Annotated in this window: 101 protein-coding genes and 1 tRNA gene (2 of these 102 cut by a window edge); 40 read left to right on the forward strand and 62 right to left on the reverse strand. The window is 34.6% G+C overall.

What is annotated here, in order from left to right:
* The 15 genes from VI621_RS09385 to VI621_RS09455 form a co-directional block, all read right to left on the reverse strand.
* Window positions 1–1946 carry the 5' portion of a M4 family metallopeptidase gene (locus VI621_RS09385; RefSeq protein ID WP_324218120.1) on the reverse strand. The gene continues 1537 nt to the left of window position 1, outside the view, so only the first 1946 of its 3483 coding nucleotides appear in the window; it begins with the start codon at window positions 1944–1946; its stop codon lies beyond the left edge, outside the window.
* Window positions 1947–2398: 452 nt separating this feature from the next.
* Entirely contained in the window at window positions 2399–4435 is a 2037-nt protein-coding gene (locus tag VI621_RS09390) for a M4 family metallopeptidase (RefSeq protein WP_324218121.1), read from the reverse strand.
* A gap of 316 nt (window positions 4436–4751) precedes the next feature.
* Window positions 4752–5411 carry a CoA transferase subunit B gene (locus tag VI621_RS09395; RefSeq protein ID WP_324218122.1) on the reverse strand — a complete coding sequence of 220 codons (660 nt, stop codon included), beginning with the start codon at window positions 5409–5411 and terminating at the stop codon, window positions 4752–4754.
* 2 nt (window positions 5412–5413) lie between these two features.
* Window positions 5414–6115, reverse strand: coding sequence for a CoA transferase subunit A (locus VI621_RS09400; protein WP_324218123.1), 702 nt, complete (start codon window positions 6113–6115; stop codon window positions 5414–5416).
* A gap of 178 nt (window positions 6116–6293) precedes the next feature.
* Window positions 6294–8591 carry a PBP1A family penicillin-binding protein gene (locus VI621_RS09405; protein WP_324218124.1) on the reverse strand — a complete coding sequence of 766 codons (2298 nt, stop codon included), beginning with the start codon at window positions 8589–8591 and terminating at the stop codon, window positions 6294–6296.
* 5 nt (window positions 8592–8596) lie between these two features.
* Entirely contained in the window at window positions 8597–9082 is a 486-nt protein-coding gene (locus tag VI621_RS09410; protein WP_324218125.1) for a gliding motility lipoprotein GldH, read from the reverse strand.
* Window positions 9066–10400, reverse strand: a complete 1335-nt coding sequence (locus VI621_RS09415) for a regulatory iron-sulfur-containing complex subunit RicT (RefSeq protein ID WP_324218126.1) — start codon at window positions 10398–10400, stop codon at window positions 9066–9068. The genes VI621_RS09410 and VI621_RS09415 overlap by 17 nt, the downstream gene beginning before the upstream one ends.
* A gap of 184 nt (window positions 10401–10584) precedes the next feature.
* Window positions 10585–11619, reverse strand: a complete 1035-nt coding sequence (locus VI621_RS09420) for a radical SAM protein (protein ID WP_324218127.1) — start codon at window positions 11617–11619, stop codon at window positions 10585–10587.
* Between the two features lie 103 nt (window positions 11620–11722).
* Entirely contained in the window at window positions 11723–11953 is a 231-nt protein-coding gene (locus tag VI621_RS09425; RefSeq protein WP_324218128.1) for a ferredoxin, read from the reverse strand.
* Window positions 11953–13194, reverse strand: a complete 1242-nt coding sequence (locus tag VI621_RS09430) for a peptidase U32 family protein (protein WP_324218129.1) — start codon at window positions 13192–13194, stop codon at window positions 11953–11955. Before VI621_RS09430 ends, VI621_RS09425 begins: the two co-directional genes overlap by 1 nt.
* Window positions 13195–13200: 6 nt before the next feature.
* Window positions 13201–14556: a rhodanese-related sulfurtransferase gene (locus VI621_RS09435; RefSeq protein WP_324218130.1), complete on the reverse strand. Its 1356-nt coding sequence runs from the start codon at window positions 14554–14556 to the stop codon at window positions 13201–13203.
* A 208-nt stretch (window positions 14557–14764) separates the two neighbouring features.
* On the reverse strand, window positions 14765–15175 hold the full coding sequence (locus tag VI621_RS09440) for a BrxA/BrxB family bacilliredoxin (protein ID WP_324218131.1): 411 nt from the start codon (window positions 15173–15175) through the stop codon (window positions 14765–14767).
* 97 nt (window positions 15176–15272) lie between these two features.
* Window positions 15273–16424 (reverse strand): lycopene cyclase family protein, encoded by a 1152-nt coding sequence (locus VI621_RS09445; RefSeq protein ID WP_324218132.1) that lies wholly within the window; start codon window positions 16422–16424, stop codon window positions 15273–15275.
* A gap of 35 nt (window positions 16425–16459) precedes the next feature.
* Window positions 16460–16924: a thioredoxin family protein gene (locus VI621_RS09450; protein WP_324218133.1), complete on the reverse strand. Its 465-nt coding sequence runs from the start codon at window positions 16922–16924 to the stop codon at window positions 16460–16462.
* Window positions 16924–19116 (reverse strand): TonB-dependent receptor, encoded by a 2193-nt coding sequence (locus VI621_RS09455; RefSeq protein WP_324218134.1) that lies wholly within the window; start codon window positions 19114–19116, stop codon window positions 16924–16926. Before VI621_RS09455 ends, VI621_RS09450 begins: the two co-directional genes overlap by 1 nt.
* A gap of 107 nt (window positions 19117–19223) precedes the next feature.
* On the opposite strand from VI621_RS09455, the gene VI621_RS09460 reads away from it, so the two are divergent.
* From VI621_RS09460 to VI621_RS09470, 3 genes are read left to right on the forward strand one after another with little or no spacing between them, the layout of a single operon-like run.
* On the forward strand, window positions 19224–21095 hold the full coding sequence (locus tag VI621_RS09460; protein WP_324218135.1) for an Nramp family divalent metal transporter: 1872 nt from the start codon (window positions 19224–19226) through the stop codon (window positions 21093–21095).
* Between the two features lie 29 nt (window positions 21096–21124).
* Window positions 21125–21778 (forward strand): metal-dependent transcriptional regulator, encoded by a 654-nt coding sequence (locus tag VI621_RS09465; protein ID WP_324218136.1) that lies wholly within the window; start codon window positions 21125–21127, stop codon window positions 21776–21778.
* Between the two features lie 42 nt (window positions 21779–21820).
* Entirely contained in the window at window positions 21821–22237 is a 417-nt protein-coding gene (locus tag VI621_RS09470) for a hypothetical protein (protein WP_324218137.1), read from the forward strand.
* A gap of 2 nt (window positions 22238–22239) precedes the next feature.
* Here the strand turns inward: VI621_RS09470 and VI621_RS09475 are convergent, their stop codons facing one another.
* The 4 genes from VI621_RS09475 to VI621_RS09490 all read right to left on the reverse strand — a co-directional run bounded on the left by VI621_RS09475 (window position 22240) and on the right by VI621_RS09490 (window position 25531).
* Window positions 22240–22371 carry a FeoB-associated Cys-rich membrane protein gene (locus tag VI621_RS09475; RefSeq protein WP_324218138.1) on the reverse strand — a complete coding sequence of 44 codons (132 nt, stop codon included), beginning with the start codon at window positions 22369–22371 and terminating at the stop codon, window positions 22240–22242.
* Window positions 22372–22377: 6 nt separating this feature from the next.
* Entirely contained in the window at window positions 22378–24477 is a 2100-nt protein-coding gene (gene feoB / locus VI621_RS09480) for a ferrous iron transport protein B (protein WP_324218139.1), read from the reverse strand.
* Complete coding sequence (locus VI621_RS09485; RefSeq protein WP_324218140.1) at window positions 24477–24716, reverse strand: FeoA family protein; 240 nt, start codon at window positions 24714–24716, stop codon at window positions 24477–24479. The genes feoB and VI621_RS09485 overlap by 1 nt, the downstream gene beginning before the upstream one ends.
* Window positions 24717–24865: 149 nt before the next feature.
* Window positions 24866–25531, reverse strand: coding sequence for an SCO family protein (locus VI621_RS09490; RefSeq protein WP_324218141.1), 666 nt, complete (start codon window positions 25529–25531; stop codon window positions 24866–24868).
* Window positions 25532–25669: 138 nt separating this feature from the next.
* Between VI621_RS09490 and VI621_RS09495 the strand changes: the two genes are divergently transcribed.
* A complete protein-coding gene (locus VI621_RS09495; protein WP_324218142.1) occupies window positions 25670–27733 on the forward strand; it encodes a M13 family metallopeptidase in 2064 nt (687 codons plus the stop codon).
* Between the two features lie 62 nt (window positions 27734–27795).
* On the opposite strand, the gene VI621_RS09500 is transcribed toward VI621_RS09495, so the two are convergent.
* The 6 genes from VI621_RS09500 to VI621_RS09525 all read right to left on the reverse strand — a co-directional run bounded on the left by VI621_RS09500 (window position 27796) and on the right by VI621_RS09525 (window position 35799).
* Window positions 27796–29742, reverse strand: coding sequence for a S9 family peptidase (locus tag VI621_RS09500; RefSeq protein ID WP_324218143.1), 1947 nt, complete (start codon window positions 29740–29742; stop codon window positions 27796–27798).
* Window positions 29743–29762: 20 nt separating this feature from the next.
* The gene (locus VI621_RS09505) at window positions 29763–30695 is read right to left on the reverse strand and encodes a DMT family transporter (protein WP_324218144.1); all 933 of its coding nucleotides are present in this window, start codon (window positions 30693–30695) and stop codon (window positions 29763–29765) included.
* Window position 30696: 1 nt separating this feature from the next.
* Complete coding sequence (locus VI621_RS09510; protein ID WP_324218145.1) at window positions 30697–31500, reverse strand: SDR family oxidoreductase; 804 nt, start codon at window positions 31498–31500, stop codon at window positions 30697–30699.
* Between the two features lie 70 nt (window positions 31501–31570).
* Window positions 31571–33907, reverse strand: coding sequence for a M28 family peptidase (locus VI621_RS09515; protein WP_324218146.1), 2337 nt, complete (start codon window positions 33905–33907; stop codon window positions 31571–31573).
* An 18-nt stretch (window positions 33908–33925) separates the two neighbouring features.
* Window positions 33926–34273 (reverse strand): hypothetical protein, encoded by a 348-nt coding sequence (locus VI621_RS09520; RefSeq protein WP_324218147.1) that lies wholly within the window; start codon window positions 34271–34273, stop codon window positions 33926–33928.
* Window positions 34270–35799 (reverse strand): bifunctional GNAT family N-acetyltransferase/carbon-nitrogen hydrolase family protein, encoded by a 1530-nt coding sequence (locus VI621_RS09525; RefSeq protein WP_324218148.1) that lies wholly within the window; start codon window positions 35797–35799, stop codon window positions 34270–34272. Before VI621_RS09525 ends, VI621_RS09520 begins: the two co-directional genes overlap by 4 nt.
* 386 nt (window positions 35800–36185) lie before the next feature.
* Here VI621_RS09525 and VI621_RS09530 point away from each other — a divergent pair, with 386 nt between their 5' ends.
* The gene (locus VI621_RS09530; RefSeq protein ID WP_324218149.1) at window positions 36186–36518 is read left to right on the forward strand and encodes a single-stranded DNA-binding protein; all 333 of its coding nucleotides are present in this window, start codon (window positions 36186–36188) and stop codon (window positions 36516–36518) included.
* An 11-nt stretch (window positions 36519–36529) separates the two neighbouring features.
* Window positions 36530–36949, forward strand: a complete 420-nt coding sequence (locus VI621_RS09535; RefSeq protein ID WP_324218150.1) for an HRDC domain-containing protein — start codon at window positions 36530–36532, stop codon at window positions 36947–36949.
* Between the two features lie 59 nt (window positions 36950–37008).
* On the opposite strand, the gene VI621_RS09540 is transcribed toward VI621_RS09535, so the two are convergent.
* Genes VI621_RS09540 through metG form a run of 3 tightly spaced genes read right to left on the reverse strand, consistent with a single transcriptional unit; the run spans window position 37009 to window position 40459 of the window.
* Entirely contained in the window at window positions 37009–37653 is a 645-nt protein-coding gene (locus tag VI621_RS09540) for a chloramphenicol acetyltransferase (protein ID WP_324218151.1), read from the reverse strand.
* Window positions 37653–38339, reverse strand: a complete 687-nt coding sequence (locus tag VI621_RS09545; RefSeq protein ID WP_324218152.1) for an HAD family hydrolase — start codon at window positions 38337–38339, stop codon at window positions 37653–37655. Before VI621_RS09545 ends, VI621_RS09540 begins: the two co-directional genes overlap by 1 nt.
* A gap of 59 nt (window positions 38340–38398) precedes the next feature.
* Window positions 38399–40459, reverse strand: a complete 2061-nt coding sequence (gene metG, locus VI621_RS09550) for a methionine--tRNA ligase (protein WP_324218153.1) — start codon at window positions 40457–40459, stop codon at window positions 38399–38401.
* 251 nt (window positions 40460–40710) lie between these two features.
* Here metG and VI621_RS09555 point away from each other — a divergent pair, with 251 nt between their 5' ends.
* The 6 genes from VI621_RS09555 (at window position 40711) to VI621_RS09580 (ending at window position 46557) form a co-directional block, all read left to right on the forward strand.
* The gene (locus VI621_RS09555) at window positions 40711–40938 is read left to right on the forward strand and encodes a CDGSH iron-sulfur domain-containing protein (protein ID WP_324218154.1); all 228 of its coding nucleotides are present in this window, start codon (window positions 40711–40713) and stop codon (window positions 40936–40938) included.
* Window positions 40939–41315: 377 nt separating this feature from the next.
* Window positions 41316–41855 (forward strand): DMP19 family protein, encoded by a 540-nt coding sequence (locus tag VI621_RS09560; protein WP_324218155.1) that lies wholly within the window; start codon window positions 41316–41318, stop codon window positions 41853–41855.
* 280 nt (window positions 41856–42135) lie between these two features.
* The gene (locus VI621_RS09565) at window positions 42136–43026 is read left to right on the forward strand and encodes an LD-carboxypeptidase (RefSeq protein ID WP_324218156.1); all 891 of its coding nucleotides are present in this window, start codon (window positions 42136–42138) and stop codon (window positions 43024–43026) included.
* A 60-nt stretch (window positions 43027–43086) separates the two neighbouring features.
* Complete coding sequence (locus VI621_RS09570) at window positions 43087–43446, forward strand: YraN family protein (protein WP_324218157.1); 360 nt, start codon at window positions 43087–43089, stop codon at window positions 43444–43446.
* 65 nt (window positions 43447–43511) lie between these two features.
* Window positions 43512–44171 (forward strand): aspartate kinase, encoded by a 660-nt coding sequence (locus tag VI621_RS09575; protein ID WP_324218158.1) that lies wholly within the window; start codon window positions 43512–43514, stop codon window positions 44169–44171.
* Window positions 44172–44376: 205 nt separating this feature from the next.
* Window positions 44377–46557 carry a M12 family metallo-peptidase gene (locus tag VI621_RS09580; protein ID WP_324218159.1) on the forward strand — a complete coding sequence of 727 codons (2181 nt, stop codon included), beginning with the start codon at window positions 44377–44379 and terminating at the stop codon, window positions 46555–46557.
* Between the two features lie 77 nt (window positions 46558–46634).
* Here VI621_RS09580 and mfd read toward each other — a convergent pair whose 3' ends face one another.
* The 3 genes from mfd to VI621_RS09595 form a co-directional block, all read right to left on the reverse strand.
* Entirely contained in the window at window positions 46635–49991 is a 3357-nt protein-coding gene (gene mfd, locus VI621_RS09585) for a transcription-repair coupling factor (RefSeq protein WP_324218160.1), read from the reverse strand.
* Window positions 49992–50116: 125 nt separating this feature from the next.
* On the reverse strand, window positions 50117–51775 hold the full coding sequence (locus VI621_RS09590; RefSeq protein ID WP_324218161.1) for a T9SS sorting signal type C domain-containing protein: 1659 nt from the start codon (window positions 51773–51775) through the stop codon (window positions 50117–50119).
* 115 nt (window positions 51776–51890) lie between these two features.
* Window positions 51891–52481 carry a hypothetical protein gene (locus tag VI621_RS09595; RefSeq protein WP_324218162.1) on the reverse strand — a complete coding sequence of 197 codons (591 nt, stop codon included), beginning with the start codon at window positions 52479–52481 and terminating at the stop codon, window positions 51891–51893.
* 129 nt (window positions 52482–52610) lie between these two features.
* Between VI621_RS09595 and VI621_RS09600 the strand changes: the two genes are divergently transcribed.
* On the forward strand, window positions 52611–53555 hold the full coding sequence (locus tag VI621_RS09600) for an L-threonine 3-dehydrogenase (RefSeq protein WP_324218163.1): 945 nt from the start codon (window positions 52611–52613) through the stop codon (window positions 53553–53555).
* 63 nt (window positions 53556–53618) lie between these two features.
* Here the strand turns inward: VI621_RS09600 and VI621_RS09605 are convergent, their stop codons facing one another.
* From VI621_RS09605 to VI621_RS09615, 3 genes are all read right to left on the reverse strand, one after another.
* The gene (locus VI621_RS09605; protein ID WP_324218164.1) at window positions 53619–54203 is read right to left on the reverse strand and encodes a hypothetical protein; all 585 of its coding nucleotides are present in this window, start codon (window positions 54201–54203) and stop codon (window positions 53619–53621) included.
* 22 nt (window positions 54204–54225) lie between these two features.
* Window positions 54226–54660 (reverse strand): hypothetical protein, encoded by a 435-nt coding sequence (locus VI621_RS09610; RefSeq protein ID WP_324218165.1) that lies wholly within the window; start codon window positions 54658–54660, stop codon window positions 54226–54228.
* 234 nt (window positions 54661–54894) lie between these two features.
* Window positions 54895–55407: a nuclear transport factor 2 family protein gene (locus VI621_RS09615; RefSeq protein ID WP_324218166.1), complete on the reverse strand. Its 513-nt coding sequence runs from the start codon at window positions 55405–55407 to the stop codon at window positions 54895–54897.
* 148 nt (window positions 55408–55555) lie between these two features.
* Here VI621_RS09615 and VI621_RS09620 point away from each other — a divergent pair, with 148 nt between their 5' ends.
* Both VI621_RS09620 and VI621_RS09625 read left to right on the forward strand, forming a co-directional pair.
* Window positions 55556–57124 (forward strand): L,D-transpeptidase family protein, encoded by a 1569-nt coding sequence (locus VI621_RS09620; RefSeq protein WP_324218167.1) that lies wholly within the window; start codon window positions 55556–55558, stop codon window positions 57122–57124.
* A gap of 244 nt (window positions 57125–57368) precedes the next feature.
* On the forward strand, window positions 57369–58979 hold the full coding sequence (locus VI621_RS09625) for a L,D-transpeptidase family protein (protein WP_324218168.1): 1611 nt from the start codon (window positions 57369–57371) through the stop codon (window positions 58977–58979).
* A 103-nt stretch (window positions 58980–59082) separates the two neighbouring features.
* On the opposite strand, the gene VI621_RS09630 is transcribed toward VI621_RS09625, so the two are convergent.
* The gene (locus VI621_RS09630; protein ID WP_324218169.1) at window positions 59083–59397 is read right to left on the reverse strand and encodes an HPF/RaiA family ribosome-associated protein; all 315 of its coding nucleotides are present in this window, start codon (window positions 59395–59397) and stop codon (window positions 59083–59085) included.
* Between the two features lie 135 nt (window positions 59398–59532).
* On the reverse strand, window positions 59533–59958 hold the full coding sequence (locus VI621_RS09635) for a very short patch repair endonuclease (protein WP_324218170.1): 426 nt from the start codon (window positions 59956–59958) through the stop codon (window positions 59533–59535).
* A 206-nt stretch (window positions 59959–60164) separates the two neighbouring features.
* Here VI621_RS09635 and VI621_RS09640 point away from each other — a divergent pair, with 206 nt between their 5' ends.
* Both VI621_RS09640 and VI621_RS09645 read left to right on the forward strand, forming a co-directional pair.
* The gene (locus VI621_RS09640; RefSeq protein ID WP_324218171.1) at window positions 60165–60434 is read left to right on the forward strand and encodes a helix-turn-helix transcriptional regulator; all 270 of its coding nucleotides are present in this window, start codon (window positions 60165–60167) and stop codon (window positions 60432–60434) included.
* Window positions 60434–60904: a hypothetical protein gene (locus VI621_RS09645; protein ID WP_324218172.1), complete on the forward strand. Its 471-nt coding sequence runs from the start codon at window positions 60434–60436 to the stop codon at window positions 60902–60904. Before VI621_RS09640 ends, VI621_RS09645 begins: the two co-directional genes overlap by 1 nt.
* A gap of 26 nt (window positions 60905–60930) precedes the next feature.
* On the opposite strand, the gene VI621_RS09650 is transcribed toward VI621_RS09645, so the two are convergent.
* The 3 genes from VI621_RS09650 to trxA all read right to left on the reverse strand — a co-directional run bounded on the left by VI621_RS09650 (window position 60931) and on the right by trxA (window position 61983).
* Entirely contained in the window at window positions 60931–61164 is a 234-nt protein-coding gene (locus VI621_RS09650; RefSeq protein ID WP_324218173.1) for a hypothetical protein, read from the reverse strand.
* 290 nt (window positions 61165–61454) lie between these two features.
* Window positions 61455–61652: a DUF2892 domain-containing protein gene (locus VI621_RS09655; RefSeq protein WP_324218174.1), complete on the reverse strand. Its 198-nt coding sequence runs from the start codon at window positions 61650–61652 to the stop codon at window positions 61455–61457.
* A 31-nt stretch (window positions 61653–61683) separates the two neighbouring features.
* Window positions 61684–61983, reverse strand: coding sequence for a thioredoxin (gene trxA, locus VI621_RS09660; RefSeq protein ID WP_324218175.1), 300 nt, complete (start codon window positions 61981–61983; stop codon window positions 61684–61686).
* A gap of 101 nt (window positions 61984–62084) precedes the next feature.
* Here trxA and VI621_RS09665 point away from each other — a divergent pair, with 101 nt between their 5' ends.
* The 3 genes from VI621_RS09665 (at window position 62085) to VI621_RS09675 (ending at window position 64843) form a co-directional block, all read left to right on the forward strand.
* A complete protein-coding gene (locus tag VI621_RS09665) occupies window positions 62085–62753 on the forward strand; it encodes a phosphoribosyltransferase (RefSeq protein ID WP_324218176.1) in 669 nt (222 codons plus the stop codon).
* 45 nt (window positions 62754–62798) lie between these two features.
* Window positions 62799–63446: a dienelactone hydrolase family protein gene (locus tag VI621_RS09670; RefSeq protein ID WP_324218177.1), complete on the forward strand. Its 648-nt coding sequence runs from the start codon at window positions 62799–62801 to the stop codon at window positions 63444–63446.
* Window positions 63447–63574: 128 nt separating this feature from the next.
* Window positions 63575–64843, forward strand: coding sequence for a sorbosone dehydrogenase family protein (locus VI621_RS09675; protein WP_324218178.1), 1269 nt, complete (start codon window positions 63575–63577; stop codon window positions 64841–64843).
* A gap of 125 nt (window positions 64844–64968) precedes the next feature.
* Here VI621_RS09675 and VI621_RS09680 read toward each other — a convergent pair whose 3' ends face one another.
* A complete protein-coding gene (locus VI621_RS09680) occupies window positions 64969–65811 on the reverse strand; it encodes a polysaccharide deacetylase family protein (RefSeq protein WP_324218179.1) in 843 nt (280 codons plus the stop codon).
* Window positions 65812–65834: 23 nt separating this feature from the next.
* Window positions 65835–66875, reverse strand: a complete 1041-nt coding sequence (locus tag VI621_RS09685) for a hypothetical protein (RefSeq protein WP_324218180.1) — start codon at window positions 66873–66875, stop codon at window positions 65835–65837.
* 318 nt (window positions 66876–67193) lie between these two features.
* Here VI621_RS09685 and VI621_RS09690 point away from each other — a divergent pair, with 318 nt between their 5' ends.
* Window positions 67194–69281, forward strand: a complete 2088-nt coding sequence (locus VI621_RS09690; protein ID WP_324218181.1) for a TonB-dependent receptor family protein — start codon at window positions 67194–67196, stop codon at window positions 69279–69281.
* Window positions 69282–69304: 23 nt separating this feature from the next.
* Here the strand turns inward: VI621_RS09690 and VI621_RS09695 are convergent, their stop codons facing one another.
* The 3 genes from VI621_RS09695 to VI621_RS09705 all read right to left on the reverse strand — a co-directional run bounded on the left by VI621_RS09695 (window position 69305) and on the right by VI621_RS09705 (window position 74480).
* Window positions 69305–70429, reverse strand: coding sequence for a PQQ-dependent sugar dehydrogenase (locus VI621_RS09695; RefSeq protein WP_324218182.1), 1125 nt, complete (start codon window positions 70427–70429; stop codon window positions 69305–69307).
* Window positions 70430–70662: 233 nt separating this feature from the next.
* Entirely contained in the window at window positions 70663–74034 is a 3372-nt protein-coding gene (locus VI621_RS09700) for an HYR domain-containing protein (protein ID WP_324218183.1), read from the reverse strand.
* Window positions 74031–74480 (reverse strand): hypothetical protein, encoded by a 450-nt coding sequence (locus tag VI621_RS09705; RefSeq protein ID WP_324218184.1) that lies wholly within the window; start codon window positions 74478–74480, stop codon window positions 74031–74033. Before VI621_RS09705 ends, VI621_RS09700 begins: the two co-directional genes overlap by 4 nt.
* Before the next feature lie 666 nt (window positions 74481–75146).
* On the opposite strand from VI621_RS09705, the gene VI621_RS09710 reads away from it, so the two are divergent.
* Window positions 75147–75428 carry an HNH endonuclease gene (locus tag VI621_RS09710; RefSeq protein ID WP_324218185.1) on the forward strand — a complete coding sequence of 94 codons (282 nt, stop codon included), beginning with the start codon at window positions 75147–75149 and terminating at the stop codon, window positions 75426–75428.
* Window positions 75429–75908: 480 nt separating this feature from the next.
* Here the strand turns inward: VI621_RS09710 and VI621_RS09715 are convergent, their stop codons facing one another.
* Window positions 75909–77150: a hypothetical protein gene (locus tag VI621_RS09715; protein WP_324218186.1), complete on the reverse strand. Its 1242-nt coding sequence runs from the start codon at window positions 77148–77150 to the stop codon at window positions 75909–75911.
* A 247-nt stretch (window positions 77151–77397) separates the two neighbouring features.
* Here VI621_RS09715 and VI621_RS09720 point away from each other — a divergent pair, with 247 nt between their 5' ends.
* From VI621_RS09720 to VI621_RS09735, 4 genes are all read left to right on the forward strand, one after another.
* Window positions 77398–78105, forward strand: a complete 708-nt coding sequence (locus VI621_RS09720; RefSeq protein ID WP_324218187.1) for a hypothetical protein — start codon at window positions 77398–77400, stop codon at window positions 78103–78105.
* A 168-nt stretch (window positions 78106–78273) separates the two neighbouring features.
* Window positions 78274–78486, forward strand: coding sequence for a hypothetical protein (locus VI621_RS09725; protein ID WP_324218188.1), 213 nt, complete (start codon window positions 78274–78276; stop codon window positions 78484–78486).
* Between the two features lie 375 nt (window positions 78487–78861).
* Window positions 78862–79806: a hypothetical protein gene (locus tag VI621_RS09730; protein WP_324218189.1), complete on the forward strand. Its 945-nt coding sequence runs from the start codon at window positions 78862–78864 to the stop codon at window positions 79804–79806.
* 5 nt (window positions 79807–79811) lie between these two features.
* Entirely contained in the window at window positions 79812–80672 is an 861-nt protein-coding gene (locus VI621_RS09735; RefSeq protein ID WP_324218190.1) for a hypothetical protein, read from the forward strand.
* A gap of 409 nt (window positions 80673–81081) precedes the next feature.
* Here VI621_RS09735 and VI621_RS09740 read toward each other — a convergent pair whose 3' ends face one another.
* From VI621_RS09740 to VI621_RS09755, 4 genes are all read right to left on the reverse strand, one after another.
* Complete coding sequence (locus VI621_RS09740) at window positions 81082–82524, reverse strand: hypothetical protein (RefSeq protein WP_324218191.1); 1443 nt, start codon at window positions 82522–82524, stop codon at window positions 81082–81084.
* A 273-nt stretch (window positions 82525–82797) separates the two neighbouring features.
* Window positions 82798–83442: a helix-turn-helix domain-containing protein gene (locus VI621_RS09745; RefSeq protein WP_324218192.1), complete on the reverse strand. Its 645-nt coding sequence runs from the start codon at window positions 83440–83442 to the stop codon at window positions 82798–82800.
* A 133-nt stretch (window positions 83443–83575) separates the two neighbouring features.
* On the reverse strand, window positions 83576–84187 hold the full coding sequence (locus VI621_RS09750; protein ID WP_324218193.1) for a tetratricopeptide repeat protein: 612 nt from the start codon (window positions 84185–84187) through the stop codon (window positions 83576–83578).
* Between the two features lie 439 nt (window positions 84188–84626).
* Window positions 84627–85409, reverse strand: a complete 783-nt coding sequence (locus VI621_RS09755; RefSeq protein ID WP_324218194.1) for a tetratricopeptide repeat protein — start codon at window positions 85407–85409, stop codon at window positions 84627–84629.
* 161 nt (window positions 85410–85570) lie between these two features.
* On the opposite strand from VI621_RS09755, the gene VI621_RS09760 reads away from it, so the two are divergent.
* Complete coding sequence (locus VI621_RS09760; protein WP_324218195.1) at window positions 85571–85783, forward strand: helix-turn-helix transcriptional regulator; 213 nt, start codon at window positions 85571–85573, stop codon at window positions 85781–85783.
* Here the strand turns inward: VI621_RS09760 and VI621_RS09765 are convergent.
* The 3 genes from VI621_RS09765 to VI621_RS09775 all read right to left on the reverse strand — a co-directional run bounded on the left by VI621_RS09765 (window position 85780) and on the right by VI621_RS09775 (window position 87385).
* The gene (locus VI621_RS09765) at window positions 85780–86310 is read right to left on the reverse strand and encodes a hypothetical protein (protein WP_324218196.1); all 531 of its coding nucleotides are present in this window, start codon (window positions 86308–86310) and stop codon (window positions 85780–85782) included. The two genes, VI621_RS09760 and VI621_RS09765, sit on opposite strands and share 4 nt — an antisense overlap.
* 136 nt (window positions 86311–86446) lie before the next feature.
* Window positions 86447–86926 carry a JAB domain-containing protein gene (locus VI621_RS09770; protein WP_324218197.1) on the reverse strand — a complete coding sequence of 160 codons (480 nt, stop codon included), beginning with the start codon at window positions 86924–86926 and terminating at the stop codon, window positions 86447–86449.
* 54 nt (window positions 86927–86980) lie between these two features.
* Complete coding sequence (locus VI621_RS09775; RefSeq protein ID WP_324218198.1) at window positions 86981–87385, reverse strand: hypothetical protein; 405 nt, start codon at window positions 87383–87385, stop codon at window positions 86981–86983.
* A gap of 423 nt (window positions 87386–87808) precedes the next feature.
* Between VI621_RS09775 and VI621_RS09780 the strand changes: the two genes are divergently transcribed.
* From VI621_RS09780 to VI621_RS09815, 8 genes are all read left to right on the forward strand, one after another.
* Entirely contained in the window at window positions 87809–88207 is a 399-nt protein-coding gene (locus VI621_RS09780) for a hypothetical protein (protein ID WP_324218199.1), read from the forward strand.
* 12 nt (window positions 88208–88219) lie between these two features.
* Entirely contained in the window at window positions 88220–88525 is a 306-nt protein-coding gene (locus tag VI621_RS09785; protein ID WP_324218200.1) for a helix-turn-helix transcriptional regulator, read from the forward strand.
* On the forward strand, window positions 88522–90111 hold the full coding sequence (locus tag VI621_RS09790) for a DNA cytosine methyltransferase (protein WP_324218201.1): 1590 nt from the start codon (window positions 88522–88524) through the stop codon (window positions 90109–90111). The genes VI621_RS09785 and VI621_RS09790 overlap by 4 nt, the downstream gene beginning before the upstream one ends.
* Window positions 90112–90113: 2 nt before the next feature.
* Window positions 90114–92789 (forward strand): hypothetical protein, encoded by a 2676-nt coding sequence (locus VI621_RS09795; protein WP_324218202.1) that lies wholly within the window; start codon window positions 90114–90116, stop codon window positions 92787–92789.
* Window positions 92790–92839: 50 nt separating this feature from the next.
* Complete coding sequence (locus tag VI621_RS09800; protein ID WP_324218203.1) at window positions 92840–94516, forward strand: DNA/RNA helicase domain-containing protein; 1677 nt, start codon at window positions 92840–92842, stop codon at window positions 94514–94516.
* Between the two features lies 1 nt (window position 94517).
* The gene (locus tag VI621_RS09805; RefSeq protein ID WP_324218204.1) at window positions 94518–98159 is read left to right on the forward strand and encodes a helicase-related protein; all 3642 of its coding nucleotides are present in this window, start codon (window positions 94518–94520) and stop codon (window positions 98157–98159) included.
* Window positions 98152–100107 (forward strand): DUF1998 domain-containing protein, encoded by a 1956-nt coding sequence (locus VI621_RS09810; RefSeq protein ID WP_324218205.1) that lies wholly within the window; start codon window positions 98152–98154, stop codon window positions 100105–100107. Before VI621_RS09805 ends, VI621_RS09810 begins: the two co-directional genes overlap by 8 nt.
* Before the next feature lie 78 nt (window positions 100108–100185).
* On the forward strand, window positions 100186–100569 hold the full coding sequence (locus VI621_RS09815) for a very short patch repair endonuclease (protein WP_324218206.1): 384 nt from the start codon (window positions 100186–100188) through the stop codon (window positions 100567–100569).
* A 119-nt stretch (window positions 100570–100688) separates the two neighbouring features.
* On the opposite strand, the gene VI621_RS09820 is transcribed toward VI621_RS09815, so the two are convergent.
* The 10 genes from VI621_RS09820 to VI621_RS09860 form a co-directional block, all read right to left on the reverse strand.
* Window positions 100689–101783 carry a DUF3871 family protein gene (locus VI621_RS09820; RefSeq protein WP_324218207.1) on the reverse strand — a complete coding sequence of 365 codons (1095 nt, stop codon included), beginning with the start codon at window positions 101781–101783 and terminating at the stop codon, window positions 100689–100691.
* On the reverse strand, window positions 101746–102612 hold the full coding sequence (locus tag VI621_RS09825; RefSeq protein ID WP_324218208.1) for an ATP-binding protein: 867 nt from the start codon (window positions 102610–102612) through the stop codon (window positions 101746–101748). Before VI621_RS09825 ends, VI621_RS09820 begins: the two co-directional genes overlap by 38 nt.
* A gap of 136 nt (window positions 102613–102748) precedes the next feature.
* Window positions 102749–103072, reverse strand: a complete 324-nt coding sequence (locus VI621_RS09830; RefSeq protein ID WP_324218209.1) for a hypothetical protein — start codon at window positions 103070–103072, stop codon at window positions 102749–102751.
* 10 nt (window positions 103073–103082) lie between these two features.
* Window positions 103083–104294, reverse strand: coding sequence for a site-specific integrase (locus VI621_RS09835; protein ID WP_324218210.1), 1212 nt, complete (start codon window positions 104292–104294; stop codon window positions 103083–103085).
* Window positions 104295–104366: 72 nt separating this feature from the next.
* Window positions 104367–105665: a DUF3987 domain-containing protein gene (locus VI621_RS09840; RefSeq protein WP_324218211.1), complete on the reverse strand. Its 1299-nt coding sequence runs from the start codon at window positions 105663–105665 to the stop codon at window positions 104367–104369.
* The gene (locus VI621_RS14825; protein ID WP_414655490.1) at window positions 105652–105888 is read right to left on the reverse strand and encodes a helix-turn-helix transcriptional regulator; all 237 of its coding nucleotides are present in this window, start codon (window positions 105886–105888) and stop codon (window positions 105652–105654) included. The genes VI621_RS09840 and VI621_RS14825 overlap by 14 nt, the downstream gene beginning before the upstream one ends.
* 93 nt (window positions 105889–105981) lie before the next feature.
* The gene (locus VI621_RS09845; RefSeq protein WP_324218212.1) at window positions 105982–106812 is read right to left on the reverse strand and encodes a hypothetical protein; all 831 of its coding nucleotides are present in this window, start codon (window positions 106810–106812) and stop codon (window positions 105982–105984) included.
* A gap of 93 nt (window positions 106813–106905) precedes the next feature.
* A tRNA-Asn gene (locus VI621_RS09850) sits at window positions 106906–106979 on the reverse strand.
* A 154-nt stretch (window positions 106980–107133) separates the two neighbouring features.
* A complete protein-coding gene (gene rseP / locus VI621_RS09855) occupies window positions 107134–108480 on the reverse strand; it encodes an RIP metalloprotease RseP (RefSeq protein WP_324218213.1) in 1347 nt (448 codons plus the stop codon).
* A gap of 77 nt (window positions 108481–108557) precedes the next feature.
* Window positions 108558–110513, reverse strand: coding sequence for a M1 family aminopeptidase (locus tag VI621_RS09860; protein WP_324218214.1), 1956 nt, complete (start codon window positions 110511–110513; stop codon window positions 108558–108560).
* Between the two features lie 177 nt (window positions 110514–110690).
* Between VI621_RS09860 and serS the strand changes: the two genes are divergently transcribed.
* From serS to mgtE, 5 genes are all read left to right on the forward strand, one after another.
* Window positions 110691–111962 carry a serine--tRNA ligase gene (serS, locus tag VI621_RS09865; RefSeq protein ID WP_324218215.1) on the forward strand — a complete coding sequence of 424 codons (1272 nt, stop codon included), beginning with the start codon at window positions 110691–110693 and terminating at the stop codon, window positions 111960–111962.
* A gap of 116 nt (window positions 111963–112078) precedes the next feature.
* Window positions 112079–113857 carry a tetratricopeptide repeat protein gene (locus VI621_RS09870; protein ID WP_324218216.1) on the forward strand — a complete coding sequence of 593 codons (1779 nt, stop codon included), beginning with the start codon at window positions 112079–112081 and terminating at the stop codon, window positions 113855–113857.
* Window positions 113858–113928: 71 nt separating this feature from the next.
* Entirely contained in the window at window positions 113929–114240 is a 312-nt protein-coding gene (locus VI621_RS09875) for a DUF4286 family protein (RefSeq protein ID WP_324218217.1), read from the forward strand.
* An 84-nt stretch (window positions 114241–114324) separates the two neighbouring features.
* Window positions 114325–115104, forward strand: a complete 780-nt coding sequence (gene rsmA / locus VI621_RS09880) for a 16S rRNA (adenine(1518)-N(6)/adenine(1519)-N(6))-dimethyltransferase RsmA (protein WP_324218218.1) — start codon at window positions 114325–114327, stop codon at window positions 115102–115104.
* Window positions 115094–115343 carry the 5' end (the start) of a magnesium transporter gene (gene mgtE, locus VI621_RS09885; RefSeq protein WP_324218219.1) on the forward strand. 1103 nt of this gene lie beyond the right edge of the window, so the window shows 250 of its 1353 coding nt (coding positions 1–250); it begins with the start codon at window positions 115094–115096; its stop codon lies beyond the right edge, outside the window. The genes rsmA and mgtE overlap by 11 nt, the downstream gene beginning before the upstream one ends.

Consider the following 115343-nt stretch of genomic DNA (forward strand, 5'->3'; position numbering starts at 1 on the left):
CCTGTAACAGTATAAGTTAATCCTGTAACGGTTGTAACCAAAGTAGTTCCGTTATAAACATTGTATCCTGTAACAGCTACATTATCTGTAGAAGCAGTCCATGATAAAATTGTTGTAGAGGAAGTAGTTCCGGAAGCTGCCAAACTAGTTGGTGCTGATGGCGCTATGGTATCTCCTGAACCTGCATAAGCTGCTCCAACTCCTACTGCATAAAAAGCATTAGTAGTTGCGATAACTTCTGCTGAACCTGCTCCGTAAAGATCAGTCGCAGCTTGGATTCCGTAAGTTCTCGCATTCGCAAAAGTAGAGTTTGCTGATAAATAAACGCTTTCTAAACGATACGCAATTTTTGCTGCTTTGTCGATTGTAATTCCGGTTACATTATATGAACTACCAATGTCGTTGGTGCCAGTTTTTCCTATTGATAAAATATAAAACCAATGGTTTAAAACCCCACTATTTGTATGAACCCCGCAATAATCATTGGTTTGAGTCGGTGTCCCACAGTTAATGACTTTCCAGTATGTTCCGCCATAGGTGTCTGGTTGTCCTTCTAATTTTGGATTACTCATGGAACGTAAAGCTGTTTTGCCTGCTCTTCTTTCTATGTCTTCTCCTATTAACCAAGTTGATTTTGTAGGTGCTGCAAAATATTCTACACAAGCACCCCAAATATCAGAAAATCCTTCGTTCATGGCTCCTGATTCTCTTTGATAAGCAAGATTTGCTGTTTTTTCACATACGGCATGTCCAATTTCGTGTGCTGCTACATCCAAAGAAGTTAGGATGTCGAAGTAAGTTCCGCTACCGTCACCGTAGGTCATTACACTTCCATTCCAATAAGCATTGTCATAGGCATTGTCAAAATGAACGTAACTTTTGATGATTGCGCCCGCGTTGTCATAACTGTTTCTCGTGTGTTTAGTTGAAAAGTAGTCGTACGTTTTTTCTGCACCCCAATGAGCATCAAGAGCTCCATTATCTTTGTTTGTGTTGGCAAATTCAGCTGCAGTCCAGTTGTTATCAACATCTGTAAAGTTCACAGCTGCTGTATAACTGGTTCCTTTTCTCATGTTGAAGGTAGTTATACCATTACCACGCGTATTGTCAGAAAGAATATAAGAAGAACCGCTTAATAACGTTTGAATGGATTGCGTTCCGCTATAACGTGTAGCGGCATTGGCGGCAACTACCATGGAAGCTGCTTCCGTATTGTTTTTTGCTTCTTTTCCATTCGCATTTTTGTGGCCATGGCTGTGTTCTCCTAGATGCTTGATTTTTGCATTATAAAACAACGCCTCTCCAGTAACGGCATCAATATATAAATCGCCGCGACTTACCGGATTAGTAGCATAAATATCAAATTTATAGGCTAAACGTAAGTTGTTGTCTTTTTGTTTTGAAGATGAGTTGTCTAATATCGGAAGTAAAACTAATTCTCCAACAGGTTTTTGGTAGTCCATTTCACTAGCCTCTCTTGGTGAATCCCAAAGATATTGTTTGGCCCCAATTTGTTTTAATGCAAGAGAAAAAGCTTGGTCTTTGGTTAGTTTTGGATTGGTATTTACATCATCCAGTTTGTAAAACTCGCCATTCATCGATTGTAATTTCCCTGCTTTTGAGTGAAGCATATACGTTGCGAATTCTACTTTAATTCCATTGTGAAACTGTTGAAATTTATCATGTGAAACGCCTAAGTTATCGGTTTCGGATTTAATTTTTGAAAAATCAGAATACTCTTTTAATCCTAATTGATCTTTAAAGATTTGCTGAAAATCAGTTGGTTTATAGGATGATTTTTCATTAAACGTAATTAATGTCGGTTTGCCTTTCTCGTCAGTCAGTCTTTGTTTTACATTTTTATGCCCTTCTTGCGCATAAATTGACAATGTAAATAAAGAAACAGCCATCGACAAGACAACTTTTCCTTGTAATTGTTTTTTCATTTGGTAATGGTTTTTTTGGTTGGTTAATATAGTAATCGACAAATCTATCTTTTTTTTATAAAATATTTTATGGTTTTACCTTGTATTTTGTTAAATTTCTAACATCAAACAACAATATCTCTTTAATTGCTCAAAAAAGCAATTAAATTATTTTACAAAAATTAAAAAATAAATAAGTTAAATCTTATAAAAAACAATTTTTTAAAAATTATTAAGACGCTTTCAGAGAGCGAAAGAGGCAATTTCTGTCAAAAAATGACAGATTATAAAATAATTTATCTATTTAAAACTATCCTGTGAGTTGTTTTTTATTTAGATAATTTATTTGTAACCTTATCATAGGAATATTGTTTTAAAAAAAAACAAAAAAACCTGTGAATTTCTTCACAGGTTTTTAATTAAAAATTATTGAACGCTTTCATCCTATATTAAGATGACTCCAGGTTAAATATTTATTTTTTAACAAATTTCTGAACCATAGCTTCTGAACCATTGTTTAATTCAAAGAAATATACACCATTATTTAAGTTACTAACATTGATTTCTCCGCCTGTAGTTTTTCCATTTTGAACTTCTTGACCTAAGAAATTGATGATTCTATAGCTGGCTTCTTTATTAGATTCAACAACAACATTCAATACATTTGATGTTGGATTTGGATACAATTTAAAAGTATTATTTATTTTTTCAGCTGACTTATCATTACTCATTCTGGCACCTGCAGAGTAAGCTGCTCCAACTCCAACCGCATAAAATGCATTTGTTGTAGCTATTACTTCAGGAGATCCCGCACCGTATAAATCAGTAGCTGCTTGAATTCCAAAAGTTCTGGCATTAGCGTAAGTTGAGTTAGCCGACAAATAAATAGTTTCTAAACGATAAGTAATTCTAGCTGCTTTATCAATCCCGATTCCAGTGATACTGTACGAACTACCTTTATCATTTGTTCCCGTTTTACCTTCGGTAAGGATGTAAAACCAATGATTTAAAACCCCGCTATTTGTATGAACTCCGCAATAATCATTTGCGCTTCTTGGTCTGCATCTTACTTGACTAACCCAGTAAGAACCGCCATAGGTATCTGGTTGTCCTTCAGATTTTGGGTTGCTCATTGAACGTAAAGCCAAATGACCTGCTCTTCTTTCTATATCTTCTCCTATTAACCAACGTGATTTTGTTGGCGCAGCAAAATACTCAATACAAGCTCCCCAAATATCAGAGAAAGCTTCATTCATTGCTCCGGATTCATTTTGATAAGCCAGATTTGCTGTTTTTGTACAAACGGCATGTCCTATTTCATGACCTGCAACATCTATAGATGTTAAGATATCAAAATAAGTTCCGCTACCATCACCGTAAGTCATTACGCTACCATTCCAGTAAGCATTATCGTAGTTTGTACTGTAATGAACATAGCTTTTTATAGCAGCACCAGCATTGTCAAAACTATTTCTTCCGTGAACCGATGAAAAATAGTCATATGTTTTTTCAGCTCCCCAATGTGCATCCAATGCTCCATTGTCTTTGTTTACATTTGCGTATTCAGCGGCAGTCCAGTTATTGTCCGCATCTGTAAAATTAACTGCTGCGGAATAATTGGTTCCTTTTTTCATATTGAAAGTTTGAACACCATTACCACGAGTTATATCCGACAAAATATAAGATGAACCGCTCAAAAGAGTTTCGATAGATTGTGTTCCGCTGTATCTTGTAGCTGCATTTGCTGCTATCAACACTGAAGAAGCGCTGATAGTTGCATTTTCATCCTTTTTCCCAATAAAAATTTTGGGAGTGTGGCTATTTTCTCCTACATGTTTGATAGTGGCATTGTAAAACAACGCTTCTCCTGAAACCGCATCAATGTATATATCACCACGACTTACCGGATTTGTAGCGTATATATCAAATTTATATGCTAAACGAGGCTGGTTGCTGTTTTTGCTCTTGTCATCCTCATTTATAAGAGGAAGTAAAACCAATTCTCCTGTAGGTTTTTGGTAGTTCATTGCAATAGCTTCTGCTGGTGAATCCCAAAGATATTTTGAAGCCCCTGTATGTTTTAATGCAAGATTAAACGCTTGTTCTTTAGTTAACGCTGGACGGGTGTTTACTTTATCTAACTGATAAAATTCACCGCTCATCGATTCTAATTTACCAGTTTTAGAGTGAAGTGTATAGGTCGAAAATTCCACTTTAATTCCTTGGTGATACAATTGGAATTTCTCATGAGAATAGCCTAATTTATCCGTTTCAGATTTAATTTTTATAAAAGCTGAATTTGTTTTTAATCCTAATTGATCTTTAAATACTTGTTGGGAATCATTTGCTTTATAAGATGATTTAGCATTAAAGGTAATTAAAGTAGGTTTGCCTTTATCGTCTGTAATTTTTTCCTTTACATTTTTATCTACATCTTGAGCGTAGATTGAGAAAGCAAATAAAGATACTGCTACTGACAAGACAGCTTTTCCGTGTAATTGTTTTTTCATTTGATATTGGTTTTTGTGGTTGATTAATATTATAATAACCAAATCTATTATATTTTTAGATAATATCTTACGGTTTTACCATATATTTTGTTAAAAAATGAAATAGATGGATAATAAATGCATATTTATGAAGTTCTTTTATAATTGCATTGTCTTGAAAACAGGTCTGTACAAAGTGAAATCAATTCCTATTTAGGCGATAGTTGAGGAAGAAAATATTTTTGAGTTTACTGCACAAAAGAAATAAGAAAACCGTTTTAAAATAAAAAAACAACCCGATTTGAGTTGTTTTTTTATAAAAGTAAATAGCTTTTGGCTAATCAATCACCATTTCAGGAATATCTCCTTCAATAATTAATGACGCTTCAGTTGATGCTATAATATGTTCTAGAGAAACGCCTGGAGCTCTTTCAAGCAATTTAAACCCGTTTGGGGTTATTTCCAAAACGGCCAGTTCGGTAACTACTTTTTTCACACAGCCAACGCCAGTTAAGGGAAGGGAGCATTTTTTCAGGATTTTTGATTCTCCTGCTTTATTCACATGCATCATAGCCACGATGATATTTTCTGCCGAAGCCACTAAATCCATTGCGCCACCCATTCCTTTGACCATTTTTCCCGGAATTTTCCAGTTGGCAATATCGCCGTTTTCGGCTACTTCCATAGCACCAAGAATGGTTAAATCAACATGTTGCCCGCGAATCATTCCGAAACTGGTTGCAGAATCAAAAAACGAGGCGCCCGGCAAAGTGGTGATGGTTTGTTTTCCGGCGTTAATAATATCAGCATCTTCGTCGCCTTCGAAAGGGAAGGGTCCCATTCCGAGAACGCCGTTTTCACTTTGAAACTCCACATCAATCCCTTCAGGAATATAATTCGCTACCAACGTAGGGATTCCGATTCCTAAGTTTACAAAATAACCGTCTTTTAATTCTTGTGCTATTCTTTTTGCTATACCTATTTTATCTAATGCCATGATTAACTTCTTTGTCTTACTGTACGTTGCTCAATTCTTTTTTCATATTTTTCTCCTTGGAAAATGCGTTTTACGAAAATCCCCGGGATGTGAATTTGATTCGGATCCAGTGTTCCGGCTTCTACCAATTCTTCAACTTCGGCAACGGTAATTTTTGCGGCACCAGCCATACATGGATTAAAATTTCGGGCAGTTCCTTTGAAGATTAAATTTCCGGCGGTGTCCCCTTTCCAGGCTTTTACGATGGCGAAATCGGCGTTGAAAGCATGTTCCATTACGTGCATTTTTCCGTTGAATTCACGGGATTCTTTTCCGATTGCCACTTCGGTTCCAAAACCTGCCGGTGTGAAAAAAGCTGGAATTCCTGCTTGTGCAGCACGACATCTTTCGGCTAAAGTTCCTTGTGGGATGAGCTCTACATCCAATTCTCCGGAAAGCATTTGGCGTTCGAATTCGGCATTTTCTCCCACGTAGGAAGAAATCATTTTTTTGATTTGCTTTTTGTGCAATAACAATCCCAATCCAAAATCATCTACTCCGGCATTATTTGAAATACAGGTTAGATTCTTGGTTTCTTTTTTTACCAATTCGGCAATACTATTTTCGGGTATTCCGCAAAGTCCGAAACCACCTAACATGATGGTCATTCCGTCTTCAATTCCCTGAAGTGCTTCTTGTACGTTGTTTACTTTTCTGTTAATCATATGATTAGTTGCTAATTTTCAGATTCTTATGAGTTAATTTGAAATGATTGTTTTAATTTTCACAAAATCTTCATGTGAAAACGAATGCCCTAGCCCAGATGGCAGCGATATCCTTTTTATTTTTTCTTTAAAAATAAAAAGATTTAGCGCACAGCTGGAATAGCTTCAAATAAAAATTTTACAATTCGAATTCATCCGTACTCTGGTCATAATCGGTGGTGTCTTTTACACGAGCGGGTGCCCAGCAATCGACTTTTATGGATAGATTCTCAGGTCTTAGGAATTCTTCTTTTGAAACGGTAAGGTCCGGATTTTCGTAATTTTTTTTCATAAAAATCCCCCAAATCGGTAAAGCCGCAACTGCTCCCTGACCGTAAGTAATGCTTTTGAAACGGGCTGAACGGTCCTCACATCCTACCCAAACACCAGTTACCAAATTCGGAACCATTCCCATAAACCAACCGTCGGACTGGTTTTGCGTAGTTCCTGTTTTTCCTGCAATTGGATTGGTAAACATATAAGGATAGCCGGTTACTCTGTTGTATCCATGTCCGCCGCCTTGTGTTCTTAGTCGAGACCCTGTACCTTCTTCTGTCACGCCTTGCAACAATTTGATGATCGCATAAGCGATATCTTTGTTGAGGACATCGTGCGATTCCGGGATGGGTTCATAGATTACGACCCCATTTTTATCTTCGATTCTGGTGATAAATTGTGGCTTGATATAAACGCCCTGATTGGCAAATGTGCTAAAAGCAGCTACCATATCGTGAACGGTAATTTCGACAGCGCCCAAAGCGATAGACGGTTGTACCGGAATATCGGATTTTACGCCAAGTTTATGGGTTATTTCTACGACTGCTTCTGGGCCCACTTTGTCAATTAGCTTTGCTGAAACGGTGTTGATAGAGTTGGCCAATGCTTTTTTCAAAGTAACCATTCCTCTGTATTTATTATCGGAATTACTGGGTGTCCAGGTTTCTGTAACATGGTGTCTTCCTTTCGGAATGGTGAAAGGGGAATCAATAATGGAATCGCAGGGCGACATGTTTAATTGTTCGATGGCTGCGGCATAAACAAACGGCTTGAAAGTAGAACCTACCTGTCTCGCTCCCTGACCTACGTGATCGTACTGAAAATATTTGTAGTTAATTCCGCCCACCCATGCTTTTACATGTCCTGTTTGCGGCTCCATAGCCATTAGTCCAGCCTGAAGAAAATGTTTATAATAACGAATGGAATCCATTGGCGTCATGATAGTGTCTTTTTCGCCTTTCCAGGTAAAAATGGTCATTTTTGTTTTGATGCCAAAAGATTTGACAATTTCGCCATCACTTTTGTCTTCCGCTTTTAATACTCTCCATCTTTCGGAAGATTTCATCGCCTGATTCAGAATACGTTCTGTTTCTACTTTAGAAATATTTACAAAAGGCGCATTTTTATTTGTTTTAGATTGTGTAAAAAATTCCTGTTGTAAGTTTGCTAAATGCGAAGTAACGGCGTCTTCAGCGTTTAATTGAACTCTGGAATCAATAGTGGTATAAATTTTTAAACCATCACTGTAAATGTCAAATTCGGTACCATCTGCTTTTTTATTTTCTTTGACCCAGTTTTTCATGAATTCACGCAAATATTCTCTGAAATAGGTGGCAATTCCTTCTTTGTGGCTTTCAGGTTGAAAGTTCAAAACGATAGGTTTTTTTTCTAAACCTGCTTTTGCAGCAGGCTCCAAGAAATCATTTTTGACCATTTGACCTAAAACAACATTTCTTCTGTCGGTTACTTTTTCTATTCTACGAATAGGATTGAATAACGAAGGATTCTTTAGCATTCCAACGAGCGTAGCGCTTTCGTTTATGGATAAATCGCGGGGTTCTTTTCCGAAATAAACTTTGGCTGCAGAACGAATTCCAACTGCTGTATTAACAAAATCGGCTTTGTTCAGATACATGGCAATAATTTCATTTTTCGTGTATTGTCTTTCCAATCGAATGGCGATTATCCATTCTTTTGCTTTTTGGACGATTCTAAAAAGGAAAAATTTTGATCCTTCGCCGTGAAATAATTGTTTAGCCAACTGTTGCGTCAGGGTACTTGCTCCGCCGCTGGTTCCTAAACTCAAAGCCGCTCTTAAAGTTCCTCTTCCGTCAATTCCGGAATGTTCGTAGAAACGCTCGTCTTCGGTTGCTATTAAAGCATCTACAAGGTGTTTTGGTAAATCTTTATATTTTATTGAAGTTCGGTTTTCGTTATAAAACTTTCCAATAGTAACGCCGTCAGATGAAATAACTTCTGTTGCGAGATTGGAATCTGGATTTTCTAAATCTTCAAATGAGGGCATCGATCCGAAAAGTCCCCACGAAGCAAATAAGAAAAACAATGCTACTCCTACAAGACCATAAGCGAAAATCTTCCAGAATTTCATTTTATAGTAGTGGATATCTTTGATTTGGGTGTTATTTTTTTTAGTAGCCATATTTTTTATTCTAATGATTCTATTCTAAAACCTACTGCAGTAATGCCTTCTAAATTTTCGACTCCTACAACTTTCCCCGTTTTTCTTACGGCTTGTTTGATGTGGACTTTGTTATTTTCGGAAGCCTTGAATTGTACCTTGCTCTTATAGAAGAGTTTGCTTTCTTTTATATCCGAAAAACCATCGCCAAGCAACGTTCCGTCAGCTTCGGCCATTTGATATTCTAGGGTGTCTACTTTTACCAAACCGTCAGGTTGCTCTAACGAAACAATTAGGAATAAATTGTTGAATTGGTAATTGTCGTTGGCTCTCAAATTGACAAACAAATTGTATCTTTTTGTGGTGTCCATTTTGGGCAGATTAAAATCAACAACAGTGTTTTTATTCCATGATTTTCCAACAGATTTGTATTCATCAAACACTCTTTTTTTATCACAAGAAGCGAAGAATACGATAATCAAAATAAAAAAAATGCTACTTTTTAGGCTCATTTTTATTGATGGGTTTTATTTTATTTTCAGTCGGTTTTATTTTATTCTCGGCGGGTCTTATTTTATTCTCAGCAGGTTTTTTTTCTGTGGTGGGTCTATTGTTTCCTGAATTGGTTTTGTTATTTGAAATGGCAGGTCTGTTGTTTTCTGCTGTTGATTTAGCATTCCCTACAATTGCATTTTCTCCAACCGGTTTTCGTTTGCTGCTTGGTTTTTTCTTTTTCTTAGGCTGATCAAAACGGGTTAAACTTTCCTGACCCATAGCGTTATTGAAATCTTTCTCTGGAGTCACCGTAATTTCTAGAGCATAATCTTCAAGTGAAGAAACTTTGTTCTTCAATTTATTTTCGGCAATAATTTCGTTGACTTGCTCGATTTTTAAAATATGCCAGTTGGCAAAATTATTAGTGTAAGCAAACCACATCAACCCTTTGAAAATATCTTGTTTTTGGCAAATGGCATCTCCTTTTTCGGTCACTAATTTGGTTTCAAAATCTGGAAAACCTTGCAAAGCATCCATGTAAGTGTCCAATTCATAGTTTAGACAACACTTTAATTTTCCGCACTGTCCGGCCAGTTTTTGTGGATTTAATGACAATTGTTGGTAACGAGCCGCCGAAGTATTTACACTTCTAAAATCCGTTAACCAGGTAGAACAACACAATTCTCTACCGCAAGAACCAATTCCACCTAAACGTGCTGCTTCCTGACGGAAACCTACTTGTTTCATCTCGACTCTGGTGCTGAATTCTTTAGCGAAATCTTTGATTAAAAGGCGAAAGTCAATTCGGTCATTGGCTGTGTAATAAAAAGTAGCTTTTGAGCCATCGCCTTGAAATTCGATATCAGAAATCTTCATTTCCAATTTTTGAGAAATCGCTAATTCACGGGCTCTCACTTTCATCGGCTCTTCTCTGTTTCTGGCAGTTGACCAGATATCAATGTCTTTTTGAGAAGCTTTTCTGTAGATCTTCGGAACATCAGCACTAGTGTGATTGACTCCTTTTTTCTTCATTTGAATTTTTACCAATTCTCCTGTCAAAGTAACAATTCCGACATCATGACCCGGGGACGCTTCAGTTGCGACAATATCTCCGATGCTTAAGGTTAATTTTTCTGTATTGCGATAAAATTCTTTTCTTCCATTTTTGAAACGTATTTCTACGCAGTCAAACGGTGCTTCACCAGTAGGTAAACTCATATTTGAAAGCCAGTCGAAAACCGTTAATTTGTTGCAGCTATCGGTGCCGCAAGTCCCATTATTTTTACAACCCTTTGGTGCGCCACCATCAGAAGTTGAACAACTTGTACATGCCATAATTTTATATGTAGTGTTGCGATGACCGCAACTTAAGTTCTTAAAAAGATTAATTTGTAAAGATAGTATTTTTTAATTTTAAGTTCCAACGGTTGAAAACAACAATAAATCATAAATTTTTAATAAAAAACCCGTTACAATTGAAGCTGTAACGGGTTGGATTTAATTTATTTTTAACGGGATTTTAATTTATTTCCACGGAATAATTGAGCATGTTTCTATTGGTTTTATCCAATTCTTTTTTAGAAATAAAGACGTTTTTTAATAAGGAAGTATTCCAGTTGTTGCGTTGTTTCCAATTGGAAAATGTTTCTGTTTTCCAGTCGAAATCGTCTTTCCAGAAAAATTTTGGTGAAACATAACAATAGGTATAAGGAATAAGATAGGAACTGTCGTTTTGGGTTTTAACTTTTAACGATTCTTCCTCATTTCTATAAATGGATTGGGGATAAAGAAGGGTGATTTTTCTTTTTTGGGCTTCATTTTTCAGAAAATTGGAAACCTCAAAATAGTCTTCTTCGATTTTTTTCAAACTGAATTCATTATAAGTCGTTTCGCCGATTTTATCGATGGGACGCAACTGAATGATATCAATTGTATATTGATCGTAAACGTCAAAAAAGCTTTTGAGTTCGTAGAAATTATCCTGATTGAAAGTATAATTTATTCTAAGACGTAATTTCGGATTAGTCTTTTTCTGTTCCGTGATGGATTGCAGAACCGCATGAAATTTTTCATAAATTCCTTTATCCATCAAGTCTTCATACGTTTCTTTTGTAACGCCGTGCATCGACAAAATAAATTCGTCCAGACCGGCATTGGCAAAATCGGAAACGTCTTTTTTCTCCAATAAATTGCCATTGGTAATCATGCTGATATAGGGTACTTTGTGGTTTTTGGCAATTTCAATTAACTTCGTATTGTGTTTAAACAAAGTGGGTTCCGCGCCACAACCGATTTGTAATTTCAAAGCGTTTTTAAAAATGGCTTTGGCTATATCTTCTAAGTTGTCTTCCTTGAAAATGCCTTTCATGTTTTTTTTAACGTAATCTTCATCTGTAAAATAACACATTTTACACCGTAAGTTACAGGCCAGAACAGGATCCATTTGTATGGCTAAATATCTTTTATCTAAAACAGAAAGCAACCACAAACCCAGGAATTTAATCCTGTGATTTTTAATGCGATTGTTGAGTTTTAATATTTTATAAATATCCATTGATGAAATTTTTCAGAACTGTTTTTATAATGCGTTTAAATGTAATGTTTTTGAAATAATGATTCGAATTTAAATAACCTATATTTTACTTTTGATGGAAATATTAAGTTTCTTTCACCGAAATTATTTTCACCGGACAGGCTTTTGCAGCTAATTCACAACTTTCAACAATAGTGTGGTCGTATGATTTTAGAGTAAAAAAACCTTTGGCATTTTGTGAATGAATCAAAACCGATTTCCCGTCTTTCTTCGACATTTGAAACTGGACCGGCGCCATTTCCACGCAATAATTACAGCCGATGCATTTGTCTCTTTGAAGTGTTACGATGACCATTAAGCTTCCACAATTTTATATAATTTATCCGATAATCGAATTCGGAAAGGCAGTTTAAAAGTGCAATTATCGCCTTTAGTAGCTTTGTCCGAAACAACGTCGTTGACAAACATTTCTTCGATAATCATTTCCTGCGCTCCGGTGTTGGGCCCGGTAATCAGGATTTTATCGCCTGCTTTTATATCGTAGGCTTCAATTTTGAATGCTCCAATATTGGCTTTTGGGAAATAATGCGTTCCTTTTCCCACATAGACTTTCTTTTGTGTGGCCATAGATCCGGAAACGTCACTCCATTCTCCTAATTCCTGTCCAAGATAATATCCTGCCCAAAACCCGCGATTGTAAACCGTATTTAAAGCTTCCATCCAAACGGTCACTTTTTCTTTAGAAAAAGTACCCTCATAATAACTGTCGATGGCATCGCGATAGGTTTTTATTACGGTGGCCACATATTCTGGCGCGCGACCACGACCCTCGATTTTCAATACCTGAATGCCGGAATCAATGACTTGGTCCAGAAAATCAATCGTACATAAATCCTTTGGAGACATCATGTATTCGTTATCCAGTTCGATTTCAAAACCGGTTTCCTGATCGATGACGGTGTATTTTTTACGGCAATCTTGTTTGCAGGCCCCACGATTTGCAGAGGAATTATTAGAATGTAAACTCAGATAACATTTTCCCGAAACCGCCATACACAAAGCACCATGACCGAAAATTTCAATTTCCACTAAATTACCGGAAGGTCCTTTAATTTGGTCTTTCTGGATTTGCTCCATAATTTTTTTGACCTGACCCAGACTCAATTCCCGACTTAAAACCATGGTGTCGGCAAATAGGCTGTAGAATTTTATGGTTTCAATATTCGTTACATTAAGTTGTGTCGAAATATGGACTTCCATTCCAATGCCTCTTGCCATTGCAATTACGGCTTGGTCGGAAGCAATTACGGCAGTAATATTGGCTTCTTTGGCTTTGGCCAATAAAGTTTTCACTACCGATAAATCGTGATCGTAAATAATCGTGTTTAAAGTAAGATAGCTTCGAATATTTTTGGCTTCGCAGCGTTTTGCGATTTCAGGCAAATCGTCCATCGTGAAATTTACGGAGGCTCTGGCTCGCATGTTCAATTGTTCTACGCCAAAGTAAACGGAATCGGCACCATTGTCTAATCCGGCCTGAAGCGACTCAAAGTTCCCGGCGGGAGCCATAAGTTCTATTTTGTTATTCGATGTCATGATAAATTAGTCTAAAATTTTATATAATTTATCTGATAATCGAATCCTGAACGGTAATTTGAAGGTGCATGTATCTCCTGGAACCGCTTTTTCGGAAGCCATTTCATTAACAAACATTTCTTCGATGATCATTTGCTGTTCTCCGGTTGTGGAACCTTTGATTAGGATTTTATCGCCGATTTTAATTTCGTTTTCTTCAATTAGAAATTGTGCAATGCTTGGTTTTGGAAAGAAATGAGTTCCTTTTCCAATATAAATTTTCTTAATTTTTGGTTCTTTCTTAACGGCTGTTTTTGGTTTTTCAGCAACAAAAACGCCATGAGTTTCTTCGTTGTTTTTGAAAGTCAAAACGTCTGATTTTCCTTTTTTGAAAATCATATTGCCGTTTTTTATGCCTCTTCGGATGATTTTTTGTTCTTCTTCCGGCAAATGAATAACATCTACACAAGTGCTGGAACAACAGCCCTCCATAGCTGAAGCACATGCCTCACATTGGATGAAAAGCAAATGACAACCTTCGTTAGCGCAATTGGTATGCACGTCGCAAGGTTTGCCGCATTGGTGACATTGCGAAACGATATCATCCGTAATTCTTTCGCCCAAGCGATGATCGAAAACGAAGTTTTTACCGATAAATTTACTTTTCAAACCTTCGGCTTTTACTTGTCTTGTATATTCTATAATTCCACCTTCGAGTTGATACACATTTTCAAAACCTTTGTGTTTGAAATACGCACTGGCTTTCTCGCAACGGATTCCTCCTGTGCAATACATCAACAATTTTTTATCTTGTTTATGTTCTGATAATTGATCTTCTATAATGGGTAAACTTTCTCTAAAAGTATCTACATCGGGTTTGATGGCGTTGGTAAAATGCCCGATTTCGCTTTCGTAATGATTCCGCATATCGACCACAATTGTGTTGGGGTCTTCGAGTAAATCATTGAATTCTTTGGCTTTTAAATGGATTCCGATATTGGTCACATCGAAAGTTTCATCTACTAAACCGTCGGCCACGATTTTGTCGCGGACTTTTATAGTGAGTTTCAAAAAGGAATGGTCATCGTGTTCAACGGCCACATTCAGACGGATGCCTTTCATGAAAGAATAGGTGTCTAAATGGTCTTTAAATGCATAAAAATTATCGGCCGGAAGAGACAACTGGGCGTTAATTCCTTCGTGGGCGACATAAATTCTGCCCAAAACTTCGAGTGGATTCCAAGCCAGAAATAATTCGTTTCTGAATTCGGTTGGATTTGTTAAATGCGCATAAGCATAGAAAGACAAAGTAAGTCTTTGTTTTCCGGCATCATCAATCATGATGGCTCTTTCTTCTGCGCTTAAGGTGTTATACAGTTGCATGCTATAAACAGTTTAAGTTGAGAAAATTATTTTTGCAAAAGTAGTGAAAAAGGTTAGAAGAAAAAAGGGACAAAGAAGCAAAGGTGTAAGAGAAGTAGAGCTGCAAAAGTGTAAATTTATAAGTTTTATAAAAAAACAAAAAGCACTAAATTAATAGTGCTTTTGTAAACTTTGTGCCTAAGCACCTTTGCTTCTTTGAACCTTTAAATTAACAATATTCGTTGAAAGCGTCTTTCAGGTTTTCGGCAATCAATTCTGCCGGACGACCTTCGATATGATGACGCTCTAACATGTGAACCAATTCACCGTTTTTGAACAAGGCCATACTTGGCGATGACGGAGGAAAAGGGAACATGTGTTGTCTTGCTGCATCCACCGCATCTTTATCAACCCCTGCAAAAACAGTGATTAATTGCGTTGGTTTTTTAGCGTTATCTAAACTCATTGTTACTCCCGGACGTGCATTTCTGGCAGCACAACCACAAACAGAATTTACAACCACTAATGTCGTTCCTTCTGCTTTTAATGCGTTTTCAACTGCTTCGGCACTATGTAAATCTTGAAAACCTGCAGACGTTAATTCGGCTTGCATTGGTTTTACCATTTCTTCTGGATACATATCTTTTATTTTAAATTTATAATTTTGAGTTGCAAAGTTACAAAGTTTCAAACCAACAAATTTATTTGATGTATAAAGTTTTGTTATAGTTTGATTGTTATTTCTTTATTTTGAAAATTGTATGAAATAAAGCTTGGATAAAAGGCATTTTCGGGCATTTGAGAATGACCTGAATGTCTTCTAAAAATGAAGTTTCTTCGTCCAAAAATTTGAAAATTAATGTGGGGCTTCCTTTTTTGAATAATGACGAAAAAATGGTGGAACCGATTTCATTTTTACGATCTAAAATATCCAATAAAAGCAAATCGTAAAACCAGAATTTGGTCTTTTTATAAAATTTTGTAAAGTCGTTTTCCCTTTGAAGGAAGGCAACCAATTCGGCAGATTTTTTATCAGAATTTTTGAAAGTATAGCCCGTACTGGCTTTCGTCCAACCTCCTGCGGAACCTATATTGATTACGTTTTTGGTGTTCAATTTCCAAAAAGGATAACACGTCATCGGAATGCTTCCCTGTTCTTTTTCGATAATTTCGTAGGCAGAAATACCGAGTTTTTGAATGTATTTTTGAATTTCGGTTTCGTATTCCTGTTTCGGAAGCAGGTTTTTAGAAAATAAGGTGTATTCAATTAAAGCTTCGGTTTGAGAAGCGGGCAAGACATACATAAAACGCGTATTTCCTCTCTGCGCTACTGAAAAATCCATGAACGTGGCTTGTTCCGGATTAAAATCGGCTTGTTCACTTTTGATAAACCAGCCGATAAAATGTTGTTGTAAAACCGGATATTTTGTTTGATTTGCCGCTTTTTGTTTGTTGTAAATGCTGTTGAAAAGTTTAGAGCAGGAAAAACTTTCAGAATTGGTTTGTATCAGAATTATATTTTCCGATTCTTCAATTTCGATTACTTTTTGAGTGAGAAAAGTGATGTTTTCCTGTTTTGAAATCACATCAAATATCAGGTTGTAAAAATCCAAACCTCGAACCATATTGTATTGATACGGTTTTAAATCTAAATCCCTCCTGATATTTTCAGCAGCAAAAAGGGCAGAATGCCATTTTTTGTGGATGATCGTTTCCCAACTTCCGTTAGGTTCTTCCCAAAAACACCATGTTCTGTCATTGGTTTTCTTGGGATTTTCATCCAATAACAGAATACTTTTATCATTAAATTTTCCCGACAGAACCATTTTATAAACGGTCATCAAAGCAGATAAACCTGCGCCGGTAAAAATGTAGTCGAAGTTTTTCATGTTGGTTTTAGGAAATTCTTCTCAAAAGTAACCAATTATTTTATTTTCTCAAGGATAGCCGTAAGCGCTTTAGCATTTAGATAGGAATGTTTTTGAAACAAAATTGAAAAATCAGCAGCCAGAATTGTAATGGTCGGATAAACCACTTCACCGTCAATTGTCGCTAATGCTGTTGCCAATTCATGAATTCCGGTATTCTGTCCCGTTGGTATGAATTTAAAAGTATGACCGTTGAAAGTGATGTTGTTTTTAATTTCGGCATCCAATGAAATGAAGTAAAAATCAGCATTTAAAATCGTAATTGTTTCTGGATTTTTGAAGGTAGAATGTTCCATCATTTTGCAATACTTGCACCAAGATGTATGAATAAAAACAACAATAGGTTTTGGATTTTCTTTGGATAATTTTTCGACTTCTTCGAAGGAATAGGCTTTCAGTTGGGCAAAACCGGATGGCAATGCCCAAAAGAAAATCAATACTATAAAGAATATCTTTTTCATTATTTTAAGGTATAACGCAATCCGAAAAAGCTACGAATTCCTTGATTTGGGCCGTAAACATAACCTGGGTCAAAGTCTGGACCAAATGGGTCATCTGCTCCTGCAATAATATATGGATTGCCTTTGTTTGGTGTCCAATCCAGTAGATTTTTTACACCAAAATAGATTTCAATATTTTTGAGTTTATTAAATGTAAACTGAATGTTTTGAATGCTCCAAGTTGGGGAATATTTTTTTCTTGGGTCATTTTCGCCCAAATGAGGCAAACGCATTGGGCCATAAACATTTCCAGTATAATCAATATCGAAGAATATTTTTTTCAAACGATAGGAAATTGTCCAAGTCCCCGTGAATTTTTCGGTTAGTATTTGACGGGTTGTAATTCGGTTTTCGGTTTTGGTGACATCCATAAATGTAGCGCCTAAAATCATCTTTAAGCCATTGTTAAAAACCATATCAACATTGGTACTTATTCCTTTAGTAACAGCATAACCATCAAGATTTTTATAAATAATTTGGTCAGGATTTGTGTCGTAATCAGGAACTATGGAGTTGGTAAAATAAGTATACCAAGCTGTGGTCTCGAAACCTATGAAGTTTCCGTTTTTAGCGTAGATTTTCTTTAAATAATTCAGATTCGCATTATAGGAACGCTCAGGTTTTAAATCTTCAAGAACAATAACGTCACGAGCACCCGTTAATGCAGCATGTTCCTCGGTAAAAAGATTGACAATTCTAAAACCTGTTCCGGTGTTGAAACGTATAATGTTATTGTCGTTCACTTTCCATTTATAAGCTAAACGCGGGGTGAAAATGGAACCATGATTGTTGTTGTAATCATAACGAGCGCCTAAGAGAAGGCTGTGTTTTTCGGCCAAATGAATTTCGTCCTGAACAAAAAGACTCGGAATCCAATTGATATCTTCTTTTACAGTAGCAGTTGTATTGTCATCATAATATTGATAACGCATGGCGGTACCGAAAAGCAAATCGTGATTATTTAATTTTTTGTCCCAGGTCAATTGACCAAAACCAATGCGCTGTTTCGCTAAATAAGGCATGTCTCCATAAACCGAATTTTGGTCATGATCCGTATAAGAAAAAGAAAACAACATTTTTTCAGAAACCGGAAGTTCATAAGCCCCTAATAATTCCCAACGTTTGGTATAAATGCTTTCGCCATATACTTCGTTGCCACCACGGTATTTTTTCTCCCATTGCATTTCGCCACCCCATCGGTCTTCATAGAAAAAACGTCCCGCCATCGAAAATAATTTGTTGCTTTTCCGGTTGAAATTCCACTTTTGGAAAACCGAAATTCGGTCTTGTAGGGTGAGATCGGTAAAATTATCATGGTTGTTATCAATCGGATTGCTGTAATTGAAATAATTGACACCGGTTAATACCGAAGCAGCTTTTCCTATATTGCCTTTAAAACCCAAATCTAGATTGGCTTCACCCCAACTGGTCGAAAACCCATCCGCTGAAAAAATGGGTGCGTTTTTCGGATTTTTAGTAATAATATTGATTAATCCGCCCACGGCTTCGCTTCCGTATAAAGAAGATGCCGGACCTTTCACAATTTCTATTCGTTCCAACAATGAATTTGGGATTCCCGATAATCCGTAAACAGTCGAAAGTCCGCTGACAATGGGCATTCCGTCAATTAAGACCAAAGTATAAGGACCTTCAAGTCCGTTAATATGAATGTCGCCCGTATTGCAAACATTACAATTCAATTGCGGTCGGACACCATTTACGTTTTGTAAAGCTTCAAATATATTGGCCGTTGGATTTTTTTTAAAGAACGTAGGTTTGTAAACTTCTACAGGAACAGGACTTTCCAGACGGCTAACCGGTTTTAATGTTCCTGTTATAACCACTTCGTCCAACGAATTATTTTCTTTTAAATCAAAATCTAAAACGGTTTCAATAGAGTCGATAACAGTGATATTTTTTCTTTGGGTTTTAAAGCCAGTATAAGAAGCCACAATTTCATAATTCCCCGCTGTAATATTTTTGATACTATAAGAACCGTCTTCATTGCTTATAGTTGCGTTTTTGGTATTTTTCAATATAATATTAGCCTGTTGCAAAGGCATTCCTTCGGAAGTGATCTTCCCTTTTATGGTGGATTGAGCAAATGAAACAGCGCCGATTAGAAAACAAAAAAGAATAATTAGATTTTTCACAACAATATTTTAGATTAACGTAAAATTAAATTTTAGGCAAAGCTAAAAATTTTATTTCGCAAAACAAATTTTTTAATTACTTTTGTATCAATAATTTAAATTTCAACATGGGCAAATCACTTGAAGAAGTAAACCAATCGGTTCCTACACAAAACAAAACAACGGTATTTAGAAAAATATTGGCATTTTTTGGCCCGGCTTATTTAGTTAGTGTGGGTTATATGGATCCGGGAAATTGGGCGACAGATATTGCCGGCGGAAGCCAGTTTGGTTATGCCTTGCTTTGGGTTCTATTAATGAGTAACATCATGGCGTTGCTGTTGCAAAGCTTTAGTGCCCGTTTAGGAATCGTTACCCAACGCGATTTGGCGCAAGCATCAAGGGAAACCTATTCGAAACCGGTTAACTATATTCTTTACTTTTTGGCAGAAATTGCCATTGCCGCCTGTGATTTGGCCGAAGTGTTGGGAATGGCCATCGGTATTAATTTATTGTTTGACATTCCATTGATAGAAGGGGTTTTAATAACGGTTTTGGATACTTTTTTATTATTGTTTTTAATTAATAAAGGCATCCGGAAAATGGAAGCTTTTATCATTGCCTTGGTGATGATTATTGGGGTTTCATTTATTTTTGAAATGTTTTTTGCGCAACCGGAAATGGGAAAAGTAATCTACGGATTAATTCCTTCAATGCCCAATGAAGCGGCGTTGTACATCGCCATCGGAATTATTGGAGCAACGGTAATGCCGCACAATTTGTATCTGCATTCTTCTTTGGTGCAAACCCGAAAATTCGACCGAAGCACCGCAGGAATCAAGCAGGCCATCAAATATAATTTCATCGATTCTACCATTGCGCTAAATTTGGCCTTTTTTGTCAATGCCGCCATTTTAATCCTGGCAGCAGCCACATTCTATAAAAACGGCATGTATGAAGTGGCCGAAATTCAGGATGCCCATCGATTTTTAGAGCCGCTTTTAGGGAGCAAATGGGCACCCGTGTTATTCGCGGTTGCCCTGATTGCCGCAGGACAAAGCTCGACTGTTACGGGAACATTGGCCGGACAAATCATCATGGAAGGCTATCTGAATTTACGAATCCAACCTTGGGTTAGAAGAATATTGACCCGATTAATTGCCATAGTTCCGGCAGTTATTGTGATTACGATTTTTGGCGAGGGCGTAACGGGAAAATTACTGATTTTAAGTCAGGTCATTTTGAGTTTACAATTGGGTTTTGCCATTATTCCGTTGATTCATTTTGTCAGCGATAAATCGAAAATGAAAGGTTTTCATATCAGTAGAGTAACCCAAATTGCAGGATGGACCATTGCCTTAATTATTGTTTCGTTGAACGCTAAATTGGTTTTTGATGAAATCAACGGATGGTTAGAAACTTCTGAAAACCCAATCGTATTGTGGTTGACGGTGGTTCCGTTAGCCATAAGTTTCCTGATTTTACTGTTATATATCGTATTCAAACCTTTTATTTCAAAATCGAAAATCGATATTCAAAATCATTCGCCACACAGTTTAAAACTGCAATTTTCTAAAACCGGAAGTTATGCCAAAAAGAATGTTGCCGTTACCGTAGATTTCTCCAGCTCAGATGAAGTGGCCTTAAACAGCGCTTTCGAATTGGGTGGAATAGAAGCAAAATACACTTTGATTCATATCGTAGAAACAGTAGGAGCGATGGTTTATGGCGAAAATATTGACGATCATGAAACGCTGATTGACGAAAAACTATTAGAGGAATACAAAGCAATGCTAGCTGAAAAAGGATTTAATGTAGCAACGCAACTAGGATTCGGAAAACCAAATAAAGTGATTCCGAACATCATCAATAAAGGGAATTTTGATATTTTGGTAATGGGAACCCACGGTCATACCGGATTCAAGGACTTAGTGTTTGGAACAACCGTCGACAAATTGCGCCACAAAATTTCTATTCCGTTACTTATCGTAAAAAAATAAATGTATAGCAGGGCTAAAAAATAAAAAAAATGACATTTTCAGAAGAAAACTATCTCAAAACTATATACCATCTCACCAATATTTCGGAATCAGAAGTAAGCACGAATGCTATTGCCGAAATGATGGAAACCAAAGCATCATCAGTTACCGATATGCTTAAGAAATTAGCTGAAAAAGATTTAATAAATTACAAAAAATACCAAGGAGTTTCCCTGACCGAAAAAGGAAAACTTTCGGCGAAAATGATAGTAAGAAAACACCGTTTATGGGAAGTTTTTTTAGTGGAAAAACTGGACTTTTCATGGGACGAGGTTCATGATGTTGCCGAACAGTTGGAACACATTAAATCCGAAAAACTCATCAATAAACTGGATGATTTTCTGGGCAATCCAACCGAAGATCCGCATGGCGACCCCATTCCGGATGCCAATGGACGGATTATAAAAATTGAAAAACAATTGCTCTCAGAATTGCACGAAAATCAGGTTGGAATCTGTGTTGGCGTAAAAGACACCTCGTCGGAATTTCTGAAATATTTAGACAAACAGGAAATTGCTTTGGGTTCGAAAATTGAAATCATCGGAAAAGAAAGTTTTGATTTGTCCCTAAAAATAAAAGTAGACAACAAGGATTTAACGATTTCAAATAAAATTGCTAGTAACCTTTTTGTTAAGTTAACTTAAATAAAAAGAAGCTATATTTGGTATAATCAAAATTCAAATCATATGAAAAATATTCTTCTGGCCTTTCTGCTGATTTTTAGCGCTTCCTTATTTGCACAGAATACCGAACAGGAAAATATCAAATATGTCAAGATTACCCAAAAAAAGTGCATTAAAAAAAAGGGATATCACCTTGTTTTGAAGGAAGTATTGTCTGATTCCCGGTGTCCGGAAGGTGTGACCTGTGTTTGGGCCGGGGATGTAAAAGTGATAATTTCCCTTTATCAAAACCGAAAATTTATCGAGGACAAAACAATTACCGTTTCGTCAGTGCATCTTCAAGAAAACATAGATTGGTTTTCGAACTATTTGCCTTCAAATCAAAAAAAGATAAAAAGCATTGGTGTTTTGCCTTATCCAAAAAATGGCAGTCAAATCGATCTAAAAGATTACTATATAAAAATTGGGTATTTAAAATAAGATTAGTGACAACCTCCGCACTCATCGTCGCTGCCGCAATTTTTACCTGATTTTTTCTTTTTAAGAAAGAATTTTCTAATTAAAAAAGCAACCGCAATTCCCAAAGCAATAAAAGCAACTATTTCTTGTAGCATAGCATTTTATTTTAAAATTTGATAAGCAATCAGCGCAACAACATAAGCAAATCCAGTCATAAAAATCAACTGTCCTAAAGGCCATTTCCAACTATTGGTTTCTTTTTTGGTAATGGCAATTGTGCTGGCACATTGCATCGCAAAAGCATAGAACAACAATAAGGAGATTCCTGAAGCAAAATTGAATATTTTTTCTCCTGTTACCGGATTGACTTCGGCCGCCATTCTATTTTTGATGGTCACCTCGTTATCGCTTCCGCCAACGCTGTAAATTGTTGCTAAAGTACCTACAAAAACCTCTCTTGCAGCAAATGAACTGATAACCGCAATTCCAATTTTCCAATCATAACCTAATGGTGAAATGGCGGGTTCAATACTTTTCCCCATAATTCCAATATAGGAATTCTCTAATTTATAAGACGCAATTTTATTTTTTAGTTCTGATTTAGGCAAAGCACTGTTTTCTGTTTTTGAACTTATTATAGCTTCAGCATCATTGAATTTTTTTCCAGGTCCATAAGAAGCCAAAAACCACAAAACGACAGATATCGCGAGAATGATTTTTCCGGCACCGAAAACAAAGGCTTTGGTTTTTTCAATAACATTAATCGCTACGTTTTTAAACATAGGCAATTTATAATTTGGCATTTCGACAATGAAGAAGGTTTTGCCTTTTATTTTCAATATTTTATTTAAAATATAAGCCGAAAAAATAGCCATCCCAAAACCTAAGAGATACAATAACATTAGGGTTAAACCCTGTAAATTTAAAATTCCAAAAATGCGTTTATCAGGGATTACTAAAGCAATAATGATTGCATAAACGGGTAATCTGGCAGAACAGGTCGTGAACGGTGTTACCAAAATAGTGATTAATCGTTCTTTCCAATTTTCGATGTTTCGGGTTGCCATGATTGCTGGAATGGCGCAGGCTGTCCCGGAAATTAGAGGCACGACGCTTTTTCCGGACAAGCCAAATTTACGCATGATTTTATCCATCAGGAAAACCACGCGACTCATATAACCGCTTTCTTCCAAAATAGAAATGAATAAAAACAGGAAGGCAATTTGCGGAATAAATATCAGGATTCCGCCGATTCCGGGAATAATTCCTTGTGAAATCAAGTTGGTTAAAACACCAGGCGGAAGGGAATCGTTTGCAATACTGCTTAAGGAAGCAAAAGTGCTGTCGATGAAATCCATTGGAACACTTGACCAATCGAAAATAGATTGAAAAATAATAAACAATATGGCAAAGAAAATCACATAACCGCCAATTTTATGGGTTAAAACACGATCAATTCTACTGCGGAAATCTTTGGCGATTGATGAGTCAATGATCATTCCTTCTTTAAGGACATCATTGATAAACTGGTAGCGTTTAATGGTTTCCTTTTGTTGCAGACGTTTTAAATCCGAATGGGATTTGGTAAAAGAACTTCCGATTTCATTACGCTCTAAATTCAGGAAATTTACGTCTTGTGTAATAACCAGCCACAATTTATACAACAATTGATTTGGAAACGCTTTGCGAAGATTATTGAAATATTCCGGGTCAATACTCGAAGCATTTAAACAAGGTTCAACTGAAAGGGATTTGTAATTGACAATTAAATTTTTTAATTCATCAATCCCATAGCCTTTTCGGGTACTGATTAAAGCAATCTTGGTTTTTAGATGTTCTTCAAGATAAGTTATGTTTAATGAAATTCCTTTATACTTCATTCTATCCGCCATATTAATGACTAGAATAGTTGGAATTTCTAAGTCTTTTATTTGGGTAAAAAGCAGTAAATTTCGTTTCAAATTTTCTACATCCGTAACTACAATTGCCACGTCCGGATACAATTTATCATTTTTATTCAGCAAAAGTTCAATTACGACATTCTCATCAATAGAACTTGCATTTAAACTATAGGTTCCGGGCAAATCAAGTACATTGGCTTTGATATTGTTGGGCAATTTGCAAAAGCCAATCTTTTTTTCAACGGTAATTCCGGGATAATTCCCTACCTGTTGGTTCATACCGGTCAACTCATTAAAAACCGAGGTTTTCCCCACGTTAGGATTCCCTATCAGAGCTATGTTGATATTTTTGCCGCTCATTATAAGTTGTTTTTGATTATTTCAACTTCAATCTCGCGTGCAGTTTCAATACGGATAGCCAAGTGAGAGCCATTTACATTTAAATATAAAGGATCGCCAAAGGGAGCAACTTGAAGTAATTCCACCATATTACCCGGCAAGCATCCCATCTCCAGTAATTTCAATGGAACCGTGTCTACGTCAAAGTCTTTTATGATGGCTTTTTCGCCTTTTTTAAGGGAATATATGGTGGTACGCAAGTCTTATTTAGATTGAATTAAGATTACAAAAGTACATATTATAATACTAAATTAAATGATAATTATCATTTTTGTAACTTTTTACAGTCAACAACAGTACGAAAAAGGATTGCTTCGGGGAGTTTGTAAGCGAATGAAAAAATTGCTGCTTAATCGTTACATAAAAAATTAATATCTGCAATCAACCGCTGAATATCTTCTTTTTTGGTTCCGTCATAAAAACCACGAACACGTTTTTTAGCATCTACCAAAACAAAGTTTTCGGTGTGAACCATATCGTATAATTCTTCTGGTTTTCCAAGTTTCACCGCCAAATAGGATTTTCTGGCCATGGTGTAAATCGCTTTTTTGTCACCGGTAACTAAATTCCATTTGCTGTCCATCACGCCATTTTTGATCGCATATTTTTTTAAGACAGGAACACTGTCAGTTTCTGGGAACACTGTATGGGAGAGTAACATTACTTTTGGGTTATTGATAAATGCTTTTTGAACTGCTGCTAAATTGGTAGTCATTTTTGGGCAAATAGAACCGCAAGTCGTGAAGAAAAAATCGGCCACATAAATCTTGCCTTCGTAATCTTTTTGAGTAATGGTTTTCCCGTTTTGGTTTATAAAAGAAAAATCGGCAATCGTGTGGTATTTACTAATATATTGTACCGTACTATCAACCAGTTCGGGATTTACCATTGATGGGTTGTATATCGGTAATGTTTTTTGTGGTTTTAAAGCGTTATAAAACAACGAAATAATCACTATTGAAAGGATTAGCATTACGCCAAAGAAAATACGGTATCTTTTTAAGAAAGAAAACATAAATATTTTTTTTGCAAAAATACGAAAACGAGTCCTGTTATAATTCAAATTAACAGAATGTTATTCGGAATAAAATTTAACATTATTTAAAAGTTTTATCGATAGTTTTGTAATAGTAATAACTAAACCAATATAAAAATGAAAATGCAGTTCAATAAAAAACTTCTTTTTGTAATTCCGGTAATTATTGGATTTACACCATGTCATGCCCAAAAAGGACCAGCTCCGAAAGAACCGGGAATCAATGTTTCTTTTATGGATAAATCGGTAAAACCAGGAAATGATTTCTTCCGATTTGTAAACGGAACCTGGTATGATAAAACCGAAATCCCAAGCGACAAAACCCGTTGGGGAAGTTTTGATGAATTGCGTCAAAAAACAGATACCGATGCTTTGGCTATTTTGAAAGAAGCAGCAGCAAATCCAAAATACAAATCCAGTACCGATCAAGGCAAAGCCATCAATCTATACAAATCCATTATGGATACGGTGGCAAGAAATAAACAGGGAATTGCGCCTTTGAAACCCTATTTAGCAAAAATCAATGCCATAAAAAACAGCAACGACTTACAAAAACTAATGATTGAGATGGAACCCATCGGTGGAATTGGTTTTTTTGGTGTTGGAGTAGGTGCGGATGATAAAAATAGTACCAAAAACTCAGTATTCCTTGGATTAGGAAGATTGGGTCTGCCGGACAAAGACTATTATGTTTCGGAAGATAAAGATTCAAAAGAAAAACGTGAAAAATATGTGCTTCACGTTGCAAGAATGTTGCAGTTTATTGGAGAAACTCCTGCTAAAGCAAAAGAAAATGCCAACAAAATCTTAGCATTGGAAATCGAATTATCGAAACCAAGATTAGACAGGGTAGAGCGAAGAGATAGCAGAAAACAATACAATCCAATGACGGTTGCCGATCTTCAAAAAATGACGCCTGCCGTAAATTGGGAAAATTATCTTTCAGGTGTTGGTTTTTCAAAATTAGATACCATCATTGTTACACAGCCAAGATATATGGCTGCTTTGCAAACGATTTTGTCAGAAAATAAAATTGAGGACTGGAAAGCCTACATGCGTTGGTCTTTATTGAACAGATCTGCAGGACAATTATCTTCTGCAATTGGTGCTGCAAATTTCGATTTTTACGGAAAAGCATTGACCGGCGCCATCAAACAAAGACCCCTTGAAGAAAGAGCTTTGCAAACCATAAATGGTTCCGTCGGAGAAGCATTAGGGAAATTATATGTAGAAAAAATGTTTCCGGCTGAAGCCAAATTAAAAGCTGAAAAAATGATACAAAATGTCATTTTAGCTTATCAAAACAGGATAAATAATTTGACATGGATGTCTGCAGAGACCCGTAAAAGCGCTGTAGAAAAATTAAACAAAGTGACCATCAAAATTGGTTATCCGGATAAATGGAAGGATTATTCCGCATTAAACTTAAAAAGCCCAGTCGAAGGCGGAAGCTATTTTGACAATGTGATTACGCTGTCCCGTTGGAATTATAAAGACGATTTAGAAAAATTAAAAAAACCGGTTGACAAAACCGAATGGGGTATGTCGCCACAAACTGTAAACGCCTATTATAATCCTTCTTATAACGAAATTGTATTCCCTGCGGCCATTTTACAACCGCCATTTTACAATTATCAGGCAGATGAAGCCGTAAACTATGGTGGAATTGGCGCCGTAATCGGTCACGAAATTTCTCATGGATTTGATGATTCCGGAGCACGATATAATGCTGACGGAAACTTGGTAGATTGGTGGACAGCAGAAGATTTGAAACAATTTACAGTACTAGGAAATGCATTGGCAGATCAATATAGTGCATTAGAACCATTACCTGGAATCCATGTGGACGGAAAATTCACACTTGGAGAAAACATCGGCGATTTAGGTGGAATTAATGCGGCTTACGATGGACTGCAATTGTATTTGAAAGAAAATGGAAATCCTGGATTAATCGATGGTTTCACACCAGAACAACGGTTGTTTATTTCTTGGGCTACCATCTGGCGTTCAAAAATGCGTGACGAAGCGATTAAAAATCAGGTAAAAACAGACCCGCATTCTCCAGGAATGTATCGTGCGTATGTGCCGATACAAAATGTAGATGCATTTTATGATGCCTTTGGAATTAAAAAAGGAGACGGAATGTATGTTGCGCCGGAAAACCGAGTGAAAATCTGGTAATTGACAATTTTATATAAAAGAAAGATCCCATCAGCCTCGGCAGATGGGATCTTTTTATTCTCTTATTTTATTAAATATTCCTGCATAAAACGAATTACGGCCAAGCGCTGAAAATCGATATTGGATTTCTTTTTAAATCCGTGGCCTTCGTCTTTTGCTTCCAAATACCAAACCGTATTGCCTTGGGCTTTTAGTTTATCGCGCATTTGGGTGGCTTCGGTAACGGGAACTCTTGGATCGTTTGTCCCCTGAATTATAAATAGGGGTTTTTTGATTTTATCAATATTGTTTAAAGGCGCCATTTTTTCGAAAAAAGCAGCCATTTTCGGGTCTCTTTCATCACCGTATTCCACTCTTCTTAAATCCCTTCTGTATTCTTCGGTGTTTTTCAAAAAAGTATTGAAATTGGAAATCCCTACAATGTCAACTGAACATTTTATCTTATCTGCATAATGGAACGCTGTCGCTAAAGTCATATAACCGCCATAACTTCCTCCCATAATCATCACCCGGTCTTTGTCTAATTCGGGTTGTTGTGCAATCCAGTCCAATAAAGCACCAATATCTTTTACCGAATCTTCTCTCAAAAATCCGTTGTCTTTGGTTAAAAAAGTTTTTCCAAATCCAGACGAACCGCGAACGTTTGGAGCTATTAAGGCGACACCCATCTCATTGGTGTAATAATTATTAGAACCCAAAAAGGAAGCCAGAGATTGACCTTCAGGACCACCGTGAATACTGATTAACACAGGTCTTTTACCAGTGAATTTTGTTGCTGCTGGATAATAAAAGCCAGAAATTTTCAGATTATCAAAACTTTTCCATTCGATGAACTTAGGGGTTGACATGTCTGATTTTTGCATTTCGCCCAACTCACTTTCTGTCCAACGTTCTATGTTTCCTGTTTTTAAAGTAAGTTTATAAACATCGGCTGCCGATTGTGCTGTTGATTGTGTGAAGAAAACATTCTGATTGTCTTTTGTAAAACTGGCGCCTCCGATTAAACCGATTGAAAGGTTTTTAACCTCTTTATAAGATTTGTCATTTGCGTTCATCAAATACATTTTGTTCAATCCTGCTTCATTGGTTATGAAAACAATTGACTTTTCATCTTCGGATAAATCATAATTTTCCACATTCCAGGGAATATTTGAAGTGTGATAACTTACCTTTTTTGTGTCTAAATTTAAAGTAGCCAGACGTTCAAATTCATTGTCTTTATCCGTTACAAACCAAATCTCATTATTCCTGTCCGAAAAATTAGCTTCAGATTGTATGATGCCTTTGGATTTTCTATCCGTGATTTCGGTTAACTTCCCGGATTCGATGTCCAATAACCAAATATGGGATTCATTGGCCGAAATATATTCACCCACCAATAATTTTTTATAGTCTGAAGAAATATCGTGTATGCCCCATCCACCGCCTTTTACTTGTAAAATTAGTTTGTCCGATTTAGGATTGTTCGGATCCATATAATAAATATCGCGGTCTCCGCCATTTCTTCTGGTAGAGGAGTAATAGAATCCTTTTCCGTCTTTACGCCAAGTTACGCCGCCATTTTGGGAACGGCCACCATTGGTTAATAGCGTAGATTGAAGTGTTTTTAAATCAAGTTTAAATAATTGCCCAAATTCATTTCCTCCAATATCTTTTGAATAAATCAGATATTCTCCTTTTACAGGTTCATAAGTTGCGCCACTAACCGGCTCGTCGAAAAAAGTGATTTGTGTTCTCGCTCCCATGGGCTGGGTAACCCGGTGAAGTTGTGATGTCGAACCAAATCGGGTGTTAATGATAATGTCGTTTTTTGTAGGATGGATTTCTGCCAAAGAAGCACTTCTTGATTCTGAATATTTTTTTACCTCAGTGGCCAATTCTTTGGGTATTTCGGCGATATTTTCGGCAATCAAATTTTCATTTGGAACGACTACACCTTTCTTCTGTTGTCCGTGAACGGCAAATAGCGAAAGAGAGGTTGCAATTAAAAAAACAATTTTTAGCTTCATAGTTTTTAATTTTATTAGGTTCAGATACTACTTTTTCGTGCTTTTCTCAGCGAATAATTTACCATATACAATCCGAATAAGGTAACTGTGCCCCCTATTGCAATGGCAGCATTGAGCGTTTCTCCAAAAATTACAGCACCTAAAATTACAGCTATTATCGGATTTATGTAAGCATAAATGCTACTTATTTCAGCAGGAAGATGCTGAAGCGCATAGATAAAGGCGATAAAAGTAAGGACCGATCCAAAAACGACTAAATAAGCGATAGACCACCACGAAATGGCTGGAATAGAACTTAAACTAACGGAAGTGCCAGTTGCTCCGGTATAGGCAAAAAGTAAAATACTCGAAAGGAACATTTGTAATCCCAAACTAAAATACGGATTAAAACTTGCCGCTTTTTTCTTAGTGTATAAGGAACCAAAGGCCCAAGTTAGAGTCGCTATTAAAGACAGAATAATGCCAAATCTAAAATCAGGAATCAGGAAATCATTTAAATGATCATAGAAAATGACACAAACGCCTCCAAAACTGACTATTAAACCAATAACCGTTATTCGCGCCAATCGTTCGCCTCGGAAAAAAGTAATGATGACAATCCATAAAGGGACAATGGCTCCAATGATGGCGCCCAATCCGCTACTGATGTACTTTATGCCCCAAGTGCTTAAGCCGTTACTCAGCACAAAATTAAGAATGCTCAGAATAATGATGGTTTTCCATTGTTTCCCTTTTGGCCAGGGCGTTTTTTTGAATAAGAAAAACGAAATATATATAAATCCACCGATGAATTGCCTGATGGCAGCCAATTGTAAAGCCGGCATGTGTTTCACGCCTTCTTTTGAAGCTATCCAAGTAGTGCCCCAAAAGAAACTGACCCAGCACAAGGCTAAAATGGGTAATCCAATCGTATTTATTCTGGACGAAAATGCGTTGCGTATTCTGGTTCTCACGTTATAAATTTGTTATCATAAAATTATAGTCTAAAACCTTTTCGACTTTCTCACTCAAAATTGTTTTCCCTACAGATGATTTGTCATGGTTAAATTCCGGCAAAGCCAAATTCAATTCCACAGCTTTTTGAGTATAATATTCTTCTCGCGTTGGATGAAAAGGAGCCACTGCATTGAAAGTTTCGTTCCAATAATCTTTTTCAATGATTCTTAAAATAATACCGATGCAATCTTTTTGATGAATTAGATTTATTGGGCCATCAGGGTTTTCAAGGTTATTTCGTCCAGCTAAAAACTTGATTGGATGTCGGTCTTCGCCAATTAATCCGCCAAAACGGACAACAGTGGTTTGGACGTTTTTGTTGCTTTGCAAAAGAGTTTCCGCTTCTAATAATTGCTTTCCGGATTCGGTATCCGGTTGAGGTTTGGTTTCTTCAGTTACAATTGAATTATCATCATTATAAACCGAAGTAGAACTAACAAACAGCACTTTTTTGACTGATGATTCTTCAATAAATGGAATTAGAATTGCTATTTTATTTACAAAATTCTCTTTTTCGGCACCCCGTAATTTGGGTGGAATATCAATAATCAGGATTTCCGAGTTTTCTAAAAAAGCAAAAATATCACCTTCAGTCTGATGGGCAGAAAGCGAAATCAAAAAAGCATGGATCCCTAAATTTTCAAATTCAGAAATTTTATTAATTGAAGTGGTGGAACCATTTACAGAAAATCCTTGTTCTAATAAAACTTTCGCCAATGGCAAACCCAACCAGCCACAACCAAGAATACTAATTTGTTTCATTTGCAGCTGGAATTGTATTGTTTATAATAATTAGGTTATGCCTTTTCATTAAATTTTGATTTTTAAAATCCTAAGGTTCTTTTATAAATTTTACTTGCTGATTTACATTTTGTATTATTTTCTGTTTAATTACCACAGCATCATTCAAAACAAATGGCATCGGCATCATCCAAGATTCACGTTTTGCAATCGCAAATCCACTTTGTGTCATTAAATCGAAAGAACTTTCCATCAGACTCATATCCAAAACAGTATTTTTAGCAACAGAAAATTGAAGTTCCAAAGGTTCGTTCTCCACCACATAATAACTGATTATTTTCTTGCCTTTTCGTTGATATCTGGAACCTTTTTGATCTAAAGCACCAGCGCCATTGGCCTTCAAATTATGGAAAACTATTTTTTCATTGGCATAAATATCATAACGATTGACTTTTAATCTTTGAGGTGTAATTTTAATTTTTAAATAACGTCGATTGCCAATAATGCTGTCTTGAACAAATTCTATCCTCTGGCCAGAGATATCTTTTACCGGTGCATCAGCCATAAAAGTAAACCCCGAATTGTATTTGCTGTATAAAGGATATGTATTTAATATTGAAGCATCTTTTGGATGATCACTCAAATATTTTTTGGTCCATCCATCCAAATTGGTGTCATATGTTGCCCAAACCGCTTTGTTTTTGTCGGCATCATATACATAAAGTAAACTGTTTGGTTTTGCTTTTCCTTTTTCATAACCCGAATGCAAATGAGCATTCACAAAAAATCCAACAGAAATTAAAAACATCAAAAGCGACCAAACCCATTTTTTGTAAAATGAACCGAGAACGGGCAATAATAATCCGAAAACCAAAATCGTCAAAATCGCACTTCCAGCCAAAATTTTTAATCCTAATCCTATGGGAAACATGATGATGAATGGCACGAAAATAATAAGTGCGGGAATACTCAAAATCAAATTCAGGGTTTTGTTAAATTTTTGAGTGATAACAAAATAACCCAACATAATCAATCCAAAGAAGACAGGAATTATAAAAAATCCTGCTCCTGGCAGAGCAAAAGCAATCGCGAAATTGAGGATAATCCAAAGGAATAATGGCGCAATTGCATGGTTGATGGCCAATTTTCCGGCATTTGAATTTCTGTAAAATAAAAATCCGATTGCTAAACTTAAAAATCCAAATGCAGCAATATAATCGTGTCCGTTGTAGGTGAATCCCTGAAGAATATCATTGTATTGAGGATAAAGTGCCAGCATGATTTTCCAGCCTAAAAAAGTTAGGATTCCAGAAACCGTTAACGAACCGAATAAAGGTAAAAATCCTTTTCCGATTTCTTTTACAGTCAAAATTCTTTTACCAATTCCAATAAAAACCAAAGCCAAAAATAACAGAATTGCTAAAATCAGCATTGGAAAAATCCAACTAAAAGGATAATTTACAAAATAAAAGGGAATGTTGAAATACACATAATCCTTTGTCGAATTCATGTTTTTCAAATCAGCATTCGAGAAATGTTTCAATAATGGCATTAAATAAGTGCCCTGATGTGCAACTGTTTTTTGGCTCACATGATCGAAATCGTCTTGCGCGGTATGATAATTAAAATGATTGTCAATAAAAGCAAAATTAAACCCCTGAATATTTCCCTGTTCCCGAAAAACCGTTAAATCGGTGTCATTCGGCAACATTTTATAAATACTGTACATCAATGAATTAGAAACGGGATATTTCGGATTGGCTTCTGAAAAAATTTTGACCAGTGCTCCATTTCCTTGATTCACTTCCATTAACATGTAGGAAGGGCCGGCAGAACCCCGGGCTTCAAAATTCAGAACCAAACCGATGTCTTTGGCCCAATTGCTTTTCTTAACAAAAAGTGCGGCGCCATTTAAACCCAATTCTTCTGCATCCGAAAACAAAATAATAATATCATTCTTATGCGGTGTTTTGTTGTGCAAAAAAGTACGTATTCCTTCCAATATTGTGGCAACCCCAACCGCATTATCGCTCGCGCCATGGGAATAGGAATGGGGCGCGCTGTCATAATGAGAAAGCAGTAATAACGCTTTGGAGTTGTTTGAACCTTTTATTCGGGCTAAAATATTTTTAGATTTTACCAGATTTCCCCAATCTGAAAGTGTTGTTCCCTCTTGGCTTTGAGTTTCTAAACCTAATTTTCGCAATTCCTTCTCAAGATAATCAGCAACGACTTTGTGGTTTTCGGAACCTATATAATGCGGTTCTTTTGAAATCATGGCGACTTGTTCCAAAGTTCTTTTGGTAGAAAATTCGGAAAGGGGACCTTCTTCTTTTGAAACCCATTGCGGCATCATGGAGAGATAAATCAAACCAAGAATCCCGAGGATAAATAAGGCGGATAATATTGAAGAATAGTTTCTTTTCATCAGATAAAAATTTGGGTTTTAAATGTCTTTCTTGACTAACATGTAAAAATCATTATCCAAAAAGAGATAGCCCTGGTCATAAATAAAATGATAGGTGTTTCCGGTTTTGGTCTGCAAAATATTCGTGAAGAATTCAAAATCGAAGCCTTTGCTTAGTAATTTTGTTCGGGTGGTTTTTGATTTCCCTTCGATATTAAGTTCGGACAGAATACGATAGTTTTTACGCAACTTATTGTTCACATTGCGCATGAAGTTGTTACTGTCTTTGTTAATTTTGTTATTGTAAGCATTCCGGCAGCCATCGCTGCAAAACTTTTTGTCCTCGCGACCCACAATTTTTTCACCACATTCTAAACAGGTTTTCATGGATTGATTTTTTTAATTTCATACAAGTCTGTTCTACGGTCTTTTAGAATCCTGGCGCTTCCATGTTCATGAAGTTCTTTAAGCAAATTTATATCCACATCAACAATCAAGGTCATTTCCGTATTAGGAGTTGTTTCCGCTTTTATTCCCGTGCTTGGAAACGCAAAATCAGAAGGCGTAAAAACCGCAGATTGTGCATATTGGATATCCATATTGTTTACTTTCGGAAGATTTCCGACGCAACCGGCAATGGCTACATAACATTCATTTTCTATGGCTCGGGCCTGTGCACAGTGTTTTACTCTTACATAACCACTTTGATTATCGGTTAAAAACGGTACAAATAAAATATTCATTCCCTCATCAACCATTAATCTTGATAGCTCCGGAAATTCAACATCATAACAAATCATAATGCCTATTTTACCGCAATCGGTATCAAAAGTTTTGATTTGCGAACCGCCTTTCATTCCCCAATGCAAGACTTCATTCGGGGTAATATGAATCTTATAATACATTTCAGAAGTTCCGTCTCTTTTACAAAGAAAACCGACATTGTACAAAGTGCCATTTTCTAAATAAGGCATACTTCCTGAAATGATATTAATATTATAAGAGATGGCAAATTCCTGAAAACGCTTACGAATAGGATCTGCATATTTTGCAAGTTCTCTAATGGCATCAGGTTCAGACAAATGATTGTAATCTGCCATAAGCGGAGCAATAAATAACTCCGGGAAAAGGGCAAAATCAGTTTTATAACCGGATACGGCATCAATAAAAAATTCGGCCTGCTCAAATAAAGCATCCAAGTCTTTTAACGGGCGCATTTGCCACTGAATTAATCCAAGTCGGATGATGCTTTTTTGAGTATTTAATAATTGAGGACTTTCATCATAATAAATATTGTTCCATTCTAATAAAACGGCAAACTCTTTGGAGTCTATATCCCCAGCAAGATAGTTTTTCATGATTCTCATTACGTGGAAATCATTACTCAACTGAAAAGAAAGTACAGGGTCATGCAATTCTTTTAGTTTTACTTTATCGATATATTTTTTGGGAGTCAGTTCTTGGGCATATTTGCTGTAATTCGGAATTCTTCCTGCAAAAACGATGGCCTTCAGATTCAATTTTTCACACAATTCTTTTCGGGCATCATACAATCGTCTCCCTAGTCGCAAACCCCTGTAATCAGGATGAATAAAGACATCTATTCCATATAAAATTTCTCCTTTTGGATTGTGTGTAGAGAAAGTGAAATTTCCTGTTATCCTGGCATAATTGGGATTTTTATCCACCAGAATTTCGTCTACAATTAATGAAAATGCGGCGCCAACCACTTTTTTGTCTGCCAAAATCACTACTTGTCCTTCAGGAAACATATCAAGTAATTTTTCAATATCTTCTTCTTTCCAATGCGAGTCTTCCAACTCTGGATAAGATTTTATCATTGATTTTTTTAACTCCTTGTAGTCTTCAATCTTCAGATTCCGTAATTCTACTTTTTTTATTTTTGCCTGCATAACATTTTATTTTCTTTAATTATTGAATTTGGAAAGGACGCGGTAATTTAAACACACTTTTTTTAAGAGCGAAAAGCTTGGGCATTTTTATAAATCATTTTCCTGCTTTTGCCTTTATCTCTTCACTGCGTTACGAGGATATCGGCGCTATCAGGGCTAGATAAGATTCGTATTTTGTGTTTACTTTTAATGATTCTAAGATTTAGATTCAATCAAATATAGCATTAAATTTCCATTTACAAACGGTTACAAACAACTACAAACGAAATTAAATAGTTTACAACCGAATAACTTTTGGAAACCGCCACATCTTTGCATCGTTGATTTGAAACAACAATCAGCACGAACGAAAATCATTTATTATAATCAATTAAATTTTACACGCCATGAATGCAATGAAAAACAGAGTACAGTTAATCGGAAACGTAGGAAACGATCCGGAAATCAAAAATTTTGACGGAGGAAAAAAATTAGCCAATCTAACCATCGCCACGAACGACAGTTACAAAAACGACAAAGGAGAAAAAGTAGAACAAACCGAATGGCACAGAATAACCGCATGGGGAAAAACTGCTGAAATCATCGAAAAATATGTGATCAAAGGCAGGGAAATTGCCGTCGAAGGCAAACTGACGCACAGAAGTTACGATGATAAAAACGGTGAAAAACGTTATGTCACAGAAGTTGTGGTGACTGAAGTACATCTTTTAGGTAAATAATTAGAGGTTTTATGAAAGTCAAATTATTTAACATAGGACTTAATCCTGAAAATCTCATTTCCGATCAAGGACAATTAAATGACTTTTTAGAAAGGATAAAATTTGTAAAATCGGACACTCATTTTGTGGAATCGGAAGCCAATTATTGGTCGGTTATGATTCATTATGAAGAGAAAGTTGAAACAAAAACAGTCGAACAAATTCAAGAATCGGATTTGACATCGGATCAGCTTCATATCTTGCAACATTTAAAGCAATGGAGAACTGATAAAGCAACTGAATTGAACCTTTCCGGTTTTATGATTTGCCATAACTCTGAATTAATCAACATTGCCGTCAAAAAGCCAAACAATATGGAGGAGCTAAAACGAATTAAAGGATTTGGGGATAAAAAAACCGAAAGCATGGAGATGATATTATTTCCGTTTTGAATGCTTTGTAGAATTATTAAAAATAAACTGAAAACCATCGGCAACTGTCGGTGGTTTTTTTATTTTAATAAAAATCTGCCATTCATCAATTCCTGAAAACAATCCACAAATTGTCCCACATGAAAACCATCCATTAATCCGTGATGCACGTGAATAGACATGGACATGGTTCTTTTTCCATTTTCAGCAATCATCATTTTTCCAAACGAGATTTTCGGACAACTGTCTGCAAAAGAAAAACTTCTCGCATGTGAAAGCGAAGTAAAATTCAGCCACGGAACGGCCGAAAAATGAATCAGGTTGTCCTCTTCAAAACTTCGGGTAAAAAGTCCCGGAGTTTTTTGAATACGTTCGATTTCCATTAAAGCATTTTTAGAAAAAACCTGAAAATCAGCGTCGTATTCCATCAATGAAAATCCGAATGAATTATCTGCTCTGCTTATGGTTGCCGAACCGTTAATTTGGTCGTAAACAAAGATATTATCTTCTGAAATTCTATACCTGAATGGTTCAATGCTATTGACAGCAACCAATGTTTTGTGTAAATAATAGACAAAAAAAGAGGAGTCTAAAGCTTTCGCAGTTTCATAAGCTTTGGTACAATCGATTTCGATAATGGCGCCAAAAAAAGGCTCTTCAAATTTCCTGAAAAAATGAAAATGTTCCTTTCTAGACCAATTATCAATATCTAAAAGTGTTTTCACTATTGTAAAATTTTTAGAACATCAATAATTTTTTCGACTGCACTGAAGTTTTGGTGTTCCACTTTATGGTCAATGCGTTCATGCTCCCAAGTGGTGTGAAACGGAATATGAATGGCATATCCACCGATTTCTAAAACGGGCAAAACATCCGATTTTAGGGAGTTGCCAATCATCATAAATTCAGAAGGCTGAATGTCCAAACGCTTCACCAGTTTCTGATAATTGATTTCCTGTTTGTCATCCATCACTTCAATATGATGAAAATAATTACCCAATCCGGATTTGTGTAATTTCCGTTGTTGGTCTTTTAAATCGCCTTTGGTAGCGACAACCAATTTGTATTTTCCATGAAGTGCCTGCAAGGTTTCTTCAACACCATCAATCAATTCAATCGGTTTTTCGATTAAATCTTTTCCGTATTCGGTGATTTTTTTAATAAAATCAACACTAATAGTACCGTTTGAAACTTTAATCGCTGCTTCAATCATCGAAAGAATATACCCTTTTATCCCATAACCATACAAAGGCAGATTGTTCACCTGAGTGGTAAAAAGCTCTCGCGAAAGTCCCTGATGTGACAGATAATCTTCAAGAAGCACGCAAAATTTCTTTTCGGCTTCTTCAAAATAAGGCTCGTTGATAAACAAGGTATCATCGGCGTCGAAAGCAATTACTTTTAGGTTCATAATAGTATATTTTAATCCTTTCAGACTTTTAAACGCTGAAAGGATTTTAAAAATTATCTTTAATTTATGCTTTCCCCATTCGCAACACCATCAGCATCCGGATTCACAAAAACCAATTTTCCTTCTGCGTTATTTGTCATCAGAATCATGCCCTGACTTTCTACGCCACGTAACATTCTTGGTGCCAGATTCACTAAAACAGTCACTCGTTTTCCAATGATTTCTTCCGGAGAAAAACTTTCTGCAATTCCTGAAACTATCGTGCGAACGTCAATTCCGGTATCGATTTTCAAAACTAAAAGTTTGTTGGCTTTTGGCATTTTTTCCGCTTCTAAGATGGTTCCGACACGCAAATCCATTTTGGCAAAATCCTCATATTGAATCGCTTCTTTTTGAGGTTCCACGTTTTTGTTTTCGGCTTTGTTGGCTACTTTGGTGGCTTCCAGTTTATCGATTTGTTTTTGGATTTCCTCATCTTCAATTTTAGAAAACAACAATTCGGCTTCGCCAATCTGATGTCCGGCCGGAATTAAATCAGAATCTTCCGCAATGGTTTTCCAACTGATTTTATCTTCAATTTTTAAAATTCTTGATAATTTAGTCGAAGTGAAAGGCAGAAATGGTTCACACAAAACGCTTAATGCTGCTGCGATTTGCAACGCCACATACATTTGCGTTTGCACGCGTTCCGGATTGTCTTTGATGACTTTCCAAGGCTCTTCGTCGGCTAAATATTTATTTCCCAAGCGGGCAACGTTCATTAATTCGCCTAAAGCCTCTCTGAATCTGTATCGTTCTATTGAACTCGAAATTACAGCAGGATACGCTTTCAATTCTGTTAAAGTCGCTTCGTCAACTTCAGAAAGTTCGTTGGGTTGCGGAACAATTCCGGTGTAATATTTGTTGGTTAAAACCACGACACGATTGATGAAATTCCCAAAAATCGCCACCAATTCATTATTGTTTCTCGCCTGAAAATCTTTCCAGGTAAAGTCATTGTCTTTTGTTTCCGGAGCATTTGAAGTCAATGCATAACGCAACACATCCTGCTGATTCGGGAAATCTTCCAAATATTCATGCAACCAAACTGCCCAGTTTTTGGACGTTGATAATTTATTTCCTTCCAAATTCAAGAACTCATTCGCTGGTACATTATCTGGCAAAATATAACTTCCTTCAGCTTTTAGCATCGCAGGGAAAATAATGCAGTGAAAAACAATATTGTCTTTTCCGATAAAGTGTACCAGTTTGGTGTCTTTATCTTTCCAATAAGGCTCCCAGTCTTTTCCTTCACGCAATGCCCATTCTTTGGTAGATGAAATATAACCAATCGGCGCATCAAACCATACATATAATTTTTTTCCTTCAGCACCTTCCACCGGAACATCAATTCCCCAATCAAGGTCACGAGTTACCGCACGAGGTTCCAATCCCCCATCAATCCATGATTTTACCTGTCCGTAAACGTTCGGTTTCCAGTCATTTTTATGTCCAACAAGAATCCATTCTTTCAAAAAATCTTCATAACGGTCCAAAGGTAAAAACCAGTGTTTCGTCGATTTCATAATCGGTGTTTCTCCCGTGATGGTCGATTTTGGATTAATTAAATCCGTTGCATTCAAAGTTGAACCACATTTTTCACATTGGTCACCGTAGGCTTCTTCGTTGCCGCATTTTGGACAAGTTCCCACCACAAAACGGTCGGCTAGAAACTGATCTGCCTTTGCATCATACAATTGCTCGGTCACTTCCTCGATAAAATCGCCTTGATTATACAGTTTTCTAAAAAATTCCGAAGCGGTATCATGATGAATCTTAGATGAAGTTCGGGAGTAATTATCAAACGAAATTCCGAAATCAATAAACGACTTGCGAATTATTCCATCATATTTATCGATTACTTCCTGTGGTGTAATGCCTTCTTTTTTGGCTTTCATCGAAATCGCCACGCCGTGTTCATCGCTTCCGCAAACAAACGCCACGTCTTTTCCCTGCAAACGCAAGTATCTGGAATAAATATCGGAAGGCACATAAACACCCGCCAAATGGCCAATGTGAATCGGTCCGTTCGTATAAGGCAATGCCGCTGTAATGGTATATCTTTTTGGATTTTGTAACATAACTCAATTTAATTGACTGCAAAAATAAGCAATAGAATTTTTATTTGAAGCTATTTCCCGCTATACGTTGCAATCTTATTGTTTTTAAAGGAAAAACAATAAGGATTTCCACTTTTATCGGGGCTGGGGATTTAGTGGTCGATCACAAGAGTTGATTCCGAATTGAAACTTAGGTTCAAAAATAATTGCAAGATTACTAAATTGTAACACTATATTTTACAATCTTTGACCCAAAATAAACGAAAAGCGTTATGAGCAAAACAAAATTAATAATCAATAAAAACGGTTCTATAAAAATAGAAGGTGATTTCGAAATATTGGACCAAGAAGGGAGTGTTTATGGACTACAGGGAAGAGCCGCATTGGGTCTTTGTCGCTGTGGATTATCATCAAGTAAACCTTTTTGTGATGGCTCACACCGCAATAATTTTGAACATGATTCAATAGCGTTTGATTTGCCTCCAATGAAAACGAATTAAAGAATTCATTTTTGTGCTTAGCGCATCAGAAAAGTTGCATTTTTAATGCGGCTTTTTTTATGTTTGTAGATTAGAATTAAAGAAGATTATAAATTATGGCAAAAGGACCCGAAAAAAACATTAAAAATAAGGCTTTACACACCAAATTGCTAAATCGGAAAAAGGCTAAAGTTCAGGAAGAGAAAAAAGAAAAAAACTTACGCTTGAAAGCTTTGGTTACAAAAATGAATCAGAAAAAAAAATGATAACGAATCCGAAGTCAGTTAAATGTTAACGCTAATCAATCTGTGCGAATCTGTGTAATTTGTAGTAAAAAAACATTTCGATTCTTCACTATTTTACCCGAAATTTGCAGCACATATTCAAACACAAAACCTATGGAATTCGGTAGAATAATTATTTCAGAAACCGCAATGAACAGTGAAAATCTCCAAGATGTGATTCACTCTAATATTTCGGTAATCAACTTAATGCGGGAGGAAGGCGTGAACGATGATTTGATTCATGAAGATGCTTTAATGAGTTATTATTTAGATTATTATACATCGCAATATACCGAAGGAAATTTTGCTCAATTTGTATATAATTCGGGTTGGGATAAGGAACTAAACGAATTGATAGAAGAAGGTTTGGCCTTGATTGGCGCTGAAAAGCATTTGGAATTATTCCAACAGCAATCCAAAAAAGTAAAATTAATGAGCAGTGTAAAGCTGACTAAATTTCTGAAAGGGAAACTGGAAGGCGTAAATCCAACCCGGGATTTGCTCAACAACGATACTTTTTTTGAAATAGAAGAAAACCTTGTTACTTTGAATGCTGATTTTTTAAAAACACACCCAGATTTCGAAGTGCTTTCTGTAGACGACATGTTTGCAACCTTAGAAGAATTTGTGGGTCATGAGATTAAAAGATTGTAAACTACAGCAATCCAATTTAAGATTAACGGGATGGTATTTCGACCAGTTCTTTATGAGTTTTCAAAATCCATTTACCCGAAAAGGATAAAAGAAATTTTAAAGGTATAGTATTTGCGTCCCATTTACCAAAAACCGTAAAATCTACCCAGAAGACATGCCAATCACCATAACTTTTATACATTTGTTTTATACATTTCAAAATCAAATGAGGAAAACCAAAACCATTTTATTTTTATTTCTTTTTTTGACTTTCTATTCACAAGCACAAAACCATAAAATTATGCCAGAATTTTTGAAAAAAGGAGATACCGTTGGTATTACGGCAACAGCCAGAAAAATTGATATTGAAACTTTACAACCCGCCATCAAATTACTGGAAAGTTGGGGATTGCATGTAGTGATTGGAAGAACCATCGGAAAAGAGGAAAATCAATTGGCAGGACCGGATTGGCTTCGTGCGACAGATTTTCAGGAAATGCTGGACAACCCAAAAATAAAAGCGATTTGGGGCGCCAAAGGCGGTTATGGAACCGTCCGTATTATCGACAGACTTGATTTTACGAATTTCAAAAAGAAACCAAAATGGATTGTTGGTTTTAGCGATATGACCATTTTACACAGTCACATTAACAACATGGGTATTGGTACTTTGCACGGTATGATGGCTCTTAGTACCAAAACAGCCACTCCAGAAGCGAGTGAAAGTTTACGAAAAGCATTATTTGGCGAAAAATTGGAATACCACATTCCGAACCATGCATTTAATAAAAAAGGAAAAGCGGAAGGCGAATTAGTCGGTGGGAATCTGTCGGTTTTGTATAGTCTTATGGGCTCAAAATCCGAAATCGACTACAAAGGCAAAATCCTTTTCATTGAAGATTTAGATGAATATCTGTATCATATCGACCGAATGATGATGAACCTGAAGCGCAACGATTATTTTGATGGTTTGAAGGGGATGATTATTGGCGGCATGACGAGTATGAATGACAATGAAATTCCCTGGGGAAAAGACGCGTTAGAAATTATTCAGGATGTGACTAAAGATTTTCCTTTTCCGGTAGTTTATAATTTTCCTGCCGGGCATCTTAAAGACAATCGTGCTTTGATTCTGGGAAAAACAGTGACTTTGGAAGTAAACGAAAAAGGATCAATTCTTAAATTTAAATAATTTAAATTTTTGAATTATAAATGCTGAAATCGAACCATCGAATAATCAAATAATCGAAAAATGGCGGAACATAACGATTTAGGTAAACTCGGAGAAGAACTTGCGGTGGAATTTTTACAAAAAAACGGCTACACGATTGTCGAAACCAACTGGACTTTCCAAAAAGCCGAAATTGATATTATTGCCAAAAAAGCAAATATTCTCGCCGTTGTTGAGGTAAAAACGCGTTCGAGTATCGATTTTGGATTGCCGCAGGATTTTGTAAAACCCAAAAAAATTCAGCTTCTGGTAAAAGCGATAAATGAATATGTGATTTCCAATGATTTAGAGGTTGAAGTTCGTTTTGATATCATTGCAATATATAAAAACGAGAAACAATTCAAAATAGAACATTTAACAGATGCTTTTTATCATTTTTAAGATGTTATATCTGTAACAATTTGCTTTTAAATTGTATCTTTGCCCAAGAATTTAAACAAAAACACATGAAAACTGTTTCTTCCGTTGTAGAAAATTACATTCAAACCAAACCATTTCTATTAGGAGCTTTATCTCAAGGAATTATAAATCTGACTTCTTTATCAAGAAATATGATGACCGAACTTGAAAGTGAGTTGGGAAAAGAAGTAAAACAAGGTGCTATTGTAATGGCCTTGAAACGCCTTTCAGTGGATCTGGATTTCAGATTAAATCATAAAATCATAAAAGTTTTTAAGAATTTAGGGGAGATTACCGTTCGTTCTTCTTTGTGTGATTTTACATTCGCGGTTTCGGATACGATTTTAAATAAGCATGCTGAATTTATCTCTGAAATCAGTAATCATTCGGATATTTTTTATACTTCTTCAAGAGGTGTAAGTGAAACCAACATTGTCGTTAGCGAAAGTGTTAGCCATCTTGTAGATCAAATTTTTGCGGAAGAAAAGCTTTTGAATAAATCTGATAATCTGGCCTCCATTACCATCAAATTGCCAAAAGAGAACGTTGCCACGCCTGGAGTTTATTATTTTATTTTTCAACGTTTGGCATGGGAAGGAATTATTATTAATGAGGTAATTTCAACATCTTATGAATTTACGATTTTAGTAAGCGAAGATGAAGTGGATGTTGCTTTTAAAGTAATCAAGGATTTAAAATCTTTGTAAACTAAATGAATATGCTTTAATAGATTTAGATTTTAATGTTCTTTTAGATTTTTATAATGATTTACAAAAAGGGTAGACAATTCGGAATCTAACCTGTAAGAAAATGTGCTCTGTTGTCTTTTAAATGTGGCAAATATTGTATTGCTGCATTTACTGAAATAAAATATTGATTACATTTGATTATTATCAGGATAATAAAAAGAATATGAATAAAGTTTTTACTATTGTTGCGTTATTGGCATGTTTTGGTGTTTTTGCACAAAAAAATGTTGCCAAAAAAGTAAACGAATTATTATCTCAAAATATTGCTTTCAAACCTATTTCTGTTTTGTCAGTTACAGAAGAAATTCAAAATAGCAATATCGAAAAAGTTGTTGATAAAGCAACCTTTGCTGAAATCAAAAGACAATCTCTAAGTGACTTGATGACAAACAAGTATGAAAACATTGAGATTGAAGTTCCGTATCAGGGCAAAATCATTCTGGTTCAATTGTATCGAGTCAATTTGTTTGCCGAAGGTTTTCACGCCGATACAGATAAATCAAAAGCTATTTCATATCAACAAGGACTTTATTACAGGGGAATTATAAAAGGAGATCAGAATTCGGTTGCGTCTTTCAATTTTTTCAATAATGAAATAAACGCATTAGTTTCGAGTGATGCTTTAAATAATTTAGTCATTGGTAAATTAAATAAAGCAGATGACTCACCAGATTATATTATTTATTCGGATACTGAATTAAAAGTCTTGAACGATTTTAAATGTGATACCAAAGAAGGGATTATTCAAGATCTTCCAAAAAACCCATCAGCCACAAGAGAAACTTTAAGTACAAAGTGTGTTACAATTTATTTCGAATTGGATTATGCTCTATATCAGGCAAACGGAAGCAATACTACCACTACAAACAATTGGGCAACTTCTGTTTTTAATAATGTACAGACGCTTTACAACAATGATGGAATATCGATAGCATTAAAATCAATTTATGTATGGACATCTCCTGACCCTTATTCAGGAACCGCATCAACTGATTATTTATATCAATTTCATAACAACAGATGTGTGTTTGATGGTGATTTAGGACAGTTATTAGGTATCGACGCGGGAAGTTTAGGAGGAGTTGCTATTGGAACCAACGGACTTTGTACACAAAATAATTTTAGCTACTCAGATGTTAATTTTGCCTATAGTACTGTGCCAACCTTTTCTTGGACTATTCAGGTAATTACTCATGAATTAGGACATCTTCTGGGTTCACAGCATACACACGGTTGTTACTGGAATGGCAATAACACAGCTATTGATGGTTGTGGTCAATCTGCTGGTTATCCCGAAGGGAATTGCGCCCAAGGTCCAATTCCTTCAACATCGGTTAAAGGAACTATAATGAGTTATTGTCATTTGGTTTCCGGAGTAGGAATAAATCTGGCAAATGGTTTTGGCCCTCAACCAACATCAGTAATACTTAATTCTGTAAATAATGCCGGATGCTTAGGTACAAATTGCACCAATACCTGCATTAATTCGGTTTGTTCTGTTGCCGCTTCTAATATCACAAGTACAACGGCATTAATAGACTGGGTAGAAGTCGATGCCAGTATTACTTCTTGGCAACTTTACATCGCTCCATTTAATGCTGCTTCAGGAACTTGGAATACTGTTTCTGCGAATAGTTATAACGCTATAAATTTGTTGCCAAATACTTTCTACAGAGCGAAAGTTAGCCCAAATTGCAATCCTAATTTTAATGCGCCTTCAAAAGAAACCATTTTTTTAACTGCCGCCGACTATTGTAATGGAATCGTTTTGACCGATACAGGAGGTACAACGGCAAATTACCAAGACGGACAAGCCTATATAAGAACCATTATACCCAATCTGACCAATAATAAAATAAAGCTAGCATTTACAAGTTTTGATTTAGAAGCCAATTATGATTATTTACATGTATATGATGGGAATTCAACTTCCGCTACAGATTTAAGCGTAAATGGATTTACGGGAAATACTATTCCGGGTCCACTTGAGTCTACCGCCGCGGATGGTTCATTAACTATCAGATTTTATTCTGATGGTGGCGTGGTAGCACCAGGATATGTAGGTAATGTTTCTTGTGTTTCTACTCTTGGCAATGCGGAATTTATTCCAAATACTGATTTTACATATTATCCAAATCCAACCAATGGGCAGGTTACCATAACTTCTAAAACGGAGATGAATGAAATATTTGTTTACAATCCCGAAGGACGACTTTTATTACATCAAAAAATTAATGGATTAGATACAAATGTAGATTTGTCTGCATTTGCGAGCGGAACATACTTCTTTAAATTAAAGTTTAATGAAAAAGAAGTAAATTTTAAAATATTGAAATTCAATTAATTAATTTCATTCTTTAAAACAGAAAACCACTCTTTAAAAAGTGGTTTTCTGTTTTTTTTATGTGAAAAAAATTTAAGCTAGATCATTTCCATCAATTCCAAAGCCTTCTTAATAGACTTGACATGTTCGAAAGTCAACAGCAATCGCAATCCGTTTACGGTTTGTTTTTCTTTCATTTTGCACAATTGCGGTTGTTTTTGCACAAATTGTAAAACCTGATGAAACCGATCCGATTGATAATATTCTGATTGTTGGTTGGAGATAAAGTAGCAAATCATTTTACCTTGTTTCATCACCAGTTTTTCAACGCCAAGTTTGGTAGCAATCCATTTTATTTTAATGCTGTTTAACAAAGCTATTGCCGGTTTTGGTAAAGGTCCGAAACGGTCAATTAATTTATTTTCATAAGCCAATAAAGTTTCTTCGTCTTTAATCAGACTCAGTTCGTTGTATAAATTCAAACGTTCCGAAATGTTGTTGATGTACTCATCAGGGAATAACAATTCAAAATCAGTATCAATTTGAATGTCTTTTACATATTCTTTTTCAGTTGTTTTTTCTTCGTCGGCATACAATTCTTTAAACTCGTTTTCCTTCAGTTCATCAATGGCTTCATTCATGATTTTTTGATACGTGTCAAAACCAATTTCGTTAATGAAACCACTTTGTTCACCGCCTAATAAATCACCGGCACCGCGAATTTCCAAATCTTTCATTGCGATATTAAATCCGCTTCCAAGTTCGCTGAATTGCTCCAAAGCCTGAATTCGTTTTCTCGCATCATCAGTCATTGCCGAATAAGGCGGACAAATAAAATAACAGAAGGCTTTCTTGTTGCTTCGACCTACACGACCTCGCATCTGATGCAAATCCGAAAGACCGAAATTATTGGCATTATTAATAAAAATCGTATTGGCATTCGGGACATCCAAACCACTTTCGATAATCGTAGTGGCGACCAAAACATCAAATTCGCCATTCATAAAAGCCAGCATTAATTCCTCCAGTTTTCTGCCTTCCATTTGACCGTGGCCAATACCCACGCGGGCATCAGGAACCAATCGCTGAATCATACCGGCCACTTCTTTGATATTTTCGATACGGTTATTGATAAAGAAAACCTGTCCGTTTCTTTGAATTTCATACGATATCGCATCCCGGATTAATTCTTCGCTAAAACCAACGACATGGGTTTCTATCGGATAACGATTTGGAGGAGGGGTTGTAATTACTGATAAATCTCTTGCGGCCATCAATGAGAATTGCAAAGTTCTCGGAATAGGTGTTGCCGTTAAGGTTAACGTATCAACATTGGCAGCGATTGTTTTTAATTTGTCTTTGACATTAACGCCAAATTTTTGTTCCTCATCCACAATCAGTAATCCCAAATCTTTGAAAATTACATTTTTGCTGACTAATTGATGTGTTCCGATAACAATATCGAGTTTGCCGTCGGCTAAATCTTTTAAGGTTTCTGCTTTTTGTTTGGAGGTTCTAAATCGGTTCAAATAACCAATGGTAACGGGCATGTCTTTCAACCTTTCGGTAAAAGTCCTAAAATGCTGGTAAGCCAAAATGGTCGTTGGAACCAAAATAGCGACTTGTTTTCCGTTATCAACCGCTTTGAAAGCGGCACGGATAGCCACTTCTGTTTTTCCAAAACCAACATCTCCACAAACCAAACGGTCCATCGGTCGGTCGCTTTCCATATCGGCTTTTACTTCCTGAGTCGATTTGGTTTGGTCTGGCGTATCTTCGTAAATAAACGAGCTTTCCAGTTCCAATTGCAAGTAACTGTCTGGCTTATATTTAAATCCTTTTTCCAATCTTCTTTTTGCATACAATTGGATTAAATTGAATGCAATATGCTTAACACGGGCTTTGGTTTTTTGTTTTAAAACTTTCCAGGCATTCGAACCGAGCTTGTATATTTTAGGAGGCGTACCATCTTTTCCGTTGAATTTTGATATTTTATGAAGCGAATGGATACTCACATACACAATATCATTGTCGGCATAAACGAGTTTAATTGCTTCTTGGGTTTTGCCTTCGACCTGAATTTTTTGCAATCCGCCAAAGCGCCCAATACCATGATCGATATGGGTTACATAATCGCCAACGGATAAAGTGGTTAGTTCTTTTAGGGAAATAGTTTGCTTTTTAGAGTATCCGTTTTTGATGCTGAATTTATGATAGCGTTCAAAAATTTGATGATCGGTATAACAGGCAATTTGCATTTCTTCATCAATAAAACCCTGATACAAAGGAAGTACAATCGTGTCGTATTGCTTGCGAATGCTTTCGTGATTGGCTTCGTCTAAAGTTTGAAAAATATCATGAAAGCGCTTTGCCTGAGCATCATTGGAACAAAATAAATAATTTTTTATTCCGTTGAAATGATTTTCTCCCAAATTGTTCAGCAGCAAATCGAATTGTTTGTTAAAAGACGGTTGCGGCTGAATATGAAACTCAAATGTTTTTTTAGTTTTGAAAATGGGTTTGGAACTCAATTCAACAATCGTAAAATCCAATGCTTTTCTAATAAAAGCAGTTTGGTTCAGAAACAATTGTTCCGGAGCTACATGATTAATGGTGGCATTTAAAGCATTGAAAGTTTCTTCTGCTTTTTGAAATAATTTATCCAGTTTAGAAAATAAACCATCTGTATCCTGAATAAAAATAACGGTTTTTTCTGATATATATTCCAGAAAACTTTCTCTGTTTTCCTGAAAAAACTTATTTTCGACATTGGGAATAATCGTAATTTTTCGTTGGGTTTCTATTGATAATTGGGTTTCTACATCGAAACTACGGATGCTGTCCACCTCGTTTCCGAAAAATTCAATTCGGTACGGATTATCATTTGAAAAAGAAAATACATCGACAATTCCACCACGAACAGAGAATTCTCCAGGTTCAGTAATAAAATCAACACGTTTGAATTCATATTCGAACAATACTTCATTGATGAATTCAATCGAAATCTGATCGCCCACCGATACTTTCAGCGTGTTTTTTTCTAATTCTTTCTTGGTTACCACTTTTTCAAAAAGCGCTTCGGGATAAGAAACAATGATAGCCGGTTTTTTGCGGGAATTGATTCTGTTTAAGACTTCTGCGCGAAGCAAAACATTGGCATTGTCAGTATCTTCAATCTGATAAGGACGACGGTAAGAACCCGGATAAAACAAGGCATCCTGGTCGCCGATCATTTGTTCGAGGTCGTTCAAATAATAAGCAGCTTCTTCTTTATCCTGCAAAATCAACAAAAAAGGCAAGTCACTTTTGCTGAAAAGCGAGCGAATGACAAAAGACAACGAAGAGCCTAAAAGACCCTTGAGGTGAATTTTATTTTCCCGTTGTTGTAAACTTTCCGCAATTTGGTTGACTTTAGAAGATTTGTCGTATTTGCCGAATAATGCTGATTTGCTCAATGTCGAAATGATTTTAAAACGTGGGGCAAAGATACAATTTTGCTTTTGGAAGTTTATAAAAAAATTATAATCCGATTGCTCTTTTCTGTTTGAAAAAAGTAACCGGATTGCAGGTGTTTTTGGGATTAGTAAACCAGTTTTTTAACAATGGTTTGGTTGGTCTCTAATTGTATTTTGATAATTAAAGCTTGATTTACAGCTGTAAGATTAGAAATAGTACATTGCTTTTCATTGATGTTGTTTTTTTCAAAAATCATTTTTCCTAACAAATCAAAAATCTGAATTTTGTTGATATTTTCGAGCGTTGAATTCACTGCAATCGATTTGTTTTTTGAACTCACTATAACCGAATTTTCCACAGTTGAATATGCATCATTAGACAATGAAGGATCGAAGTATAGAATTTTAAATCGGGTATTAAAGATTCCTATTTCAGTATTAAAACGATAAGGACCGATTTTTAGATTATGAAATACTTCTAAAAGAGTATCTTCAATAAAAATTGTTTGCTCATCAAAAAATGGATCATTACGATCTAAAGTAATATCAAAAGTGCCATTAATTGTTGTGGAGTAGCCTAACGGGATTTGGTCATTTAAATTCCATGGATAGGCTCTTCCCTGAATCACAAAAGCATCATCCCCAACCAGGGAATAAAAGCTGATTTCGTTACCGACAACCGCCAGGGCATCAGTGCCAAAATCATAACCATCGGTAGCGCCTTCTTCGTAGCCCAATGCTATTTGTTTGAAAGCACCGGCTTCATTGGTCATATTAAGCCATATATAATAAAATTGTGTTTCTATTTCCGAACTTTGAGCGCTTTTATAAAATTGAGAATTATTGTCCGTAACTTTCATTGCGTTCGTAAAAGTAATAGTACCCGTTTCGTTCGAAGAAGCAAAAAAACCCTGCCCTGCTGAAATATAATCTCCGGGAATTGGTCCGCCAAAATAAGCTTGAATACCAACATTTCTCGTTCTGATTGCGTAGTCATTAGTGCTAAAAATATTGTTGGTTATGGGTGTATGGTGTGTCCAGAAATACAAAGTTCCCAAAGTAGTATTGTCTATCAAACTTGGGATGCTAATGGCTGATGGATATGGATTGCCAAGTAAATTAAAATTAAGTAATCCTGTGTCAAAAGCCACGACTTCACTGGTAATATCTCCATTGTTTGGCACGCCGATAAATTCACCATTAAATATTTGCAGGGTTGCATTATATGTTTGAGGCGCCATAATAGCAAAACCTTTTCCAGGTTGCATAGTGTTGGCAGAATTTTCATTTACCCAATTATTTGTTGTTACATTAAACGAAAAATATCGGTCTGAAGCTGTTAAAGGGGAGAAGTCAAATAAAGTTTGATTGGCTACCGGTGAAGACCAATAGGTATAATCGTATAATACCATCGGATTTGCATTTCTTTTGAAATTAATATTTCCGCTGTTGGTAGCCGAAGCATTTGTTTGTAATAAACTGGCATTATTTTCAAAAGTCAACTTAGATCCGTTTACAATAGTAATATTGTCTGTTACCGCAAGTGTGTGTGGTGATGCAATGGTTACTTGCGCACTGTTTAGAACAGAAACAGATTTCGTTGCGATGCTTGATGGTGAAATATAATTTCCTGTAAAAACTGCATCTTTAGTACTATCAGGTAAACCATTACTCCAAACGCTGCCATCCCAAGTTGTTGTTTGTGCTAAAATAATATTTGTAAAAAATACAAGCGTAATAAGCACAAAAAAATAATCTTTGCTAAAAGAGTTAATTTTTTTCATAACTAATTAATTTTGTAATATGCTAATTTACAACTATTTATGATATTTGTAACGATTTGTAGAGCAAAAAATTCACGCTTTTTTAAATAATAATAATGTTTGAATTTGTTCCTGTTTAAGGTGTTGGCAATTTTTTATTTGTAGGAATTGCTCTCGAAGTATCCAACATTTTAATCAGATCTGATTCGCCCTCTTCTTTAGGGATTAATTTTTTCCTTACAATTTCATCCAATTGAGATTGTAAAGAGGCCAATTCTATATTAATCTCGGTAACCAAAGCGATTACTTTTTGATCTGGAATTTCATCCAGATTAATATAAAGATTCAATGAATTTATTTTAGTGGTAAGAACCGCAATCCTGCTTTTTATTTCGGGTTTGATGTATGCGCTGGGAATGCTGTTACTTAAACCAATTACTTTTTTTGACAATGTTTTTGCCTTTTTTTGGAAAGCGCCAATCGTGCTTTTTGGTTTCTGAGACAGCTCATTCAGGAAATCATTCCATTGTGGCCATGTATTTGCCAGCGATTGTGAGGTTGCATTTGCGGGCTTGGCATTAAAATTCCATCCTTTATTGATATTGTCAAAAATGATTTCTTTCTTTTTAACGTCTTTCGCATTTTCTGCGTTACGTTTTGCCGTATCATCTTTACAGGAAGTCAGTATCAGAAGTAAAAAAAGAATATAAGAAAATTGAATCTTCATTTTTATGAATTTTAAGTGCAAAGTTACAAAGGTTATTTAAGATTTAGGATTTAAGGAAGGGTAATTGACTATAAACCGATTTTTATTTTCTGAAAATGCTATATTTGTGCTTCAAATCTACACCGAATTATGAGTACAAAAATTTTGATTATTGGAGCTTGTGGTCAAATTGGCACGGAACTTACCCAAAAGTTGAGGGCTATTTACGGAACTGAAAACGTTATTGCTTCCGATATTAGAAAACTAAATACAGATGTGGTCAATTCAGGGCCTTTTGAAGTGGTAAACGCATTGGATTTCAACCAGATTGAACATCTTTTAGAAAAACATCAAATTGATGAGGTGTATCTGATGGCTGCTTTGTTATCGGCTACAGCCGAAAAAAATCCTGCTTTTGCCTGGGATCTGAATATGAATTCACTGTTTCATGTACTGAATCTGGCGAAAGCCGGAAAAATAAAAAAAATATTCTGGCCATCGAGCATCGCGGTTTTTGGACCTACAACGCCAAGAGAAAACACGCCGCAATACACCATTATGGAGCCTTCGACGGTGTATGGAATCAGCAAACAGTCGGGCGAAAGATGGTGCGAGTATTATCATAATATATTTGGTGTCGATGTGCGAAGCATCCGTTATCCGGGTTTAATCAGCTGGTCATCGCCACCAGGTGGCGGAACTACCGATTATGCGGTGGACATTTATCACAAAGCACTTTCTGACGGAAAATACGAATGTTTCCTTTCTTCGGAAACCAAAATGCCAATGATGTATATGGATGATGCCATTAATGCAACAATCGGTATCATGCAAGCGCCAGCGGAACAGGTGAAAATCCGCTCTTCTTATAATTTAGCCGCAATGAGTTTTACACCAAAGGAAATTGCCGCCGAAATCAAAAAACACATTCCGGAGTTTACCATAACTTATGCGCCGGATTTTCGACAAAAGATTGCCGACAGCTGGCCTGCCAGTATCGACGACATTCGTGCCAGACATGATTGGGGTTGGAAACATGAATTTGATTTGGAGACCATGACCAAAGACATGCTGGAGCATTTAGCTGAAAAATAAAATAACAAAACGCCACTTCTAAATTCAGAGTGGCGTTTTTATTTTTAGATGATATTTTATGAATTACGGAGCCTGTACGATTTGTGTTCTCAAAGATTCCAATACCGTAACGACATCTCCGATAATAACCGGATCAGTAACGCCATTCAAACCTGCCGCTGCGCCTACGTATCCGATGAATTTATCGTAGTTGGCATTATTTGATTTAGTTCCCATTCTTGGATTTGTTGCCGGATTATGGGCGTCAATCATGTTGATTCCAGAATACGTATTGGTAGCGCCTCCACCGGTATTGGCAGAGAAAAAATCTGTTAAATTTTTACTCAAAACGGCTACATTGGTTGTGTTGCCACTCGATACTTCTCCAACAATCGGTGCAAAATGAGCCCCTAAATTACCATTAGCTCCAACTACAATGTCAGTAACAATTAAAGTAATGGTGCTGTCTACAACCGAACGATAGCTCAAACGGCCTTGCTCAATCATTTGTCCCGGATTATTCGGATCAGCAACCATTGTGGTGCCGCCCAATTTTTGATACAATGATGGTGCTGCCATTGTATTGTCATCATCATCGTTACAAGACACGAAAAAGGTGCTTGCTCCAATTACCATAGCACAGAGTGCGATTTTTGAAAACTTTGTCATAATAATAGTGTTTATAGATTAATTAAAAAATTCGTTGTATTCCCCTTGAAAATTTATAGCTGAAACTATCGGTATTCATCACCGGACAGACTTTATCGGAAGCGGTTCCTTCGGGTAAAATAAATCGCTCGGCTTTGTAATTTCCCTTGGCCATTAACTGATTGAAAACGCTTTCCGAATCGGCTATCCGGTTATCATGAAAATAAACAAGCACCCTTTTCTCCATGTTGAACTTGTCATTTTTTACCCCGGCAATTGATTTTAGATTCCTATGGATTTCTTTTACTTTCATTGAATCCAGCGGTTCTTTGAAATCAATTCTGCTAACCTGAATGGTGGCATTATCATAAACCACCGGTTTTGCCGTGGCGATATGCACAACCAAAACTATAAACAGTAATAATACGATGCCTAAAAGGCTGCCGACTGCTATTTTTACTTTTTTGCTGATTTTCATGTTGTTATCTTTTGATTAATTCCCGTTTGGTTCTCTTACTTACGGAGTGCCATCTATTTTGGTTTTATGTAATCTTAAAATTTTTAACAAATCGCCTCTATTTATAATTGATTTAAATAAATTGCATGTTTATCATTATTTTAGGAGGCAGACCTTCAAAACGGAGAACAAAAAAACTCCGGTCAATAAGGAATTGACCGGAGTTAATCTGAGAATAACTATAATGGTATGCTTTTATTTAGCGACTTTTAGTTTTTCGATTAAAGCATCATCGAATGGGGTTTTGAGTTTTACCACTTCATTCGTGTTGTCATTTGGAATCGCAATGGACAGCACATAATGAGCGATTTTCCATTTTCCGTTTTGTTTTATCAGCACACCCGATCCGCGGCAAATTTTCATTTGGGTATTCAGTAATTCATCGAACCAGGCCGTTTTCTTGTCTTTACTAAAATAGATATTTCGTTCTAATGCTTTAAAATTCCAGGCTTTGCCTTTGTCAAAATAAGGTTTGGCAAAAGCCATAAAAGCAGTTTTGTTCCAGTTTTCTGTTGGATCCGTGCCAATGAAGATGGAGTTCGCCGTAAGGGCATCAAAGTAATTGATGAAATTTGCTTCTGCAGCAGCTTTGTGCCAACCATCAAGCACGGCGTTGATTTTTTCTTTCTCTTTGTTTTCGTCTGCATTATTTGGTGCAAAAGCGGAAAACAACAGTATACTTAAAGAGAGCAGGAGTAATTTTTTCATAATATTAAAGTTATAGTTTTTTTAGATTACAAAAGCAAAAAGTTACATAATTACTAGTAAATGTACTATTTTAAGACAAATTTTTAATTATGAAATAGGTTTTAATGTATTTTTGTCACACTTTAAAAAAAGGTTTAAAGTTTATAATATGAGAAAGTTATTTTTACCCATTGCGGTTATTATGTTTGCATTTTTGTTTACAACAATATCCTGTAAGAAAAAAGACCCAGCAGTTAATCAGGAAGAATTAAGTGGTGAAATCGCATTTGACAGTACCTTAGTGAAAGCGTTTTTTGTTAAATATCCAAAGCTGAAAAGCTACCAATCCGATGTGGAAACATTGTATCGCAAACATCAGTACCATTATGTTTGGTATGACAAAAAAGGAATCAATGAGTTTGGGAATGTGTTATACAACAAAGTTAATAATTTAGAAGAAGAGGGAATCCAGGTCACGGTTCCTTATAAAAATAAATTAGACGAAATTTATGAAAATGTTGAGGACAACCAAAAGCCGGAGATTGATACCGAGTTACTGAATTCCTCCCTGTACTTCTTTTATGCCGATAAGGTATATCATGGACTGGATGCTAAAAAAGTCGCAGCAACCGGATGGTACCTGCCTAGAAAAAAGGAATCCTATGTCAATAATTTGGATTCTCTTTTAAACAATCCTTCTTTAATCAATAAAGATGAAAAAGGAGTATTAAGCCAATATTACCGACTTAAAGACGTGTTAGAAAAATACCGCCAAATTGAAAAAAATGGAGGTTGGAAAACTATTGCTGTTGAGCCAGGAGTAAAATCTTATAAACCAGGAGACAGTTCTAAGACGATTGCACAAATAAGACAATGGCTATTCGTTACCGGCGATATCCGTATGGATTCGAAGAGTGGCTTGTATGATAAAACAATGGCTGCAGGAATTTTGAAATTCAAGCAGAGAAATGGCATGACAGTTAATAAAGTTATTACGCCAGAACACATCAAAACGATGAACGTGCCTTTGGCGCAACGTATTAAAACCATCATGGTCAATATGGAACGCTGCCGTTGGATTTCAAATGACATTACTAAATCAAAAGAATTAATTATCGTTAATATTCCTGCTTATCAACTGACTTATCTCAAAGAAGGTAAACCGGCATTAATTTCAAATGTAGTGGTAGGTAAAGCCCTGAATAAAACAGTGATTTTTAGTGCTCCGATGAAACATATTGTGTTTAGTCCTTATTGGAATGTACCAACGAGTATATTAAAAAAAGAGATTCTTCCGGGTATCGAAAAAAACGAAAATTACCTAGAGGAACACGACATGGAGTGGCATGAAAGTAACGTCAGACAAAGACCAGGGCCTAAAAATTCATTAGGATTAGTGAAGTTTTTGTTTCCTAATTCTAATGCTATTTATTTGCATGATACCCCTTCAAAAGACTTATTCAAAAGTGAAGACAGGGCATTTAGTCATGGTTGTGTCCGTGTGGCTAAAGCTAAAGAACTGGCCAATCTTATCCTGAAAAATGATAAAACCTGGACTCCTCAAAAGATAGATGAGGCTATGCATAGCGGCGAGGAAAAATGGCATACACTTGCAAACAAAATTCCGGTTTATATTGGTTATTTTACTGCTTGGGTAGATGACCAAGGAGATATTCATTTTTATGATGATATTTACGAAAGAGATGAGGAGTTGGCTTCATTGGTCTTTAAAAAGTAATTATTTTTCAGTTAATTTCTGAAAATCTTATAGACACCTTCTTGTCACAAGAAGTTGATAAAAAACCGTTACCATTTGTAACGGTTTTTTTACGTCTAAAAATTATCCTGACTTTTGTTTCTCATCCATTAGTATTTCTTTCGATTGTAATGAATTAACAGCTGTAAATCAGCATCTTAAAATCTTAATGTGATTGAATAAACAGGATTTTTTCGTAATTTTATGTGGATATAAAGAAGCCAGCATGAAAAAGTCAATTTTACCAATTGTTTTTGTTGTTTTTGCTTTTTTGTTTGCAACCATATCGTATAAAAAGGACAACGAAAAAAATAAAGCAGCAAATCCGGAAGTTATAAACCCGGAAGTTATTCCGGATGATTTTAATGAATCCAGGGCGTTTCCTTTTGACAGTACCTTAGTGCAGCCTTTTTTTGTTGCCTATCCGGAGCTGAAAAAATACCAATCCGATGTGAAAACATTGTATCGCAAACATCAGTATAATTATATCTGGTATGATAATAACAGGATTAATGAGGTAGGCAATTTGTTGTATATCAAGCTCAATAATCTGGATGAAGAAGGGATTGAGGCTGAGGTTCCCTATAAAGACACCTTGTATTCCATTTTTCAAAATCCCGAACAAGTCCAAAACCCGAATGTCGATGACGAGCTGCTCCTGTCCTCCTTGTACTTTTTTTATGCCGAGAAAGTATTTCGTGGATTGGATGCCAAAAAAATTGCTCAGATGGGATGGTATCTACCCCGAAAAAAACAATCGTATGTTAATTATCTCGATTCTCTTCTGACGAATCCGTCATTACTCAACAAAGATGAAAGAGAATTATTTGGCCAATATTATCGGCTTAGGGAACTATTGAAAAAATACAGACAAATGAACCAAAAAGGGGAATGGAGGGCCATTGAAACGGATCCAAAAATAAAGTCCTTTATACCTGGAGACAGTTCCAAAACAATAGGAGAAATCAGACAGCGGTTATTCCAGACCGAAGATATTGCAACGGATTCCAAGAGCGCCATATATGATGCGGAGCTAGCCACCGGAATTTTGAAATTCAAAAAAAGAAATGCCTATGCCCTTGATGAGGTTATTCTGCCCAAACATATCGCGGCGATGAATGTGCCTTTATCGGAACGCATAAAAACCATCATGGTCAATATGGAGCGCTGTCGATGGATGTGCAGTTGTGTTTATAACGCAAAAGAATTGATATTCATCAATATTCCAGAGTACCAATTAACCTATTTTATTGACGGGAAAAAGGCATTGATTTCGGAAGTAGTCGTGGGTAAAGCCATGAATAAAACCGTGGTTTTTAATGCCGATATGAAATACATCGTCTTTAGTCCGTATTGGAATGTGCCCAAGAGTATTTTGTATAAAGAAATCCTTCCTGCCATAAAGAAAAACAGAAATTACCTCGCCCAACACGAAATGGAATGGTATGGAAACAGTGTCAGACAAAGACCCGGACCCAAAAATTCCTTGGGATTGGTGAAGTTTTTGTTTCCCAATAATAACGCGATTTATCTGCATGACACACCGTCAAAGGATTTATTCAAGCAAGAAAAAAGAGCCTTCAGTCATGGTTGTATCCGTGTGGCGAAACCCGTTGAGCTGGCCAACCTTATTTTGAGGGATGACCCAAAATGGACTCCCGAGAAGATTGATGCAGCCATGAATCGCGGCGTGGAATCCTGGTATCCGCTCAAAAACAAAATTCCGGTCTATATTGGTTATTTCACCGCTTGGGTAGATGATGACGGGGCGATTCATTTTTATGACGATGTGTATAAAAGGGATCCGTCATTGGCATCATTGTTATTTAAGAAATAAAATGCGGCCATTTTCTAAATAATCCAAGATAAAAAAATGACAGTAACTTATTTAAAAGATACTGTCATTTTTAGTTTACTGTTTGCCCAAAAGGGTTTGGTATTTAATAGGTTTTCTTTTTCTCGTAAGTAGTTTCCAACACTTTTTTTATCTTATCCAAAGCACCACGAAAGGCTTTCTCGACACTATCCGAATGATTTGTCACCGCAATTGGCTGCATATTTACCGGGCGAACTTCAATCACGCATCGTTTGTCATTGATACCTGTCTTATCGCCGTTTTCGTCACCAAAATGCACTTCTACACGGGTCACTTTATCTTCAAAACGCGACAGTGTTTTTGCTAATTCCTCAGAAATATAAGATTCTAATCTTGCATGCCCTTCTACGTTTTTGTCTGTGTTGATTTGTACTATCATGTTTTTTATAATTTTAATCGTTGTCTTCCAAATTTACCGTTTGTTGCATGAAAAAACGAGCGAATTAGTAAAACATTGTGAAAATAAAAAACCTATTTACAGTTTGAATTATGCGATTGGAATACAATCCGGAGATTAAGATTGATTTTGTCTTTGAAGGATTTCTTTTTGAATTGTAAAAAGACAATTATCCAGATTTTTTTCTATTTCGTTACTCCAAAAACGGATTACTTTCCAGCCTTGTGCAGTCAGATGATTATTGACTTCGATGTCCCGTTGGATATTTCTTTCTATTTTCTTTTGCCAGAAATCGGGATTGGTTTTGACGCGGTTTTTCTCAGTTTCCCAGTCTTTGCCGTGGAAGAATTCGCTATCCACGAATATGGCGATTTTGAGTTTTTTGAAGGTTAAATCCGGTGTGCCGAAAATCGTTCTGTTGTTTTTTCGGTAGCGGTAGCCTAGATGCCATAAGGCTTTTGCAAGACGAACTTCGTCTTTTGTTCCGGTGCCTTTAATGGCAGCCATTATTTTACTTCTCTGTTCTTTAGTGAATTTGTCCATTTCGTTAAACCAATAAAGTAACCGATGCGATGGCTTGAAATTTTTTTAGGGCGATTTTATTTATAAAGATAAATAATTTGAAAAACTTAAAGGAGATTTAAATGTTGAAAAATAGATACTTAAATTAAAAGTGAATGAATTTATATAAATTGAATTGATACACATTGTCGGTTGATCAAAACATACAATATGTATAGTTTTGTTTTATGGTAAATGAATTTCTTTTAAAAGAATTTGGTAACAGAATAAGAAAACTAAGGATTGAACGAGACTTTAGTCAAGAAAAATTATCGTTCATAACTGGTTTTCATCGAACTTACATCGGAATGATTGAAAGAGGAGAAAGAAATATTTCTCTTACTAACATGGCTGTATTTGCTAAAGTATTTGAAGTTAATATTTCTGAACTTTTAGATTTTAATATTATAAATCCAAAACACACTTTTGTAAATTATGAAATAAAATCTGGAAAATAATGTCAAGAAAGCACTCATTTATATTGACATTATCAAATAATGTAACAGAAAAGGAAGGTGTTAATTATCTTATTGAAAACTCTACAGGTTTTTTTAAAATAGATTTAATGACTAAAAAGGAGTTATTGGATTTATTAAATATCGAACATAGATTTCTACAAGCATTTGATTTAATTTATGTTCCAGAAATGGTTGGAAAAAACGTAGACACAAGTTTTGTTAAAACGTATTTAGAAGATATTATTTTGGTTGAATTAAAAACAACAAAAAAATATTTGCCTGAAAACCCAAAAGGTTTCTTCTTTGGAGCAACTGAAAATGAATTTAATTTCGGAAAAATTCTTGGAGCAAGATTTAGATTTTGTTTTGTTAGTTTACATGATAAAGGTTCCTCTTTTGCTTTTTTAACTCTTGATGAATTAGAAGAAAGAATAAAAAATAGAAGAATACAATATCAAATCAATCTTTAATTAGATTACTACCGAATTTATTATCGTTAAACTTCACTATCTATTTCGAAATATGAGTTTTGAAATGCTTCAACAAGTTCTTCTAAAGTATATTTATGGTTTTCATCAAAAATTATTTTTTCATTAATAGCGAAGTAATAGTAATGGGTCCTTTTTTTGTAAAGTAACCATGTACTGGTCAACACTCCTTTTCTTTTAGTGATTTCGAATCCGCAAGTTGTTTTTTTATTAAGTTTCAAGGCAATTTCTTTTATAGTCATTATTTTAGATTTAAGATTAAACAAATTTATTTTTATTTCGACTTTTATACAACGGTTTATGAGGCACATTAATAAATTTAATGTCTGGTTAAGTTTGTACTTTGTACTGAATTTTTTGTAAGATATTTGATTGTAAGACAGGAATATTTTTCACGGAAGTATGTCTGGTGAAAACATACGACAACAAAACACAAAAAAACCGTAAGATCCAATCTTACGGTTTTTTTAGTATCAAATATAAAATGCGCTATGCAGCCAGTCGACCACATCAACAAGTTTTTAGTTTTGGTTTATTCTTTTTTTACAGGGCAGGAATTGATACCCAAAAGGGCATAAAGCGGACAAAAACTAATGAAACTGGTCAGCGCGAGAATGACGGACAGTCCCAGGATTACATAACCTAACGTTCCGGTAACGGTCTCGGTGAAGTACAATATTACCATCACAATCGCCAGAATAATGCGAATAATTTTGTCGGTCGTTCCCATGTTTTTTTTCATAAGTATTTTGATTTAAAGGTTAAACTGCGTGTGGTTTGATAACATTAACCAAGTCGTTTTTAGAAAGGACACCCGATTGTCGCCACAATTGTTTCCCGTTTTTAAAGAGCAACATCGTGGGAACGCCACGCACTTGGTATTGTTCGGCGAGTCCTTGGTTTTTATCGACATCTATTTTAATGATGGATACGTTGTCGCCCAATTCGGCTTTCACGTCTTTTAATATAGGTGCTAAAGCTTTGCAGGGTCCGCACCAGGTGGCAAAAAAATCTACCAATACGGGTTTGTCACTGTTTATAAGGTCAGAAAATGTATTCATGGCTTCAAAATTTAGAATAAAGTTACTGAATATTTTTTTAAAAGGAGGCGCTATTTTGAATTGTATTTATCATTATTAATTGGCTGTAAATCAGTACCTTTATGTTGAAATTATTGTTTACTGTAACCTCTCAGATTATGTATAACGAAATATTTAAAGACAGAATAGAGGCGGGGATGCTGCTTTCCGATAAATTAAAAAAATATAAAAACAGCAATACCGTAATTCTTGCCGTTCCTAGAGGCGGAGTACCCGTGGGGTATGTGATTGCCAAAAGTTTGAATCTCCCTTTGGATATCATTCTTTCTAAAAAAATACCGCATCCGCTCAACAAAGAATTTGCCATTGGCGCCGTATCCATGGATTCGATGATTGTGGATGAACATCCCGGTATTCCCAGAGAATATATAGAAAAGGAAATTGACCGACTTAGGAAATTGTTGCGTGAGAAATACGAACTCTACAAAGGCAATCAGGAACCCCTTGATGTAAAAGGGAAAAATGTAATTGTGGTGGATGATGGCATAGCGACCGGAAACACCCTCTTGGCTAGCATTGAAATGCTGCGAAAAAGCAAACCTTCAAAAATAATTGTAGCCGTACCCGTTGTACCCGCCGATACTGTAAATGTATTCGAAAAGAAAGCAGATGAATTTATTTACCTGATGGTTCCGGAATATTTTAGAGGGGTGGGCGCATTTTATGAAGAATTCAATCAAGTGGAAGACCATGAAGTGATCCGATTATTGAAGGACCTGCATCCTGCTTAATTAAAAGTTTTTATGACATTAATATTTAAGAAAAATTAGTCAATCATGATAGCAACAGAAATAGATATTCTTTTATCCGATGTGGCGCTAAAGGGCGGCTTGGTAATTCCTGAAAAAGCAGTTGGAATTGTTGTTTTTTCTCATGGAAGCGGCAGCAGCAGATTCAGTCCCCGAAACAGAATGGTAGCAGAACTGATGCAGCAACAGGGCATAGGTACTTTATTGTTTGACCTGCTGACGGAGGAAGAAGATGAGATTTACGAAAATAGATTTAATATTGATTTACTGGTAAGCAGATTGATAGAAGCTACGGAATGGCTCCTGAAATATAAAGGGGCGAGAGGTTTGCCAGTGGCTTTTTTTGGAGCAAGTACCGGTGCGGCATCGGCATTGAGGGCAGCAGCTTTTTTCGGAAAAAAAGTAAAAGCAGTAGTATCCCGTGGCGGCCGTCCAGATTTGGCAATGAATGAATTGTCTCAGGTTTCTGCGCCTACCTTGTTAATAGTTGGTGGACTTGATTTCCAGGTAATCGAAATGAACAGAGAAGCTTTTGAACAGCTGAATACAATAAAAGAGTTGAAGATAATTCCCGGAGCAACGCATCTTTTTGAAGAACCGGGCAAATTACAGGAAGTAGCCGATTTGGCGATTGCATGGTATAAACGGTATTTGCCAATGAGAACCAATTTTTGAAAATGGAAAAAAAACAAGTATTCATAAGAACAAGGAATGAAACAGCTTTCCAGGAATTATGTAATAAAAAAAATAGCTATTCCGTTGCTTATTTCTTACTTTTATAAGTAATTTAAAATCAAAGCAATATGAAAAGTTATATGGCTTTTATTCTGTCAATGCCTTTCTATTGCATGGCACAGGGTAACATCAAAACCGATACGCTTCCGGCTCCGTCCAAATCCACCGGTAATTATTCTAAAGTAATAGGTTGGAAAAACGGCCGAACTCCCAAAGCACCTCCCGGATTTACGGTTACAAAATATGCCGATGGTTTTGAAAATCCCCGTTGGATGTATGTTACTCCTAATGGCGATGTCCTTGTGGCGCAAAGCAATTCCAATTATAGTTTTCTCAAACGGATAGGCGCTTCAATAATCGGCGCCGGAAAATCAAAAAACCTGAAACACAGCGCCGATGTGATTACCTTATTGCGCGATACCGATAAAGATGGCGTCGTTGACCTACGGGAAACTTTCCTAAAAGAGGGACTCAGTCAGCCTTTCGGAATGTTGGTCATAGGCAATTGGTTTTATGTAGCCAATACCGATGCAGTGCTACGTTATCCTTATGTTCCGGGACAAACAAAAATAACTGGCAAAGGAGAAAAGATTGTCGATCTTCCGGCAGGAAAACACAACCGCCACTGGACAAGAAATATCATAGCGAATGCCGATAATTCCAAAATTTATATTGCGGTAGGATCCGGTTCAAATATTGCTGAGGAAGGAATTACAAATGAAATATTGCGTGCCTGTATTTTGGAAGTAAACCCAGATGGTTCCGAACTTCGGGTATATGCCTCGGGATTGCGTAATCCAGTAGGAATGGGTTGGGCGCCTGACACCAAAACTCTCTGGACGGTAGTAAATGAACGTGACGGTTTAGGAGAGAATCTGGTTCCGGATTATCTTACTTCGGTCAAAGAAAATGGCTTTTACGGCTGGCCTTATGTATATTTCGGTCAGAATGAAGATATCAGAGTAAAAGAAAAGAAACCCGAATTGGTAAAAAAAACCATCGTGCCTGATATGGCTATGGGGCCGCATACCGCTTCTCTTGGATTGGCCTTTTATACTGGAAATTCTTTTCCTGAGAAGTACCGAAATGGCGCTTTTATAGCCCAGCATGGTTCCTGGAACCGAAAAATATTGTCGGGATACAAAGTGGTTTTTGTTCCTTTTAAAGACGGAAAACCTTCCGGTAAGTATGAAGATTTCCTTACTGGTTTTATCGTAGATCCCAATAAAGATAAAGTATACGGAAGACCGGTTGGTGTTGTCTTCATGCTCGATGGTTCCCTGCTGCTTACTGATGACAAAACCAATACGGTATGGCGGGTTAGTGCCTCAAAATAACAAAATGTGGTAGTTTTTAATTGATAAAAAAAATCCCTTCTCTAATTGAATTAGAAAAGGGATTTTTGTTTAAAGATCTGAGATTAAAAATCCTGAACAAGGTTTAAATCAATGCTTATGTCTTATTATTTAAAAGAGGAATCCATCGCTTTCAGCATTCCGGGAGCAGACCATGAACTCGGAACAAGAATCCGTCGAACAGTATAAAGCGGGTCTATGGTGTCTCTCTTGGTTGCAAGGATAAAGCCAAGCTGATAGCCGCTCTTTTTTAATTCAGGAATGGCCGCCTGATTCCATAATCCAAATGGATAAGCGAAATGGGTCACTGGTTTACCGGTAATATCTTCCAGTTTCTTTTTTGGTTTTACAAATTGGGTATTCCAATCTTCGCCCGCATATTTAGTTACCCTATGGTGATCCCAGGTATGTGCTGCAATGGCATGTCCGCCGTCTGATAAACTTTTAATTTGTTCTTTGGTCATATAGTTCGGACGGTTTATTGAAACGGTCATAATGAAATAGACACCTTTAAAACCGTATTTATTCATTTCGGTAGCGCCTACAGTGTATTGTTCTACATTGGTATCATCAAAGGTGAGCATTACCGGCTTGGCAGGTAACGGTTCATCATAAACCAAATAATTGTATAATTGTTCGGGTACTATGGTATGATACCCATTCTCTGACAATGTTTTCATTTGCTCCGCAAAAGCAGCAGGGGTTACGGTATAGGCTCTTTTATATTCACTATCACCAGGAAGAATATTCTTGATATGATGGTAGCATAATATAGGCACTTCCTTTTTGGAAAGAATAGTTGCCGCGTCGGCCATTGTTTTCTTTGCTGCAACTTTTTCCTTTAAAGGCTGTTTTGTTTCAGTGGTTTCTTTTTCTGTTTTAGTTGTTTCCTGTCGACAACTCACTAATGAAAATAAACTGATAAATAATAAAAATGAAATTCTTTTCATAATCTAAAGTAAACGATAACGATTTATTGAAATTGGATATAGATGGGTTGAGGTATTAATTTAAGTAACTCTTCCGGCGTATACAAACCATTTGGGTCTTTTTTAATGTCATTTTTATAAAACAATTTAAAACCTGTAAACTGCACCGGTTCTTTTTTGATATAACTCAGATAAGTAGATTTTTTTAAAATTTTATCGCCAAATCCATCCATATCCATCACTATTTGTACTTCAGGCACTCTTTTTATTCTTTTATAATCAGTTACCATACCTTGGGTAAAGCGATGTATTACTAACACTTTAGGAGGAAGGTTATTTTCGCGTACAATTTTTGCCAAATAATCAATGGCATCATTGATGTCATCGGCGTTGAAAGTACCAATTTTTTTACCGGGTACATGTCCACTTTTCATAGAGAATTCTGGATCAATCCCTAAATGAACTTGAGGTAATTTAAGATATTGTTCCAGCGTAGGGACTTCTTCTTTCAGAGTGCTATGGCCCACTTGTATATCAAGAAAAACTAGTGCGTTGATTGGTTTTGCCCATTTTATGATGGTGTCGATCTGACGAAAAGGCAATCGCATACGGTGCTTACCGTCTTTACCAGGAGCGCCTTGTGCGGTGGTAGCTATATAATGCAAAGCGGGAATTGCCTTTGTGGTAGCATCGGCGGCCTGCCATTTGGCAACTTCACCTTGTAGTTTTTTCAACATTTCATCTTTTGGGAGTTCTCCTAAGATTCCCATTCTTTTGGAATATAAATTTCCGTAAAAAGCAATGATTCTATTATATGGTAATATGGCTCCCGGTAATGGGTACGGGGCTTTTACCGGCCATTTGCCAGTAGTGTCTCCATTGCTTAAGGCCAGCATTCTTTTATTGTAGTCGGCAGTATCGATTATTTGTGCTGTCGTTTTCAATATTGAATCAGATTTCACAGCATCGGGTTTTTCTTTTTCGCTAATAGCATCAGCAGTTTTTGACTTATTGCAACTGGTTGCTAAAAATAATGCTACTATGGGAAGTAAGCGAACAAGGAATACATTAACTGGCTTTTTCATAAATTACTACTGTTTGATTTTGTTGCGTAAAGATAAAGTATTTTAAGAATGACTTGTATGTCATCACAGTCAGTCTAAGAGGATATTTTTTATATAATTCACAGATTTTTATTCTTTTTTTGAACAATCTAAATTTAAACTTACAAATATTCCTTTGAACCTTTTATTGAAACGAAATGTATTTAAATTAATTGTTTGATACTCTATTTCGATAAAGTTAAATTTAGTTTAATCAAAACGCCTTCATTAGCATTTTGCAAATAGAAAGAAAAAGCTAACTTTATAAAAAGTTTTTTAATTCTGTAAATAACAAATCAATTGTTCAAAAATTCTCTTTCTGTTTTTACTTTTCTATTTATAGTATTTAGTATTACTTCCATTTTTGGACAGGTAAAAAAAGACACTATTGCCCTTTCGGAAATCACTTTGAAGGGTTCACCTATCAAAAATGCACTTCAAAATGCCGCTGCCTCTGTTTCGGTAATTAGTGCGATTGATATCAATAAAAGCGATGGAATTATACTGACTCCGGTTTTAAACAAAATCCCAGGGGTTACTATGCAACAAGGTGCTTTAAATACCAACAGAATTACCATTCGTGGGATTGGTGCCCGATCACAATACGGAACCAATAAAATAAAAGCCTATTTTGATGGGATTCCACTGAGTTCAGGTGAGGGCGAAACCACGATTGATGATATAGATTTGGCATCCATCGAAAAAATAGAAATTATAAAAGGACCCAACGCCACCAGTTTTGGTTCCGGTTTAGGCGGAGTGATTCAGCTGTTTTCAAGGGAGACTCCTTTGTTTGAATCTTTTGGAAAATCAGCTATTACTTCTGGCAGTTTTGGGTTGTTGCAACAACGGTTTTCGACTGGATACAGTGATGCCAAAACGAATTTATACGCAAGTTATACGGAGTTACAAAGTGATGGATTTAGAGCAAACAGTTCCTATAACAGAAAATCATTTAATTTACATGGCAAACAAACAATGGGAGCCAATGGAAGTCTGTCTTTTCTAGGAGTGTTCACCAAATTAAAAGCTTTTATTCCCAGTTCTTTGAATGAAGGGGATTTAATAAACCATCCCGAAAACGCCGCAAGCAGTTGGGCAGCAGCACAAGGTTATGAGTCGTATGATAAATTCCTGTTAGGATTGGGATACGATCATCAATTTTCTGAAAAATGGTCGCTGCAAACCAGTATTTTTTCCAATTTCAAAGACGCATATGAACCCAGGCCATTTGATATTTTAGACGAAAAAACAAGTTCATTAGGTTTTCGTTCGAATGTGAATTATAAAGATTTATTGTTTTCTATGCCTTTGGAACTAAGTTTTGGCACCGAACTATTAACCGAGAAGTACGAGTATTCCCTTTTTGAAAATGAATACCAATCGCAACCAGGACAGGGAAGTATCCAAGGAGACCAGTTTAGCGAAATCAAACAAAATCGGAAGTATATCAATTATTTTTTACAGCTGGAACTTTGGATCTCAAAAAAATTGCATTTAGAAACCGGAATAGCGCTGAATACAACCAAGTATTCTTTAGAAGATGTCTTCCAAAACAATTCCGACGCTCAAAACAATTCATTTACTTTTGGAAACGTTTGGTCACCCCGGGTTGGGTTGTCCTACAAAGTAAGTGCCGGGAAAAACATATTCACGTCAGTAAGTAAGGGATTTTCGGTTCCTTCAGTTGCCGAAACATTGACTCCTGAAGGCCAAATTAATACGGATTTGAAACCAGAAGAGGGTTGGAATTATGAATTGGGTTTCAAAGGGAATTGGTCGGGCAATAAATTATACACCGAAGTAAGCCTTTATACTACACAAATTAAAAATCTATTGGTGGCACGACGCACCGCCGAAGACCAATATGTGGGTATTAATGCGGGGAGCAGTTCCCATACCGGTTTCGAATTTCTTGTTAATTATAAACTTTTGGAGTGGCCAAAACTTCAAATTGTGCCCTATTTTTCAGGAGCAGTAAATAATTTTAAATTTAAGGAATTTTTGGATGGTGATGCCGATTATTCTGGGAATCAACTTACGGGCGTTCCCACTAAACAATTCAATTTTGGATTGGATATGAACATGAAAAATGGATTTAGTTTAAATACGTCTTTTAGAACGATGGGGAAAATTCCATTAAATGATGCCAATACAAAATACAGTGCCCGTTATTCCCTGCTCGATATTAAAACAACCTATGTTTTTACGATACTCAAATTCCTAAAAACAGAGCTGAATGCCGGAGTTAATAATGCACTGGATACCAAATATGCCTCGAACATTTTGCCTAACGCCGTGTTTGGAAATGCGGCGCCAAGATATTTTTATCCCGGAAATCCAATTAATTTTTATGGAGGTTTTTCGGTTTCTTATGTTTTTATGTAAGGGAAATCAAATGTGATTGTAGATTAGTTAGGGATGATTTTGAGTATTCCTTTTCCTTCCACAGCCATATAAATAAAACCATCCGGCCCTTGCGCTACATTACGCACTCGGCCAATATCTGTTGCGATTTTTTGTCGTCCGATAACTTGGTTTCCTTTCAATTTCACCAATTCAAGATATTGGAATTTTAAAGAGCCTACGAGTAAATGTCCCTTCCAATCTGGATAAATTTCGCTGGTAACAAAAGTCATTCCGCTTGGAGCGATGGAGGGCACCCAATAGTAAATAGGGTTTTCAATACCTGGTTTTTCTTTTTCTTTGCTAATGGTCGTTCCGTCATAATCGATGCCATAAGTAACCACCGGCCATCCGTAATTGGCTGCTTTTTTTATGATGTTGATTTCATCTCCACCCTGAGGGCCGTGTTCATGTGTCCAGATAGCTCCTGTTGTTGGGTGTTTTGCCATTCCTTGCGTATTTCTGTGGCCATACGAATAGATGGCTTTTTTCGCGCCCGGATTACCTACAAAAGGATTGTCTTTAGGGATGCTTCCGTCATCATTTAGGCGGTATATTTTTCCGCCATCACGTTTGATGTCTTGTGGATTTACGAAATGGTCGCCCCGTTCTCCTATGGAGAAATACAAATAGCCTTCATTGTCAAAAACAATACGGGAACCAAAATGCTGGCCTTTTGTGGTGTTGGGTGTGGCTTTGTAAAGCGACTCAATTTGTGTCAGACTTCCGTTAACCAATTTTGCACGAATAAGTTTAGTATTGCCGCCATCACCTTCACCTTCATCCGAGGAATAGGTCATGTAAATCCAACCGTTTTTAGCATAGTCAGGATGCAAAGCGATATCTAACAACCCACCTTGTCCATTCGAATATACTTTTGGCACATTTTTGATTTTGGTCTTTGTATTTTTTTTGATTTGATATAAAATTCCGCTTTTTTCAGTAACCAACAGGGATCCGTCTGGTAACCAAGTCATTCCCCATGGTGTTTCAATATCAGAAGCTACGGTTTCGAAAGTATAATTTTTTACTTCCTCTTTGATTGGAATATCGTTTTGTTTTACTTGTGCATTACAACTTAAAAAAAGGAAAGAAAGAATCGAAAAATAGACTGGAATGATTTTTTTCATGACTTTAATTTTTGGTTCTTTTTTGAATCTTTTTTAAAGATAAGAAAAGAAGTGCTAAAGAGGCAATGAAGTATTTAATTTTGCTTATAATTAACAAAAAAGATTGATTTAAGCGATGCTTTTTTGTGTTTTCAAAGCAAACAATATTGCAGCTTTTGAAATGATTACAAAACAAAAAAGAGGCTGCCTTTTCAGACAGCCTCTTTTTGAGATGCAAATAATAATTAATTTTACTATTGTGTTTTAATCATTTTAATCAACTTTTTTTGATTCCCTTGAGTGGTTTCTAATAAATAGAAACCTGGTTTCCAATCATTTCCAATTTTAATGGTAGAACCCGCTTTTACATCAGAAACGGTTTCAATTATTTGACCATTAATATTTAATACCATCATCTGAATTAATTCGTCAGACTCACTATCAACAGTAATGTTGAAAACATTGCTTGCCGGATTTGGCCAGAATGTAACTTCGAATGGTTTATTTTCTATAACATAATCAGAAATATTCGCTTCAGAACGGGCTTGTATTGGTAAAGCACATAAAGGTAAACATTCCCCTAAGTAAGAACCATTGTTTAATAATGTCTGATAGGCATTTATTGACACACAGATTGTCTTACAATTAGTCGAATTCCCTTGTGGAATATGACAAACTTTTACTTTAACAGTATTACTGTTGCTTGAACAGTTGATATTGATATACGTAACAGAAACTGTTGATGTAGCTGTACAGCCATTAGCAGATGTAACGACAACAGTATAAGTGCGTGTTCCGTCAAAGGCATTACATGGTGTAACGGATGAAGATGACAAGCCATTAACCGCAGCATCATCACTTGACCACGAATAAGTAAACGGTGCTAATCCTCCTGTTATAACGGGAGTTAAAACCGCACAACCCGCATATCCAAGAGCGCCATACAACGCATATTTATTGCTTCCTAACGATACGCTAATATCACAGATATTGACATCCTGGTTACAGCTTTCTGAATTACCAGAAGCGTCTGTTGCAGTCCAAGTTCTTGTAATAGTATAGTTGGTATTGCCATTACCGCTTGCTGTTTGCGTGCTTACATCAGACGAAGTCACCAGAACCCCCGAACAATTATCAGTTGCTGTTGCTGTACCGGTTTCTGCAGGGCTTGTTGACTGACCTGCGTTTACGAATACATTAGCAGGACAAATGATAACAGGATTTGTTGCATCTAATACGGTTACCGTATAGGTACAAGTCGAAATGCCTATTGCATTAGTAGCTGTTGCGGTTACAGTTGTAGTGCCTACCGGGAAGTAACTCCCTGATGCAATTGAATAAGTAATTGTTGAAGCAGGGATTGCCGTTGTTTCTGTAGCTATAAAGTTTACAGATGCTCCACATTCTCCTACTGCGTTATTTACTGAAATGTTTGTAGGGCATTCGATAACTGGCGCTAATCCTGTTACAGTCACATCAAATACACTTTGTGCAGTATTACCCGCAGCATCTGTTACTTGATAGGTTAAGGTTGTTACTCCAATTGGGAATGTTGAACCGCTTGCTAAACCTGAAATTAATTCAGTTGTAGCTCCCAAACAATTATCTATTCCTATAGGAGTTGCATAATTTACCACTGCACCTGCTGCACTTGTAGCAAATACATTGATGTTTGATAAAGTTTCAATAGTTGGAACTTCATTATCGATTACCGTTACCGAAAATTCACACGTAGAAACACCTATCGCATTAGTAGCAGTGGCAGTTACAGTCGTAGTACCTATTGAGAAGAAACTCTCCGGTGCAATTGAATAAGTAATTGTTGAAGCAGGGATTGCTGTTGTTTCCGTGGCAACAAAATTAACATTAGCGCCGCATAGGCCCGCTGCATTATTTACTGTAAGGCTTGTAGGACATTCGATAGCTGGTGCTAAAGCTGTTACTGTTACATCAAATGAACTTTGTGCAGTGTTACCCACAGCATCCGTTACTTTATACGTTACGGTTGTTACACCAATTGGGAATGTTGAACCGCTTGCTAAACCTGAAATTAATGCAGTTGTAGCTCCCGAACAAGTATCTACTCCTACCGGAGCTGTATAATTTACCATCGCTCCTGATCCACTTGTAGCAAATGCATTGATGTTTGGTAAAGCGTCGATTGTAGGAACTGCATTATCGACTACTGTTACATTAAATGTACAAACAGAACTGCCCATAATATTAGTAGCTGTAGCGGTTACAGCAGTAGTACCTACCGGGAAGAAACTACCGGAAGCTACTGAGTAAGTAATTGTTGAAGCTGGAATTGCAGTGGTTTCTGTTGCTATAAAATTTACAGTTGCACCACATTGCCCAGCTATGTTATTTACCGTGCTATTTGTAGGACATACTATTTGAGGTGCAACATACGCCAATGTACTAAATGGCACTTTTAAAATGGCTGAAAAAGTTAGTGCAGCATCTTGAGATACAAAATGAAGGTCATAATCTGTACCTGCAGTCAGTGCCGTCATGTTAAATACTTTTTCAACATTTGCAAGCATCGTCCCGGTACCGCTGGTAGTAACAGGTACTGCAGCATAATTGGTTCCTAATTTTATTTGCGCAGCAGTTGGATTGGCTGAATTACGTGGTACCACCATCCAATAACCATTTGAGTTTACAGATGTGGTAGCTTTAAAATCGGCTGTGGTATAAGCGATATTATTAACAGCGCCACTTACGGAGGCTACTTCGGCAATAATTGCATTTAGTTCAGACAATTCACCAGCTAAATAGTACCAGGAAAACTCATCTGATGCACCTGCCGGTAAATCGTTCATCCTTACATACATTCCATAAGATCCATCAGAAGTTATATCTAATGAACTTGAAACAGGGTTAGTATATACAATTCTACTTAAAAAATCCCCATAATTAGGATGAACAATTATGTTTGCTTTGTTTGAAGGGGTATAAAAAACAACTCCTTCTGTACCTGTAGATATTTTTAAAGCTAATGCTCTTTGCGTTGTAAGTGTGTTTTGAGCAAAAGCTCCGTTAACTAAATTTCCCTTTTGTTTTCTGGGTGCATCAGTTACTCCAACCCAGTCATCTCTTGTGCCTGTCCATGTACGTACATTTTCCATTAGGCCGGAACTTACATTTCTAAGTCGGGTAGTGACTTTTATATAGGCATAATCTTGAGGAAGAAAATAAGTATTTCTAACCTCCAGCATTTGTCCGTTTAGAATTATGTTTCCTGTAGAAACTATAGTGCCATATCCGTTATTACCACTTGTAATCACATAGCCGGATGCATCAATCACTTGACCTGATATTGCAGGATTAACAACGATACTTCCGTTAATATTCCACTCATTGGTCTTAATCCCTCCAAAAGCAAATGCATTATCTAAAGGGTAATTACTAAAAGTCAGTTTTCTCCAGGCTGCCGCAACAGCATTGTAATAATTTGGTTGCTGTAAATTACCGAAGGTATTGACAGAATTTTCGGCTCCTGTTCCAAAACGTAATTTGTTGTTATTTAATACACGAGTTTGTGCATGAATATCGGTTGAAGTAATAATTGTTGCCGTGATAAGAAACAATACAGCAATAAAAATTTTATTTATATTTCTCATAATTGTACTGCTTGAATGTTAGTGTTCGTAATATTCCATGTAGTCCCTGATTTTTCCAAGGCTAAAACCACTTTTTGTGTTGAAGCAGTAGTGGTACCCATATTATAATTGTAACTAAATTCGACTCTCGCGGTATTACCGATTATTTGAAATTCCCAAAAAAGGAAATAAGCAGTTTCATTACTTATATCTGCTTTAGTTTTAAATACTAAAGAATTATTGTGATGCACAACAAGGATACTAGTTGGAAATGACACTCCGTGTTGTAAAACCACTAATGGTTTAAAAGTGTTATCCTGATTTTTCGGATAGTATTGTTGTAGCACCATCAGATCAATACTTTTTTGAAGAACTAAGGCTTCATCAGAAGATGTTTGGGCAGATAATTTGCTTTGTGAAGAACAAATCAAAAGGCAAACAATAAAAAATGCTTGTAAATTTTTCATTCAGTTTGGTTTTTAAATAGATTTATTAAATTTCGAAATAGTTAACCTCTCATTAGACAAGACTGTTGTCGTTGTAGTAACTATTTCCGGTGTTTGGCCAAAAGAACTTTGCCCAAAAAAGAGGATGCCCACTAAAAAAAGAAAAGTTGAAAATACATATTTCAACTTTGGGGACTCCTAATTTGGAGTCAGTTGTGCGATATCGGCTCTTTGCAGCTGGTATAGCTGTAATAAAAAGCAGAACATACGAGTAGAATTGTGTCATAAAAAAGGCATTAAGGTTATGTTTTTAAAAACAGAAAAAATAATTTTAATACTACCCATGAAAAAATTATATTAAGTTCAGTGGGTATTTTTCTTTCAATTATTCTTAAAATTTTGGCAAACATATCATCTATTTAATTTTTAACAAGAAAAAATCTATTAAATACCATTAAATTCGATGAAGTGTCGATTTAGCATAATTTAAAACGAAACGGTCTTTAAAAAGTTTACCGAATTAAAATTTGAAACTCTATTTATGAATGAAAATCAACAGAAATTATCGAAAGATGAGATAGAAGGTGATAGATTTATTATAAGCAGTTTAAAAGAGAGATTCCCAAAATTTATAAGTACCAATGTTGCATATCTGGTATTTGAATAGAATCGACTAAAAATGCCCAGATGATTGATGCTTGTCATATTGTTCCATTTTGTATTTCAAATGATGATACATTGTCAAATGGGATTACTTTATCGCCTAATTTGCACAGAGCATACGATAGAGGATTGATCACAATTAATGAAAACTACATTGTTAGGATTTTACCAACGATTAAGGAAAATGATTCGCCGTTCTCGATTTCACAATTTGCCGGCATTAGAATTTTTTTGCCAGACGAAAATAAAAATTATCCTTCTCCGGAAAATTTAATTTGGCAGAAGAAAGAGGTTTTTGTGATTTAATTTGGGTTGGAACTTTTAAAAAAAGATGTGTTACCGAATTGCATACCTTATTTCATCAAAAAAAGAGTATAAGTTACCAAGTGGCAAAATCTCCAATTTTAATAAAATTTCGGGAAGTGTTGATTTTGCTATAGCTTTAAAACAAAAAAGCCTGACATTGCTGTCAGGCTTTTTAAAAGCTCCCTCTCTTGGGCTCGAACCAAGGACCCTCTGATTAACAGAAGGAAGTAAATTCTTACTATTTTGTCTCAATTTATGTCATTTGTTTTCATAATGTCAATTAAACCAATGGTCTAAGAATATTTTTTGTTTCTTTCTATTTCATTTAAAATTATTCTTTTTCAACTGTTTTCAGAGAGTTATTCGACCTATATTCGACCTAGTTTTTATGGTGTGTAAATGATTATTAATAAAAACTCTAGAATGTTACATACATTTGATGATACCCATAGTTAACTGCAATATTAAAAATACGAACTGTTACAACAAGTAATCCAATTCATTAAGTTTTTTCACAATAATGCCTTTATCTATATAATAGAACTTTTCTTCATTATTAATTTTCAAAAAAACTACTCCACTAAATTTGTTACTATTCATTTCACAATTGTAAGTGAAAAATATTGCAAATTCAAATTTAATATAACTTGCGCAGTTTTGAGATTTTGGATTTGTAAGCACATTTGAGATTTCAACTAATTTTCCTTCTTTAAATTTTCCTTCAATTGTAATAAATCCCTTCGCATCAGAATAATTACCTAACCCATTGAATTTATCATTTTTGAAAGAACCACTATACTTATCTCCATTTTTAAGAATTAACTCTCCAAAACCTTCTTTTCTGTTTTCTATAAAATCTCCATAATATTTTCCAATATTTAAATCTATAAAAAAACCCTTACCATTATACATATCATTTTCAAAATTTCCATCATATAAATTTCCATTTAAATATCTAATCAATCCGCGACCATCTTTTAAACCATTTTTAAATTTTCCTCTAAAAACGTATTCATTAAATTTATATAACCAAGATTTATTTTGATAACCATTATTGGTTACTTGTCCAAAAAATATATGATCATTATTTCTTATTAGTTTTTTAACAAGTAGATTTTTTTCAAAAACTTCATCTTTACTCAAATTTTGGTAAATAATATCTTCATCAAGGTCTTTATGACGTTTACCTAAAATGTAATTATCATCTTTAGTTACTAACAAAAATTTTCCGTTTATAGTCCAGCCTTCAAATTTACCGAATAAAAAAAGATTCGTTTTTTCATCATAATAATAACAATATCCTTTGGGTTTTTCTCCTGAAAAATCTCCTTCAATGAAGATTGTTTTTTTTAATATGATTCCAAATCTAGTACCCTTAGTCAAAGGTTCGTAATTACCAATGTATACTGAAGAATCCAATTGATGGTAAATTCCATATTTGAATTGATAACTAAATAAATTAGTATATCCTTTGTATTTACGACCATCTTTAAATATAATTTCTCCTATGACGTCTTCAACTTTACTATCACATAAAAATCTTCCCTTATAAAAATTACCATTTCCCCAATGAAGTTCTCCGTAACCATGTTTTCTTCCATTATCAACATGCCCTACATAATAATATCCTTTAATATCAGGATATTGCTGTAATGTAAATATTTTTTCATCTTTATATTTTTGAAAGAGCTTACTAATAAATTCCAAATCTATATTTTCCATCTTAATAACATAAAAAGTAAATAAAAGTAAATAAAAGTAAATAAAATTAATTTAATTAAATTTAGAATATGTAGTATAATTAATAAATACTGCAGTTAATAATGGTTACATGAAATTGGGGCTTTAAGGCTAAATTTGAAGGTTATTTCATATATTTGACTTCCGTGATTATGGAAAGGCTTGGGTGCAAATAAACCTCAACTTCCATGAAGCCACGGTACGTTATTAAAAATATTCCCTAAACATTATGTACAAAGAACATTACGTATTTCAAACCAAAAATTCCGAAAATAAACCAATTTGGCGATACATGGATTTTTGGAAATTTTTAAATTTATTAGAAAGTAGAGCACTTTATTTTTCTAATTCTGAAAATTTGGGTGACAACTATGAAGGGCGAATACCTCTATTCATTTTAGATAAAATGTTAGAGTTAGATAGAAAACAGGGACATACAAGAAATAAAGATTTAAATGATTTTCTAGAAAAAACCATGCGGAAAAATCATTTAATATCTTCATGGAGTTTTGCTGATAGGGAATCTTTTGCTATGTGGAAAATGTATGCTAAAGATAAAATGGGAATCGCTATAGAAACTGATTTAGAAGCTTTAAAAAATTCTTTTGACGTTACTGATAGATTTATTTATATAGGGGAAATAAATTATATAAATGATGAAAATTATTACTTCAGTACAGGAAATATGTTTTATCCTTTTGTAACAAAATTAGATTTTTATCATTTCGAAAATGAAATTCGGTGTATAACCGTAACAGGAGAAAACGAAGAATCTAGTAATAAACTTGTAGAAGTAGATTTAAATATCTTAATCAAGAAAATACACATTTCACCTAACGCTAAGCCTGAATTTAAAAAACTTATTGATATTTTAAAAAAAGAATACAAATTGGATTTTGAAATATTATATTCAAAAGTAAATGATAGTTGGCTATAAATGTTAGTGTTAACAGCGGTTTTCGTCAATGGCTTTAGTCATTTTTCCTTAGAAAAAACGCCGCTTATTTCATTTTGGTTTTGTACTTTTGATTGTCAGTGATGATTTCCGCCACTAACTGCAAGCAGAGGGACTTTGTGAGCAATTATAAACCAAAATAGTAGAAAAATGACTGAAAAAAAAATTGAAACGGTTAAAGAATTAATCGAATTTTTAAAGCAATATGCTGAAGATACTAAACTAAGCCATCTGACTGGCAGCAAAAACACTTCAAAAGAGACTCACGACTTATATATAATAGAAACTAATCCGATTGGAGATCGTGACTCTGAAGATATAATTACATTATCTTTCTCTAATAATCCACATCCTTTTAATTGATAGTATGAAATATTTTATTGGGCAAGATGTGACATACGTGCACCTGAATGGGCGAAAGGAAATTGCAAAAATACTAACTCGAAAAGACCTGTTTGAAAACGATCAAATTAACACCGAATTTGCGAAAGGAAACTTTGATTATTTGATAGTTATAAAGAGAAATGGAATTCCTGAAGATGTTTTTTGTAATGAAACTGATTTAGAATAATTGCTCACAACAGCGATTTGATACAATGGCTTAGAAAATAATCTGATAACCCATTGGTTTATATATGTGTGATGGCTCAGTGAGAATTAATCTACTGAGGCAAGTCACTGTTTGCAGCAAACGACAATAGCGTCGATTAGAAATAATAATTAAAAATTACATCATATATGGACGATTTCGGTTCAATAATTAAAAACTTTCAAATATTATCAGATTGGGAAAGCTACATAAAAGAGAACTTTGAAAGAAGATCTGGTTTGTACTCATTTGTTTCCATTATAGAATTCAGGATTGAAATCGATAAAAGAAAGTATATTTATCCAAGACGAATTATTTTTGAAAGTGGATATATTAAAGCCAAGAAGATAATAAATAAAATAGAAAAAACTACGTCTTACACCAAAAAAGTAAAAACTGTAGAACGCAAAATTCAGATTCCATTCGGATATTATAAAAGAGAAAACAAATATTCTGGTGAGTTAATCAATATAATGAAGGATATATTTAGAGGCAATACATTCGAATATTGTAAATTCTCTAATGATATCCTACAAATTGGCGACACTCCGCTTTTTAATATAGATTCAAAAATTGATTGGCCATCATATGTTCTATTTTATTTTAGAAATAATTCAAAGGACATCATACCTATTGATAATGTTCAAAATGAGAACGAGGATTACATAATTTTAAAAGATATATCAAGTGAATCTGGTATGCATTACACATATTCTGAAAAACTAAAACTCATAGATTTTGTTATTTTTAAAATCCCTTATTTAAAAATTATTGAGAATAGAATTAAAAAGGAAAATGATGGTTTCGAAAAATTATTTTTTGTTTTAGAGTATGGCGACCTGAGCATATTTTATAATTCAAAATATGATATTAAAGCTAAAGTGCTTATTAAAGACATTGAGAAAAATGTTATTTTTGACGATACTGTCAAAATTGATTTTGATAAATCAAAATATCAAACTTTAGAAGTAAAACCAAAAATAAGAAGTGAAATAGGATTTTCATTAATAGATATTTATATTAATAACATATTAGTTGATAAACGATCTGGATACTATATTAGAAGTATTAAAATTGATGTAAAAGTAAAATAATCAATATGGCAAAATTAGTTTATGAAGAGCCTGAAGATTATTTAGTAAGGGTTTCAATCTGTTCAATATTATCTTTTTTAAGTATAAATCCTTTCCAAATCAATGTTGATGTTGAAAAAATACAAGACATTCTAGTAAATTCAACCGAATCAAATTTCATAATTTTTCCAGAATATACATATTCACTTGTCCTTGAGGAAATCTACCAAAATTTCTCAAATGACAATAACTGTGTTATTATTGGAGGAAGTGGTCTAGAACAAATTGGGAATAAATATTATGCGTATTGTCCTGTTTTTATCCCCAATTCAGCAAGTATTAAAGTTTATAAAAAATATATCACCGCAGAAGAAACTGTCCTTAGTGCAGGTAAAATTATAGGGTATGAAAATGATGTTCAACGAGAAATTGTACTTACAATTGGAGATCGAGATTTAAGTTTTTCCATATATGTCTGTTATGATTTCTTGGTAGAAAATAAAGATAAGAGGTCGGATATAATATTTGTCCCGCAGTATGAGGGTTCACCTGAACAATTTATAAATGAGGGTGACAGAATATCTAAAGGATATCGAAATTTTGTTATTGGATGCAACAATTGTAATAATAATCAAAGAAGCATAGGCTTTGCAATTCTGAACAGTTCATTGATTGATTCTTTACATCTACAACATTATAGAAATAGTGAATATAATGACATGAATGCAAAACATTTAAACCAGCATCATACTATTTTCTATGACATTAACAAAGAGCGTTTAATTTCTTTCGATATAAATATTGGCAGACCATATTCACTTCCATTTAATTATAATTTAGGCAATCTAAAACCAGTTTTAATTCCAATAAATAATCAAGTTTTATAATGCCTGCTGCTAACAGTAGTTTTGTAAAATCAAGACTACTGCTAACAGGGGTTTCCATCGATAGCTTATTTCTGTGATTCTAAAGAAAATACTATTAAAATCTTTTATTTATCAACATTAACTTTTCACCTCTCAGTTCAGATTCTATTTTCAGTAACTTTGTATTCTAATGAAATGGAATATGAAAGTAAGAGATCCTTAATAATGTTACCCTCGAATTTTTAACATCTGATTTGACTACAATTAATGAAGTTCCTTATTATGACGAAGGGATTTCTGCTGGTTTAGTTGTGTTTCTTTACTCGGCAAAAAGCAACAATAGAATATGTCCAGAAACGATTTAAAGCAAGGGCGGAATGAAAAGTCGGGACTCGTTATGAGAAATCTTTAAAAAAACTGAATCGCATTATCATTTCTTTTTCTTGGTTGATTTAGCTTTTAAATTCCTTTGATAATATGGAGACTTAATTGAACCTAGAGATAAAAATCGCTCTGTTAATCCTAGAATCTTTACATATTGAGCATTATCATTAATTTTAACTTTTAACTCGGCTAGCGCTTTTCTTCCAACTTCTTTATCTGCGTAGAAAAAATTAAGCATGCCAATACCAAAATCAAATAAAAATTCTGATTCCGAATATTTCGATTTGTGATTTTCCAAAAATTCGATCACGTCAACAAAGTTTACTTTCCCCTTATGCTTGTATACATGTGCTAACTCCTTGTAATTTGTATATACTTTTTCTAAATTATTTTCAATCATACCGAAAAAACCCATATTACAGTATACTGGTGTAGAATCACGATATAATGCAGCCGCTTTGTAAGTATACACATATGCGTCTGAAATTTCATCTTTTTCGTAATAAATTCTTGAAAGCAATAAGCAATTGGCGTAATAGAACTTGTGATTGCCTACAAAAATTTTTTCGCATTCCTTCAATAATTTAAAAGCTGTATCGGTATCGTTATTTAATGTATACTTTCTTAGCGCATTAACTGTAAAAATATTGAGCAAAATTTCATCAAGCCTTTCTCTTTTCCGATGAGCAATTTCATTTATCAAACTTATATTCTCTTCAACTGTTCTTAAGCTTTTAAATATCTGAAGCGCAACGTCCAATTCCTCTTTATAAATTAGATATAATCCCATGAAAAATAATAGTGAATCTCTTAGATTATATTTGATTTTATCTCTATCATAGAAACTTTTACTTTCAAGATAAACCCAATCTTTATTTAAGTTTCTTAAATGCAAATCTTGTGAAACATTAATCTGAACTCTATAGTCTTGATAATTTTTCTCATCAAATCTGCCGACTAGTTTCAAATCTGTTATTTCAATTTTTTCGAATGTTTTAGATTCTTCAGTACAATTACCATATTTAACAATCGCTAATAGGGCGTTATCGATAACATGACTATTTTTATCCAAATAGATTTTTAAGTCATTCTCGTTTTTAATAAAATCAACTGGATAGAGTTTCAATTTTAAATAAGGAAATTCTGTTTGAATTTCATCAATCATTTCTCGAATTAGTCTCCTTATTTTTGAGTGGGAAGTGAAATCGCCGCACTTTATAAATAAACCCGTCGTTACCGTTTTTCTTTTGTACAGATTCCATCGGTTTGATTTAAACGACCATATTAAAAAAATTATTATTAAAAGGCAAATTGGAAGTATAATGTTAAACAAAACTTCGTTTTTTGGAAAAGTAGCATTTAACTTATCCGCAACGACACCCCAATATCCTAGAGACACTGTCATCATAATCAAAGACAAGCCAATGTATGAGTCCCAATAATTTATGAAATTGGCAACTGTCTCTCTAAATTCATTTATTTTAAACATACAGCAAATATATACGTAACAATTTAATTACAATTTTAATATATTAGTGAGTTATCAACAAGTGTTGAAGTATGCCTTCTCATAACAGCTGTTTGTAGCAATGGCTTAGCCGCTTTTTCTTCGGAAAATCTCTGTTAATTCCTGATTACCTGAAGTTTTTATGGGTATTTTTTCCCCAACTTCTTGAAAAATTAATCTTGACATTATTGGGGAATCTCATACACCTGAAAGTACTGTAATAAAGACCTTTGAACAATTTAAATAATAAGTAAATTATTTATTAATAGGTTTAACCGCTTCTATAACTTGAAGTCTTGAATAGAAAATTCGGTTGCCAATACCAAAACTTTTTAACTTCCCGCTTTTAGTATGTTTCCATAATGTCGTGAAATTTATACTCAAAAGAGTACAAACCTGTTTTCGGGTCATTAAATCATTTTCGGGTTGAGAAGGTGCAACGGGTTGTTGTTGCAAAAGTGGCGCAAGTGCTTCAGCTAACTGCTGTACTGTAATTCCGTTTAAGAAAATTTGTGTGTTCATTTTGTGTGTATTAAGGTTACTCAATTTATTCTTTTTCTTTGTGACAGACAGCATGGTAAATCTTTCATTAATTTTCATCACATTAATCATTCTATTACTGGTATAAGAAGATTCTTTTTGAATTTCAGAAAGTAATTTAAAAGAACAATCACCTATTGTGAAATAGAAGATACCAGCAAGAAAATCACAATTGTAAGCCAAAAGGATTTTATCTATTTTACAATCAAATATGCTGATTTTCTCTTTACCTGTATATTTGTAAACTTCATATTTTAGGTTATTATCCATTACAGATTTTACCCAATCTAAGTCAAATTCATGCTTTCCGTATCGCTCACCTATCATGAATTTAAGCTCCTGTTGTAGTTTCTTATTCATAGGGTTTGTATTAAAATGAGAAAACCACCCTTATGAGGTGGTTTAATATAAAAAATTAAAAGAAGTAATTTTCAATTCAAAAATTGTCTATTACAAATAGTTTAAATCACTAACATAGAGGGGATCTCTATTGTTAATTACAATAATGTTTTATGTTGTCGTATGAAATTTTATCTCCCAACTCTCCTGCTTTACTAAAATCCAAACAAGCCGCTTCTTTTTGACCTAAATTGAATTTAAATAGTCCTCTTATTGCATAAGCAAAATAATCTTCGGGATTAATTTCTATTGATTTATTAAAGTCGGCTAAAGCTCCATCATTGTCATTTAACTTGATCTTTGCAATTCCTCTATTAGCATGACAATCATAGTTGTCTTTGTCAATCTCAATTGCTTTGTTATAATCCGAAATTGCACCTCTGTAATCTTCTAATTTATATTTTTCCTTACCCCTTTCGAGATATGCATCAACATGTTTGGGATTTAATTGTATAGCTTTATTGAAATTCATCATTGAAAATTGAGCAAGTGTTGGTGAGTTCATACGTTGGTACAATACACCTTTACAAAAGTATGCTTCCGAATTATTAGGGTTGAGTTCTATTGCCTTATCAAAATCTTTTAATGCTCCATTATAATTTTTTTGGAACTGTTTTGTCATTCCATTTGTAACAAAATCATCACTGTTTTGGCTGTATGAAATTGAAAAATAAAAAATTGAAAGGGTAAGTAGTAGTTTTTTCATTATTTGTATTTATTGTTTAGTGACATGGATAGTCATAATGTTTAATTTTATAAATCTTCACTGCCTTGTAAGATGAACTCATTATCAAATTTTACATCAAAATTAATTTCAAGAATTGATCTATAGTCATAGAAGAAATACAGAACTATTATTACAAGAATTATAATTAAACTTTTAATATAGGCTTTTACATTTGGTTTTATTAACGAAATGAATCCTAAAAATATCAACACAATTCCGAAAATATAATACCATAGCATTAATAAGTTAAATATAAATTTCAATATAAAATAAATGACTGGAAATCCTAAGATAATAGAAAGAGAGGCATAGATGAAATATTCACCTTTAAGCTTTTCGGTATCAAATAATGTAATCGCTAATAAGAAAATGAGTCCTGTTATGGATGCCCATGCAAAAAAATATAACAAGAATTCCATTAATTATTATCATATATGTACTCACTAGGATTGATTACATAATTACAAAATAAAACTCCATCAATGTCATTATAAATATACTCAAAAGTAGCCTTGGCTTTTACAAAAGTTTTATTCTTTGGATTGTTTTTGATGTAGTTCAATTGTGATGTTTTAAGGTTTTGAATAATATTTTCCATTTCTATATCACTTTTGTCTTCTTTTTTTAAGTTAGTTACTTCATAATAAAAAACCAACCTATTCTCTTTATCTATATATTCAACTTTAGTAGCTGTAGTTAAGTCATCTACTTTTTTAGGCAAATCCTTATTTATAATAGAAGTTGCTTTTTCAATTTCCAGATTTACTTTTGCATTTTCTATTTTAGTTGAATTGCTTGTTTTTAAGTCCCTACAGTATAGTTTTATACAATCCTCCGCCAATTCAGCACCTAATTGTTTTGCTTTATAAAAATCATTGCATGCCCCTTCCTTATCTAATACTAAGTTTTTAGCTCTACCTCTTAACATATAAATATTTGGATTTGAGGGATTAAATAAAACCACTAAATCATAGTCAAGTATTGCTTTATCATATTTTTTCAGTTCAACATATAAAACACCTCTATTAAGATACGACTCTTTATCTATTGGGTTTTTATCAATTGATTTAGTGAAATCTTCTATAGCTCCTGCATAGTCTTTCAATTCTGCTTTTTTCATTCCATCATTGTAATAATCATCAGCATTTTTACAAGACAAAATTGTTAAGCATAACATTAATAAAAAAAGTATTTTTTTCATTTTTTTAAATATTTAATTATTAATACAAAGTAATTTCTTTCCTAAATTACTTTCTTACGGGTTTCCTCATTTTAGGAAAATAAAACACAGTTATCTTTTATGATAACCATTTTTATCAAATATAGAACAAATTTTGACTTATCATAAATGATAATTAAGATTTGAAAAATTCTTTACAAATAAAGGTTGGTAAACGTATACAGGAAATCAGAATTGAGAAGAATATATCTCAACAAGATTTTGCTGCCAAGTGCAATTTTGAAAAGAGTAATATGTCAAGATTGGAAGCAGGAAGGGCCAATGCGACGCTCACCACTTTAGAAATAGTTGCAAAAGCTTTAGAGGTTGATATAGTTGAACTCTTCAAATTCTAAAAGGCTATTTCATCATCATCTTTTTCATCACCAAATATAAAATCTGCATTCTGAAAAAATATATTGTAGATAATGGTTTCTTCAATTATTCCCTTAGATATTAAGAGTTCAATCAATCTGTAAATATGAACATTCATAATCGCTTTTCGTGTAGTTATGGCTAATGGTTTTTCATATATTGGATAGCAATAGTAATCTATTTTATCACAAAAAGATAGCTTTCTATGACAGTTACATTTAGGAAATTGATAACTAACTCTATCTGGAAAAAGCAATGCTAAATTGAATTCATTAGTGATTACATCATTGTTTTCAATAGAATTCCAATCCCATTTGTCTTTATAAATATTCAATAAAGGATAACTCCATATCACATGACTATTATGTGACAATAAACTAAAATCTAATTTTTCCTTATAAAATTCTATGTCAACTTCAGTGAATGGATAAAGTTCGCTTATACACTCTTTAAAGAATTGCATTCTAACTTCTTTAGGTAAACTATAATATTCATTGTCTTTATCCATATATTACAGAATTGGAGTTATCATTTAAGTCAACTAATATATAAAAAACGCTATTAATATTAATACTGTACAATTGTACATTTTAATATTAAGGTTCTTAAAGGTTGTTTCTGACCAGGAGCATGAAGACGTAAGTTTAACAAATTCCATTTTCGGAAAAACTATAATATCCTAAATGAGTGATGATGATGTGATCTATCAGTTTAATATCTAATAGTTCCGAAGCTTGTTTAATCTTTTTTGTGAGTTGCTTATCAGCATCACTGGGATTTAGATTACCACTAGGATGGTTGTGGCTTATGACAATTCCTGAGGCGTTACATTTCAACGCAACAGCAAATAATAATTTCAAATCGACCACAGTACCAGATACACCGCCTTTGGATAAATTATAAACACCTAAAACTTGGTTGGCTCTATTCAAGAGAAGTACTTTAAATTCTTCTTGCAATTCCATTGTACCAGCAGACCAAATGGATTGGAGTGCCTCATATGCGGAATGACTATTAGTTATTTTTTGCCTTACCTTACTGTTGGTTGAATAAGACACTTGTATTTCGGCTATAATATTTTCCATGATTTTAAAAATTAAAAGTGTCCATAATTTATATAGCATCCATAAAGGACATGATAAATTATGGACACAATTTGATTAAACTTTACCTATTGATTAATGTTGCAAAGCACCATTTGTTGAAAAGGAATTTCCACTTGGAGCTTTACTCATAAATTCATCAACTGTTGTTTTGCTTTTCTCAGCAATACGAACTCCTACGTTCTCTTCCTCTATATACTCAAATCTGCTGGTTAAGATAATCACCTCTCCAGTATCTTTGATTGTGTATTCATAAGCTTCGCATTCAATCTTTTCAACTTTGCCTGGCAATTCAGTTCCGATTAATGCTTCACAGGTTCTTTCATCAAATGTTGATGATATAGATGCCTTTCTTGCAGTAATGTAAAACTTTCCTGTTTCTGCTGATTTGACCATTTCTATTCCACCCTGAAGTTCAAGTACAAAGAATTCTTTGCCTAGCTCTGTTTCTCTCTTTTTGTAACCAATAATTCTTACCATTTTTTTGTGTTTTTGAGTTTAAATAATAATTTTCAAACAAGTTAAAATGTACCAGCAGGTAGAATACCTATAACTCAATATGATATATGCTGCTGGTAAAAGTTGTTGCTTGCTAGGTATAGGTGGGGGTTTTGAGTTGGTTGGGCAGGGGTAGTGTTAAATGGGAAGGTATTTCAGGCTATCGATAATTGTTTGGAAAAAAATTTTAGAAATTTTTTTCCAATTGAGGGAAACCGTAAAATTTATTAAATTAGAAAAACTAGTTTTGAAATGTCCCAATTAATAATTGGGTATAAAATCGAAAGGTTAAGATTTTTAGTTCTAAATTTATCACATCTTAATTTGATAAACATAAATCATATGTTCAATATATTGAACTATTTTTAATTAATTTCACTATTTTTGTTACATAAAACAAACTTTATGAAACCATCAAAAAAGGGCCAAATAGCCAAATTTCACACTACTATAAAAGGAGAAAATCCAAAACAATTGTATGTGGTATTAGAAGTTATTGAAGATGATGAAAGACCAAGAGCAGACATACAGGCACTCAATACTGGTTTAGCATTTCCACCAATAAATACAGTTCGTTTAGGAGATTTAGAAGTGGTGGAAGTTAGTACACTAGACTTAATCGGACACAATGTTACTATAAATAAATCCGATTATTCCCAAGTAGAAGGAAAAATAATTGCTGTAAATGAGCAAAAAATCGAGCTTGAACTGTCAAAAGCAATTAAAGGAGTTGAAACCAACGTTTATTTGACAATTATAGATAAACATGGCAATCAACACATCGGAACACTCTTTGTAAATTAAAGTCTAAAAAAAATGATGAATCAATCGCAAAGAGTTAAGGAAGATTTTATTAAAGATTATCGATTAAAGATCGGGAATTCTATCAGAATAATTAGAGAAAAAAGAGGGTATAGTCAAGACCATTTAGCAGAGATTATGGAGGTAAATCGTTCTACAATTTCGAAAATAGAAAACGGTAAATTTAATTTAAGTATGGATTATTTATCAAAATTTTCTTGGTTTCTAGATTTTGAATTACTTATCGTTGATGGAAATAAAATGTCTGTTTTCGAAAGTAAAAAGAACACAAAAAACAATACAAGCGGACCTAAATTATGATAAAAATCCCTATAATTGATCTATTCGCTGGCCCTGGTGGTTTAGGAGAAGGCTTCTCTTCGGTATTTGAAAATAACAACAGAGTATTTGATATTAAACTATCTATAGAAAAAGAAGAAAATGCGCACAGAACTCTCGAATTAAGAAGTTTTTTTAGAAAGTTTAAAAAAGGTGAAGTACCAACCGAATACTATGATGTTTTAAAAGAAAAGAACTTATTGAAAAGAGGGAATCTAATCTATCTTTTATATGAAAAATACCCTGAGGAATCCCTAGAAGCTAAGAACGAAGCTTGGCTTGCTGAGCTAGGCGGAAAAAATTTTCCGTCTTCAAAAATTGATGAAAGAATAACAACGTCTTTAAAAGGAAGCAAGGAATGGCTTTTAATAGGAGGTCCACCATGCCAAGCTTTCTCATTAGTAGGAAGATCAAGAGTTGGCGGAATAGATGAAACGGATCACAGAGTCTATCTCTATCAAGAATACCTTAGAATTATTGCTGTTCATCATCCTACGGTTTTCGTTATGGAAAATGTTAAAGGATTATTATCGGCAGAATTAGAAGGAGAAAAAGTATTTGATTTGATGCGGAATGACCTTAATAATCTAGCATCTGTTTTCGAAGATTCAAAAGCTCCTAAATATAAAATATTTTCGCTTTCAACTGATCCATCAGAATTTGACACATTAGGGAATCCCTTATATAATAACATTCGAGACTATCTTATTCAGTCCGAAAAATTTGGAGTGCCGCAAAAAAGACATAGAGTTATATTACTTGGCATAAGACAGGATATTAATGCAATGCCTAGTATTTTAAAACAAAACTCAAAAGAAGCAAATTTGAAAAGCGTTATCGGTGACTTACCACCATTAAGAAGCGGATTAGGCAGATCTATTATATCAAGTACAACTGTCAATGGGGTTAAAAAAAGAGTATATAAAAAAGAGGTGGATTCTAATTTAAATTGGGAGCGAAAGGTAAATGAATTTCGGACTGCTTTGTTTTCATGGAAAGGTTTAGAATCAGAACAACCATTAAAAATGATAAAAGCTTCGCCTCATGGATTAGGTTCTGAATACATTGAATATAAAACACCTTCAAAAGAAAATCCGCTGAAGAAATGGTATCACGATGAAAATTTAAAGGGAGTCTGCAATCATGAAACAAGAAGTCATTTAATCGAAGATTTAAAAAGATATCTATTTGCGGGTCTATATGCTGAAAAATACAAAAGATTTCCAAGACTTAAAGAATATGAACCTTACAGCAGTGAACTAATGCCTGATCACGTCAGTGCGACAACAGGTAAATTCGCAGATAGATTTCGTGTTCAAATGCCCGACTGTGCAGCTACGACTATTACCAGTCATATATCCAAAGACGGTCATTATTTCATACATTACGACCCTAAACAATGTCGAAGCTTAACTGTAAGAGAAGCTGCCAGAATTCAAACATTTCCCGATAACTATTTATTTTTCGGTCCTAGAACCGCACAGTATCACCAGGTAGGCAATGCAGTTCCACCGTATTTAGCTTATCAAATTGCTGAAATAGTTGCTAGTATTTTTAAAGAATTATAACTATGAAAGCACTTCTTGAGTTTGTGGGAAACAAAAATCATTTAAAACTTGGCAAATATAATTTTAGTCCTATTATGGAGGCTAGTGCCGGTATTGCATTAGAATATTGCAAAAAGATTGAAAAAGACAAGCAAGAGAGTTCCCCAATGTTTTTTTGTTTTCCGGAGAAAAAAGGTGCTTCATTATGGACTTCTATAGCAATTTTAACAAATTTTTTTTTAGAAGATTATATTGATAATGTTGTAGATGGAATTGTTTTTAAAAAATTTGACAAGGTCAAAATATACGATTGTATCGCAGAAATAGAAAGAATCACTGAGGATAAAATCTATTTGAGATTTAGTGACCAAGGGAGCATTCCAATCAATAAAAAACTAAAATCCCAACTAAGTAAAGTAAACTCAGCCAGGGTATTAAGTTTAACCAAACGATTCTTCGCAAACCACAAAGAGGCTAAAACTAAAAGGAATGCTATTTCAAAAATATTAGTTCCTAACGACCCTGAAACAATTAATCAAAATAACCTTGACTCGAAAGTATTACTAATTGCAGGTAGAGGAAATATTAAGGAAATTCAAGAATTATTAAATAACATCATCATCTATGATGAACCTTTATCTAAAATATATCCTGAAAAGAAAAACTTAATTATTTCTCCTGATCTAAAAGTTTATAAAGACCTTTTCAATATAGACAAAGAAACTCAACTTATTAAATTTAAAGAGTCTTTAAAGATGTTAGAAGAGTATGTTGAATTAGAAGATGTAAAATTAATACTAAAAGAATTCAACACAAAACTGCATAAAGAAGTGCAAATTTCACTTGAATTTGACATCCGTTTTATTTCGTTTTTAAATGAATATAAAAGTGAAATTTCAAAGCTTGAATTCTTAGAAAAAATATATCCAGGTTATCAAAACTCCCTTCCTGAAAATTTAAGAGCAGTAGTAATAAATGATATTAGTCAAATAAACGATTATCCTGAGACAATCAAGGGGTTCTTAAGAAGAAGTATTCCTGTTATTTTTGTGTCAAATAGAAATGTGGAAAATACATTTGAAATAGATTTTTATCAGCGACTGTTTAATAATAATCCAGAATATTATAGGCTAAATTGGAATAGAAAAAAAATTAGAGCTTTAAATAAATGTTCATTAGATGTGAAATACATTGATGAGGAATTATGGACACAATGTAAAAGATATGCTCGACAAAAAGTTAAAATAAATATTTCAGTAAAAAATGACCTTGACACTTTAGCCCCAAAACTACTTAAACAAATAAGAGATTTAGATGGTTTTGAAATTTTACAAAAAGCATTTTACAATTATTTTTATCCGGCTTTATATGCTCTTAAAAATTCAATTAGAACTAATGATCAAATAAAAGATTTAATCTTAGAATTTCAAATGGTTTTTAACGAAGTTAAAAACACAGGGATTTTGCAAGAAATAGTTCAAGATTTTGAAAAAGCTATTTATTTAGCATATGATTTTAAGGACAACACTAAATGTTACGATTCCGATAGTAATATTTTTTCTAATTTACTACCAACGTCCTCTCATAACAAAATGAGCATCCCTGTTGAGACGATAAAAGTTAATATTCCAACATCAAATACCGAAAATATTCTTTTTACTGGATACCCTTATAATGAGTATCACGGCAAATATTTATTAAATTCTGTTTGCCTAGATTTTATACCTAATGTCAAAATTTTATGTTGGCCAATTGAAGCTTCATTAACAATGAGTTATTTAAAAAGGAGAATGAAATCAGGTTATTTTTGCGATTTTCTACTTGATACTTTTCCAATGAAAACTGAATATTTGTTAAAAACTGAAATTGATTTTGAAGCTGAAATTGATTTATTCTTAAACATTGATAATTCTTTACATATTGAAAATACGCAAGAAGCAAATCTTGATTATTTACATACTTTTAAATATAAAGGATATGGAATCCCTAAAGACGGAGAGATTCTATCAACAGTCAAATGTGATATTATTAATTTTGATGATGGTAGTTTTATGTTTTTACCCAAACGGAGTATGATACTTGCCCAATCAGAAGATAATCAAGGAAAAACCACCATTAAGGAGACCAGTTTTAATGAATTAAATATTGGCTGTAAAATATTTAAATATAAAAAGGATAGAAGTACCTATAGAGAAATTTCTAAACACGACAAAAAGATTGAAGATTGTTTTGAAAAACTAGAAAACTGGAAATATGCTTTAGAAAGTATTTATAAATCTTCAGAAAAAAATCTTGACACTTTAGAAAAATTGCTTGCTGAAACAAAAGAAAAGCATAATTTAACAGAAGGTAATCCAATTCGATCAAGCATACAAAGATGGCTTTTTGACGATGAGATTATTTGTCCCCGTTCAGAAAATCTAAAGATTATACTTCTTGCAGCAAAAGTTGAAAATTTTGATCAAAAACTAATAGAACTTGAGAAAGCTTTTAGAGAAGTTAGTTCATATACAATTGGATTAAGTTCAAATATTAAAAAAAATATCACTAATCAACTTTCTTCGGAAACTTCAATAAATGAAAATTTTATTGTGAAAATAAATGAAAATGAAATTAAAGTAGTATCAAAGACAATTGCTTCTTTAGATAGAAATGGGATAGAGATTGATTACCATAACACAAGAAAAATATTATGCTGATACCAGATAACATAACAGAGTTTAATTCTGTTGGGGAGAAAATTCTCTACATGAAATTTAAAATTGATGGTTCAACAAAATCAATGTATGTGCTACATTCTTTATTTACTAACCACCATATTAAAAATATTTCTGGAGAGTTAGATTTTCTGGTTTTAGCACCAAATGAAGGGTTTTTCAGTATCGAAGTAAAACATGGTGGGATTTCCAGAAAAAATGGGGATTGGTGCTTCACGGATAGAAATGGGAAAACGACTATAAAAAAAACTGGTCCATTTGCTCAACAGAGTGCAACAATGAATTCTGTTAGAAATTATGTCCTGAACAAAATCAAACATAAAAAAGAGTTACACTATCGTTTTTCTAGACTTTTATGGGGTACAGGGGTTGCTTTTACGAGTATGAAAGAATTTATAGATTTCGGCCCGGAGGGGCATTCCTGGCAAGTTTTATCAGAACAAGGACTGAGTTTACCCATTGGCACATATATTTCGACCTTAAGTAAGGGGTCTCATAATGAAAGTACTGAAAAATATTGGTATGACATCAATAAATCAAGACCTACTAAAAAAGATTGTGAAGAACTCGTAAACATACTTCGTGGAGATTTTGAAATAAATTATTCTGAAATAAATAAAATAAATGACAATGAAATTTTAATTGAAGAATACACAAAAGAACAGTTTGCTTTATTGGACTTCGTAAACTACAATCAAAGATGTTTAATTGAGGGTTCAGCCGGCACAGGTAAAACCATTATGGCTTTGGAAATAGTTGAACGCAAAACTCGAGAGAATCTGAATGTTGGATTATTTTGTTTTAATAACCAATTGGGTGATAAGCTATTAAATTCCTTGCAAAATCAATCGGAAAATATAAGTAACATCAAATTTGTAGGAACTCTACATAGCTATATTACCCAAAAAACTGATTCCATTCCACCAAAAGATCCAATTGAACTGCAAAAATATTACTCAGAAGATTTACCTATTGAATTTTTAATTAATAATGAAAATATCTTAGATGAAGATAAGCTGGATATGCTGGTGATAGATGAAGCTCAAGATTTGATAACTCCATATTACATAGAAGTATTTGATTCTATTTTAAAGGGAGGTATAAGAAATGGTAATTGGATTATGTTTGGTGACTTTTCAAACCAAGCCATTTATATAAACACTCCAGAAAAAATATTTGAGCTTCTAAATTCTCAAGCAACTTATACAAAGTTTCCACCACTAAAAATCAATTGTCGCAATACAAAAAAAATAGCTTCTCAGAATACATTGCTCACTGGTAGCCCAGTACCAGAATTCACATCAAGAAATCAAGACGGGAACAATGTTGTTTGTAAATACCCTTCTAAATTAGCTCAACCGAAAGTTATTGAAGATATACTCTTGGATATAGTTAAAAGAGAAATTCCACTGAATAAAGTGACATTGCTTTCCCCAAAACGAATTGAAAATTCTGTAATAGGAAATTTTGAACCTGTATTACAGCTAATTAAAAAAGGAGTCCAAACTAGTACAATTCAAGGCTATAAAGGATTAGAAAACACAATAATTATCCTTTTTGATTTTGATGAAATCACATCTGAACAAACACAAAGATTATTATACGTTGGCATCTCAAGAGCAAGACAAGAACTTTATTTAGTTTTAGATAAAACTTATGAAGATTCTGTGACTAAATTAATTCAAAAAAATTACCCAAAACTAGGCTGATATGGATATTAGAGACGAAATACTAAAAGTAGTTGAAAAAGAAATAGTTGGACCTTGCCCAAATCAAAACTACCTTGATGAGGGAACTGGAGAAGAAATACTATTGGCAAGTGTACACGGTTCTCCTAAATCTAGATATGGAGCAGGAATGCTCTATCCTCAACAGGCGGAGAATAATGGAACTGTTGATTCAGAAGACACAACTAATGATTCCGTTGAAGATGAGGGACAACTTGATAATTCAGAAATAGAAAAGAATAAAAGCTCGGGTTATAATTCGGGAGAAGAAAATGATGAAGAACCAGTCGGAATGGCAAATCAGTATTTGCCTTCAGCTATGGGTTTTACAGTTCGTTTTAAAAGCAATGAGATTAATGATGAAATATGGCTAAAGATTAATTCTGCCCATTATGAAAAAGGAAAAGATAAAAAGCCAAAAAAAGAAGTTGATAAAGAGGGGAATGTTGTTTATTCAAAGAAGAGAGATGGTAATACTTTTGATTCAGATTATTGGATAAGGAGACCTATAAAACCTGAAATGTTCTCTCTAAATCTAAACTCACTATTTATTAATAACGAAAAGTCATACAATAAAGTTTTAAAGGAAAACTCGAAAGGTGAGAATTGGCTGATTTTAAGAATTTTCAATAGAACCACAGCTGAAGATAAGGCAGGAAATATGTTGACTGTCACCTTTGTTTTAATAAATGCTCTCTCTGCAAGTACAGATGATGCATCAAACTCAAATAATATATTATTTCAAAATGAACTAATATTATCGACAGAAAACAAATCACTTATTGAGCCTTACAAGGAAAGAATATTAGCTTCAGATACCGATGAGGAAAAGGAATTAAATCTCCTTTACAGAAAGAAAAGAGTATTCTCAATTGGTCACGGAACATCGGTGAGGTGGGATGCAGAGGAAAACACTCATGGCCGTGAAACGGTCAAAGAAATAAGGACTTCAGTAATTCCTGTATATGATTTGCCACAAGTAGCACCAACTTCTCATGTGTCATTGAGTATGCTTGAACTTTCAGATCTAGGAAATTGGGAGTTAGCTAAGGAAAGTTTAAAATCCTTAAAAAAGGAATACGAACTTTGGATTGAAGGATTTGATGATTTGGCGAATAAATCGTCTGAACTTGAAAATTACAGAGAAGCTGCGAAATCTAATGTCGAAAAATGCAAAGTTTCCTTGCATAGAATTAGTAAAGGAATTGATTTTTTAATCAACGCTGAAGAAGATTCTGACTTAGTAAAATGTTTTACATGGATGAACCGCGCCATGATTTGGCAGCAGCAAAGATCTAAAGCGAAAATTAGAAAATGGAGTAAGACAGGTACTGGTAGCGGTCAAAAATTAGTCTTAGATTATTTAGATGGAGTCAAACAGACCAATAATTTCGAATCCTTAGAAGATTTTCATAAAGGGAAATATAATGGTAAATGGAGACCTTTCCAGTTAGCATTTATACTAATGAATATTGAATCAATAATAGATTCGAAATCTAAGGAACGAAAAATAGTTGATTTAATATGGTTTCCTACTGGAGGAGGCAAAACTGAAGCATATCTTGGTTTAACTGCGTTTAATATATTTTATCGCAGAATGAAGGGAAAAAAAGATTCCAATTGGGATTTCTATGGCGGGACGACAGTTTTGATGCGTTATACGTTAAGATTATTAACTACACAGCAATATGAAAGGGCAGCATCTCTAATTTGCGCATGTGATTTGATAAGGATTGAAAACAAGCAACTTAGGGAGAGTAAATTAGAATTTGGAGAGTTGGGAGATGAACCCATTTCTATTGGATTGTGGGTTGGAGGGACTTCAACTCCTAATAAAAATGATGAGGCTAGGGCACAGTTGAGTACACTAAATAAAGATTCAAGAGCAGAATATAATTTTGTCGTAATGAAATGTCCTTGCTGCGGAACTCAAATAGGTAAAGTTGATAATGTAACTGGTTATGATAAAGTTTTAAGAGTTAAAGGATTATACAAAGAAGATGGCAAAAATGGTAAAGTATATTTTCAGTGTGAAAACACTTATTGTGAATATTCAAAAAAACCGTTACCTCTTCAAGTGATTGACGAATTAATTTACGAGAATCCTCCAACTTTGCTTTTAGGTACCGTGGATAAATTTGCCATGATACCTTGGAAACCTGATGCTGGTAAATTATTTGGTTTCAGAAAAGGGGATTCTTCCAATCAAAATAGAATTTGTCCCCCTGAGCTTATTATACAAGATGAGTTGCATCTTATAGCTGGTCCATTAGGCACAATGGTCGGTCTATACGAAGCAATGGTACAGACACTTTGCAATAATTACAATAAAACAATCCCTCCATTTATTTCATTGGAAAATAAAGAATTTATTGTTCCTAAAATAGTTGCTTCTTCCGCGACTATTAGTAGAGCGTATGAGCAAGTTAAGAACTTATATAGCATTCAGAATAGAAATGAACTGAGCATTTTCCCTGCCCAAGGATTGGAATTTGGTAATACGTGGTTTTCAGAAGAAAAATCATTAGATGATCTTGATGAAGAAGGAAATCAGTTATATCCAGGAAGAAAGTATGTTGGAATTCTTGCCTCTGGATATCCATCAGCACAGACCTCAATTGTAAGAACTTACGCAATGGTTCTGCAAAAAATAAAAGAATTATCACAAACAATAGAGCCCAAAACCATAGATTATTATTGGACGCTTTTAGGCTACTTTAATAGTATAAGAGAGCTTGGCGGGGCTTCATCTCTTGTTCATGGGGATATTAAAGAACGACTAGGTCAGATTCAAAGCCGTGATTTAATAACCAAGGATCATAAAAGATTTATAAATAGAATAGAAGAGCTAACAAGTAGAATTAGTTCTTCAGAAATACCAGCTACTCTTAAGAAACTGGAAACCAAGCTAAATTCATCGAATAATACAGCATTAGACATTTGTTTAGCAACTAATATGGTTGCTACAGGAGTAGACATTTCGAGACTAGGTCTAATGTTTATTCATGGTCAACCAAAAACTACGGCGGAATATATTCAGGCTAGTTCAAGAGTGGGTCGAGATGTTCCTTCTGGCCCGGGTCTTATATTTACATTGTACAGCCCTTCTAAACCAAGGGATAAGTCACAATATGAACAATTTCAGGGTTATCATAGCCGCATATATTCAAATGTTGAGCCAACTTCAGTCACTCCATTTTCTATAAATGCTAGGCAAAAAGGTTTACATGCTATTCTTATTGCCCTAGTTCGTCATTTTTCAGCAGGGACTTTAACATATACACCAATTATTTCTGATGAATTTTATGAGTTGTCTGCAATAATTGAGCAATTGATAAAAGAAAGGTGTGAAATTATTGATCCTGAAGAGGTAAATAATACAATGAAATTATTATCGAAGAGAATAGAATCTTGGAAAAAAGGAGGAGCCGAAAACTATGGAGATGCCTATAACTCTGGAATTTTGAAGCAGGAAGGTTTCTATCCATTGATGTATGCAACTAGTGCAGAAGTTCGTGAAGAAGTTCGGGTTAGGCAAACTCCATTTGCTACTTCTACTTCAATGCGAGGAGTTGACACAGAATCTGTTTTATGTATTAATTCAAATAATGACCAAGATGAGTAAAAAAAATAATGTAAGAAGCGGTCAAATGTTGTCTCCTTTTGGGATTGGTCAAATTGTAAATTTGCCTGAGGAAGTTTCGGTTATGGTGTGTGGATTAAGTTTGTGGGATGAAAAAATAAAGCAAGGAAAAATTAACAGAGGTTCAAGTAGTATAGATGAAGGAGAATTGCGATTTAATGAATTACGCCTAGAGAAAGTTTTAGGAGTGGAATATTTTGTTAAACCCTTCGAATATAAAACATCTGGCAGTAAAAATAATTACTTGGAAATACCCGCAGTTCGCTTTCCTAGTTGGCATTACTGCACAAACGCTAGATGCGGAAGAATGAGAGAAGAAGCACTTGAACAGCCGAATAAGAAAATAGAATGTATTGCTTGTTGGGATCAAAAGAGCAACTATAAATCAAAAATGATCCCAGTCAGATTCGTAGCAGCCTGCCCATCTGGTCACATCCAAGATGTTCCTTTTAAAGAGTGGGTTCATAATGGTCCAGTTCCTAATGATAATAAAAGGCATGATTTATCCTATCACACAGGCGGTGGATCCGGTGATTTAGGAAGTATAATACTGAAGTGTACCTGCGGTGAAAGTAGATCGCTAGCTGGATTAATGAATATTAGAAAGGAGGGTGAAAGTGTTTCTGACAGTGCTTTAGCAAGAATAGGATTTAATAAAGAAGATGAGCATAAGTTTGATCAAAGCAGCCCTAATAATGAGAATCCAACAGGGCAATATTGCAAAGGACATCGACCATGGCTAGGTTTAGAAGGAATTAATGATGCGCAGTCTTGTGATAGGAAACATTTACAAGTTTTAATAAGAGGTGCATCTAATGTTCATTTTTCTGATATTCAATCTGCTATATATTTGCCCCAAGTTTCTGCCGAAGCGAATCAATATGTGGTTGAACTAATGAATAGCAAAAAGACAGCTTTATCAGCCCTTTATTCGCTTAATAAAGATATGTTAAGGATGATATTAGCAAGTGAACACTCTGTTACTGCGGGATTAATTTCGATTGATGAATTGTATAATGGGGTAATTGCAGAATTTTCAAATGAAAATTTGGAAGACAAGAATGCTGAATTACCAGCTGAATTAAAGCTGAGATTTGAAGAATATGAATACATTTTAGCAGGAAGAGATTCTGAAAATTCTGATTTTAAAGCAGTTATTAAAAGATTTGAAGATTATCTTGAAAAAGATTTGTTGGAAAAATACTTTGATTGTGTTGTGCTAGTAGAAAAATTAAAAGAGACTAGAGTATTCAAAGGTTTTTCAAGAATAAACCCTAGTAATAAATTTGATAAAAGAGAATTATCAAATGAGCCAGTTAAATGGCTTCCGGCTGTTGAGGTTTATGGTGAAGGTATCTTTTTAAAATTTAAAGATGATATTGTTGACGAATGGCTAGGTAAACATCATTCCGCTTTTTCAAATATTATAAAAAGATATCATTCTGCTCAACTTAAAAGAAGACCACAAGATGAACCTAAGAACTTGAATCCGTTCTTTATTGCCATGCATACATTTGCTCATCTTCTTATCAAAAAATTATGTTTTGAATGTGGGTATGGCTCATCTTCTTTAAGGGAGCGTTTATATTTCAGTGATGATCCTAAATGTAGAATGAATGGGATTCTTATTTATACTTCTTCGGGGGACTCAGAAGGCTCTCTGGGAGGTCTTGTTAGACAAGGAAAAGCCAAAAATTTAGGGATTTTGGTTAAAAATGCGATAGCTGATGCAGAATGGTGTTCAGCTGATCCAGTATGTTCAGATATTGGGCAATCAAGTGGGCAAGGTCCTGATAATGTTAATGGTTCAGCTTGCCATAATTGTTGTATTGTTCCAGAAACAAGTTGTGAGGAATTTAATATGTTATTAGATAGGTCTGCCGTTATTGGAACAGTTGAGAAGAAAATTGGTTTCTTTAATAAAATTTAGTAATTAACTTGTTATTTTATGTCTCGTCCATATAAACCTATTCATTAAATTTGTTTAATTATTTAAAATTAAATTTTAATGGACGTTCACACTCCATCACAGCGCTCAAAAAACATGCGTGCTATCAAAAGTACTGGCACAAAGCAGGAACTACATCTAGCAAAAGAATTATGGAATTTAGGTTATCGGTATAGAAAGAATAATAAAACTGTTTTCGGTAAACCAGACCTTACTTTCAAAAAATACAATATAGCCATTTTTGTAGACAGCGAATTCTTTCACGGTAAAGATTGGGAAATTCAAAAACAGCGTATTAAAAGCAATCAGGAATTTTGGCATAAGAAAATAGAAAGGAATATTCACAGAGATATTGAGGTAAATAATTACTTGGAATCACTAGGCTGGAAAGTAATTCGTTTTTGGAGTAAAGAAATAAAAAAAAAATCTGGATTCATGTATTAATGAAATTCAAAAAGAAATTCTTAAAAGACAAAATTTTCTTTAATAATTTCATAAAGCTAATATTATGATTAAACGTTAATTAAAAAATAATCCCCAACCCCAAAGGAGTTGGGAGATTATCAGCTCAAAAACCAACGGTATGTTTTATCGCCGTCAATTGCCTTCGAAATGCCGTATATAAAATTAAAAGCATTTTCAGATCGTTCTAAAAAAGAATCAATATAGCTACTCTTGTTAGCTCCTGTAAATAAATTATACATTTTCCAAAGGTTAATGTCTCCATTATTTTTACCCTTAAAGTTATCATCCTCCATATATGCTTTTACAATAGCATTGATTTGAGAATCTGTGAACAGTAGTTCCGGAATTGTTAATTTTGTTTCTTTTGGAAGATGTTGATACAATCTAATTCTGCCAATTAATTGACAGAATTGACTTTGACTTAAATGCTGATTCTCTAAATTTTTCATCACCCTAACATGAGAATTCATATCATAAGAGTTCAAAAGTTGAAATATCTGCGATTTTAACTCTTCAACGCTAACTACTCTTATATCAACCAATAAGCCATTAGTTGATACACAGCAGTTTGTGCATATTTGGTTGATGAATCCGGTAAAGACTTTGAAGCGTTCCACAGTTTTTTTGCTGTAAAGATTCTGGTTGTTAAAAGTACGTACTCCTCCAACGACTAAAGACAAAGTGTTTCCACCAATTTCCATCGTAATGGAAGGTATCTCAATAGCAAAAGCTGCACGTTCCCAGAAAATCGTTTCTTCATGTGGCAATAATTCAGATTTAGGCTTCTTTAAGGCTTCCTGAATACGCCCTAATATTTTATGTGATACTCTAATTTCAGGAGTTAGGATTGTTTCTCCTTTGTAAAAATCTGACACACAATCATCCGTTGCCTCAATGAAGTCATAATGGCTTATAGTTACAGAGTTACATTTTGTGAAGACTGGCGTAACGCATTCGTCTCTAAGATGATTAATTGAGACTGATTCACAATTTGCCTCAATGAAGGGTGAAGTGTTCTTAGGATTTATATATAGTCTCCCTAAACCAGCAGGTGAAAGATTATTGATTATTTCAACTGGCAAGCCTTCTGCCTTAGATTTCATAAAGGATGGTGCTGTCTCAAAAGAATCCTCAATCCCTTTATCTCCTGGTCTGTTAAGGTCTTGGGTAATTGTTTGTAGTTCCATTTCCATTTTGTGTAATGTTAGATGTTAATTCTTTTAGTAATTTTTGTTTGTTTACAAAATCCTGTTCAATAGTTTTAGCCAACTCAAGGTTATTGTTAAAAAGGTCTGTTAATTCTTTAGTATTATTACACTCACTTACTTTTGCTTGTAATTCAGCTTTAGTTATTGTACTGCTACACCACTCAAGAATTCTCTTACCGGTATTGGAGTTAATGATAAATTGAGATTTTCCTTCATATAAATTAGTTCTATCCTTTGAAGCTGTGGCAAAATGCTTGTAATCAATATCAAATACGATAGTAAATTCATAACTGATTTCGTCTCTCTGAATCGCTTTTAAACCGACTTTCTCTGGAACCATTTTACCGTTTCTCTCATTTAAGACGTAATCTTGTTTAACACGCATTGTTGCTATGATGTGGATATCACTATTTAAAATCTTATCCATTAAGGCTTTCTCTAGTGGCTTTATTTTTGCCCAATTTGTAAATGAATTTCCAGGCAAATTAGAATGAAAGTCTAATAGGTATTCCCAGGAGTGGCTAAGACTGTCTATGATAATAGTGCTAATACCTGCGTTAATACATACATCTATTGCTTCAATATACCTTGAAGGAGAATGAGGAGTTTCTAAGCTCAAAACTTTGTACCCTCCTAAATGTGCATAGAGATTGCTTGAACCTGCCTCTGTGTCAATAATTGCTACTTTAGACAGGTCTCCATTTGTTAGACCATGAGCAAGCAATAAGGCACTCATTGTTTTTCCAGACCCACTAGGTCCTTGTAAAGCCATCTTAATTTTGGCTTTACTTCTTTCTGATTTTCTTAATTCCATAATGTATAATTGTTAAGATTAATATTTAAGATTGTTCATATTCAGTTTTATAGTTTAATTACGTTCAGATTAAATTGAAGAGGCGATTGCCACATCAAAAATGATGTACCAATCGCCTCTTGTTTTTTGATTTATATTAAAGACTCGTTATCAGACTTATTCCTTTTGGGCTTATGGATATTATACCTTTTGATAAAATCTGATAATATTTAAAGTAACCTTCATCAATATATTCTTGAAATGGAAAATTATTGTCATCGATATAATTGAATTCTCTCAATAATGAATAAATTTTATTTCTACCTATCCCAGTTTTAAGACTTACAGATTTTACATTATAAAATATAGGTGGATGGTCATTTTTATAATTTTTGTTTTGTTGAAGGCTTAATTTATGGTTTTCTACAATTTCCACATCACTAACAAACCCATAACCCATTCTAACTACTTTATTTCCCATAATAATTTTTTTAAAAGATTAATAATTTTTCATTTGCATCATCAATTTCGTCAGTTTCAAAGTCCTTTAAGTAACTATTTGTGACCTCTAGATTAGAATGGCCCATGCTCTGAGAAATTTTATCGGTACTTACTCCTAATTGCTTAAGATTAGTTGCATAAGAGTGTCTAATAACATAAGAAGTGACATTTTTCGCAACTTTCGCAAGGGTTGCAAGCTCCTTCAAATCTTTGTTAAACTTTTTTAAAGTCTTGTGCTTTCTGTTCTCAATCTGAGTTGGCATTAGATCATCTTTCAATAGAATAGGGAAAATATACTCTGTATTTCTATTCAGTGAAAGATAGTAATCTAGAACTTCCTGTACTGGGGGAAGTATCTTTACTATGAACCTACCTTTTGTCTTAGATCGAATATATAGTATATACCCATCTTGAATGTCAGCTTTTTTTAATCTAAGGATATCTATCCAATTTACTCCTCTGGCAAAATAGCAGAAAATAAAATAGTTCTTAGCGTTAATTAAATCTGGACGTTCTGTCACATCAGCATCTAAGATTCTTTTCACCTCATCACGATTTAGGGCTCTTTTTATACCTTTGCCTTTAAGTTTGGATATCTTATACTTGTCAAAAGGATAAAAATCTTGACTGATAATTCCATTCCGAATTCCGGAATTATAAACCGCTCTCAAAGCCCTCATTTTAAAAGCAATTCCAGAATCTTGATTATTTCTACTACGCAAGTATGCTTCATAGTTTTCTAATTTACTTACATTAAGATTTTTAAAAGTCAAATCTTTGTCTGTATGGTATTTAAAAAAAGAAGTACAAGTATCATAATAACTTTTAGCATTACCCAACCGGTTAGAAAGTTTCATTCTGGTGATTATTTCCTGAAAGTGTTCATACACGGTTACTTTTGAATTTAGCTTTTCTCCTTTAAATTTCTTCTCAAAATCAAGAAGAGTGAAATCACTATCCTCTTCTTGATATTCATCTATTATCTTAAGAGCCTTTTGTTTTAATCCTGATAAGATTAGGTTTCTTTTTTGATAATTGGGATGACTCTTTTTTAATTGAGAGCCATCCCAGTCTTTTTCTATACAACTTATCTTTGTGGAGAAAATTTTAGATTTTCCATCCTTAATGATTTGTAATATAATAGGTAAAGTTTTATCTGACAGAGGTTTGTTTTTTAATAATAGTTTTATACTTATAGCCATGATTTTAATATTTATTTTTTCTTAAAATGTCTTTTGCAAGTATTGCAAAAGTTGCAATGACTGCAAAAAAATCTATGTTTTTTTCTTAAATTTCCCATTAGCTATCTTACTTATAATTTCATTATCTATCCATCTCTTAAGAAAGTAATCTATTGTTCTTTCTGGGATATTTAAATTAGTCCCTTTTTCAATAGCTAGTTTTCTTTCAAAATCATTTGGTAATTCAGCCAATAAAAGTATTTCTCTAACAGTTAGAAACTTTTCTTTTTTCCCATTCGGTATATTTAGCAAGCTTGAAACTCTTATTGAATGATCTATAGTTGATTTAATGATATTAAGTGCACAATCAAAATCATCGTCATTACAGATAATTGAATTTTCAAATGAATTGCTATCCTTATGTCGAATTATAGTAAGTATCATACAGATTCTAAACATCATGACGCCATGTCTTTTAAGAACTGCGATATCATCTATCTTTTTTTCTTTGATAAATGCTTCAACTACCCGAGTCATTGTATCATTAAATTTTAACCATTGGCTTTCACTTAATTTTATCTCAACTTCTGATTGATTTTTTTCAAGATTTTCATGTAGTTTAAACATTTCGTCACCAGCATCGGAAAATAAGTGATTATAGTCAACAGTAGCACCATTAGGAGAGACATCTTTCCATCCTGTAGATTCTTCAAACATATAAAACAGGAACCTGCTAAAAAGCCCGTTTTCTTTGGATTGAATAAGTGGCTGCACTTGATTCGCGGTTCCTGAAATAACTAGGGATAGTTTTGGGTTAGAAATCTCAAAGTATTTATCATCAATATCCCGACTAATCGAAACCGTTTCGTGATGGAAAGCTTTTCGTAAGACATCGGAAAAATTCCCCCAGTCTTGCTTTAACATCACAGATATAGTGTCTGCTTCTGTCTCAAAAATTAAAATACCATGATTGCTATTTTGTATATGTTTGTAAAATTTTGAGCTGCTTACGTTTCCAGGAATTATCTTTATTTCTAAATCAGGACACTTTTGCTTTTTATCTTTATTATCCTTCTTTTGGTCTTCACAATCAGCAATATCAGCAATACTATTTTCCTTAATCATTCGATGTGTTTTTTCAATTAATTTTTTAGACATATTCATAACTCCTTTACCTGAAGCTGGAGGTGCTATGATTAGGAGGTAGAGATTTGGAGAAAACCGGTTTCTATCATAAACACCAAATACATTTGGTAGACTCGCGCTTAGAACACCCAAACTTGATAGCAGGATAATGTCTCTTTCTCTTCCGGTAAAAGGATTTGTTAGTCGTTTTAAGAAATCTGGGAGATTCTCATAGATAATTTCGGGAAGTAAATTATTCTCCATCATTCTTCGAAATATTTAGTTTAGTAATATTTGAATCCTCTAATAGAGACTTGTCTTGGGTAAGCCACAATATTATTTGCTCACGTTTGAAAAAGAGCCGCCCATTGGTAGGCCTATGGCACGGGATCATATTTGTTGAGGTCAATTTGTAAAGAGAGGATTTTGATATCCCGAGTAATTCTCTGACTTCGTTGAAGCTTAGAATGTCCTTTTCATTTGTAATCATAATTTATAATTTTAAATTTTGATTGCAAAGTTGTAAGTAAACAGGATTTTATTATGAAACAGTTTAAAAATAGAAATTAGTTTTTTTGTTTCATTATTTTACAAAAAATGATTTAGGTCGAGTCAAGAAAAGATTTAAATATTTAATCTCATCTCCTGATATAATTGTATTTATATCATTGGTTAAGGATATTTCGAAATGAGTTTTATTAATCGGGATTTGAGAAATATGCATAAAGTAACCTATAAAACGAAGGTCGTCATTAAGTATTGGAGTTGACAGATTGTTTTTTGAGATATAATTATAAAGACTTTTTATTAACAGCCATTTTTGGTATTCATCAAGTAATTTCAATTTAATATTGTTAGTGTCTTTAATCAACTCTTGTTTTCTTTCTTCAAAGTTTTTTAAGTTTAGACCGTAATAAATAATTAAAGCGTCTAAGATGTCTGTTAGGACAAAAAAATTATTTATCGTAACAGCTTTTTTTTTGGTTTTAAATGAGATTGATTTAATTGCCTCATTCCCAAGATTTAATTTTACATATAAAAGGTCTAAAATTTTTATTAAATCTTTTCTTTCATTTTGGTAATCAGGATATAGCATTTTTTTCTCTTCGCTTTCAAAGTAAAGTATATATGTATCTTGACAAATCGCAGACAACAGGTAGAATTCTAAGTTTAAATTGTAGATTTTATATTCTTCTAGAAGACTATCAATTAATTTTTTTGAGATATTACATATTAAGAGAGACTCATATTTATTAATGAAATACTTGATATGTGAAGTTTCTATAAAATATGGAAGAATGAAGGATAAGTTACAGTCTTTAATGTAAATCGGTAACGATAAAGCGGAAGTAGTTTCGGTATACTTTCCATTTAAAGTAAGTTCTTTCCAATAGTAAGTTTTTGTTTCGTCCATAAGTCAAAAATAAGAAAAATAGTTATTCGACCTATATTCGACCTGTATAAATAAGAAAAGGCTACACATCTCTGTATAGCCTTTCTTTTGTAGCTCCCTCTCTTGGGCTCGAACCAAGGACCCTCTGATTAACAGTCAGATGCTCTAACCAACTGAGCTAAGAAGGAAACTGTATATTGTTTAAATAATTTTCTAAGAACAACCCGAAAAATATCGGGAGGGATTTGCTAAAAAGCGAGGTGTGTTTCACTTCTAAAGCGGTGCAAATATAAGGCGAAATTTAATTTTTGCAAATAAAAATCAATATATTTTTAAAAAAAATTATTTTCCGATAATTGCCTTATAAATATCGTTACCATTGGCAAATAATAATAGGCTTATAAGTAATACGAAACCAACCATTTGAGCGTTCTCCATGAATTTGTCGCTTGGTTTTTTTCGGGTTATCATTTCATATAATAAAAACATGACATGACCGCCATCAAGCGCAGGAATCGGCAATAAGTTCATCACACCAAGCATAATTGACAGCAAAGCAGTGATGCTCCAGAAGGCTTCCCAGCTCCAAGTGTTTGGAAAAATATCGAAGATAGCTTTAAATCCGCCCACGCCTTTGTAAGCACCTGTACTTGGATTGAAAATCATTTTCAGTTGTTTTCCATAACCCACTAATTGGTTTTTACCTTTTTCTATTCCAACCGGAAACGATTCGAAGAACCCGTATTTTTGTTTGCTTACATGGTATAATCCTAATTTTTCCATATTATCATATGGCAATCTTCCCGCATAAGCTATTCCTATTTTAGCACTATCAGTCACGATTAATGAAACAGCCACTTCTTTATCATCTCTTTTGACGATGGCAGGAATAGATTTTCCTTTTAAATTGTTTACAGCCGCAAGAACTTCATCGGCATATTTTACAGGAACACCATTAAAACTGGTGATAATGTCTTTGGGTTGTACTTTATCCTTATTTGGAGAATTTTCGGCAACACCGGTAACAATAAACGGCACCCTGAGTTCTACGACAGAGATTTTTTCGCCTTTCATTAATTGGTCGATGAAATCAATTGGTAATACTACATTTTGTTCCTTTCCGTCACGTTCGACAATAACTTCTTTTCCTAAAAGGATTTTTTCGTTCAGTTCATGAAATTTATCTGCTTTTACGCCGTCTACAGCAATAATCTTATCACCTGTTTTAAGTCCTATTTTTTCAACTACCGGATTAGATATCCAGATACCGTCTTTTACTTCATTGTTGGAAATATATAAATCACCATAAGTAAAAGCCATCCCGATATAAATAATGAAGGCCAAAATAAAGTTTACCGTTACCCCGCCAAGCATAATGATTAATCTTTGCCAAGCCGGTTTCGAACGGAATTCCCAAGGTTGAGGTGGAAGCGCCATTTGTTCTTTGTCCATACTTTCATCAATCATTCCGGATATTTTCACATAGCCGCCAAGAGGCAACCAGCCGATACCGTATTCAGTTTCGCCGATTTTCTTTTTCAGTAAAGAGTATTTGATGTCAAAAAACAAGTAGAATTTTTCTACTCTGGTTTTAAATAATTTGGCAGGAATAAAATGTCCTAATTCGTGCAGTACAATCAGTAAAGATAAGCTCAATAAAAATTGACCTAATTTGATAGCTATTTCCATTTTTAAATTTCAGGTTCTATAATAACGGACAAAAGTAAGGTTTTCGCCTTACTATTTGTTATATATGTTACTGTTGGTTATTTTTTTATGAATTTTTTATGAAAAGTCCCTTCTGACGTTACTATTTCGACGAAATGAACTCCGGAAGAAAGACTCGAAACCGGAACAATTGTGCTGGTGTTTTCTAAAATAGTTTGTCCTAAATTGTTATAAATCCTTACTTTTTCTAAATTCATTGAAGCCGGTAATCCGATATTCAATACATCTGAAGTTGGATTCGGATATATTTTTATTGATTGTGCTAAAGCAAAATTTTCCGTTCCTAAAGTGGCTGTATTGTTTTTTGAAATAATGTTTTTATTAGGATCAAATTCAACACCAGTTACAACAAAGCCTACAGGAACCACAAAACTTTGTCCGTTTGTTGTATTGTCTAAAACCACATCGAGTTGCTCGCCTAAACTACCTGTTAGTCTTATAGGAACCGGCATTTCAAAATAAGAAACATATCCTGTTTGACCCGAATTGGTAATGGATTGTGTTTGGTTGATTTGAATTGTCGCCTGACCAACACCTGAATTATGTGCTGTTATATTGTAAATTGGATAACCTTGGTTGTAAACCCAATCATTGAAAAATTCCGTGAAGCTTAAACCGGAAACGGTTTCGAGATGTGCTTTAAATTGCGGAGTTAAAGCATATCCATAAGCTAAAGCAGGATCCGCTAAGTAGTTCCTCAATGCTTGAAAGAAATTAGTGTCGCCCATTTTAAAACGAATCATATTTGTCACCATCGCGCCTTTATTATATGTAATTCTGCTGCTAAATATGGTATTAACATCAGTTATTTGAGTATCGGTAAGGTATAGATTTCCGGTAGTTTGAGAAGTAATATTGATTATTTTAGAATTTTTCCAAGAAACAAAACTACTGGCGCCATCAAGGTTTTCTACCACTATTCCAGACATGTATTCGGTAATTCCTTCGTTAAGCCAAATGTCTTTCCAACTGCCACAGGTAACTTTATCCCCAAACCACTGGTGCGCCATTTCATGAGCAATTAAACCTCTTGACCAGCCGCCCATAAAAGAAACGGTAGTGTGTTCCATTCCGCCACCCCAACCAAATTGAGCATGGCCATATTTTTCATTTCTAAAAGGATAATTCCCTACCAATGTCTCATATAAATTCATAATGGTAGGTGTTACCGCTAAGCTGGTTTGTGTACTGGCAGCAGTTTCGGGGTAAATATAATTTACAATGGGAAAGAATGGACTTCCAACCGTACCTAATCCTCCTTGCTGGTTAAAGACACTGTAATTTGTAACAGCCATTGCAATCAAATAGGCAGGAATAGGATAACCATGATGAAAATGAGTAGTTTTATTGGCTCCGCTAATTACGGGTGCCGAAGGCTCTATTCCATTAGAAACACTTACATATTGAGATGGAGCAGTAATAAAAACATCGATGCTATTTACCTTGTCATTCAGGTCTTGCTTGCATGGCCACCAATCTCTTGCTCCGTAAGGTTCAGATAAGGTGTATAAAACAGGAGTTCCAGAATGGGTGCCTGTAGTAAAAGCGGATTCAGCAGTTGAGGGTGCTCCATTATAAATAATTTCTACCGTTGCTGAATTTCCCGTGGTTAGCGTAGTGGGTAAAGTAATCACTAGTTCATGGGTGCTATTGTGTACAAAGGATAAGTTTACTCCGTCTTTTTTTACGGAAGAAATAGTGAAGGGAGCAAAGCTTTTTTTATAAAAATCAAAAGTAACAGTAGACATATTAGACAATGCTGTAAATGTAGTGGTTACTTTTCCCGAAATACCGTATACCGCTGGATCTACGGTGAATTCTAACTTGTGATAGGTTACGTCGTAATTTTGCGTATTTGCATTGGCAGCAAAATTAACTAACTGTGAAGCCGACTTCATTTCAGCCTCAGCAATATGACTCGATTCTACATCTGAAACTTGGGCAAAAACACCTGTAATTGCAAAAAATAAAATGAGTAAGTAGGTTTTTTTCATTATGTTTAAAATATTTTCGCAAATATAATTAATAATGTAATAAAATAACGTTAATTCGATGGTAAATACTTTAAAGTAGTCTATTTACGACACTTTAATTCATAACGGCAAGTTTTTCAGTTTGTCTCTTTTTATATAAAACATTTCCTTAAATTTGCTTCCTTATAAAATCAGGATATGTTACAGATAGCATTTATTAGAGAGAATCAGGAAAAAGTAATCAAAGCTTTGGCAAAAAAAAATTTCGATGCCAAAACGGTTGTTGATGAAGTGGTGCAATTAGATGAAAAACGTCGTTCGACTCAGGTTGAATTGGACAACATCTTATCCGAATCTAATAAATTATCGAAAGACATTGGTGAATTGATGAAAAGTGGCGAGAAATCCAAAGCCGCTATCCTAAAAGAAAAAACTGTCCTGTTAAAAGAAAAAAGCAAAGATTTAGCCGAAAAAGCAGAAGCTTTAGCCAATGAATTAACGCAAAAACTATATACATTACCAAATCTTCCGGCCGACATTGTTCCCGAAGGAAAAACACCCGAAGAAAATCTGAACGTTTTTCAGGAAGGAGCAATTCCTGTTTTGCACGAAGGAGCACAGCCGCATTGGGAGTTGGTAAAAAAATACGATATCATCGATTTCGAATTGGGGACTAAAATCGCTGGTGCCGGATTTCCAGTTTATAAAGGAAAAGGCGCAAAATTACAAAGAGCCTTAATCGCTTATTTTTTAGATAAAAATACGGATGCCGGATACAAAGAATACCAAGTGCCGCATTTGGTAAACGAAGCTTCGGCTTACGGAACCGGACAATTGCCGGACAAAGAAGGACAAATGTATCATGATGCTACCGATAATTTATATTTAATCCCAACAGCCGAAGTTCCTGTAACGAATTTGTTCAGAGACATTATCCTGAACGAAAACGAATTGCCAGTTCTTGCAACGGCATACACCCCTTGTTTCCGTAGAGAAGCGGGTTCTTACGGAGCACACGTTCGCGGATTAAACCGTTTACACCAATTTGACAAAGTCGAAATCGTACGTGTCGAACATCCTGATAAATCTTATGAAGCTTTGGAAGGCATGGTCGAACATGTAAAAGGAATTTTGCAGGAATTGAAATTACCATACCGAATTTTACGTCTTTGTGGTGGCGATATGGGATTTGCTTCAGCACTTACCTATGATTTCGAAGTATTTTCTACTGCACAAGACCGTTGGTTAGAAATTTCCTCGGTGTCCAATTTTGAAACATTTCAATCCAATCGTTTGAAATTGCGTTTCAAAGATAAAGAAGGAAAAAACCAATTGGCACATACCTTAAACGGAAGTTCTTTGGCTTTACCAAGAGTTTTGGCCGGAATTTTAGAGAATTATCAAACGCCGGAAGGTATTGTAATCCCCGAAGTGTTGCGTTCTTATTGTGGATTTGACATCATCAACTAATATTCACTCCCGATAGTTATCGGAATCATTTAGCAGTGTTCGGTTGGCAGTTCCCAATTGAACACTGATTAAATAACACTAAATGAGTATCTTTGCAACTATACTTAAAAAGTGTAATGAAAACTTTCTTCCTATATATCGCCTTATTGTTCTCCCTGATTGTTTGTGCTCAAAACGAACAATTGGCGCAGAATTATTTTGATAAAGGAGAATTTGAAAAAGCACTCATTTCCTATCAGGAACTGTTAAAAACCCAAGCCAGTAACGGACTTTATTTCCAGAAAACCATCGATTGTTACCAACAATTACAACAATACGACAGTGCCGAAAAAGCCATTCAGGAACGTTTTTATAAATACAAACAAGCCCATCTTTTAGTCGAATTGGGTTACAATTTTCAACTGAAAAAAGACGAAAACAAAGCCATAAAACACTACGAACAAGCTTTGGACAGAATCAAAAAAAATCCAAACGAAGTATACAGTATTGCCGCAACTTTCGAGAGAAAAGTCCTGATTGATTATGCTTTGAAAGCGTATGAAATAGCACTAGGATTGGACTCGAAATTCAATTTCAATTTTCAAATGGCTTTGCTGTATGGACAAAAAGGCGATACGGATATGATGATTGAAAAATTTCTGGCAGAATCCTATGACAATCCGCAAAACCTGATTATGATCCAAAATCAGCTGTCTCGTTTTATGACAGAAGACGGAGAAACCAGTTTCAATGAATCCCTGCGAAAAGCATTGGTAATTCGAACACAGAAAAATCAGGATATTTTTTGGAACCAATATTTAAGCTGGTTTTATGTGCAGCAAAAAGAATACGGAAAAGCATTTATCCAGGAAAAAGCAATTTACAGACGCAATCCCGAAACTTTTTCGAATATTGTAAATTTAGCCCAGCTATCTATACAAGAAGGGGAACAGGAAACAGCTAAGGAAATTCTGACTTTCGTTTTAGAAAACACCCAAGATTTGGATTTGCAAATTCAGGCGCATTATTTTTTAATAGAAATGAAAATAAATAAAGCGCCGGAAAAGGATTTTAAAAGTATTGAAACCGAGTTAGAGCAACTTATCAAGCAATTTGGAATTAGTCCGTACTCGTTATCCCTGCAGATTTTGCAAGCCCATTTTGTGACTTTTAATCTGAAAAATTCCGAACAAGGGAAAGCCATTTTGAAAAGAGCTTTGGAGTTGCCTTTGAACCCATATCAAACGGCAGATGTCAAAATGGAATTGGCCGATATTTTGTTATTTGAAGAAAAATTCAACCAGGCATTGATTTATTATTCTCAGATTGAGGAGGATTTAAAAAACGATGTAGTCGGACACGAAGCAAGTTTGAAAGCGGCAAAAACCAGTTATTTCAAAGGAGATTTTGTTTGGGCTTTGAGTCAGTTTAAAGTATTAAAAACAGCTTCAACACAATTAATTGCCAATGATGCTTTAGAATATTTCCTGTTGATAAATGACAATACGGTAGCCGATTCGACACAAACCGCTTTGAAACAATTCGCACGAGCCGATTATTTGCTGTACCAAAATAAAAACAAGGAAGCATTGACGCAATTTCAGGCAATTTTGAAAAGTTTCAAAGGACAGGAAATCGAAAGCGTTACCTTGCTGCGGCTGGGGAAAACATATGAGAAACTCGGGGATTATAATTTGGCTTTAAGCCAATACCAAGCCATTATTGACCATCATCAAGACGGGATTTACATTGATGAAGCCTTGTATTTTTCGGCAGAAACTTATAACAAACAATTAAAAGATTTTGATAAAGCCAAGCCGCTTTATGAGAAAATAGTATTCAGTCACGAAGACAGTATTTATTTCATAGATGCACGAAAAAAATTCAGACAGCTTCGCGGAGACACGAATTTGTAATTAAAAATAAGGTTAGTAATACTTCGAAAAGTCGAGCAATCTAATAATCCAACAATCTAAATAATCAAAAAATGATAATTTATAACGTAACCATCAATATTCACGAAAGTGTTCACGACCAATGGATGACCTGGATGCAGGAAAAACATATTAATGATGTTCTGGCAACAGGAAAATTTACTTCGGCAAGGATGGTCAAAGTATTAATTGACGAAGAAATGGGCGGAGTAACGTATTCTATTCAATACACCACAGACAGTAAAGAAACTTTGCAACGGTATTACGACGAAGATGCGCCACGTTTACGCGAGGAAGGTCTGAAATTATTTGCTGACAAAATGCTTGCTTTCAGAACAGAATTAGAGTTGATATCGGAGCATTAATAGGTTTCGAATCCAGAATGCAGAACACAGTTTTTAGTCTCAGTTTACAACTTTGAGCTTTAAACTTTAAACTTTAAACAAAAAATGGAAAAAGTAAGAGCCAAAAAACATCTCGGACAACACTTCTTAAAAGATGAAAGCATCGCAGCCGCTATTGCTGACACTTTGAACTTTGAAGGGTACGAAGATGTATTGGAAATAGGTCCGGGAATGGGTGTTTTGACAAAATATTTGTTAGAAAAACCAATCAATACTTATGTGATTGAAATCGATACGGAATCAGTGACTTATTTAGATGAAAATTACCCAAAATTAAAGGATAAAATCATATCCAAAGATTTTTTGAAATACAATATCAACGAAATTTTCGAAGGCAAACAATTTGGGATTATTGGGAATTTCCCATACAATATTTCAACACAAATTGTTTTCCGGGCATTGGAATATCGCAATCAAATTCCGGAATTTGCCGGAATGTTCCAGAAAGAAGTAGCGGAGAGGATTTGTGAAAAGAAAGGGACAAAAGCCTACGGAATCCTGTCGGTTTTAGTTCAGGCTTTTTATGATGCCGAATATTTATTTACAGTGGATGAGCATGTTTTTAATCCGCCGCCAAAAGTAAAATCAGGCGTATTGCGTTTGCGCAGAAAGAAAGATTTCAGTTTGCCTTGCGGCGAAAAATTATTTTTCACGGTGGTGAAAACTGCTTTCCAACAGAGAAGAAAAACATTGCGAAACAGTTTAAAAACATTAAATCTCTCGGATAAATTGCGAGAAGACACTACCTTTGACCTTCGTCCGGAACAGTTGAACGTACAACAATTTATAGAACTTACCCAAAAAATAGAGGCCGATGCAGTTTAAAATCAGTAAAGAGCTTATTGTTCAAATAGAAGAACTTATTAAAAGTAAAAACGACCAGCAACTGGAAGTTTTACTGAATGATATGCACCATGCTGATATTGCTGAGATTTTCGACGCGCTCGATTTTGATGAGGCAACTTATATTTTTAAGGTTTTAGATAGCGAGAAAACCGCCGAAATCCTGTTGGAACTCGACGATGATTTACGAGAAAATATCTTAAGCCGCCTTTCGCCAAAAG

The sequence above is a fragment of the Flavobacterium sp. genome (assembly GCF_035292545.1).
Taxonomy (GTDB): domain Bacteria; phylum Bacteroidota; class Bacteroidia; order Flavobacteriales; family Flavobacteriaceae; genus Flavobacterium.

Bases quoted from the DNA above. Each gene is read 5' to 3' on its own strand.
- VI621_RS09525 (WP_324218148.1), bottom strand. From the start codon at position 35,799: ATGCAGGCAAAAATAAAAAAAGTAGAATTACGGAATCTGAAGATTGAA.
- VI621_RS09445 (WP_324218132.1), bottom strand. From the start codon at position 16,424: ATGAAAAACTTCGACTACATTTTTACCGGCGCAGGTTTATCTGCTTTG.
- VI621_RS09785 (WP_324218200.1), top strand. From the start codon at position 88,220: ATGATGAATCAATCGCAAAGAGTTAAGGAAGATTTTATTAAAGATTAT.
- VI621_RS09700 (WP_324218183.1), bottom strand. From the start codon at position 74,034: ATGAGAAATATAAATAAAATTTTTATTGCTGTATTGTTTCTTATCACG.
- VI621_RS09420 (WP_324218127.1), bottom strand. From the start codon at position 11,619: ATGGATATTTATAAAATATTAAAACTCAACAATCGCATTAAAAATCAC.
- VI621_RS09565 (WP_324218156.1), top strand. From the start codon at position 42,136: ATGCCAGAATTTTTGAAAAAAGGAGATACCGTTGGTATTACGGCAACA.
- VI621_RS09775 (WP_324218198.1), bottom strand. From the start codon at position 87,385: ATGGTAAGAATTATTGGTTACAAAAAGAGAGAAACAGAGCTAGGCAAA.
- VI621_RS09715 (WP_324218186.1), bottom strand. From the start codon at position 77,150: ATGGAAAATATAGATTTGGAATTTATTAGTAAGCTCTTTCAAAAATAT.
- VI621_RS09655 (WP_324218174.1), bottom strand. From the start codon at position 61,652: ATGGGAACGACCGACAAAATTATTCGCATTATTCTGGCGATTGTGATG.
- VI621_RS09710 (WP_324218185.1), top strand. From the start codon at position 75,147: ATGATTGATGCTTGTCATATTGTTCCATTTTGTATTTCAAATGATGAT.
- VI621_RS09860 (WP_324218214.1), bottom strand. From the start codon at position 110,513: ATGAAAAAAACCTACTTACTCATTTTATTTTTTGCAATTACAGGTGTT.
- VI621_RS09640 (WP_324218171.1), top strand. From the start codon at position 60,165: ATGGTAAATGAATTTCTTTTAAAAGAATTTGGTAACAGAATAAGAAAA.
- VI621_RS09460 (WP_324218135.1), top strand. From the start codon at position 19,224: ATGGGCAAATCACTTGAAGAAGTAAACCAATCGGTTCCTACACAAAAC.
- VI621_RS09395 (WP_324218122.1), bottom strand. From the start codon at position 5,411: ATGGCATTAGATAAAATAGGTATAGCAAAAAGAATAGCACAAGAATTA.
- VI621_RS09870 (WP_324218216.1), top strand. From the start codon at position 112,079: ATGAAAACTTTCTTCCTATATATCGCCTTATTGTTCTCCCTGATTGTT.
- VI621_RS09635 (WP_324218170.1), bottom strand. From the start codon at position 59,958: ATGGACAAATTCACTAAAGAACAGAGAAGTAAAATAATGGCTGCCATT.
- VI621_RS09845 (WP_324218212.1), bottom strand. From the start codon at position 106,812: ATGGACGAAACAAAAACTTACTATTGGAAAGAACTTACTTTAAATGGA.
- VI621_RS09490 (WP_324218141.1), bottom strand. From the start codon at position 25,531: ATGTTTTCTTTCTTAAAAAGATACCGTATTTTCTTTGGCGTAATGCTA.
- VI621_RS09755 (WP_324218194.1), bottom strand. From the start codon at position 85,409: ATGAAAAAAATACTTTTTTTATTAATGTTATGCTTAACAATTTTGTCT.
- VI621_RS09670 (WP_324218177.1), top strand. From the start codon at position 62,799: ATGATAGCAACAGAAATAGATATTCTTTTATCCGATGTGGCGCTAAAG.
- VI621_RS09770 (WP_324218197.1), bottom strand. From the start codon at position 86,926: ATGCTATATAAATTATGGACACTTTTAATTTTTAAAATCATGGAAAAT.
- VI621_RS09600 (WP_324218163.1), top strand. From the start codon at position 52,611: ATGAGTACAAAAATTTTGATTATTGGAGCTTGTGGTCAAATTGGCACG.
- VI621_RS09410 (WP_324218125.1), bottom strand. From the start codon at position 9,082: ATGAGCCTAAAAAGTAGCATTTTTTTTATTTTGATTATCGTATTCTTC.
- VI621_RS09595 (WP_324218162.1), bottom strand. From the start codon at position 52,481: ATGAAGATTCAATTTTCTTATATTCTTTTTTTACTTCTGATACTGACT.
- VI621_RS09545 (WP_324218152.1), bottom strand. From the start codon at position 38,339: ATGAACCTAAAAGTAATTGCTTTCGACGCCGATGATACCTTGTTTATC.
- VI621_RS09510 (WP_324218145.1), bottom strand. From the start codon at position 31,500: ATGAAACAAATTAGTATTCTTGGTTGTGGCTGGTTGGGTTTGCCATTG.
- VI621_RS09675 (WP_324218178.1), top strand. From the start codon at position 63,575: ATGAAAAGTTATATGGCTTTTATTCTGTCAATGCCTTTCTATTGCATG.
- VI621_RS09820 (WP_324218207.1), bottom strand. From the start codon at position 101,783: ATGGAAATGGAACTACAAACAATTACCCAAGACCTTAACAGACCAGGA.
- VI621_RS09530 (WP_324218149.1), top strand. From the start codon at position 36,186: ATGAATGCAATGAAAAACAGAGTACAGTTAATCGGAAACGTAGGAAAC.
- VI621_RS09610 (WP_324218165.1), bottom strand. From the start codon at position 54,660: ATGAAAATCAGCAAAAAAGTAAAAATAGCAGTCGGCAGCCTTTTAGGC.
- VI621_RS09495 (WP_324218142.1), top strand. From the start codon at position 25,670: ATGAAAATGCAGTTCAATAAAAAACTTCTTTTTGTAATTCCGGTAATT.
- VI621_RS09520 (WP_324218147.1), bottom strand. From the start codon at position 34,273: ATGAAAACCTGTTTAGAATGTGGTGAAAAAATTGTGGGTCGCGAGGAC.
- VI621_RS09535 (WP_324218150.1), top strand. From the start codon at position 36,530: ATGAAAGTCAAATTATTTAACATAGGACTTAATCCTGAAAATCTCATT.
- VI621_RS09745 (WP_324218192.1), bottom strand. From the start codon at position 83,442: ATGAATAAGAAACTACAACAGGAGCTTAAATTCATGATAGGTGAGCGA.
- VI621_RS09630 (WP_324218169.1), bottom strand. From the start codon at position 59,397: ATGATAGTACAAATCAACACAGACAAAAACGTAGAAGGGCATGCAAGA.
- VI621_RS09685 (WP_324218180.1), bottom strand. From the start codon at position 66,875: ATGAAAAAGCCAGTTAATGTATTCCTTGTTCGCTTACTTCCCATAGTA.
- VI621_RS09435 (WP_324218130.1), bottom strand. From the start codon at position 14,556: ATGCAACTGTATAACACCTTAAGCGCAGAAGAAAGAGCCATCATGATT.
- VI621_RS09415 (WP_324218126.1), bottom strand. From the start codon at position 10,400: ATGGCATGTACAAGTTGTTCAACTTCTGATGGTGGCGCACCAAAGGGT.
- VI621_RS09840 (WP_324218211.1), bottom strand. From the start codon at position 105,665: ATGATGGAGAATAATTTACTTCCCGAAATTATCTATGAGAATCTCCCA.
- VI621_RS09450 (WP_324218133.1), bottom strand. From the start codon at position 16,924: ATGAAAAAGATATTCTTTATAGTATTGATTTTCTTTTGGGCATTGCCA.
- VI621_RS09390 (WP_324218121.1), bottom strand. From the start codon at position 4,435: ATGAAAAAACAATTACACGGAAAAGCTGTCTTGTCAGTAGCAGTATCT.
- VI621_RS09810 (WP_324218205.1), top strand. From the start codon at position 98,152: ATGAGTAAAAAAAATAATGTAAGAAGCGGTCAAATGTTGTCTCCTTTT.
- VI621_RS09590 (WP_324218161.1), bottom strand. From the start codon at position 51,775: ATGAAAAAAATTAACTCTTTTAGCAAAGATTATTTTTTTGTGCTTATT.
- VI621_RS09830 (WP_324218209.1), bottom strand. From the start codon at position 103,072: ATGGGAAATAAAGTAGTTAGAATGGGTTATGGGTTTGTTAGTGATGTG.
- VI621_RS09650 (WP_324218173.1), bottom strand. From the start codon at position 61,164: ATGACTATAAAAGAAATTGCCTTGAAACTTAATAAAAAAACAACTTGC.
- VI621_RS09405 (WP_324218124.1), bottom strand. From the start codon at position 8,591: ATGGCTACTAAAAAAAATAACACCCAAATCAAAGATATCCACTACTAT.
- rseP (WP_324218213.1), bottom strand. From the start codon at position 108,480: ATGGAAATAGCTATCAAATTAGGTCAATTTTTATTGAGCTTATCTTTA.
- VI621_RS09400 (WP_324218123.1), bottom strand. From the start codon at position 6,115: ATGATTAACAGAAAAGTAAACAACGTACAAGAAGCACTTCAGGGAATT.
- VI621_RS09720 (WP_324218187.1), top strand. From the start codon at position 77,398: ATGTACAAAGAACATTACGTATTTCAAACCAAAAATTCCGAAAATAAA.
- trxA (WP_324218175.1), bottom strand. From the start codon at position 61,983: ATGAATACATTTTCTGACCTTATAAACAGTGACAAACCCGTATTGGTA.
- VI621_RS09555 (WP_324218154.1), top strand. From the start codon at position 40,711: ATGAGCAAAACAAAATTAATAATCAATAAAAACGGTTCTATAAAAATA.
- serS (WP_324218215.1), top strand. From the start codon at position 110,691: ATGTTACAGATAGCATTTATTAGAGAGAATCAGGAAAAAGTAATCAAA.
- VI621_RS09875 (WP_324218217.1), top strand. From the start codon at position 113,929: ATGATAATTTATAACGTAACCATCAATATTCACGAAAGTGTTCACGAC.
- VI621_RS09780 (WP_324218199.1), top strand. From the start codon at position 87,809: ATGAAACCATCAAAAAAGGGCCAAATAGCCAAATTTCACACTACTATA.
- VI621_RS09805 (WP_324218204.1), top strand. From the start codon at position 94,518: ATGGATATTAGAGACGAAATACTAAAAGTAGTTGAAAAAGAAATAGTT.
- VI621_RS09790 (WP_324218201.1), top strand. From the start codon at position 88,522: ATGATAAAAATCCCTATAATTGATCTATTCGCTGGCCCTGGTGGTTTA.
- VI621_RS09680 (WP_324218179.1), bottom strand. From the start codon at position 65,811: ATGAAAAGAATTTCATTTTTATTATTTATCAGTTTATTTTCATTAGTG.
- VI621_RS09465 (WP_324218136.1), top strand. From the start codon at position 21,125: ATGACATTTTCAGAAGAAAACTATCTCAAAACTATATACCATCTCACC.
- VI621_RS14825 (WP_414655490.1), bottom strand. From the start codon at position 105,888: ATGATTACAAATGAAAAGGACATTCTAAGCTTCAACGAAGTCAGAGAA.
- rsmA (WP_324218218.1), top strand. From the start codon at position 114,325: ATGGAAAAAGTAAGAGCCAAAAAACATCTCGGACAACACTTCTTAAAA.
- VI621_RS09795 (WP_324218202.1), top strand. From the start codon at position 90,114: ATGAAAGCACTTCTTGAGTTTGTGGGAAACAAAAATCATTTAAAACTT.
- VI621_RS09815 (WP_324218206.1), top strand. From the start codon at position 100,186: ATGGACGTTCACACTCCATCACAGCGCTCAAAAAACATGCGTGCTATC.
- VI621_RS09500 (WP_324218143.1), bottom strand. From the start codon at position 29,742: ATGAAGCTAAAAATTGTTTTTTTAATTGCAACCTCTCTTTCGCTATTT.
- VI621_RS09425 (WP_324218128.1), bottom strand. From the start codon at position 11,953: ATGGTCATCGTAACACTTCAAAGAGACAAATGCATCGGCTGTAATTAT.
- VI621_RS09560 (WP_324218155.1), top strand. From the start codon at position 41,316: ATGGAATTCGGTAGAATAATTATTTCAGAAACCGCAATGAACAGTGAA.
- VI621_RS09765 (WP_324218196.1), bottom strand. From the start codon at position 86,310: ATGGATAAAGACAATGAATATTATAGTTTACCTAAAGAAGTTAGAATG.
- VI621_RS09440 (WP_324218131.1), bottom strand. From the start codon at position 15,175: ATGTATCCAGAAGAAATGGTAAAACCAATGCAAGCCGAATTAACGTCT.
- VI621_RS09730 (WP_324218189.1), top strand. From the start codon at position 78,862: ATGGACGATTTCGGTTCAATAATTAAAAACTTTCAAATATTATCAGAT.
- VI621_RS09825 (WP_324218208.1), bottom strand. From the start codon at position 102,612: ATGGAATTAAGAAAATCAGAAAGAAGTAAAGCCAAAATTAAGATGGCT.
- VI621_RS09475 (WP_324218138.1), bottom strand. From the start codon at position 22,371: ATGCTACAAGAAATAGTTGCTTTTATTGCTTTGGGAATTGCGGTTGCT.
- VI621_RS09645 (WP_324218172.1), top strand. From the start codon at position 60,434: ATGTCAAGAAAGCACTCATTTATATTGACATTATCAAATAATGTAACA.
- VI621_RS09620 (WP_324218167.1), top strand. From the start codon at position 55,556: ATGAGAAAGTTATTTTTACCCATTGCGGTTATTATGTTTGCATTTTTG.
- VI621_RS09750 (WP_324218193.1), bottom strand. From the start codon at position 84,187: ATGAAAAAACTACTACTTACCCTTTCAATTTTTTATTTTTCAATTTCA.
- feoB (WP_324218139.1), bottom strand. From the start codon at position 24,477: ATGAGCGGCAAAAATATCAACATAGCTCTGATAGGGAATCCTAACGTG.
- VI621_RS09570 (WP_324218157.1), top strand. From the start codon at position 43,087: ATGGCGGAACATAACGATTTAGGTAAACTCGGAGAAGAACTTGCGGTG.
- VI621_RS09665 (WP_324218176.1), top strand. From the start codon at position 62,085: ATGTTGAAATTATTGTTTACTGTAACCTCTCAGATTATGTATAACGAA.
- VI621_RS09430 (WP_324218129.1), bottom strand. From the start codon at position 13,194: ATGACATCGAATAACAAAATAGAACTTATGGCTCCCGCCGGGAACTTT.
- VI621_RS09625 (WP_324218168.1), top strand. From the start codon at position 57,369: ATGAAAAAGTCAATTTTACCAATTGTTTTTGTTGTTTTTGCTTTTTTG.
- VI621_RS09835 (WP_324218210.1), bottom strand. From the start codon at position 104,294: ATGGCTATAAGTATAAAACTATTATTAAAAAACAAACCTCTGTCAGAT.
- VI621_RS09580 (WP_324218159.1), top strand. From the start codon at position 44,377: ATGAATAAAGTTTTTACTATTGTTGCGTTATTGGCATGTTTTGGTGTT.
- VI621_RS09800 (WP_324218203.1), top strand. From the start codon at position 92,840: ATGAAATTTAAAATTGATGGTTCAACAAAATCAATGTATGTGCTACAT.
- VI621_RS09740 (WP_324218191.1), bottom strand. From the start codon at position 82,524: ATGTTTAAAATAAATGAATTTAGAGAGACAGTTGCCAATTTCATAAAT.
- VI621_RS09605 (WP_324218164.1), bottom strand. From the start codon at position 54,203: ATGACAAAGTTTTCAAAAATCGCACTCTGTGCTATGGTAATTGGAGCA.
- VI621_RS09515 (WP_324218146.1), bottom strand. From the start codon at position 33,907: ATGAAAAGAAACTATTCTTCAATATTATCCGCCTTATTTATCCTCGGG.
- metG (WP_324218153.1), bottom strand. From the start codon at position 40,459: ATGTTACAAAATCCAAAAAGATATACCATTACAGCGGCATTGCCTTAT.
- VI621_RS09695 (WP_324218182.1), bottom strand. From the start codon at position 70,429: ATGAAAAAAATCATTCCAGTCTATTTTTCGATTCTTTCTTTCCTTTTT.
- VI621_RS09615 (WP_324218166.1), bottom strand. From the start codon at position 55,407: ATGAAAAAATTACTCCTGCTCTCTTTAAGTATACTGTTGTTTTCCGCT.
- VI621_RS09735 (WP_324218190.1), top strand. From the start codon at position 79,812: ATGGCAAAATTAGTTTATGAAGAGCCTGAAGATTATTTAGTAAGGGTT.
- VI621_RS09705 (WP_324218184.1), bottom strand. From the start codon at position 74,480: ATGAAAAATTTACAAGCATTTTTTATTGTTTGCCTTTTGATTTGTTCT.
- VI621_RS09575 (WP_324218158.1), top strand. From the start codon at position 43,512: ATGAAAACTGTTTCTTCCGTTGTAGAAAATTACATTCAAACCAAACCA.
- VI621_RS09470 (WP_324218137.1), top strand. From the start codon at position 21,821: ATGAAAAATATTCTTCTGGCCTTTCTGCTGATTTTTAGCGCTTCCTTA.
- VI621_RS09725 (WP_324218188.1), top strand. From the start codon at position 78,274: ATGACTGAAAAAAAAATTGAAACGGTTAAAGAATTAATCGAATTTTTA.